107 protein-coding genes, 1 tRNA gene and 6 pseudogenes (1 of these 114 running past the window's edge) are annotated in these 108603 nt (G+C 57.9%); 54 read left to right on the top strand and 60 right to left on the bottom strand.

The features are described 5' to 3' along the window. On the bottom strand, positions 1–119 hold a 119-nt coding region (locus EDF75_RS22945; RefSeq protein WP_171996282.1), incomplete at its 3' end, for a hypothetical protein. A gap of 278 nt (positions 120–397) precedes the next feature. Between EDF75_RS22945 and loiP the strand changes: the two genes are divergently transcribed. Beyond that, complete coding sequence (gene loiP / locus EDF75_RS22940; RefSeq protein ID WP_045857115.1) at positions 398–1156, top strand: metalloprotease LoiP; 759 nt, start codon at positions 398–400, stop codon at positions 1154–1156. A gap of 42 nt (positions 1157–1198) precedes the next feature. Here loiP and EDF75_RS22935 read toward each other — a convergent pair whose 3' ends face one another. From EDF75_RS22935 to EDF75_RS22870, 14 genes are all read right to left on the bottom strand, one after another. Beyond that, positions 1199–2839: a thiamine pyrophosphate-binding protein gene (locus EDF75_RS22935; protein ID WP_133600978.1), complete on the bottom strand. Its 1641-nt coding sequence runs from the start codon at positions 2837–2839 to the stop codon at positions 1199–1201. Positions 2840–2853: 14 nt separating this feature from the next. Continuing rightward, the gene (locus tag EDF75_RS22930) at positions 2854–4323 is read right to left on the bottom strand and encodes an aldehyde dehydrogenase (protein WP_133600977.1); all 1470 of its coding nucleotides are present in this window, start codon (positions 4321–4323) and stop codon (positions 2854–2856) included. 15 nt (positions 4324–4338) lie between these two features. Beyond that, on the bottom strand, positions 4339–5103 hold the full coding sequence (locus EDF75_RS22925; protein WP_133600976.1) for an aspartate dehydrogenase: 765 nt from the start codon (positions 5101–5103) through the stop codon (positions 4339–4341). A 9-nt stretch (positions 5104–5112) separates the two neighbouring features. Continuing rightward, on the bottom strand, positions 5113–5907 hold the full coding sequence (locus EDF75_RS22920) for an SDR family oxidoreductase (RefSeq protein WP_133600975.1): 795 nt from the start codon (positions 5905–5907) through the stop codon (positions 5113–5115). Then, positions 5891–6661 (bottom strand): alpha/beta fold hydrolase, encoded by a 771-nt coding sequence (locus EDF75_RS22915; protein ID WP_133600974.1) that lies wholly within the window; start codon positions 6659–6661, stop codon positions 5891–5893. Before EDF75_RS22915 ends, EDF75_RS22920 begins: the two co-directional genes overlap by 17 nt. Before the next feature lie 9 nt (positions 6662–6670). After that, on the bottom strand, positions 6671–7201 hold the full coding sequence (locus tag EDF75_RS22910; protein WP_095099295.1) for a cupin domain-containing protein: 531 nt from the start codon (positions 7199–7201) through the stop codon (positions 6671–6673). Positions 7202–7211: 10 nt separating this feature from the next. Then, a complete protein-coding gene (locus EDF75_RS22905) occupies positions 7212–8468 on the bottom strand; it encodes an MFS transporter (protein WP_045857103.1) in 1257 nt (418 codons plus the stop codon). A gap of 26 nt (positions 8469–8494) precedes the next feature. Next, positions 8495–9691 (bottom strand): NAD(P)/FAD-dependent oxidoreductase, encoded by a 1197-nt coding sequence (locus EDF75_RS22900; protein ID WP_133600973.1) that lies wholly within the window; start codon positions 9689–9691, stop codon positions 8495–8497. Continuing rightward, a complete protein-coding gene (locus EDF75_RS22895) occupies positions 9688–10614 on the bottom strand; it encodes a VOC family protein (RefSeq protein WP_133600972.1) in 927 nt (308 codons plus the stop codon). The genes EDF75_RS22900 and EDF75_RS22895 overlap by 4 nt, the downstream gene beginning before the upstream one ends. 88 nt (positions 10615–10702) lie before the next feature. Continuing rightward, positions 10703–11491: an IclR family transcriptional regulator gene (locus EDF75_RS22890; protein ID WP_045857098.1), complete on the bottom strand. Its 789-nt coding sequence runs from the start codon at positions 11489–11491 to the stop codon at positions 10703–10705. Between the two features lie 14 nt (positions 11492–11505). After that, positions 11506–12255 (bottom strand): SDR family oxidoreductase, encoded by a 750-nt coding sequence (locus EDF75_RS22885; RefSeq protein WP_133600971.1) that lies wholly within the window; start codon positions 12253–12255, stop codon positions 11506–11508. Next, complete coding sequence (locus EDF75_RS22880) at positions 12255–13277, bottom strand: aromatic ring-hydroxylating oxygenase subunit alpha (protein ID WP_123708797.1); 1023 nt, start codon at positions 13275–13277, stop codon at positions 12255–12257. Before EDF75_RS22880 ends, EDF75_RS22885 begins: the two co-directional genes overlap by 1 nt. A 10-nt stretch (positions 13278–13287) precedes the next feature. Further along, a complete protein-coding gene (locus EDF75_RS22875) occupies positions 13288–13596 on the bottom strand; it encodes a recombinase-like helix-turn-helix domain-containing protein (protein WP_045857092.1) in 309 nt (102 codons plus the stop codon). After that, positions 13593–13916 carry a Rieske (2Fe-2S) protein gene (locus EDF75_RS22870; protein ID WP_041147189.1) on the bottom strand — a complete coding sequence of 108 codons (324 nt, stop codon included), beginning with the start codon at positions 13914–13916 and terminating at the stop codon, positions 13593–13595. Before EDF75_RS22870 ends, EDF75_RS22875 begins: the two co-directional genes overlap by 4 nt. A 428-nt stretch (positions 13917–14344) precedes the next feature. Here EDF75_RS22870 and EDF75_RS22865 point away from each other — a divergent pair, with 428 nt between their 5' ends. Continuing rightward, a complete protein-coding gene (locus EDF75_RS22865; RefSeq protein WP_133600970.1) occupies positions 14345–15556 on the top strand; it encodes an MFS transporter in 1212 nt (403 codons plus the stop codon). Between the two features lie 3 nt (positions 15557–15559). Here EDF75_RS22865 and speB read toward each other — a convergent pair whose 3' ends face one another. The 4 genes from speB to EDF75_RS27485 all read right to left on the bottom strand — a co-directional run bounded on the left by speB (position 15560) and on the right by EDF75_RS27485 (position 19038). Continuing rightward, entirely contained in the window at positions 15560–16480 is a 921-nt protein-coding gene (speB, locus tag EDF75_RS22860; protein ID WP_076946678.1) for an agmatinase, read from the bottom strand. A 203-nt stretch (positions 16481–16683) separates the two neighbouring features. Next, on the bottom strand, positions 16684–18660 hold the full coding sequence (gene speA / locus EDF75_RS22855) for a biosynthetic arginine decarboxylase (RefSeq protein WP_133600969.1): 1977 nt from the start codon (positions 18658–18660) through the stop codon (positions 16684–16686). 8 nt (positions 18661–18668) lie between these two features. Further along, entirely contained in the window at positions 18669–18800 is a 132-nt protein-coding gene (yqgB, locus tag EDF75_RS22850; protein WP_133600968.1) for an acid stress response protein YqgB, read from the bottom strand. 88 nt (positions 18801–18888) lie between these two features. Further along, the gene (locus EDF75_RS27485) at positions 18889–19038 is read right to left on the bottom strand and encodes a hypothetical protein (RefSeq protein ID WP_437440697.1); all 150 of its coding nucleotides are present in this window, start codon (positions 19036–19038) and stop codon (positions 18889–18891) included. A gap of 463 nt (positions 19039–19501) precedes the next feature. Between EDF75_RS27485 and metK the strand changes: the two genes are divergently transcribed. From metK to ruvX, 8 genes are all read left to right on the top strand, one after another. Continuing rightward, a complete protein-coding gene (gene metK, locus EDF75_RS22840; protein WP_045857082.1) occupies positions 19502–20656 on the top strand; it encodes a methionine adenosyltransferase in 1155 nt (384 codons plus the stop codon). A 392-nt stretch (positions 20657–21048) separates the two neighbouring features. Beyond that, positions 21049–22443, top strand: a complete 1395-nt coding sequence (locus tag EDF75_RS22835) for a sugar porter family MFS transporter (protein ID WP_123708801.1) — start codon at positions 21049–21051, stop codon at positions 22441–22443. A gap of 78 nt (positions 22444–22521) precedes the next feature. After that, entirely contained in the window at positions 22522–23022 is a 501-nt protein-coding gene (locus tag EDF75_RS22830; protein WP_133600966.1) for a SprT family zinc-dependent metalloprotease, read from the top strand. A 94-nt stretch (positions 23023–23116) separates the two neighbouring features. After that, on the top strand, positions 23117–23824 hold the full coding sequence (gene endA / locus EDF75_RS22825) for a deoxyribonuclease I (protein ID WP_133600965.1): 708 nt from the start codon (positions 23117–23119) through the stop codon (positions 23822–23824). 93 nt (positions 23825–23917) lie between these two features. Next, positions 23918–24649, top strand: coding sequence for a 16S rRNA (uracil(1498)-N(3))-methyltransferase (gene rsmE / locus EDF75_RS22820; RefSeq protein WP_133600964.1), 732 nt, complete (start codon positions 23918–23920; stop codon positions 24647–24649). 20 nt (positions 24650–24669) lie between these two features. Next, positions 24670–25617, top strand: a complete 948-nt coding sequence (gene gshB, locus EDF75_RS22815) for a glutathione synthase (protein ID WP_076946673.1) — start codon at positions 24670–24672, stop codon at positions 25615–25617. A 438-nt stretch (positions 25618–26055) separates the two neighbouring features. After that, positions 26056–26619, top strand: a complete 564-nt coding sequence (locus EDF75_RS22810) for a YqgE/AlgH family protein (protein WP_041147199.1) — start codon at positions 26056–26058, stop codon at positions 26617–26619. Beyond that, positions 26619–27035, top strand: coding sequence for a Holliday junction resolvase RuvX (ruvX, locus tag EDF75_RS22805; RefSeq protein WP_041147200.1), 417 nt, complete (start codon positions 26619–26621; stop codon positions 27033–27035). Before EDF75_RS22810 ends, ruvX begins: the two co-directional genes overlap by 1 nt. A 44-nt stretch (positions 27036–27079) precedes the next feature. On the opposite strand, the gene EDF75_RS22800 is transcribed toward ruvX, so the two are convergent. Together EDF75_RS22800 and EDF75_RS22795 are read right to left on the bottom strand one after the other, a co-directional pair. Beyond that, entirely contained in the window at positions 27080–27733 is a 654-nt protein-coding gene (locus EDF75_RS22800; protein WP_133600963.1) for a LuxR C-terminal-related transcriptional regulator, read from the bottom strand. 346 nt (positions 27734–28079) lie between these two features. Beyond that, a complete protein-coding gene (locus EDF75_RS22795) occupies positions 28080–29060 on the bottom strand; it encodes a type IV pilus twitching motility protein PilT (protein ID WP_133600962.1) in 981 nt (326 codons plus the stop codon). Positions 29061–29076: 16 nt separating this feature from the next. Here EDF75_RS22795 and EDF75_RS22790 point away from each other — a divergent pair, with 16 nt between their 5' ends. From EDF75_RS22790 to EDF75_RS22755, 8 genes are all read left to right on the top strand, one after another. Next, positions 29077–29781: a YggS family pyridoxal phosphate-dependent enzyme gene (locus tag EDF75_RS22790; RefSeq protein ID WP_133600961.1), complete on the top strand. Its 705-nt coding sequence runs from the start codon at positions 29077–29079 to the stop codon at positions 29779–29781. Positions 29782–29798: 17 nt separating this feature from the next. Then, positions 29799–30365, top strand: a complete 567-nt coding sequence (locus tag EDF75_RS22785) for a YggT family protein (RefSeq protein ID WP_041147204.1) — start codon at positions 29799–29801, stop codon at positions 30363–30365. Then, positions 30362–30652 (top strand): DUF167 family protein YggU, encoded by a 291-nt coding sequence (gene yggU / locus EDF75_RS22780; protein WP_041147205.1) that lies wholly within the window; start codon positions 30362–30364, stop codon positions 30650–30652. The genes EDF75_RS22785 and yggU overlap by 4 nt, the downstream gene beginning before the upstream one ends. A 26-nt stretch (positions 30653–30678) precedes the next feature. Further along, the gene (locus tag EDF75_RS22775) at positions 30679–31272 is read left to right on the top strand and encodes an XTP/dITP diphosphatase (RefSeq protein WP_045857059.1); all 594 of its coding nucleotides are present in this window, start codon (positions 30679–30681) and stop codon (positions 31270–31272) included. Further along, complete coding sequence (gene hemW / locus EDF75_RS22770) at positions 31265–32404, top strand: radical SAM family heme chaperone HemW (RefSeq protein ID WP_133600960.1); 1140 nt, start codon at positions 31265–31267, stop codon at positions 32402–32404. The genes EDF75_RS22775 and hemW overlap by 8 nt, the downstream gene beginning before the upstream one ends. Before the next feature lie 314 nt (positions 32405–32718). Continuing rightward, positions 32719–33765 carry an ABC transporter substrate-binding protein gene (locus tag EDF75_RS22765; RefSeq protein WP_133600959.1) on the top strand — a complete coding sequence of 349 codons (1047 nt, stop codon included), beginning with the start codon at positions 32719–32721 and terminating at the stop codon, positions 33763–33765. A 61-nt stretch (positions 33766–33826) separates the two neighbouring features. Beyond that, a complete protein-coding gene (locus EDF75_RS22760; protein WP_045857052.1) occupies positions 33827–34639 on the top strand; it encodes an ATP-binding cassette domain-containing protein in 813 nt (270 codons plus the stop codon). Positions 34640–34643: 4 nt separating this feature from the next. Further along, positions 34644–35891, top strand: coding sequence for a sugar ABC transporter permease (locus EDF75_RS22755; RefSeq protein ID WP_041147210.1), 1248 nt, complete (start codon positions 34644–34646; stop codon positions 35889–35891). A gap of 60 nt (positions 35892–35951) precedes the next feature. Here EDF75_RS22755 and EDF75_RS22750 read toward each other — a convergent pair whose 3' ends face one another. Genes EDF75_RS22750 through trmB form a run of 3 tightly spaced genes read right to left on the bottom strand, consistent with a single transcriptional unit; the run spans position 35952 to position 37767 of the window. After that, complete coding sequence (locus tag EDF75_RS22750) at positions 35952–36671, bottom strand: YggN family protein (protein ID WP_133600958.1); 720 nt, start codon at positions 36669–36671, stop codon at positions 35952–35954. Between the two features lie 50 nt (positions 36672–36721). Next, the gene (locus EDF75_RS22745) at positions 36722–37048 is read right to left on the bottom strand and encodes a YggL family protein (protein ID WP_041147212.1); all 327 of its coding nucleotides are present in this window, start codon (positions 37046–37048) and stop codon (positions 36722–36724) included. Beyond that, complete coding sequence (gene trmB, locus EDF75_RS22740; protein WP_133600957.1) at positions 37048–37767, bottom strand: tRNA (guanosine(46)-N7)-methyltransferase TrmB; 720 nt, start codon at positions 37765–37767, stop codon at positions 37048–37050. Before trmB ends, EDF75_RS22745 begins: the two co-directional genes overlap by 1 nt. A 136-nt stretch (positions 37768–37903) precedes the next feature. On the opposite strand from trmB, the gene mutY reads away from it, so the two are divergent. From mutY to EDF75_RS22720, 4 genes are all read left to right on the top strand, one after another. After that, positions 37904–38962 carry an A/G-specific adenine glycosylase gene (gene mutY, locus EDF75_RS22735; protein WP_133600956.1) on the top strand — a complete coding sequence of 353 codons (1059 nt, stop codon included), beginning with the start codon at positions 37904–37906 and terminating at the stop codon, positions 38960–38962. 28 nt (positions 38963–38990) lie between these two features. After that, the gene (locus EDF75_RS22730) at positions 38991–39266 is read left to right on the top strand and encodes an oxidative damage protection protein (protein WP_041147215.1); all 276 of its coding nucleotides are present in this window, start codon (positions 38991–38993) and stop codon (positions 39264–39266) included. Positions 39267–39315: 49 nt separating this feature from the next. Next, the gene (gene mltC / locus EDF75_RS22725; RefSeq protein ID WP_133600955.1) at positions 39316–40398 is read left to right on the top strand and encodes a membrane-bound lytic murein transglycosylase MltC; all 1083 of its coding nucleotides are present in this window, start codon (positions 39316–39318) and stop codon (positions 40396–40398) included. A 241-nt stretch (positions 40399–40639) separates the two neighbouring features. Next, complete coding sequence (locus EDF75_RS22720; RefSeq protein WP_133600954.1) at positions 40640–41893, top strand: nucleoside permease; 1254 nt, start codon at positions 40640–40642, stop codon at positions 41891–41893. 71 nt (positions 41894–41964) lie between these two features. Here the strand turns inward: EDF75_RS22720 and EDF75_RS22715 are convergent, their stop codons facing one another. Further along, on the bottom strand, positions 41965–44103 hold the full coding sequence (locus tag EDF75_RS22715) for an ornithine decarboxylase (RefSeq protein WP_133600953.1): 2139 nt from the start codon (positions 44101–44103) through the stop codon (positions 41965–41967). Between the two features lie 431 nt (positions 44104–44534). On the opposite strand from EDF75_RS22715, the gene EDF75_RS22710 reads away from it, so the two are divergent. The 11 genes and pseudogenes from EDF75_RS22710 to EDF75_RS27410 all read left to right on the top strand — a co-directional run bounded on the left by EDF75_RS22710 (position 44535) and on the right by EDF75_RS27410 (position 50039). After that, entirely contained in the window at positions 44535–45248 is a 714-nt protein-coding gene (locus EDF75_RS22710) for a DUF554 domain-containing protein (protein WP_133600952.1), read from the top strand. A 105-nt stretch (positions 45249–45353) separates the two neighbouring features. Further along, positions 45354–45429: transfer RNA gene (locus tag EDF75_RS22705), tRNA-Phe, on the top strand. A 302-nt stretch (positions 45430–45731) separates the two neighbouring features. Beyond that, positions 45732–46597: pseudogene (locus tag EDF75_RS22695) on the top strand (integrase arm-type DNA-binding domain-containing protein). 599 nt (positions 46598–47196) lie between these two features. After that, a pseudogene (locus EDF75_RS22690) lies at positions 47197–47340 on the top strand (tail fiber domain-containing protein); the annotation flags it as partial. Between the two features lie 81 nt (positions 47341–47421). Next, positions 47422–47685, top strand: coding sequence for an immunity protein (locus EDF75_RS22685; protein WP_075912842.1), 264 nt, complete (start codon positions 47422–47424; stop codon positions 47683–47685). A 627-nt stretch (positions 47686–48312) separates the two neighbouring features. Beyond that, a complete protein-coding gene (locus EDF75_RS27420) occupies positions 48313–48660 on the top strand; it encodes a hypothetical protein (protein ID WP_306463083.1) in 348 nt (115 codons plus the stop codon). Next, positions 48629–48697: pseudogene (locus tag EDF75_RS27675) on the top strand (pyocin); the annotation flags it as partial. The gene EDF75_RS27420 and the pseudogene EDF75_RS27675, both read left to right, overlap by 32 nt. After that, complete coding sequence (locus EDF75_RS22665; protein WP_133600951.1) at positions 48694–48960, top strand: colicin immunity domain-containing protein; 267 nt, start codon at positions 48694–48696, stop codon at positions 48958–48960. The pseudogene EDF75_RS27675 and the gene EDF75_RS22665, both read left to right, overlap by 4 nt. Positions 48961–49026: 66 nt before the next feature. Then, a pseudogene (locus EDF75_RS27670) lies at positions 49027–49149 on the top strand (hypothetical protein); the annotation flags it as partial. A 102-nt stretch (positions 49150–49251) separates the two neighbouring features. After that, positions 49252–49569, top strand: coding sequence for a hypothetical protein (locus EDF75_RS27415; RefSeq protein ID WP_243733549.1), 318 nt, complete (start codon positions 49252–49254; stop codon positions 49567–49569). Next, a complete protein-coding gene (locus tag EDF75_RS27410) occupies positions 49566–50039 on the top strand; it encodes a colicin immunity domain-containing protein (protein ID WP_241783906.1) in 474 nt (157 codons plus the stop codon). Before EDF75_RS27415 ends, EDF75_RS27410 begins: the two co-directional genes overlap by 4 nt. Positions 50040–50292: 253 nt before the next feature. Here the strand turns inward: EDF75_RS27410 and EDF75_RS22645 are convergent. From EDF75_RS22645 to EDF75_RS22635, 3 genes and pseudogenes are all read right to left on the bottom strand, one after another. Continuing rightward, a pseudogene (locus tag EDF75_RS22645) lies at positions 50293–50634 on the bottom strand (transposase); the annotation flags it as partial. A gap of 559 nt (positions 50635–51193) precedes the next feature. Next, positions 51194–51967, bottom strand: a complete 774-nt coding sequence (locus EDF75_RS22640; protein ID WP_133600950.1) for a DUF3750 domain-containing protein — start codon at positions 51965–51967, stop codon at positions 51194–51196. Positions 51968–52121: 154 nt separating this feature from the next. Then, positions 52122–52391, bottom strand: coding sequence for a hypothetical protein (locus EDF75_RS22635; protein ID WP_133600949.1), 270 nt, complete (start codon positions 52389–52391; stop codon positions 52122–52124). Between the two features lie 166 nt (positions 52392–52557). On the opposite strand from EDF75_RS22635, the gene EDF75_RS22630 reads away from it, so the two are divergent. After that, positions 52558–53283 (top strand): response regulator transcription factor, encoded by a 726-nt coding sequence (locus EDF75_RS22630; RefSeq protein ID WP_133600948.1) that lies wholly within the window; start codon positions 52558–52560, stop codon positions 53281–53283. Positions 53284–53394: 111 nt separating this feature from the next. Here the strand turns inward: EDF75_RS22630 and msrA are convergent, their stop codons facing one another. The 6 genes from msrA to EDF75_RS22600 all read right to left on the bottom strand — a co-directional run bounded on the left by msrA (position 53395) and on the right by EDF75_RS22600 (position 58589). Then, entirely contained in the window at positions 53395–54099 is a 705-nt protein-coding gene (gene msrA, locus EDF75_RS22625; RefSeq protein ID WP_133600986.1) for a peptide-methionine (S)-S-oxide reductase MsrA, read from the bottom strand. Positions 54100–54116: 17 nt separating this feature from the next. Beyond that, complete coding sequence (locus tag EDF75_RS22620) at positions 54117–55883, bottom strand: cytochrome c biogenesis protein DipZ (RefSeq protein WP_133600947.1); 1767 nt, start codon at positions 55881–55883, stop codon at positions 54117–54119. 30 nt (positions 55884–55913) lie between these two features. Continuing rightward, positions 55914–56432, bottom strand: coding sequence for a peptide-methionine (R)-S-oxide reductase MsrB (gene msrB, locus EDF75_RS22615; RefSeq protein WP_133600946.1), 519 nt, complete (start codon positions 56430–56432; stop codon positions 55914–55916). Between the two features lie 279 nt (positions 56433–56711). Further along, positions 56712–57092, bottom strand: coding sequence for a hypothetical protein (locus EDF75_RS22610; protein WP_241783899.1), 381 nt, complete (start codon positions 57090–57092; stop codon positions 56712–56714). Positions 57093–57292: 200 nt separating this feature from the next. Then, complete coding sequence (locus EDF75_RS22605; RefSeq protein WP_133600945.1) at positions 57293–57784, bottom strand: hypothetical protein; 492 nt, start codon at positions 57782–57784, stop codon at positions 57293–57295. A gap of 1 nt (position 57785) precedes the next feature. Beyond that, complete coding sequence (locus EDF75_RS22600) at positions 57786–58589, bottom strand: winged helix-turn-helix domain-containing protein (RefSeq protein ID WP_133600944.1); 804 nt, start codon at positions 58587–58589, stop codon at positions 57786–57788. Between the two features lie 865 nt (positions 58590–59454). Between EDF75_RS22600 and EDF75_RS22595 the strand changes: the two genes are divergently transcribed. The 6 genes from EDF75_RS22595 to EDF75_RS22570 are packed head-to-tail and all read left to right on the top strand — an operon-like array spanning position 59455 to position 65499. Beyond that, a complete protein-coding gene (locus tag EDF75_RS22595; RefSeq protein WP_133600943.1) occupies positions 59455–60057 on the top strand; it encodes a helix-turn-helix transcriptional regulator in 603 nt (200 codons plus the stop codon). Between the two features lie 53 nt (positions 60058–60110). Continuing rightward, a complete protein-coding gene (locus EDF75_RS22590) occupies positions 60111–60695 on the top strand; it encodes a fimbrial protein (RefSeq protein ID WP_133600942.1) in 585 nt (194 codons plus the stop codon). 55 nt (positions 60696–60750) lie between these two features. Next, positions 60751–61431, top strand: a complete 681-nt coding sequence (locus EDF75_RS22585) for a fimbrial biogenesis chaperone (RefSeq protein WP_133600941.1) — start codon at positions 60751–60753, stop codon at positions 61429–61431. Between the two features lie 20 nt (positions 61432–61451). Then, positions 61452–63980 (top strand): fimbria/pilus outer membrane usher protein, encoded by a 2529-nt coding sequence (locus EDF75_RS22580; RefSeq protein ID WP_133600940.1) that lies wholly within the window; start codon positions 61452–61454, stop codon positions 63978–63980. Continuing rightward, complete coding sequence (locus EDF75_RS22575; protein WP_133600939.1) at positions 63971–64489, top strand: fimbrial protein; 519 nt, start codon at positions 63971–63973, stop codon at positions 64487–64489. The genes EDF75_RS22580 and EDF75_RS22575 overlap by 10 nt, the downstream gene beginning before the upstream one ends. Then, the gene (locus EDF75_RS22570; protein WP_133600938.1) at positions 64489–65499 is read left to right on the top strand and encodes a fimbrial protein; all 1011 of its coding nucleotides are present in this window, start codon (positions 64489–64491) and stop codon (positions 65497–65499) included. Before EDF75_RS22575 ends, EDF75_RS22570 begins: the two co-directional genes overlap by 1 nt. A 15-nt stretch (positions 65500–65514) precedes the next feature. Here EDF75_RS22570 and EDF75_RS22565 read toward each other — a convergent pair whose 3' ends face one another. The 3 genes from EDF75_RS22565 to EDF75_RS22555 are packed head-to-tail and all read right to left on the bottom strand — an operon-like array spanning position 65515 to position 67726. After that, positions 65515–66288 (bottom strand): amino acid ABC transporter substrate-binding protein, encoded by a 774-nt coding sequence (locus EDF75_RS22565; RefSeq protein WP_133600984.1) that lies wholly within the window; start codon positions 66286–66288, stop codon positions 65515–65517. A 36-nt stretch (positions 66289–66324) separates the two neighbouring features. Next, complete coding sequence (locus tag EDF75_RS22560) at positions 66325–67092, bottom strand: amino acid ABC transporter ATP-binding protein (protein ID WP_133600937.1); 768 nt, start codon at positions 67090–67092, stop codon at positions 66325–66327. Further along, positions 67070–67726: an amino acid ABC transporter permease gene (locus EDF75_RS22555; protein WP_463671442.1), complete on the bottom strand. Its 657-nt coding sequence runs from the start codon at positions 67724–67726 to the stop codon at positions 67070–67072. Before EDF75_RS22555 ends, EDF75_RS22560 begins: the two co-directional genes overlap by 23 nt. Positions 67727–68215: 489 nt before the next feature. Here EDF75_RS22555 and EDF75_RS22550 point away from each other — a divergent pair, with 489 nt between their 5' ends. Together EDF75_RS22550 and EDF75_RS22545 are read left to right on the top strand one after the other, a co-directional pair. After that, entirely contained in the window at positions 68216–69592 is a 1377-nt protein-coding gene (locus tag EDF75_RS22550; RefSeq protein ID WP_166646231.1) for a pyridoxal-phosphate dependent enzyme, read from the top strand. 9 nt (positions 69593–69601) lie between these two features. Continuing rightward, positions 69602–70747 carry a trans-sulfuration enzyme family protein gene (locus EDF75_RS22545; RefSeq protein WP_133600934.1) on the top strand — a complete coding sequence of 382 codons (1146 nt, stop codon included), beginning with the start codon at positions 69602–69604 and terminating at the stop codon, positions 70745–70747. A 60-nt stretch (positions 70748–70807) separates the two neighbouring features. On the opposite strand, the gene EDF75_RS22540 is transcribed toward EDF75_RS22545, so the two are convergent. From EDF75_RS22540 to EDF75_RS22530, 3 genes are all read right to left on the bottom strand, one after another. Further along, positions 70808–71203, bottom strand: a complete 396-nt coding sequence (locus tag EDF75_RS22540; protein ID WP_133600933.1) for a YidB family protein — start codon at positions 71201–71203, stop codon at positions 70808–70810. A gap of 47 nt (positions 71204–71250) precedes the next feature. Beyond that, positions 71251–71700, bottom strand: a complete 450-nt coding sequence (lysM, locus tag EDF75_RS22535; protein ID WP_041147238.1) for a peptidoglycan-binding protein LysM — start codon at positions 71698–71700, stop codon at positions 71251–71253. A 67-nt stretch (positions 71701–71767) separates the two neighbouring features. Next, complete coding sequence (locus EDF75_RS22530; protein ID WP_133600932.1) at positions 71768–72658, bottom strand: LysR family transcriptional regulator; 891 nt, start codon at positions 72656–72658, stop codon at positions 71768–71770. Positions 72659–72757: 99 nt separating this feature from the next. Between EDF75_RS22530 and EDF75_RS22525 the strand changes: the two genes are divergently transcribed. Further along, a complete protein-coding gene (locus tag EDF75_RS22525) occupies positions 72758–73360 on the top strand; it encodes a short chain dehydrogenase (RefSeq protein WP_041147240.1) in 603 nt (200 codons plus the stop codon). 737 nt (positions 73361–74097) lie between these two features. Then, complete coding sequence (locus tag EDF75_RS22520; RefSeq protein ID WP_133600931.1) at positions 74098–75501, top strand: purine-cytosine permease family protein; 1404 nt, start codon at positions 74098–74100, stop codon at positions 75499–75501. A 250-nt stretch (positions 75502–75751) separates the two neighbouring features. Here EDF75_RS22520 and argE read toward each other — a convergent pair whose 3' ends face one another. From argE to EDF75_RS22495, 5 genes are all read right to left on the bottom strand, one after another. After that, positions 75752–76903 carry an acetylornithine deacetylase gene (gene argE, locus EDF75_RS22515; protein WP_133600930.1) on the bottom strand — a complete coding sequence of 384 codons (1152 nt, stop codon included), beginning with the start codon at positions 76901–76903 and terminating at the stop codon, positions 75752–75754. After that, positions 76896–77570 carry a DUF1028 domain-containing protein gene (locus EDF75_RS22510; protein WP_133600929.1) on the bottom strand — a complete coding sequence of 225 codons (675 nt, stop codon included), beginning with the start codon at positions 77568–77570 and terminating at the stop codon, positions 76896–76898. The genes argE and EDF75_RS22510 overlap by 8 nt, the downstream gene beginning before the upstream one ends. Positions 77571–77579: 9 nt before the next feature. Next, positions 77580–78002 (bottom strand): RidA family protein, encoded by a 423-nt coding sequence (locus EDF75_RS22505; RefSeq protein WP_041147244.1) that lies wholly within the window; start codon positions 78000–78002, stop codon positions 77580–77582. 28 nt (positions 78003–78030) lie between these two features. After that, positions 78031–79296: a flavin-containing monooxygenase gene (locus EDF75_RS22500; RefSeq protein WP_133600928.1), complete on the bottom strand. Its 1266-nt coding sequence runs from the start codon at positions 79294–79296 to the stop codon at positions 78031–78033. Between the two features lie 344 nt (positions 79297–79640). Next, entirely contained in the window at positions 79641–80570 is a 930-nt protein-coding gene (locus EDF75_RS22495; RefSeq protein WP_133600927.1) for a LysR family transcriptional regulator, read from the bottom strand. A gap of 529 nt (positions 80571–81099) precedes the next feature. Between EDF75_RS22495 and EDF75_RS22490 the strand changes: the two genes are divergently transcribed. The 3 genes from EDF75_RS22490 to EDF75_RS22480 all read left to right on the top strand — a co-directional run bounded on the left by EDF75_RS22490 (position 81100) and on the right by EDF75_RS22480 (position 84538). Beyond that, on the top strand, positions 81100–82590 hold the full coding sequence (locus tag EDF75_RS22490) for an aldehyde dehydrogenase (protein ID WP_133600926.1): 1491 nt from the start codon (positions 81100–81102) through the stop codon (positions 82588–82590). 48 nt (positions 82591–82638) lie between these two features. Beyond that, entirely contained in the window at positions 82639–84021 is a 1383-nt protein-coding gene (locus EDF75_RS22485) for an aspartate aminotransferase family protein (protein ID WP_041147248.1), read from the top strand. A gap of 328 nt (positions 84022–84349) precedes the next feature. After that, entirely contained in the window at positions 84350–84538 is a 189-nt protein-coding gene (locus EDF75_RS22480; protein WP_045856893.1) for a hypothetical protein, read from the top strand. 293 nt (positions 84539–84831) lie between these two features. Here EDF75_RS22480 and EDF75_RS22475 read toward each other — a convergent pair whose 3' ends face one another. Further along, the gene (locus tag EDF75_RS22475; RefSeq protein WP_133600925.1) at positions 84832–86013 is read right to left on the bottom strand and encodes an aminotransferase-like domain-containing protein; all 1182 of its coding nucleotides are present in this window, start codon (positions 86011–86013) and stop codon (positions 84832–84834) included. Between the two features lie 131 nt (positions 86014–86144). Continuing rightward, positions 86145–88016 carry a bifunctional glutathionylspermidine amidase/synthase gene (gss, locus tag EDF75_RS22470; protein ID WP_133600924.1) on the bottom strand — a complete coding sequence of 624 codons (1872 nt, stop codon included), beginning with the start codon at positions 88014–88016 and terminating at the stop codon, positions 86145–86147. A gap of 221 nt (positions 88017–88237) precedes the next feature. On the opposite strand from gss, the gene EDF75_RS22465 reads away from it, so the two are divergent. Both EDF75_RS22465 and yghU read left to right on the top strand, forming a co-directional pair. Then, complete coding sequence (locus EDF75_RS22465; protein WP_041147254.1) at positions 88238–88798, top strand: DsbA family protein; 561 nt, start codon at positions 88238–88240, stop codon at positions 88796–88798. A gap of 145 nt (positions 88799–88943) precedes the next feature. Beyond that, positions 88944–89810: a glutathione-dependent disulfide-bond oxidoreductase gene (gene yghU / locus EDF75_RS22460; protein ID WP_133600923.1), complete on the top strand. Its 867-nt coding sequence runs from the start codon at positions 88944–88946 to the stop codon at positions 89808–89810. Between the two features lie 34 nt (positions 89811–89844). On the opposite strand, the gene EDF75_RS22455 is transcribed toward yghU, so the two are convergent. Both EDF75_RS22455 and yghX read right to left on the bottom strand, forming a co-directional pair. Next, the gene (locus tag EDF75_RS22455; protein WP_133600922.1) at positions 89845–90132 is read right to left on the bottom strand and encodes a DUF2623 family protein; all 288 of its coding nucleotides are present in this window, start codon (positions 90130–90132) and stop codon (positions 89845–89847) included. A 79-nt stretch (positions 90133–90211) separates the two neighbouring features. Continuing rightward, a complete protein-coding gene (yghX, locus tag EDF75_RS22450) occupies positions 90212–91099 on the bottom strand; it encodes a YghX family hydrolase (protein ID WP_133600921.1) in 888 nt (295 codons plus the stop codon). 147 nt (positions 91100–91246) lie between these two features. Here yghX and mgrA point away from each other — a divergent pair, with 147 nt between their 5' ends. After that, on the top strand, positions 91247–92287 hold the full coding sequence (gene mgrA / locus EDF75_RS22445) for an L-glyceraldehyde 3-phosphate reductase (protein WP_133600920.1): 1041 nt from the start codon (positions 91247–91249) through the stop codon (positions 92285–92287). A 41-nt stretch (positions 92288–92328) separates the two neighbouring features. Here the strand turns inward: mgrA and EDF75_RS22440 are convergent, their stop codons facing one another. The 3 genes from EDF75_RS22440 to exbB all read right to left on the bottom strand — a co-directional run bounded on the left by EDF75_RS22440 (position 92329) and on the right by exbB (position 94128). Continuing rightward, a complete protein-coding gene (locus EDF75_RS22440) occupies positions 92329–92823 on the bottom strand; it encodes a TIGR00645 family protein (protein WP_041147753.1) in 495 nt (164 codons plus the stop codon). 141 nt (positions 92824–92964) lie between these two features. Continuing rightward, positions 92965–93390, bottom strand: a complete 426-nt coding sequence (gene exbD, locus EDF75_RS22435) for a TonB system transport protein ExbD (RefSeq protein ID WP_045856883.1) — start codon at positions 93388–93390, stop codon at positions 92965–92967. Positions 93391–93396: 6 nt separating this feature from the next. Next, positions 93397–94128 carry a tol-pal system-associated acyl-CoA thioesterase gene (gene exbB, locus EDF75_RS22430; protein WP_133600919.1) on the bottom strand — a complete coding sequence of 244 codons (732 nt, stop codon included), beginning with the start codon at positions 94126–94128 and terminating at the stop codon, positions 93397–93399. 248 nt (positions 94129–94376) lie between these two features. On the opposite strand from exbB, the gene metC reads away from it, so the two are divergent. Beyond that, the gene (gene metC, locus EDF75_RS22425) at positions 94377–95564 is read left to right on the top strand and encodes a cystathionine beta-lyase (RefSeq protein ID WP_095099509.1); all 1188 of its coding nucleotides are present in this window, start codon (positions 94377–94379) and stop codon (positions 95562–95564) included. Between the two features lie 130 nt (positions 95565–95694). Next, on the top strand, positions 95695–96354 hold the full coding sequence (gene yghB, locus EDF75_RS22420; protein WP_045856877.1) for a DedA family general envelope maintenance protein YghB: 660 nt from the start codon (positions 95695–95697) through the stop codon (positions 96352–96354). Positions 96355–96383: 29 nt separating this feature from the next. Here the strand turns inward: yghB and EDF75_RS22415 are convergent, their stop codons facing one another. From EDF75_RS22415 to EDF75_RS22400, 4 genes are all read right to left on the bottom strand, one after another. After that, the gene (locus EDF75_RS22415) at positions 96384–97007 is read right to left on the bottom strand and encodes an ABC transporter ATP-binding protein (RefSeq protein ID WP_133600918.1); all 624 of its coding nucleotides are present in this window, start codon (positions 97005–97007) and stop codon (positions 96384–96386) included. Beyond that, positions 96994–97806: an ABC transporter permease gene (locus EDF75_RS22410; protein ID WP_133600917.1), complete on the bottom strand. Its 813-nt coding sequence runs from the start codon at positions 97804–97806 to the stop codon at positions 96994–96996. Before EDF75_RS22410 ends, EDF75_RS22415 begins: the two co-directional genes overlap by 14 nt. A gap of 6 nt (positions 97807–97812) precedes the next feature. After that, a complete protein-coding gene (gene modA, locus EDF75_RS22405) occupies positions 97813–98559 on the bottom strand; it encodes a molybdate ABC transporter substrate-binding protein (RefSeq protein WP_133600916.1) in 747 nt (248 codons plus the stop codon). A gap of 324 nt (positions 98560–98883) precedes the next feature. Continuing rightward, positions 98884–99783, bottom strand: a complete 900-nt coding sequence (locus EDF75_RS22400) for an AraC family transcriptional regulator (RefSeq protein WP_123708851.1) — start codon at positions 99781–99783, stop codon at positions 98884–98886. Positions 99784–99979: 196 nt separating this feature from the next. Here EDF75_RS22400 and yqhD point away from each other — a divergent pair, with 196 nt between their 5' ends. Together yqhD and dkgA are read left to right on the top strand one after the other, a co-directional pair. Then, positions 99980–101143: an alcohol dehydrogenase gene (yqhD, locus tag EDF75_RS22395; protein ID WP_133600915.1), complete on the top strand. Its 1164-nt coding sequence runs from the start codon at positions 99980–99982 to the stop codon at positions 101141–101143. 145 nt (positions 101144–101288) lie between these two features. Continuing rightward, the gene (gene dkgA, locus EDF75_RS22390) at positions 101289–102116 is read left to right on the top strand and encodes a 2,5-didehydrogluconate reductase DkgA (RefSeq protein ID WP_133600914.1); all 828 of its coding nucleotides are present in this window, start codon (positions 101289–101291) and stop codon (positions 102114–102116) included. Positions 102117–102199: 83 nt separating this feature from the next. On the opposite strand, the pseudogene EDF75_RS22385 reads toward dkgA, so the two are convergent. The 4 genes and pseudogenes from EDF75_RS22385 to parC form a co-directional block, all read right to left on the bottom strand. Continuing rightward, positions 102200–104511 (bottom strand): annotated as a pseudogene (locus EDF75_RS22385) (YgiQ family radical SAM protein). 33 nt (positions 104512–104544) lie between these two features. After that, positions 104545–105957 carry a cell division protein FtsP gene (gene ftsP, locus EDF75_RS22380; RefSeq protein WP_133600912.1) on the bottom strand — a complete coding sequence of 471 codons (1413 nt, stop codon included), beginning with the start codon at positions 105955–105957 and terminating at the stop codon, positions 104545–104547. Between the two features lie 83 nt (positions 105958–106040). Further along, entirely contained in the window at positions 106041–106778 is a 738-nt protein-coding gene (gene plsC / locus EDF75_RS22375) for a 1-acylglycerol-3-phosphate O-acyltransferase (protein WP_041147265.1), read from the bottom strand. 270 nt (positions 106779–107048) lie between these two features. Beyond that, positions 107049–108603, bottom strand: the 3' portion of a protein-coding gene (gene parC, locus EDF75_RS22370) for a DNA topoisomerase IV subunit A (protein ID WP_133600911.1). 704 nt of this gene lie beyond the right edge of the window; only the last 1555 of its 2259 coding nucleotides appear in the window; its start codon lies beyond the right edge, outside the window; its stop codon occupies positions 107049–107051.

Genomic DNA, 108603 nt, shown 5'->3' with positions numbered 1-108603 from the left:
AGGACTTCGGCAATGTCAGCCATACCCATCGGGGCACCCGGGTGGCCGGATTTGGCTTTCTGTACCGCGTCCATGCTCAGCGCACGAATAGCGTTAGCAAGCTCTTTACGTGAGGACATTTTGACTCCAGTTCGGACTGTTGAAGGCCATACCCTTAACGACTTGACGAGAGCGCGTTTTGGGCTACGCCGGAAAAAAGTGACAACAATGTAACCCAAGCGACAAAACATGTACATGGAGCATCCTTTTGTGGTTTAAGAAATCTCCGGAACACGTTGTGCTGCCCCGGAATCCTCTCGCCCGTAACTCGCAATACTCTTTATAATTTGTGCAGGATGCGACATGCTTACCGTCGCCTTTTTCAGACAAAAAATCGTAAGATTGTGGAAGATAAAAAATGAAAATTCGCTCAACTATTCTTGCCCTTGGGATCGCAGCAACGCTTACCGGATGTCAGAACATGGACTCCAACGCCCTCCTCAGCTCCGGCGCCGAGGCTTTTCAGGCTTATTCTCTAAGCGACGCGCAGGTCAAAGCGCTCAGCGACCAGGCCTGTAAAGAGATGGATAGCAAGGCGACTATTTCGCCCGCCGGCAGCGACTACAGCAAGCGTCTGAATAAAATCGCCGCCGCGCTGGGAGACAATATCAACGGCCAGCCGGTTAACTACAAAGTGTATGAAACCAAAGACGTTAACGCGTTTGCGATGGCCAACGGCTGCATCCGCGTATACAGCGGCCTGATGGACATCATGAACGATAACGAAGTGGAAGCGGTTATCGGCCACGAAATGGGCCACGTTGCGCTGGGTCACGTGAAGAAAGGCATGCAGGTGGCGCTCGGCACCAACGCCGTTCGCGCCGCCGCCGCGTCGGCGGGCGGTATCGTCGGCAGCCTGTCCCAGTCTCAGCTGGGCGATCTTGGCGAAAAGCTGGTGAACTCGCAGTTCTCCCAGCGCCAGGAGTCCGAAGCGGACGACTACTCCTACGATCTGCTGCGTAAGCGCGGAATTAATCCGTCAGGACTGGCCACCAGCTTCGAGAAGCTGGCCAAGCTGGAAGCCGGGCGTCAGAGCTCAATGTTTGACGATCACCCGGCATCCCAGGAGCGCGCTCAGCACATTCGCGATCGCATGAAGGCCGACGGCATTAAATAATCCCGGTTCCCCTCTCTGCAGCGCCAGAGAGGGGAAAACGGCTTAATACAGCGTTTTCTGCGGCGGCCCGGCAAAACGCAGCGCGCCAATCTGCCCCATTTTGACCTCCACCACCGACGGCCCCGGCATCGCCAGCGCTTCGGTCATGACCGACTGGAAATCCTCCGCCCGCTCAACGCTCCACGCCTGCAGGCCGATGGCCTGCGCCAGCAGCGTGAAATCCGGAGTATGCAGCTCGTTGTAATACTGACGCCCGCCGAAATACTTATCCTGAATCCCGCGCATCACGCCGTAGCCGCCATCGTTCATGACAATCAGCGTGACGTTAGCCTTTTCCTGCGCCAGCGTCGCCAGCTCCCCCAGGTTCAGGCTCAGCCCGCCGTCGCCGACGAGGCCGACCACCTTCCGCTGCGGGTTAGCAATCGCCGTGCCGATCGCCATCGGCAGGCCCATGCCAATGGCCCCGGCCAGCGAGTGGATGTTCATTAACGGGCCGTGGGCGCGGAACAGACGGCTCCCCCACAGGCTGCCGGAAACGGTGATATCGCGCACCAGGATCCCGTCGTCAGGCAGCGCCTGGGCGATGGCGTCGTTCAGCTGCGCGTAGGCGCCGCACTGCTCGCGCAGCCCGCTATCCGCCAGCGCGACCGCCTCTTTGACCTGCGCATCCCACTGGACATTACCCCATTCACGCCCCTGCGCTTTTTCCGCCAGCGCCGCCAGCAGGCTGGTACAGTCGGCAATCAGCGTGTTATCCATCAGATAGTTACGGCTGGCCGCCGCCGGGTCGATATCAATCTGCACCCTTGGCGACGGTAGTTCGAGGGTCCAGGAGCGGGTTTCGTTGCTGCGCAGGCGCGAGCCCGCCACCAGGGTAAAATCGCACTGCGCCATCAGCGCTTCAACGGAGGGTGAATTGTGGAAGGCGCGCAGGCTGGCGCGGTGCGCGTCCGGCAGCACGCCGCGGCCGTGGGTGCTGGAGATCACCGTCATCCCGGCATCGGCCAGCTTTTTCACCGCCGCCGCGCTGCCGATAGCCCCGCCGCCCAGCCACAGCAGCGGCCGTTTAGCCTGGCGGAGCTGCGCCCACAGCGCATCGACGGTGGCGCTATCGGCCTTCGCCGCCGGAGCCGCTTTCAGCGCGGCGGTCACCAGCGAGGCCGGGATTTTCGCGCCCTGAATATCAATCGGGATTTCAACCGATACCGGACCGCACGGCGGCGTTTGCGCCTCCTGAATCGCCTTATGCAGGATAGCCAGCGCCTGATTAGCGTTGCTGATGCGGTACGCGCGCTTCGAGCTGGCCTTCAGGAAGGTCAGCTGGTCGCGGGTTTCGTGAATAAAGCCGGTGTCGGCATCGAGCCAGGTTTTCTCCACCTGACCGGTGAGGTGCAGCAGCGGCGTACAGGCGTTCATCGCCTCCACCAGCGCCCCTACCGCGTTGCCGGCCCCCGCGCCGGTGCTGGTCAACGCCACGCCCAGTCCGGAAAAGCGTCCGTGGGCGTCGGCCATGGTGACCGATCCGGCCTCACCGCGCGCCGGAACAAAGCGGATCTTTCCGCGCTGGCCTACCGCATCGGCGATCGGCAGGTTGTGAATAGAGATGACGCCGTAAATAGCCTCAACGTTGTACTGCTCCAGCGTTCTGGCGATGGCTTCGCCGACGGTTATCATTTCGCTCATTGCACACCCTTCTCTTAGTCGCACCAGTGGTTGACGCTATTACCCGTCGCCAGATAAATGCTCTTTTGTTGCATCCAGGCCTTTAGCCCCTGAATCCCTTTTTCGCGGCCCAGGCCGCTCTCTTTAAAGCCCCCAAAAGGGGTCGAAATGGAGAAAACCTTGTAGGTGTTGATCCACACCGTTCCGGCTTCCAGGCGATCGCTTAAGCGCAGGGCGCGTCCGCTGTCCCGCGTCCAGATCCCCGCCGCCAGGCCGTATACCGAATCATTGGCCTGCTGGATCAGCGCGTCTTCATCGCTGAAGCTCATCGCCACCAGCACCGGGCCGAAGATCTCCTCCCGGCAGGCGCGGGCCGCGTTGGTCAGCCCCTCAACGATCGTCGGTTGAAAATAGCTGCCTGCCGCCAGCGCCGGATCCGCCGGGATCTCGCCGCCGCACAGCACCCGGCCGCCTTCGCGTTTCGCCAGCTCGACGTACTCCAGCACGCTGTCGCGGTGCTTTTCATTAATCAGCGGTCCGACGTGGGTCTCCGCGCTAAACGGATGGCCGATTCTGAGCCCGCGGGTCAGCTCCAGCAGGCGCGCCATCAGCTGCGGATAGACTTTTTCATGCACAAACAGCCGCGAGCCGGCGATGCAGGCCTGGCCGCCGGAGCTAAAGATGCCGTAGCAGATGCCGCGCGCCGCCTGCTCGATATCGGCATCTTCCAGCACGATGGTCGGAGATTTGCCGCCGAGCTCCAGCGACGCCGGGATCAGCTTTTCCGCCGCCACGTGCGCCAGATGACGTCCGGTGCTGGTGCCGCCGGTAAACGAAATTTTGCGCACCAGAGGGTGGCGGGCCAGGGCGTCGCCAATCACCGATCCTTTCCCCGGCAGGACGCTGAGCAGGCCCGCCGGCAGGCCGGCCTGTTCGAAGATCCGCGCCAGCTCCAGCGCCATCAGCGGCGTGGCCTCCGCCGGCTTGAGGATCACCGCGTTACCGGCGGCGATCGCCGGGGCCACTTTTTGCATCTCGCTGGCGATCGGCGAGTTCCACGGCGTAATCGCCGCCACCACGCCCAGCGGCTCGTAGCGGCTGAGCGTCAGCAGATCCGCCTGCCGCGGGGTCGGCAGTTCGCCCTCCAGCAGCTCGCAGGCGGCGGCAAAGTAGCGGGCGCTGCCCGCCGCGCTCATCACCAGGCCTCGCGCCTCCGCCAGCGGCTTGCCGTTGTCGCGGCTCTGTATCCGCGTCAGCTCCTCAAGGCGGGATTCGATAATATCCGCCGCCCTATGCAGGATCTTTGCCCGCAGATGGGGCAGCATGCTGCGCCACGCCGACTGGCGCCAGGCGCTTTCGGCCAGCGCGATCGCCTCGTGCAGATCGTCAAGGCTTGCCGCATGCAGCGTGGCGTTGACCGAGCCGTCGGCCGGAAACAGGCTGTGCATCAGGTTGCCGCCGCCGTAGCGCCAGCGACCGCCGATAAAAATCTTTAACTCATCCATCGTCGCCTCTTTGCGCTATGCCAGTTCGCGGCAGGCGCGAACCGCGCTCAGTGCCGCCAGGGTGGAGGTTTTTGGGTTGCTGGCGAGCGGCAGTCCGCTGAGCTCCAGGTGGAACTCGCCAAACGCGCCCTGTACGTACAGCGTGTGGGTATTGCGCCGGGTCATCGGATCGACCATCAGCTGTACCCGGGTATCGTCCATCCCGATGCCGCCCAGCGCCACGGTTGCCGCAACGTTGGCGTTCGCCGGAAACAGGCGGGCCGCTTCGCGCGCGCTGCCTTCAAAAAAGATCTTTGCTTCACTGACCGCGTTGAGGTCGATGAGCATTTCCGCATAGCTGCCGCGCCAGCTGGCCGGGCTTTTGCGCGACCGATAGGTCACCTGCTCAAGACCGCCCTCTTTCGCTGCCGCCAGGCCGTCAATACCGGCCACCGCGCCGGAAAGCAGGGTTAGCCGGCCTCCGGCGCCGTTGAGGCGTTTTTCCAGCTCGCTATCCGCCAGCGCGCCGGTAGAGATGACCACCAGATGCCAGCCGCGCCTGAGAATGGCTTCGCCAAACTGCGCCACCGCCTGCTGGCTGGCGCACTCCAGCACCAGATCCGGGGTTTGCGTACAGGCCTGCGGGTCCTCCAGCACCGCTACCGCATCGCCGAAGCGCTGGCGGATCGCCGCGTGGTGCGCCTCGCGCGCCACCACCCAGCCCAGGGCAACCTGCGGCGGCAGCCGTTCAATCACCGCCTGCGCCATTGCGCCATAGCCGATGAGCATGATCTTTTTCATCTCAACTCCTTACAGATGACGGCAAAAGCCGCCGGAGACATCCAGCGCCGCACCGGTGGTAAACGACGCCAGCGGCGAGGCGAGGAACAGCAGCGCCTGCGCCGGCTCGTTCGGCCTGCCGAGGCGCGCCATCGGGATCCCGCGCTTGCGGGCGATATCCGCCGTCCACTCGGGCCAGCTCTGGCTCCTGTCCGTGCGGTTTTCAAAGCGCCGCTGCCACTGTCCTGACTCCACCATGCCGAGCAGAATGGAGTTCACCCGAATGCCTTTGGCAACCAGGTCCTTCGACAGCGTCAGGGTCATGTTGAGCAGCGCCGCGCGCGCCGCGGAGGTGGCAATCATGTGCTCCTCCGGCTGCAGCGCCAGCAGCGAGTTCACGCAGGTGATCGAGGCGATATCCGAACGCTCGAGCTGCGCCTGAAAGGCCTTCACCGGGTTAATCACCCCGAACAGCTTGAGCTCCGCCTCGTGCAGCCACGCCTCCCGCGGCGTATCGGCGAAGTGCGCCACGTACCCCTGGCCGGCGTTATTAATCAGCATGTCGGCACCGCCAAAGCGCGCCGCGACCGCGTCGGCAAAGTCCTGCACCTCGTCTTCTTTCAGCACGTCGCAGCGGTAAGAGAAGACGTCCGCGCCGGGATATTCGTTTTGCAGCGCCGCATGGGCGCTGGCGAGCCGGTCCGGATTGCGGCCGCAGAAGGCGACCTTCGCCCCTTCCCCCAGCAGCAGGCGCAGCGTTTCAAAGCCAATTCCTGACGACCCGCCGGTGACCACCGCTACGCGCCCCTCAATTTGTGCATTCATCGCGCACCTCTTCCCCTACCCGTAAAAGCTGTTGATTGAAAAATATGTCGTTATCGAGATAGCTGGCGTGCCCCGCTCGCGGGATGCCGACGTACGGCATGCGGTAGCGCAGCGCCAGGCCGTGCACCAGCTCCGGCTGGGTAATGGCGTCCTGCTCACCGCACCACGCCTCAAAGCGGCCGCGAAAATCGCCAAGCCAGCGGTGAATATCGTCATGGGCCAGCATCCACGCCGCGGCCAGGTAGCCCTCGGCGCGCAGCCTGCGCATCCCGGCGGCAACGACGGCAACGTTGGCCTCATCGCTACAGGGGTGCAGCAGCTTCGCCGCCCGGCCCTGCGCCATCGCTTCGCCGCCGGCGGCCATCTGCTGCCGGCGGCCCAGCCAGATTTTTTCACGCTGCGCGGCGTCCGCCCGGCCGTAGCCCTGCGCGGCATCGGCCAGAACCAGGCGCAGAACGCGCCCGGGGTACTTTGCCGCAAAGGCGCTGGCTACCAGCGCGCCCAGCGAGTGGCCTACCAGCACCGCCCGCTCAACGCCGGCGCGGTCGAGCAGCTGCGCCAGGGCTTCGGCATAGTCGCCGGCATCCGCACGCTCGGCCGAGAGCATCGGGCTTTCGCCATAACCGGGCATATCCCAGGCCAGCACGCGGTAGCCGGGCAGCGCCATCTGCTTATGCCAGGAGGCCGCGCCGGAGCTGATACCGTGCAGCAGCACCAGCGGCGTGCCGCTCCCCTGTTCACGAAAACCCGTCATACCGCCTCCTTAACCGCGCTTCACTTTTGACAGGGGATGATCTTCCGGATAGGTCGGGATATTCGGCTTGCGGGTGCCGAGCATCACGCACATCAGCGCTTCCTCCTCGCCGTGGTTAAACAGCCCGCGGTAGATCCCCGCCGGGACGGAGATCAGGTCGCGCTCGCGCAGCACGGTTTCGGTGTAGCTGTCGCCGTCCTGAACCATCAGGGTTATCTGCCCCTTGAGCATGAAAAACACCTCTTCGACGTCATCGTGCAGGTGCAGCGGCCCTTCGCACTTAGCCGGCAGCACCATGGTGGAGAAGGTGAAGTTCTCCGCCGCCACGGTATTGGTGTCGTTGGCGACGCCGGTGGCGCCGGTGCCGATGTAGCGCATCTGGGCGCGGCGGTATTTCGGGTCGAAATCGGCCTGGAACTTCAGCGCGTTCCAGTCATATTTGCGTCCTTCAAAGCGCGCGATACGCGACTCAATCCACTCTTCCATCGTCAGGTGCTCAGGCTTGAGGCCCTGTTTTGCAGTTACGCTTGAATCTGTCATCGTCTTCTCCTCAGTAACGTCTTAGCAGCGGCAGCAACAGGAGACAGCCTACGACCGCCATCACCGCCAGAAAGATCAGTCCGGAATCCATGCTGTGGGTGAAGGCGATAAGCGCGCCCATCACCGCAGGCGACAGGGCGCCGGCAAAGTTTCCCAACCCGTTGAAAATCCCACCCGCCGTGGCGCTGACCCGGGGATGGGTCGCCTTCGCCAGCAGTGCAAAAATATTGGGGGCGCCGGTTCCCCACATGAAGGTGCTAAAGCTCATCGCCGCGATAACCGTTAGCGGAGTGGTGAAGTGCATCACCGCCGCCAGGCCAACCGCCGCTCCGGCCAGCGAGATAAAGCAGGCGGCCGCGCGTTTATCCACCCGGTCTGAAAGCCACGCCCCGATGATTTCGCCGAGCAGCATGGCGATAAACGGCATCGACGATAGCCAGCCGGCGTGCTCCAGGTGGATACCCTTGCCCTTAATCAGGTAGCCGGGAAGCCAGCCGTTGATGCCCCACAGATAGGCGAGGAAGGCGATATTGAAGACGCAGATCATCCAGAAGTGCGGACTGACAAACAGCTCCCGGCGGGCGCTACGCCGCTCTTCCTGCGAGCTGGCGGCCGCGGAGGTTTTGCCCTCCAGCTGGATGCCGCGCAGGCCGATACGGACAAAAATCAGCACCGGCGCCGTCAGCATCGCCATCGCAAAGAAGGTGCTTTGCCAGCCGAAGGTGCTGAGCAGCCAGATGGAGAGCGGGAAGCCGATGGCCGCGCCGACCGGCGTCCCGAGCAGCCACAGCATGGTGGCGCGCGCCTGCAGACGCTGGGGGAAGGTGTGGCGCACGATGGCAAAGGCCAGCGGAAACAGCGGCCCCTCGGCGATGCCGAGCAGCACGCGCAGCACGATCATGGCGCTGTAGCTGTGGGTGAATCCCATCATCACCATTAATACGCACCACACCACCATCATGCCGGTGAGCAGGCGCAGCGGCGCGATGCGGTCGCCCAGCCCGCTGAGCAGAACCGAGGAGAAGCCGTAGCTCAGTAAAAAAGCGCTCATCAGGATGCCGAGGCGGGTGGTATCAAAATCGATGCCCATCGCCTGCTGAAAATGGCTATCGGAAAACAGCGCCGCAATGCTGATTTTGTCGAAGAACGCCAGCAGCACGCAGGCCAGTAACGACAGCGGAATGGCCCAGCGAACCGCTTTTTCAGGCGCGTGGACGCCCTCACCGCCCGCCACGGAGGGCGCGGTGTTGGTCTCTAATGTGGTCATCTCTCCCCCTTAAGGGTGCGCGGGTGTTATCGCAATGACATCAGCGAAAAGGTCAGATCGTCGAGCGGCACGGCGGAAAGATCCCTCCCCGCCGCCATCCAGCGCTTCGCCAGCTTGACGGTGCGCGCATCGTTAAACGCCACCAGCTGGCTGAGCCGGCCGTCGCTATCGAGTGAGAAAAACAGCGGCCCTTTGGGATCGCGGCGAACCACCGTCCGGGTTCCCGGCTGGGGGATCCCGAGGATCTGAATATTGTGCGCGTATTGATCCGACCACAGCCACGGCGCTTCATCGTAGCCCTCGGCCTGCGGATCGAGCATCGCTTTTGCCGTCGCCACCGCCTGATTCTGGGCAAAGGCCCACGACTGAATGCACAGGCCGTACTGGTGATGGCGGGCGACATCGCCGGCGGCGAAAATAGCCGGATCGGCGGTTCGTCCCTGGGCATCGACCACGATCCCGCGATCGACCGGCAGGCCCGCCTCCTGCGCCAGCTCCAGATTAAGATCGACGCCGATCCCCACCACCACCGCATCGAAGGTCTGACGTCGGCCGTCGCAGCGGATCACCGGCAGGCCGTCGCTATCTTCGAGGCCCAGCGCACCGCACCCCGTGCGGACGTTGACCCCCCGATCGCGGTGCAGCCATTCCAGCTCCTGCGACACCTCGCCGCTTACCGAGCGCATGCACAGCGCCGGCTGCTGTTCGTAGAGCGTGACCTCGACGCCGCTTTTGCGCGCCGAGGCGGCAATCTCGAGGCCAATCCAGCCGCCGCCGACGATCGCCAGCCGGGTGCTGGCCGCCAGGCGCTGCTTCAGGCGCCGGGCATCCTGCCAGTGGCGCAGGGTGTAGACCTGGGGATGCTGCGCCCACGCCTCGCCGGGCAGGCGGGCGCGGCCGCCGGTAGCGATCAGCAGGCGGTCGTAGGTCAGCCGCTCGCCGCCGCTCAGGCGCACGGTTCTCGCCTCACGATCGATGGCCTCCGCCCGCTGCGGGCGGTACCACTTCAGGTTCAGCGCCTGCTGAGCTTCTGCGCTAAACAGACGCGGCAGCGCCGGTTCGGCCTCCAGCAGCGCCGCCTTCGACAGCGGCGGGCGTTCGTAAAAATCCCACTCCTCCTCGGCGATGATGCAGATCTCGCCGTCGAAGCCTTCATCACGCAGCGTTTTTGCCGCCCAGCCGCCGGCCTGGCCGCCGCCGATAATCACTATCCGCACCGTCATACCGCCTCCGGCTTTTTCTGCTGGCGGCGGGTGTCGTGGTCGATACCGCCCTCCACCGCCCACTCGGTAAAGGAAACCAGGGAGTGTTCCAGCTCGCGCGGCTGCCAGTTTTCCGTCAGATAGTCGTCGTTGGTGTAGTACTCAAACGCCCCGCCGGTCGGGCTGTTGACGTACCAGAAATAGGCCGAAGAGACCGGGTGGCGGCCGGGGCCGATAAAGGTGCTCCACTGGCTTTTGTTCATTGCGATCCCGCCGCCGATCACTTCGTGGATATCGCGCACCGTAAAGGCGACGTGGTTAAGGCCGCGCCTGCGGGTCGGCAGCTGTAATAAGAAGAGATTGTGATGCCCGCCGCGCACGCCGCAGCGCAGGAACACCGCGCGGTTGATATAGCGATCGGACACCTGGAAACCGAGCACTTCGCGGTAAAAGCCCTCTACCGCCGCCAGCTCCTCCACGAAGAACACCACGTGGCCGATGTTGATCGGCTGGGCGCGGTCATAAACCGGACTCGGCGTATCGATCCGCCGCACGTCGCCCCACTGGTTTATCGGCTCAACGTCCAGCTCAACCGGCGTCTGCTGGCTCACCTGGACGCGCAGCGTCATGCCGTTCGGATCCTGGCACTCGAGGGCGCCGTCCACTTCGCGAAAGGCCGGCTGCTGCGCCAGCTTCGGCCGCAGCGCCTCCAGCGCCGCCCGGTCCGCCACGCCCCAGGTCATCCGGCGCAGGGTATTGCCCGCCTCAAAAGCGGGCGGCAGATCCGGGCTGTTGATCGGGTTGAGCATGACCTGGGCGCCGCTCAGGGTGGTAAAACCCCGGCCGCCGGCATCGCTCGTCAGGCCAAAATCACGCATAAATTTGGCGCTATGGGTCAGGTCGTCGACGCCAAATTCCAGCTTTTCAATTCCGGTTACACTCATCGTTCGTTGCCTCTTTACCGTTCGGTCGCCCGGATTTGGGCGTAAAACATGCCCGACGCAGCCAAGCGCCTGCAGTTAACGTATTGATTTAAATAGCCTGAGCTAAATGCCCGAGGAAGCCTGAAATTTTGTCCGCCGCCATGCTGACATCGTTTTGCAGCCGCTCGCGATCGGCCTGTGGGATCTCATCCGACGGCACCAGGATACTCACCACCGCCGCCACCCGTCCGCTGCGATCGTAGACCGGGTAAACGATGGAGGAGATCCCGTGACGGTAGAAGGACTCGCCGATCACAAAGCCCCGCGCCTTATCCTGCTGCACCATCTGCCACAGCGCTTCACGGTCGTGAATTTGCCCCGGCGTATTGCCCGGCAGCCGCTCGTCAGGGAACAGCAGCTCGAACTCGCGGCGGGAGACATCGGTCAGCAGCATGCGGCCAAGCGAAGTGCAGTGGACCGGCAGCCGGGTGCCGATGCTGACCTGATTAATGCGCGAGCCGGCGGCGCTGACGCGGGCGATGTAGATGATGTCCCGCCCGTCGCGGATCGCCAGGTGGCTGCTGCACTGGCTGGTATCGCGCAGCTGCTCAATCACCGGCTGACCGACCTGCGCCACATCCAGGGAGGCGATATATTCAAAGCCCAGACGCAGGACGTTCATCCCGAGCGAAAAGGTATTGGTGCGCGGATTGCGCTCCAGAAAGCCCATATATTCCAGCGTCTGCACCACGCGATAGGCGGTCGCCTTCGGCATATCCACCAGCCGATGCAGCTCGGCGAAGGTCAGATCGCGATGCTGCTCGCCAAACGCCAGCAGCAGCTCCAGCCCCCGCTCCAGGCCCGGCACCAGGTACTTCACTTCCCGCTCGTTTGCCATACCGCCTCGCCTCTTTAGTTAAAAACAAATCCGCCGTTGACCGGGATCAGCTGTCCGGTGATAAACCGCGACAGCTCGCTGAGCAGCCACACCACGCTGCCGGTAACATCCTCCGGCTGCTGGGCGCCGCTCAGGGCCCGGCCGTTCTCATACAGCTGATGACGTTCAGCCGGAACGTACTCGGTGGCCTCAACGCGGGTCAGCCCCGGGGCGATAGCGTTAATGCGAATGCGCTTCTCGCCAAGCTCCCGCGCCATTGAGCGGGTCATGGCGATCACCGCGCCTTTGCTGGCGACGTAGGCCATCAGACGCGGCGCGCCCCACAGCGCGGTATCCGACGCCACGTTAACGATCCCGCTGCCTTCACGCAGCAGCGGTACCGCCGCCCGGGTCACCAGCCAGGTGCCTTTGACGTTAACCGACATCACCCGATCCCACAGATCCGGATCGTAATCGATCATATTTTTGCCGCCGACGCCGGTGGCCATCGCGGCGTTATTCACCAGTCCGTCAATAGGACCTCGTTCGCCAATCGCGCTAAACGCCTGCGCGATTGAGCGCGGATCGGCCAGATCGATAGCGTAAGACTCGACGGCAAAACCTTGTTCACTGAGCCCATGCGCGCTCTCGGCCAGTTGGCCCTCGAGGATGTCGCACATCACCACCTTCGCCCCCTGCTCCGCGCAGGCTTTGGCGAAGTGATAGCCCAGCCCGCGCGCGGCCCCGGTCACCACGATACGTTTTCCGTTCAGCAGCCCGTTCATCAGGCGGCGCCCTGCTGTTCTTCGCGCGCCGCCAGCTGCTCTTTGGCCGCTTTTTGCATCATGCGGCGCAGGCGCGACAGCCCGACGTCGTGCTGATAGAGATATTCGTGGTCGCGGGCGTTCGGCGCCAGGCTCTCCAGCACCACGCGATCCTGCTCGAGCACTTCCCAGTGCAGTTTTTCCAGGCGGTTGCGGTACATGAAGCGCCACATATCGCGCTGCCAGCCCTGCACGCCGCGGATACGCCAGAAAAAGACCCGACAGTTGTCGTTATCTTCCGGCACCACCATGCCGACGATAAAGAAGTGGCCTCCTGGCCCAAAGCGTTTCTGATACGGGATCGACAGGCGCATCCAGCAGGCGCCGCTATTGCCGAGCTCTACCCAGTCAAAGTTGACGCCGCTCTGCCCCTTCTTCTCAAAGATAAAGCCGGTTTTGGTCGGCTGCAGCACCATGTCCGCTTTACGCTCCCCTTCCGCCATCGAGTGCGAAGAGGAGTGCAGATAGGTACCGTGCATCGGGTCCATGACGTTTTCCAGCGCGTACTGATAGTTGCATTTCCACGCGGCGGTGCAGAGGAAGTTGCTGTATTTGTCGCCGTTAGCCAGCTCTTCCGGGAAGCTCAGCTCATCCGGCTGCTGGTTCGCCGTGGCGCCAAACCATAAGAAGATCGCCCCGTGCGCTTCCTGAACGCTATAGCTGCGCACGCACTGCTGGCCCACCAGCGGACACTTGTCGACCGCCGGGACATCTTTTACTTCGCCGTTTCCCGCCACTTCCACGCCGTGATACCAGCAGGCGATGCGGTCGCCGAGGTTCCAGCCCATCGACAGGCGCGCGCCGCGGTGCGGGCAGCGGTCTTCCAGCGCCTGCAGCTGGCCGTCTTTATTACGCCAGATAACGATCTGCTCGCCGAGGCGGGTGATGCCCACCGGCGCGGACTGCACCTCCCAGCTTGCCAGCACCGGATACCACAGGCCGCGTAAACCTTTATCGAGATAGTTTTGTACCGTTGTCGTCATCGCTGTGTCCTCAGTATCCGTTTACCTGCAAAAAAGCCTCGAAGCTGGCCTCGCTCCACGGTTCGCCCTGCTGGTCGTGCATCCGCAGGTCGTTCAGCCCGTCCACCAGCTGCGTCAGGCTCTCTGCGCCCTGCTCAAACAGCCCTTCAAGGGTGGCGATAAGCTGCAGCTCCCAGCTCTCCGGAACGCGGCTGCGGGTCTGCCAGATAAGATTGGCGTAGTCGCCAGGCCGGTGGATATTGCCGTTTCCGCCCTCGGCGGGCGGCGTAAACTGGCGGCTTTCCGGCAGCGCCGGGTTGAAGTTCAGGGTTTCGCTCATGCCACGCTCTCCTCGATAAAAGTAATCTGGATCTGATTGTCGAATACCCGCACCGGGTAACGATTGAGGCTACGACCGCCCGGACCGTGCAGGCACTGACCGGTTTTCACATCGAATACCGCTTCGTGCAGCGGGCATTCAACCTTGCCGTCTTCCACAAAGCCCTGGCTTAACAGCGCGTAGGCATGGGGACACACGTCCTCCAGCGCGTAATACTCGCCATCAATCAGATAAATGCCGATCTCTTTACCGTCGATATTGCCGCTATAAGGGAAATCTTCCTGTACCTGCTCTGCGTCACATACGCCTATCCAGCTCATCACGATCCTCCAGGCTTTGTTTCATATATGAAACTCTGTTTCTTATTTAATACGGTCAATATAAAAGCGTTCAATCTTTCGTCAAGCGGCAATGTGAAGGATTTGTTAACCGATCGTGATTTAATTATCTAAGTGTGCAATCGATCACGAAAAATTGCGGCAATATGAAATTGTGATATTTAAAAGGGGGCGTGAAAATAAATTAAGCAGGCGCTTAACTTTTCGAAAAAGACTATTGACTTCTTTTCCATACAATCATTAAAAATGATAAAGCCGGCTAAACATCAAGTTTCACTGGTGAAACACTTTTCAATCAATATCTTTTAAAACAATGAGTTTCACCTGTGAATCATTTTACATACGTGACTATCACCGTTATTTAAAAATAGCGCCTTTGATTCATAAATGACCGGGAGAAAAGAATAATCATGACCGCAAGATGGCAGGGAACAATCGCGCTACTGTTGTTAATTATCATCTCTTATATTGACCGGGTAAATATCTCAGTGATGATACTTAACCCCGAATTTGCGGCCCACTTTCAGCTAAATGAAAACAGAATGTTACAGGGAATGCTGATGACCTGCTTTCTCGTGGGCTATGGGCTGTCGGCGCTACTCTTAACGCCGGTAATTGAAAACCGGCTGCACTATCGGCAGGGGCTATTAATCAGCATCGCTATCTGGGCCGCGGTGTGCGCCGTTTCTCCGCTGCTCGGCTCGCTGTTCGGAATGCTGATCGCCCGCGTTATTTTAGGTATTGCGGAGGGGCCGCTATTTTCACTTAAAACGCGCTTTATCAGCGACAGCTTCGCCGCCGGCGAGATCGGCAAACCGAACGCGGTTACCGCGCTCGGGGTCTCGCTGGGGCTGGCGGTGGGCTTCCCGCTGGTCACTTTTTTAATTGAGCATCAGGGGTGGCAAGGCTCTTTCTACAGCCTGGCCGCGCTGAACCTGCTGCTCGGCGGCGGGCTGATCTGGCGCTTCCTGCCGGCTCCTGCCGCGGCGGCGCAAAGGTCTCGCTCCGGCTTTAAGCAGACGTTTCAGCTGGCCTGGCGTACGCCGCTGCTCGGCTGGATCCTGCTGGTCGAGATCGCCACCCTCAGCTATCTGTGGGGCAGCAGCGCCTGGCTGCCGGCGTGGCTGCGCGACGAGCATCACTTCTCGCTACAGGCCACCGGCGTTCTGGCGGCGATCCCCTTTCTGCTCAGCCTGGGTTCAAAATTTCTTGGCGGTGTGCTGCTCGATAAAATGCGTCCCGAGCAGGCTCCGCTGCTGTTTATAAGCGGCGGTCTTCTGACGGCCTGCTCGATACTGGCGCTGATGCTCAGCCACCAGCCGGCGTGGCTGGCGCTGTTTATGCTGTCGGCCAATATCTTTTGGGGGCTTCAGGGGGCGGCGATACCGGCGGTGGTGCAGCATCACGCGGCGAGGGAGGCGGTTGGCAGCGCCTACGGCATCATTAACGGTATCGGCAATATCTGCGCGGCGTTTATCCCGCTGCTGATGGGGCTGGTGATGAAGTCGGTTGGGTCGGTCAGTTCAGGATTTTCGGTACTGGTGGCGTCACAGGTCGTTACCCTGCTTGCCGGAAGCGTGCTGCTGCTGCGCATGCGTCGCGCAGCAGCAGTGAGCGCTTAGGGCTTATTCGCCCTTTTTCGCCGCCTGGATATAGAGCATTTCCAGCGCCAGGGTCGCCGCCGCCAGGGCGGTGATCTCGGACTGATCGTAGGCCGGAGCCACTTCCACCACGTCCATGCCAACGATGTTCAGATCCTTCAGGCCGCGCACCAGCTTGATCGCGCGGTCCGAGGTCAGCCCACCGATCACCGGCGTACCGGTGCCCGGCGCAAACGCCGGATCCAGACAGTCAATGTCGAAGGTCAGGTAGACCGGCATATCGCCAACGATCTGTTTGATCTGAGCGATAACGTCGTCAGCGCTGCGATCGTTGACCTGGCCCGCGTCCAGCACGGTAAAGCCGTTGTCTTTGTCAAACTCGGTGCGGATACCGATCTGCACCGAGTGGTTCGGGTCAATCAGGCCTTCGTTCGGCGCGGTGTAGAACATGGTGCCGTGGTCAAACTCGCAGCCGTTGGCGTAGGTGTCGGTATGGGCATCGAAATGCACCAGCGCCATTTTACCGAAATGCTTAGCGTGCGCGCGCAGCAGCGGCAGGGTGACGAAGTGATCGCCGCCGAAGGAGAGCATACGTTTCCCGGCCGCCAGCAGCTTCTCAGCGTGGGCCTGCAAACGTTCGCTCATGTCGCGCGCGTCGCCGAAGGCGTAAACCAGGTCGCCGCAGTCGACAACGTTCAGACGTTCACGCATGTCGAAGTTCCACGGGAAGCGGTTGCCTTCCCAGGCAAGGTTGGTGGAAACCTGACGGATCGCCGCCGGGCCGTGACGCCCGCCCGCGCGGCCGGAGGTTGCCGCATCAAAAGGAACGCCGGTGATCACCCAGTCGGCGTCGCTGTCGTACGGCTGGAAGTTCAGCGGCAGACGCAAAAAACCAAACGCGTTAGAGACCAGGGAATTATCGTATTGATGACCTAAAGTGCTCATGGGTGTGACCTCTTTTTACAGGCGATAGTGTTAAAAATGCACATAAAAAAACCCCTCCGCGTCGTTAGGCCCGACGAGGAAGGGTTTGAATAGGGTGACTGCTTGTTGGGCGAATTATCGCCGTTAATGCCTGCGGGTTCAAGTCGGTATCGCGTTTGTGCGACCTGATGCCCCCTCCTTCACAAGAGAGGGCGCGCAGCATGTTACTCGTCTTCCAGGTAAGTGTAGCCGTACAGGCCCGCTTCGAACTCTTCGAGGAACTGCTGCTGCAGCGCCTCGTCGAGACCGGAGTTTTTCACCTGATCGCGGAACTGGGTCAACAGCGTGTTCGGATCCAGCTGCACGTACTGCAGCATATCCGCCACGGTATCCCCTTCGTCGGAGAGCTCAACTTCAACGCTGCCGTCAGGGAAGACGAACACGTCAACCGCTTCGGTATCACCGAACAGGTTGTGCATGTTGCCGAGGATCTCCTGGTAGGCGCCAACCATAAAGAAGCCCAGCATCGGCGGGTTATCAGGATCGTATTCCGGCATCGGCATGGTGGTGGCGATCCCGTCGCCGTCGACGTAGTGATCGATAGCGCCGTCGGAGTCGCAGGTGATATCCAGCAGCACCGCGCGGCGCTCAGGCACCATGTTCAGCCCTTCCAGCGGCATCACCGGGAACAGCTGATCGATACCCCACGCGTCCGGCATCGACTGGAACAGCGAGAAGTTGACGTAAATTTTATCCGCCATCCGCTCCTGCAGCTCGTCAATGATTGGCCGGTGCGCGCGGTTGCTCGGGTCGAGCTGTTTCTGCACTTCGTGACACATGTTCAGATACAGCTGCTCCGCCCACGCGCGCTCCTGCAGGTTGAAGGTGCCGGAAGAGTAGCCGATATGAATATCGTGCAGGTCCATCTGGCTATCGTGCAGCCATTCGCGCAGCGAGCGGCGGTTGCCGGTCTCGTGCATCTCGAGCCAGGTTTCCCACATGCTCTGCAGCGGGCGCGCCGCATCTTCCGCAGGCGGGGTCGCCTCGGTGTATTCGTTGCGCTCAACGCCGATGATGTTGGAGACCAGCACGGTATGGTGCGCGGTGACCGCACGCCCGGATTCGGTAATCACCGTCGGGTGCGGCAGGCCGTTCTCTTCGCAGGCGTCGCCGATCGCCCAGATGATGTTGTTCGCGTACTCGTTGAGGCCGTAGTTCACCGAGCAGTCGGACTGCGAACGGGTGCCCTCATAGTCCACGCCCAGGCCGCCGCCGACGTCAAAGCACTGGATATTGACGCCCAGCTTATGCAGCTCGACGTAAAAGCGCGAGGATTCGCGCACGCCGGTGGCGATATCGCGAATGTTGGCCATCTGCGAGCCAAGGTGGAAGTGCAGCAGCTGCAGGCTTTCCAGATGCCCCGCCGCGCGCAGAATTTCAACCAGCTGCAGAACCTGCGTCGCCGCGAGGCCGAACTTGGATTTCTCGCCGCCGGAGGACTGCCATTTACCGGAGCCCTGCGAGGCTAAACGCGCGCGGACGCCAAGACGCGGCACCACGTTAAGGCGTGCGGCCTCTTCCAGCACGATGGCGATTTCCGACATCTTTTCGATGACCAGATAGACCTTGTGGCCCATCTTTTCGCCCACCAGCGCCAGGCGGATATATTCACGGTCTTTATAGCCGTTACAGACGATCACGCTGCGGGTCATGCCCGCGTGCGCCAGCACCGCCATCAGTTCGGCCTTTGAACCGGCTTCCAGGCCCAGCGGCTCGCCGGAGTGGATCAGCGACTCAATCACGCGACGATGCTGGTTAACCTTAATCGGATAGACCAGGAAATAGTCGCCGTTATAGCCGTAGGACTCGCGCGCGCGCTTGAAGGCGGCGTTAATCGAGCGCAGGCGATGCTGCAGGATCTGCGGGAAGCAAAACAGTGCAGGCAGGCGCTGCCCCTGCGCTTCGCGCGCTTTAACTAATTCGGCAAGATCGACGCGCGCTTGCGGTACGTCAGGATCCGGGCAAACGCTGATATGGCCCAGCTCGTTGACGTCGTAGTAGTTATTACCCCACCAGGCAATATTATAAGTACGTAGCATTTTGCTAGCTTCCTGGGAGCTCATCGCCACCTCCTGCATAGAACGTAGTACACCCTGTTCGCCTGCTGACGAAGGCGAAACCATAGACATGTCGTCAGACATAGCGAACCTCAATTTTTAATCATAAGTGTAAGACAGTTAACTACTATCGCAGTCCAAAGACGCGATAACAACCCATGAACAGTCCTAAACCCCAGCAGATAGTGCTGGCGCTGCGGCTGCGCGACCGGTTTCTTCTTCATATGATAATAAAACACGTACCCGAACGTAGTGTGACAGTCCGGAGAAACCACGAGAAAACCCTTGCAATAGCGGCAAGAGAGCCCTTGTTCAGTTTTCTGACGACCTTCCGGCCCTGGAATCCTGAGAAGCGCCGAGATGGGTAGAACATCGGCAGGTGTGCATGCAAGAGATGCAGATTGCGGGATAGTGACGCGCGACGGAACGACGCGACGAATCAGGTGAAAAACGTGGGTTCATTATCTGGTATCACCTCCACACTGCCCCGAAACGGGCCAGCGACAAGCCAAAGCTATCTATCTGGCAGCAGGCGCAAAGGCCGCTGCGGGATTCTGTCAATACAGAGTGCTTAACCCGGCTGGAAGTGGCGTCACGAGGTACTCTTCGTGCGCTGTCATAATGAGCCGTGCGCGGCGTTTTATACCGAGAAGCAGGCTAAAATGCAAAATAAAAATATGCGCGTTGCCGCATCTGGCAGGAAAAATTTCCACCGACTATTGCGCATAAATGCGATGCGCATCAAAAAAGTCTGGAAATGGGATTAAGATTTGACCTAAAATAGCCGTCCAGAAGTTAATCCGTCTATACTGATTAACACTCAGACTGCTCGTGTCACTACCTGCAGGCTTTGGTAGAATCATCCACCAAAGCTAATCCACACAACAGTATGAGCTATACGAATACTCCACAGGTAAAATAAAACATGGCAAAACACCTCTTTACGTCCGAGTCCGTATCAGAAGGGCATCCAGACAAAATTGCTGACCAAATCTCCGATGCCGTGCTTGACGCGATCCTGGAACAGGATCCGAAGGCCCGCGTCGCGTGTGAGACCTACGTCAAAACCGGCATGGTTTTGGTTGGCGGTGAAATCACCACCAGCGCATGGGTTGATATCGAAGAGATCACCCGTAATACGGTTCGTGAAATTGGCTACGTGCATTCCGATATGGGCTTTGATGCCAACTCCTGCGCCGTGCTGAGCGCAATCGGCAAGCAGTCTCCGGACATCAACCAGGGCGTTGACCGTGCCGATCCGCTGGAGCAGGGCGCGGGCGACCAGGGCCTGATGTTTGGCTATGCCACTAACGAGACCGACGTGCTGATGCCGGCGCCGATCACCTATGCTCACCGTCTGGTGCAGCGTCAGGCTGAAGTGCGTAAAAACGGCACGCTGCCGTGGCTGCGTCCGGATGCGAAGAGCCAGGTGACCTTCCAGTATGACGACGGCAAAATCGTCGGCATCGACGCGGTGGTACTGTCGACCCAGCACGCGGAAGATATCGATCAGAAATCGCTGCAGGAAGCGGTGATGGAAGAGATCATCAAGCCGGTTCTGCCGACCGAATGGCTGAGCAGCGCCACCAAATTCTTTATCAACCCGACCGGTCGCTTTGTTATCGGCGGCCCGATGGGCGACTGCGGCCTGACCGGACGTAAAATCATCGTTGATACCTACGGCGGCATGGCTCGCCACGGCGGCGGCGCGTTCTCCGGTAAGGATCCGTCTAAAGTTGACCGCTCCGCGGCTTACGCAGCGCGCTATGTGGCGAAAAATATCGTTGCCGCAGGCCTGGCCGATCGCTGTGAGATTCAGGTTTCCTACGCAATCGGCGTGGCTGAACCGACCTCTATCATGGTGGAAACCTTCGGCACCGAAAAAATTGCGACCGAGCAGCTAACGCTGCTGGTGCGCGAATTCTTCGACCTGCGTCCGTACGGCCTGATCCAGATGCTGGATCTGCTGCACCCAATCTACAAAGAAACCGCGGCATACGGTCACTTTGGTCGCGAACATTTCCCATGGGAAAAAACCGACAAAGCCGCTCTGCTGCGCGAAGCTGCCGGCCTGAAATAACCGCGCGCTTTACCGTTTCAAAGGCCAGCCTCGTGCTGGCCTTTTTCTTTACCTCTTCCCCCCACTGCGCTCCGTGCTCCGCCGCCACCGGCTCCTGCAACACCAGATAATGAAAGCGATTACATAAGATTGGCAGCCATTCGTTAGCTCAGGTTCAGCGTTAATGAAGCAATCTGTCACAATGTTACATACTGTTTCAGGTAAGTCTGATTTGTGCTTTTTGTCGCGTCGACTAAACTCAAATATTACATTGATTTATATAAATATTTATTGATTACGTTTCTTTACCTTAGTGTAAGCGATTACACAGCCGTGATTGCAATCACATTTTTTTGCTACGCACTCCCCTACTCTAAGCAGCGACAGAATCAATAACTCAACTGGAGGGCGTTATGCCTGACAACAAAAAACAAGGGCGCTCGAACAAAACGATGACGTTCTTTGTCTGTTTCCTCGCCGCACTGGCTGGCCTGCTTTTTGGCCTTGATATCGGCGTCATTGCGGGTGCCCTACCCTTTATTGCCAACGAGTTTCAGATTACCGCTCACACTCAGGAATGGGTGGTGAGCTCCATGATGTTCGGCGCCGCGGTCGGTGCGGTCGGCAGCGGCTGGCTCTCCTTCAAGCTGGGCCGTAAGAAAAGCCTGATGATCGGCGCCATCCTGTTCGTTGCCGGCTCGCTGTGCTCCGCCGCCGCGCCGAACGTTGAAGTGCTGCTGATTTCCCGCGTACTGCTCGGCCTGGCGGTAGGCGTCGCTTCCTACACCGCCCCGCTGTACCTGTCCGAAATTGCGCCGGAGAAAATTCGCGGCAGCATGATCTCGATGTATCAGCTGATGATCACCATCGGTATTCTCGGCGCCTATCTGTCGGATACCGCGTTTAGCTACAGCGGCGCATGGCGCTGGATGCTCGGGGTCATAATCATCCCGGCCGTTCTGCTGCTGATTGGCGTTTTCTTCCTGCCGGACAGCCCGCGCTGGTTTGCCGCAAAACGCCGCTTTGTCGACGCTGAGCGCGTGCTGCTGCGCCTGCGTGATACCAGCGCGGAAGCCAAACGTGAGCTCGATGAAATCCGTGAAAGCCTGAAGGTCAAACAGTCCGGCTGGGAGCTGTTTAAAGAGAACAGCAACTTCCGCCGCGCGGTGTTCCTCGGGGTTCTGCTGCAGGTGATGCAGCAGTTCACCGGGATGAACGTCATCATGTACTACGCGCCGAAGATTTTTGAGCTGGCGGGCTACGCCAACACCACCGAGCAGATGTGGGGCACGGTCATCGTCGGCCTGACCAACGTGCTGGCGACCTTTATCGCGATCGGCCTGGTTGACCGCTGGGGCCGTAAGCCTACGCTGATCCTCGGCTTTATCGTCATGGCCGTCGGCATGGGCGTGCTGGGCAGCATGATGCATATCGGCATCCACTCCACGACCGCGCAGTACTTCTCCGTGCTGATGCTGCTGATGTTTATCGTCGGCTTCGCCATGAGCGCCGGCCCGCTGATCTGGGTCCTGTGTTCAGAAATCCAGCCGCTGAAGGGCCGCGATTTCGGCATCACCTGCTCCACGGCTACCAACTGGATTGCCAACATGATCGTCGGTGCGACCTTCCTGACCATGCTGAACTCGCTGGGCAGCGCGAACACCTTCTGGGTCTATGGCGGCCTGAACATCCTGTTCATCTTCCTGACCCTGTGGCTTATTCCGGAAACCAAAAACGTTTCGCTGGAACATATCGAACGTAACCTGATGAAGGGCCGTCCGCTGCGTGAAATCGGCGCTCGCGACTAGCCATCACCGCGCTTCCTCCCCCCGCGGGAGGAAGCTTCTTCTTGCTCTCCTCTCCTCACCGCACTATCCTCTGGCGCTATGAAGACGCCCCGAATTCCCATCGCTACGCAGCAGGCCGTAATGCGCAGCCTGCGGGAAAAACTCGCCCTCGCGAACCTCAAGCTTGAGCGCCGCTATCCGGAACCCGCGCTGGTCTATCAGCAGCGGGGAACCTCCGCTGGCACCGCCTGGCTGGAGAAGAATGAAATTCGCCTCAACCCGGTGCTGCTGCTGGAGAACCAGCAGGCGTTTATCGATGAGGTCGTGCCGCACGAGCTGGCGCACCTGCTGGTGTGGCAGCATTTTGGACGCGTGGCGCCGCACGGCAAAGAGTGGAAGTGGATGATGGAAAACGTGCTGGAAGTGCCGGCCCGCCGCACCCACCGCTTCGAACTGGACTCCGTGCGGCAGAATACCTTCCCCTACCGCTGCCGGTGCCAGCAGCACCAGCTTACCGTTCGCCGTCACAACCGCGTGACGCGCGGCGAAGCCACCTACCGCTGCGTTCGCTGCGGCGATCTGCTGGTCGCCGAAGCGTAAATATCGGCTATAACTGGAAATTTTCTGATCTGACTGATTGCATCTGACAATCGCATTCGCTACGTTGCGGGCTCGTTTTGACACGGAGTTCACGATGTCCCGTACTCATATTTTTGCCGCAGCGCTTTTGACTGCGGCCTGTGGCGGTCAGGCTATGGCCGAAGGAATCAATAGTTTTTCCCAGGCAAAAGCCGCCGGAGTGAAGGTTAACGCCGATGCCCCCGGTGACTTCTACTGCGGCTGCAAAATCGACTGGCAGGGTAAAAAAGGCGTAATCAATCTACAATCCTGCGGCTATAAAGTGCGTAAAAACGAAAACCGCGCCGGCCGCGTCGAGTGGGAGCACGTCGTCCCGGCGTGGCAGTTTGGCCACCAGCGCCAGTGCTGGCAGGACGGCGGGCGTAAAAACTGCGCCAAAGATCCGGTATACCGCAGGATGGAAAGCGATATGCACAACCTGCAGCCGGCGGTTGGCGAAGTCAACGGCGACCGCGCTAACTATATGTACAGCCAGTGGAACGGCGGCGAGGGCCAGTACGGCCAGTGCGCGATGAAGGTCGATTTTAAAGAGAAGGTCGCCGAGCCGCCGGCGCGCGCGCGCGGCGCGATTGCGCGGACCTACTTCTATATGCGCGATAGCTATCAGCTCACCCTTTCCCGCCAGCAAACCCAGCTTTTTACCGCCTGGGATAAGACCTACCCGGTCACCCGCTGGGAGTGCGAGCGCGATGAGCGTATCGCTAAAGTTCAGGGCAACCACAATCCTTACGTCCAGCAGGCTTGCCAGGCGCAAAAGAGCTAACCTACACTAGCGGCAATTGTTAATTTGCAGGTCCCGCTATTCTCCCGCCGCGGCGGGGAACCGGGGGCCTGCACGAAGAACGGAATATCAAGCATGCGCACTCCCCGCATCCACCACCCTGAGCCGATTATCGTCGGTAGCCAGATAGCCCTTTCCGACGACGCGGCGAACCACGTTGGCCGCGTACTGCGAATGGGTAAAGGCCAGGCCATTCAGCTTTTTGACGGTAGTAATCAGGTATTTGCAGCCACAATCGTCGACGCGGGCAAGAAAAACGTGACGGTTGAGATCGTCAGCAGCGAGCGTGACGACCGCGAATCGCCGCTGCATATTCACCTCGGTCAGGTCATGTCGCGCGGCGAAAAGATGGAATTCACCATCCAGAAATCGATCGAGCTTGGGGTAAGCCTCATTACGCCACTGTTTTCCGAGCGCTGCGGGGTTAAACTGGATGCCGAACGCTTGCAGAAAAAGATCCAGCAGTGGCAGAAAATCGCCATTGCCGCCTGCGAGCAGAGCGGCCGCAACGTGGTGCCAGAGATTCGCCCGGCCATGCAGCTGGAGGCCTGGTGTGCGGAGCAGGATGATAGCCTGAAGCTGAACCTGCACCCTCGCGCCAGCGCCAGCATCAACACGCTGCCGCTGCCGGTCGAGCGCATTCGTCTGCTGATTGGCCCTGAAGGAGGGCTGTCAGCGGAAGAGATCGCGATGACCGCTCGTTACCAGTTTACTGATATTCTGTTGGGACCGCGCGTTCTGCGTACAGAGACAACTGCGCTAACCGCCATTACCGCGCTACAGGTGCGTTTTGGCGACTTAGGTTGAAGCGTTAACGGAGAATAATAATGATCAAGCTCGGCATCGTGATGGACCCCATCGCAACCATCAACATCAAGAAAGACACCAGCTTCGCCATGCTGCTGGAAGCCCAGCGTCGTGGCTACGAACTCCATTACATGGAGATGAACGACCTGTACTTAATCAACGGCGAAGCCCGCGCCCGTACGCGCACGCTGAGCGTAGAGCAGAATTACGATAAGTGGTACGAGTTCAGCGGTGAGCAGGATCTGCCGCTGGCGGATCTCGACGTGATTCTGATGCGTAAGGATCCGCCGTTCGATACCGAGTTCATTTATGCCACCTATATTCTGGAACGCGCGGAAGATAAGGGCACGCTTATCGTCAACAAGCCGCAAAGCCTGCGCGACTGTAACGAGAAGCTGTTTACCGCCTGGTTTGCCGACCTGACGCCAGAAACTCTGGTCACCCGCAACAAGGCGCAGCTGAAAGCCTTCTGGGAAAAGCACGGCGATATTATTCTCAAGCCGCTGGACGGCATGGGCGGTTCCTCTATTTTCCGCGTGAAAGAGGGCGATCCTAACCTGCCGGTGATTGCGGAAACGCTGACCGATCTGGGCAGCCGCTACTGCATGGCGCAGAACTATCTGCCGGCCATCAAGGACGGTGATAAGCGCGTTCTGGTCGTCGACGGCGAGCCGGTTCCCTGGTGCCTGGCGCGTATTCCGCAGGGCGGAGAGACGCGCGGCAACCTGGCCGCCGGCGGTCGCGGCGAAGCCCGTCCGCTGACCGAGAGCGATTGGGAGATTGCGCGCCGCGTCGGCCCTACGCTGAAGGCCAAGGGCCTGATTTTCGTCGGCCTGGATATCATCGGCGATCGCCTGACGGAAATTAACGTCACCAGCCCAACCTGCGTACGCGAGATTGAGGCCGCCTTCCCGATCTCCATCACCGGGATGCTGATGGACGCCATCGAGAAGCGCCTCGCTAAGTAATCCGCGGCTTATGGATGAGCCGGTTGAAAACGCAGCGTCCTTGTTGCATCCGCAACCGGCCAGCTTGCTTCAACGAAAGCTTAAGAGTAAAGGGGCCAACGCCCCTTTACTCTTTTGCTCTTTTGTTCTTTTGTTCTTTTGTTCTTTTGTTCTCTTGCACTTTGCTCCTTGCTCTTCGCTTTTTACCCTTTATCTTTCGCTTTTTACTCTTCGCCCTTTTCGAACCGATAATCAGCCAAACTGATTCAACGAAAGATTTCAGGTTACAGGAAGGCGGCGACGCAGCGAGCGCCCGGGAGCATAGTTTACTATGTGACCGGGGCGAGTGAGGAAGCCAACGCACCTGTAGCGTGAAAGATAAAGTTGAATCGACAGGGCGGCACTTTGCCCGCATACTGAGTGCTGCTTTTTGAACCACCAGGAACAGAACCTCTGACAATGAATTTACAGCATCACTTTTTGATTGCCATGCCTGCTCTTCAGGACCCTATATTCCGCCGCTCCGTGGTTTATATCTGCGAGTACAACGATGACGGTGCCATGGGTATTATCGTCAACAAACCGCTGGAAAATCTGCAGATTGACGGGATCCTCGAGAAGCTAAAAATTGTCGCTGAGCCGCGCAATCCCGATATTCGCCTCGATAAGCCGGTCATGCTTGGCGGCCCGCTGGCGGAAGATCGCGGCTTTATTCTGCACTCGCCGCCCTCTGACTTCTCTTCCAGCATCCGTATTTCCGACAATACCGTGATCACCACGTCGCGGGACGTACTGGAAACTCTCGGTACCGATAAGCAGCCGAGCAACGTTCTGGTGGCGCTGGGCTACGCCTCCTGGGAAAAGGGACAGCTGGAGCAGGAGCTGCTCGATAACGCCTGGCTCACCGCCCCGGCGGATCAGAATATTTTGTTTAAAACGCCGATTGCCGATCGCTGGCGTGAAGCGGCAAAACTGATTGGGATCGATATTGTGACGATGCCCGGCGTTGCGGGGCACGCATAATGAGTGGAACCTTACTGGGCTTTGATTTTGGCACCAAAAGCATCGGCGTTGCGATTGGGCAACGCATTACCGGCACCGCCCGCCCGCTTCCTGCGCTCAAAGCACAGGACGGAAAGCCGGACTGGAACGTTATCGAAAAGCTGCTGAAAGAGTGGCAGCCTGAAGCCGTTATCGTCGGCCTGCCGCTGAATATGGACGGCACCGAGCAGCCGCTAACCGCGCGCGCGCGCAACTTCGCCAATAAAATTCACGGCCGCTTTGGGGTCAAGATAACCCTGCACGACGAGCGTCTGAGCACGGTGGAGGCCCGCGCGGGGCTCTTCGAGCACGGCGGGTTTCGCGCCTTGAATAAAGGCAGCGTCGACTCCGCCTCGGCGGTGGTTATTCTGGAAAGCTACTTCGAGCAGGGTTTTTAAGCCCCGACATGATGGCGCCGAGCCGGCGCCATCATCGTGACGACCTAGTGACGGAGATGCTCGTTAGCCCAGCTCACCGCCTGGGTACGATTCTTCACGCTCAGCTTGCGAAAGACGTTATAGAGATGAGTGCGCACCGTATTCTCGCTAATGAACAGCGCCCGGGCGATATCCATATTGGTCGCACCGCAGCGCAGTTCGTTTAAGATCTCACATTCCCGTTCCGTCAGCGGCGAGCTTTCCGCCGGCTCCGATGCATGATTCGCAGCGTACATCGCCGGGTGCATCACGCTCAATTCAGCCGTCTGTTCGCCGTTCAGCACGGCCTTAACGCCCTCAATTAAACGCGAGACGTCATCGTCATGGCGGAATACGCCGTATAGCGCGGGCCACTGCGCCATCTCATAGAGCTCATACTTTTGTGCGCTGTTGATAATCAACAGGCGCGGGCTCTCTGCGTGCGATCGAATAATATCTCGCCACACGCCGTTCAGCTTTTTATTCGACACGGCAATATCAAATAATATTACACAGTCTTTCGCTAAGCGCTGCGTCAGCGGCTTATTGATATTATGCAGAGTTACTGCGATCGATAGGGTTTCCGCCAGTCCGCTGACAAAAGACTGACTCTGAATCGAGGGATGAGTAATAAAGATAATCTGACGAGAATGAGCGCAATTACCTGATAAATTAATCACTTAAAACTCTCCTTAGCAAGCATCCACCATCATAGTGGTTAAATGAATTAAAAACAAAAAATCACATATTCATTAATAAACTGAAATAAATTTACATATTAAAAAAATATTTCATGGGAATCATCCTATCCCCACAAACAGCATAAGGTGAATTCATTAAAAGTGTCAAAAGATAATCTTATTTTTTTCCCATTTCTGCGAGGATAATGCCTAAGCCAATTCCAGACACTCATTATTTTGACGTAGTTATTTACGCTTGCCTATATTTAAAATCAATATCAAAGAACATTAATAAAACATTATGATAACAACAAACTGGCAGGATGACTGAATATAAAACCTCCGGCTACAGGCGACCTGCGGAGACACGCTGTTGAAAACTTTGCGTAAAAGTCTGCATTCCGCTCTGCTGTCCGGTCTGCATAACGCCGGGCAGCTGATGGGTTTTACCCTCACGGATCAAATTAGCCACCGCCGGGGTATTTACCAAAAGCTCGAATAGCGCAACTCTACCGCCAGATATATCCGGTAATAATTTTTGTGCCAGTACGGCGCATAAACTTCCCGCCAGCTGGCCGCGAACCTGCTCTTTTTCCTGGGCAGGAAAAACGTCAACCAGGCGCTCAACCGCCTGCGCCGCGCCGCGGGTATGCAGCGTGGCCATCACCAGGTGCCCGGTCTCCGCCGCCGTCAGCGCCAGGCGGATGGTCTCGCTGTCGCGCAGCTCGCCCAGCAGAATGACGTCCGGGTCCTGGCGCAGCGCCACCCGCAGCGCCGCCGCAAACGACGGCGCGTGGCGGCCAATTTCACGCTGCTGGACCAGGCAGCGCTCGCTGCCATGGACAAACTCCACCGGATCTTCAAGGGTCAGGATATGGCCGTCGAGGCGCTGATTGAGATAGCCGACCATCGCCGCGAGGGTGGTCGATTTACCGCTGCCGGTGGCGCCGGTCACGAGGATCAGCCCGCTCTCTTCATTGAGCAGCTCGGCTATCGCGGCGGGAACGCAGAGCGCATCAAGCCGCGGGCAGGCTTCCGGCAGCAGGCGCAGCGCCAGCGACAGCCCGCGCGTGTGGGCGAATGCGCTGGCGCGAAGGCGCGGCCCGCCGGGTAGCGCCAGCGCGAAATCAACCTGTCCGCTGGCATGCCACTGCGCCTGCTGATCGTCATTGAGCCACTGCGCGAGTATTTTGCCGATCTCCGGCGACGTGAAGGGCGCGGGCTCCAGCCTCCCCTGACGACGCCAGCGCGGCGCCGAGGCATTGCACAGGTGTAGATCGGAGACGTTATGCTTTACACTAAGGGCCACTATTTCTTCCAGCTCCATAACTCATCCTCGGAATATGAACGATATTGCGCATAACCTGGCACAGGTCCGGGACAAAATCTCAGGCGCTGCCGCTCGCTGCGGCCGCTCGCCAGAAGAAGTTACGTTGCTTGCAGTCAGTAAAACCAAACCTGCGAGCGCGATCGAAGAAGCGGTGGCTGCCGGTCAGGTGGCTTTCGGTGAAAACTACGTTCAGGAAGGCGTGGAAAAAATTCGCCATTTTCAGGATGCCGGGGCTCACCATCTGCAGTGGCACTTTATTGGCCCGCTGCAGTCCAACAAAAGCCGTCTGGTGGCGGAGCATTTCGACTGGTGCCACACCGTCGACCGGCTGAAGATCGCCGCCCGCCTTAGCGAGCAGCGTCCGGCGCATCTGCCGCCGCTTAACGTGTTGATTCAAATTAATATCAGCGACGAGCAAAGCAAATCAGGGATCCCGCCTGAGGAGCTGGATGCATTGGCGGCAGAGATCGACGCCCTGCCGCATCTGCAGCTGCGCGGATTAATGGCCATTCCGGCCCCTGAGTCAGAGTATGTAAGGCAGTTTGCCGTCGCCCAACAAATGGCGGTAGCATTTGCGCGACTGAAGGCGCACTACCCTGCGGTCGATACGCTGTCTCTGGGAATGTCGGATGATATGGAAGCCGCTATCGCGGCGGGAAGCACTATGGTGCGCATCGGTACCGCAATCTTCGGTGCGCGCGACTACAGCAAAAATTAAGGAATCTGAGGAACGCCATGAAGACGTTGACTTTCCTGCTTTCAACGGTCATTGAACTCTACACCATGATCATGTTGTTACGCGTCTGGATGCAGTGGGCACGCTGCGACTTTTACAACCCCTTCTCGCAGTTTGTGGTGAAGGCAACCCAGCCTGTCGTTGGGCCGCTGCGCCGTATTATCCCGGCCCTGGGGCCGCTCGACAGCGCCTCGATGCTGCTGGCCTTTATTCTCTGCGTCATCAAAGCCATCGTGCTGTTTATGGTGGTCACCTTCCAGCCGATCATCTGGATTTCCGCGCTGCTGATCCTGATTAAGACTATCGGCCTGCTGATTTTCTGGGTGCTGCTGCTGATGGCGATTATGAGCTGGGTAAGCCAGGGCCGCAGCCCGGTTGAATACGTGCTGATGCAGCTCGCCGACCCGCTGCTGCGCCCTATTCGCAAGCTGCTGCCGTCAATGGGCGGGATCGACTTCTCGCCGATGGTGCTGGTTCTGCTGCTGTACGTGATTAACATGGGCATTTCCGAACTGCTTCAGGCAACCGGTAACGTGCTGCTTCCGGGGCTGTGGATGGCGCTATGAGTGCCGTCGAAGCCTGCGCCGACGGGCTGGTTTTGCGGCTGTATATTCAGCCCAAGGCCAGCCGTGATAGCATCGTTGGTTTACATGGCGACGAGCTCAAAGTCGCCATTACCGCCCCGCCCGTTGATGGTCAGGCAAACGCCCATCTGATTAAGTTCCTCGCCAAACAGTTTCGCGTCGCGAAAAGCCAGGTGCTTCTTGAAAAAGGCGAACTGGGCCGGCACAAGCAGATAAAAATAATTAACCCGCAACAGATCCCGACTCAGGTCGCGGCGCTGACAGAATAAGAGCCTGGCTCTATACAGGATTAATCATGCAAAAAGTTGTTCTCGCCACCGGCAATGCCGGAAAGGTCCGCGAGCTGGCCTCGCTGCTGGAAGATTTTGGTCTGAATATCGTTGCTCAAACCGAGCTGGGAGTCGATAACGCCGAAGAAACCGGGCTGACCTTTATCGAAAACGCCATTCTGAAGGCGCGCCATGCCGCAGAGATTACCGGTCTGCCGGCGATTGCCGATGACTCCGGCCTGGCGGTCGATGCGCTCGGCGGCGCGCCGGGGATCTACTCCGCGCGCTACTCCGGCGAAGGCGCCAGCGACCAGCAGAACCTGGAAAAGCTGCTCGCCGCCCTGGGCGACGTTCCCGACGATAAGCGCCAGGCGCAGTTCCACTGCGTGCTGGTCTACCTGCGCCATGCCGCGGACCCAACGCCGATTGTTTGTCACGGTAGCTGGCCGGGCGTGATTGCCCGCAGCGCGGCAGGCAGCGGCGGCTTTGGCTACGATCCTATTTTCTTTGTTCCGTCTGAGGGTAAAACCGCGGCGGAGCTGAGTCGTGAAGAAAAAAGCGCGATATCCCACCGCGGGCGCGCGCTGAAACTGTTACTGGAAGCATTACGTAATGGCTAATTTGCCACCTCTGAGCCTGTATATTCACATCCCGTGGTGCGTGCAGAAGTGCCCGTACTGTGATTTTAACTCGCACGCATTGAAGGGCGAGGTGCCGCACGACGACTACGTGCAGCACCTGCTCAACGATCTGCGGGCCGACGCGCACTACGCCCAGGGCCGTGAAGTCAGGACTATTTTTATCGGCGGCGGTACGCCTAGCCTGCTCTCCGGGCCGGCGATGCAGACGCTGCTTGACGGCGTTCGCGCCTGCCTGCCACTGGCCGCCGACGCCGAGATCACCATGGAGGCCAATCCCGGCACCGTGGAAGCCGATCGCTTTGTTGAGTATCAGCGCGCGGGGGTCAACCGGATCTCCATCGGCGTGCAGAGCTTTAGCGAGGCAAAGCTGCAGCGCCTGGGACGTATTCACGGCCCTGACGAGGCGAAACGCGCGGCGCACCTGGCCACCGGCCTCGGCCTGCGCAGCTTCAACCTTGACCTGATGCACGGCCTGCCGGACCAGTCGCTGGATGAAGCGCTGGACGATCTGCGCCAGGCCATTGAGCTCAACCCGCCGCACCTGTCGTGGTATCAGCTGACGATTGAGCCGAATACCCTGTTCGGCTCCCGTCCGCCGGTGCTGCCGGATGACGATGCGCTGTGGGATATTTTTGAACAGGGGCATCAGCTGCTGACGGCGGCAGGCTATCAGCAGTATGAAACCTCCGCCTATGCCAAACCCGGCTACCAGTGTCAGCACAATCTTAACTACTGGCGCTTTGGCGACTACCTCGGCATCGGCTGCGGGGCGCACGGTAAGGTGACGTTCCCTGACGGACGCATTCTGCGAACGGCAAAAACGCGCCATCCGCGCGGCTACATGGAAGGCCGCTACCTTGAGCGCCAGCACGACGTCGAGGCGGCGGATAAGCCGTTCGAGTTCTTTATGAACCGTTTCCGCCTGCTGGAAGCCGCGCCGCGCGCCGAGTTCAGCCGCTATACCGGCCTTGATGAGAACGTGATTCGCCCGCAAATTGCCGCCGCCATCGCCCAGGGCTACCTGGCTGAGGACGCGCACTGCTGGCAGATAACCGAGCACGGCAAGCTGTTTTTAAACTCGCTGCTGGAGCTGTTCCTGAGCGAAGATTAAGCATCCGGGCGGCCCTTCGCCGCCCGTTTTTTTTCCCGCACGCCCCCTCTTCTCACCGTTGTTTTTCCCTCCGCGCTTCGGTCAAAGCGCCTGCTCCTTTTTTATTCAGATCTTTGCAGCCAATCACAAATACACATCGATATTTTTCCATTTCTTGACTCCTTTTTTGCACGGTGGTAATCCTGCTTCATCGGTTGAGCAAATGTAAAACCGAAGTATCCTACATGTGAATTATTGGTAACTCTTATTAAAAAAGTCTTTATGACGTCGGCCCATGCCGGCGGGCTCAAGCATATAAAAAAGAGGGTAAGGCAATGAATTACCGTAAAGTTTTTATCGCACTTGCAACAATATCCACCGGCATTACCGCTTCAGCACAGGCAGCGGAATCCGCCACGGTCGCGTTTTTAATGCCCGACCAGGCATCGACGCGCTACGAGCAGCATGATTTTCCCGGCTTCAAGGCGGAGATGAGCAAACTGTGCGCCGACTGCAAGGTCATTTATCAAAACGCCAACGCCAGCGCCACCCTGCAGCAGCAGCAGTTCAACTCGGTGATTGCCCAGGGCGCGAAAATCATCGTTCTCGATCCGGTGGACTCTTCCGCCGCCGCTGCGCTGGTCGCCAACGCCCAGGCGCAGGATGTCAAAGTGATCGCCTACGATCGCCCCATCCCGGCGAAACCGGCAGATTTCTACGTCTCGTTTGATAACGAAGGGATTGGCTATGCCATCTCTAAATCCTTAACCAGCCATCTGAAAGAGATCGGCGTGCCGCAGGATGCCGGCGTGCTGCAAATCAACGGCTCCCCTACCGACGCGGCGGCGGGGCTGATCCGCGACGGTATCCACCGCGGCCTGAAGGAGTCGGGCTACAAAACCCTGGCAGAATTTGATACGCCGGAATGGGCGCCGCCAAAAGCGCAGGAGTGGGCTGCCGGGCAGATAACCCGCTTTGGCGACAAAATTAAAGGCGTGGTTGCCGCCAACGACGGCACCGGCGGCGGGGCGATTGCCGCCTTCAAAGCCGCTGGCGTACAGCCGGTACCGCCGGTCACCGGCAATGATGCCACCATCGCCGCGCTGCAGCTCATTATTGCCGGCGACCAGTACAACACCATCTCCAAACCGTCTGAGATCGTCGCGGCGGCGGCGGCAAAAGTGGCCGTTGAGTTTATTCAGGGTAAGAAGCCGCAGGCCAGCACCACCCTGTACAACACCCCTTCGCAGCTCTTCACCCCGGCGGTGATCACCGCGAAAAATATTAAAGCGGAAATCTTCGATAAGAAGATCCAGACCTACGCTCAGGTTTGTACCGGCGAATACGCCGCAGCCTGCCAGAAGTTAGGCATCGAAAAGTAATTTTGCCACGCGCCCGTCATCCAACGGCGGGCGTAGTTTCGCAATAGTTGAGGTCTCTTCCATGTCGCAAGAACAAGAGAAAATATCCACGGCCGGGCAGCCGATCCTGAAGCTCAGCAACGTCTCTAAACACTTTGGCGCCGTCTGCGCCCTGGCGGATATCGAGCTGGAGGTCCACGCCGGTGAAGTGGTGGCGCTGGTGGGCGATAACGGCGCGGGAAAATCTACGCTGGTCAAAATCCTCGCCGGCGTTCATCAGCCCACCGACGGCACCATTGAGTTCGACGGCAGGGTCGTCACGCTTGATAGCCCGGGAAAAGCGCTGGAATACGGCATCGCCACGGTTTTTCAGGATTTAGCCCTGTGCGAAAACCTGGACGTGGTGGCCAACCTGTTTTTAGGCCAGGAGATCTCGCCTTTACAGCTGGATGAGGTCGCCATGGAGGTGCGGGCGTGGACGCTGCTGCAGGAGCTGGCGGCCCGAATTCCGTCGGTGCGCGAACCCATCGCCTCGCTCTCCGGCGGCCAGCGCCAAACCGTCGCCATTGCCCGCTCCCTGCTGATGAATCCAAAAATCATCATGCTGGATGAGCCGACCGCCGCCCTCGGCGTCGCCCAGACGGCGGAAGTGCTCAACCTGATCGAGCGCGTTCGCGAACGCGGCCTCGGCGTCATTATTATCAGCCATAACATGGAAGACGTGCGGGCCGTTGCCGATCGCATCGTGGTGCTGCGCCTCGGGCGCAATAAGGGGGTCTTCACCCCCGACGCCACCAACCAGGAGCTGGTCGCCGCCATTACCGGTGCAACGGAAAACGCCGTGTCGCGCCGCGTTGAACGTAAATCACAGTTAAGTTCTTCGGGAGTGATTTAATTTTATGAACAGCAAGACAGAATCCCGCCCGGCCCTGGATCGCAGCGATGAGCGCGTCCAGCACAACGATGGTCTGTTCGGCGTGGTGCGTGCGCAAATCAACCGTATCAAGACCGGCGATCTCGGCACCGCCCCGGTGATTGCCGGGCTGATCGTTATCTCCCTGGTGTTTACCTGGCTCAACCCGGTGTTTATTGCGCCGAATAACCTGGTTAACCTGCTTTTTGACTGCGCTACCGTAGGCTTTATCTCGCTGGGGATCGTCTGCGTGCTGATGCTGGGCGAAATCGACCTTTCCGTCGGCTCGATGAGCGGCCTGGCCTCGGCGATTGTCGGCGTCCTGTGGGTCAACGCGGGCTGGCCGGTCGCCGCGGCTATTGGCGTCGCGCTGCTGTGCGGTATCGCCGTCGGCCTGATATACGCCCTGCTCTATAACCGCGTCGGGATGCCGAGCTTCGTAGCGACGCTCGCCGGCCTGCTGGCGCTGCTCGGGATGCAGCTGTACATTCTCGGCCCCAGCGGCAGCATCAACCTGCCCTACGCTTCGCCGCTGGTTCGCTTCGGCCAGCTGATGGTCATGCCGGGCTGGTTCTCCCATACCATGGCGCTTCTGCCCGGCCTGGCTCTGCTGACGTTTGGCCTGAAAACCCGCGTACGCCGCCTGCAGGCTAACCTCTCCGCGGAGTCCGTCAGCTCGCTGCTGCTGCGCGCGGTGCTGCTGACGGTGATTTTTGAGGCCGCCGTTTTCTACCTCAACCTGGGCCGCGGCGTGCCGTGGATTTTCGGTCTGTTTGTCGCGGCGGCGATGGTGCTCAACTATGCGCTGAAGCGGACAAAATGGGGACGCTCGATGTTTGCGGTCGGCGGCAACCGCGAGGCCGCGCGTCGTTCGGGGATTAACGTCAGGGCCATTTACGTCAGCGCCTTTGTGCTCTGCGCGACGCTGGCGACGTTCGGGGGGATTCTGGCGGCTTCACGCCTGGCCTCAGCCAGCCAGCAGGCCGGTACCGGCGACGTTAACCTCAACGCCATCGCCGCGGCGGTGATCGGCGGCACCAGCCTGTTTGGCGGGCGCGGCAGCGCCTGGTCCGCGCTGCTGGGGATCATCGTTATTCAGTCGATTTCGAACGGTCTGACGCTGCTGAATCTGCCCTCATCGCTGCGCTATATCATTACCGGCTGCGTGCTGGCGATTGCGGTGATTATCGACTCGCTGGCCCGCCGCTCGCGCGTATCGCACGGACGTGCCTAATCGGGACGATTAAAGAGAGTATTGCGCGGTCCGGACGTTGCGGGCCGCGCAATGAATAGGTTATTTCAGTGAACTCACCAGCGTCTTGCGGCTATCTTCAAGGGAAACCACCCGGCTGCAGACGTCTTTGCCAAACTGCTGGAAATCCGCCTCCTGGTTCTTCCACTCTTCCTGAATCGCCGTTTGTAGGCCGCCAAGGCTGCCGAGGATCCCCTGCAGCGGGTTACCGCCGCCCTTGAGAACCGCCTTCGCGCCCATTTCGTTAATGCTGTCCTGCAGGATGCCGCCCATCGCCTGATTGACCAGCTGCTGGCCGTCGGCGCGGACCTGATCGATCGCTTTATAGTGGAAGGTCAGCCCATCGCTGCGACGTTCAATAATACGATTCATCTGCGTTTTTAGCTGCGCGTCCAGCTTGGTCAGACGACCGTGCATGCTGCTGCTGGTTCCCACCTGTTCGGTGATGATTTTATCCAGCGCCTTGCGGCCTTTTTCAACCCGCGCGCGGGCGCCGTCGTCAATCCACGGCAGGCTGCTGCGCAGGCCGGCCTGATAATCCTGAGCCTGCTCGCGCTGGGCCGCGTTCAGGGAATACTGTTTTCCGTTATAGGTCAGACTACCGTCCGGCATAATCACCAGATCGCCGTTCTCCCCTTTCACCTGCACCTTCTGCGGGCTGAGGATCACGTCGTCGCGCGGCGTGACGCTACACTGGTAGTCCGCATGCGCGGTCAAAGCGGTGACGGACAGCGCCACCGCCAGCAGCATTTTGCGCATCATAAAGCTCCCTTCAGACAAAACGGGTCGGCAATTGCCGACCCTCGTCAAACTTAGTCCCACCAGATGTCAAAAAGTTCGCTGGTGCGCACGTCGGCAAGCTGACGCTCTTCCAGCCACTTGCGGACAATGGCCTGGTGCTCTTCGGTGCATTTACCGATTTCCTGCAGGCAGATCAGACCTTCCCAGGAGAGGTAGCCGCTGCCGTCAAACGCCAGCTTGTTCGGCTCGATCACTTCATTGATCAGGTCGTTCACGGTCTGGTCGATATGCTCTTCGCTGCTCCCGTCCGGGAAACGCCAGGCGACGGAGAAGCCCACTTCCTGAAACTCGTCGATATGCATTTTCTTACGCAGACGACGGCTACGATTCTTTGCCATTATTTCACCCTCTCGAACATTAAGTCCCATACGCCGTGGCCAAGACGATGGCCACGCTGTTCAAATTTGGTTACCGGGCGCGATTCCGGGCGCGGTACATAGTCGTTGCTTTCCGACCGGTTGCGGTAGCCGTCGAGCGACGACATCACTTCCAGCATATGCTCGGCATACTGTTCCCAGTCGGTCGCCATATGGAAGACGCCGCCGAGCTTGAGCTTGCTTTTAACCAGTTCAGCGAACGGCGCCTGCACGATGCGGCGCTTATTATGCCGCGCTTTGTGCCACGGGTCCGGGAAAAAGAGCTGCACCATATTAAGGGAGTTATCCGCGATCATGGTGTGCAGCACTTCGACCGCATCGTGACACATCACGCGCAGGTTTTGTACACCCTCTTCCTCAGCGGAAGCAAGGCACGCCCCGACGCCCGGAGAGTGTACTTCAATCCCGAGGAAATTCTGCTCCGGTTTCGCCCTGGCCATCGCCACCAGCGAGGAGCCCATGCCAAAACCGATCTCTAAGGTGACCGGCGCCTCGCGGCCAAACAGCGAAGCTAAATCAAGCGGCGCATCGGTGAACTCAACGCCCATCACCGGCCAGATATTATCCAACGCGTGCTGTTGCCCTTTGGTCAGGCGGCCCTGGCGGCGGACGAAGCTACGAATGCGGCGCAGAGGGCGGCCGTTTTCATCGAACTCCGGAGATATGACGTCGTTTTTCATAAAGGTTAGGTCTGCTTGTGAATGTGTGCGGAAAACGGGCATTATCCAAAGTTACCCGACGGATGCAAGGGTTTACAGCCTCTCGCCCTTGTGCTGCAATCTGCCACCCTGTTATCGCAATTCCGGAGCTGCAGCTTTGACTTTTCTCGCCGCGCAATTTTCAGCCCAGGTGCTGGAGTGGTACGACAAATACGGGCGTAAAACCCTGCCATGGCAAATCGGCAAAACGCCCTACAAAGTATGGCTCTCCGAGGTGATGTTGCAACAAACGCAGGTGGCAACGGTAATCCCTTATTTTGAACGCTTTATGGCGCGTTTCCCAACGGTTATCGATCTGGCCAACGCCCCGCTGGACGAAGTCCTGCATCTGTGGACCGGCCTTGGCTACTACGCCCGAGCGCGTAATTTACATAAGGCGGCGCAGCAGGTGGCCAGCCAGCACGGCGGCGAGTTCCCGCAGACCTTTGACGAAGTGGCCGCCCTGCCCGGCGTCGGACGCTCGACGGCGGGCGCCATTTTATCGCTCTCTCTGGGTAAGCATTTTCCGATTCTCGACGGCAACGTGAAGCGCGTGCTGGCCCGCTGCTATGCGGTAAGCGGCTGGCCGGGAAAAAAAGAGGTAGAGAAGCAGCTTTGGGGGATTAGCGAAGAGGTGACGCCGGCCAAAGGGGTCGAGCGTTTTAACCAGGCGATGATGGATCTCGGGGCGATCGTCTGCACCCGCTCGAAGCCTAAATGCGCGCTGTGCCCGCTGAATAACGGCTGCGAGGCCTACGCCAATAATTCATGGACTCAATATCCCGGCAGGAAACCGAAGCAGACCATTCCGCAACGCAGCGGCTATTTTCTGCTGATGCAGCACGGCGAAGAGGTGTTTCTCGCCCAGCGCCCGCCGGTAGGTCTGTGGGGCGGATTATTCTGTTTTCCGCAGTTTGAAGACGAAGAGGCGCTGCGCGAGTGGCTGGCACAGCGGCAGATTCAGGCCGATAATCTGACGCAGCTGACCGCGTTTCGCCACACTTTCAGCCATTTCCACCTGGATATTGTGCCGATGTGGCTTACAGTGCACTCATCAGGCGCATGCATGGATGAAGCTGGCGCACTCTGGTATAACTTAGCGCAGCCGCCGTCGGTCGGCCTGGCGGCTCCCGTGGAACGCCTGTTGCAACAGCTTAAGGCCAGGGCGCTGGTATAGCGTTCAGGCGAATTAAAGAGGATTAATCATGAGCAGAACTATTTTTTGTACTTTCCTGCAGCGCGAAGCGGATGGCCAGGATTTCCAGCTCTACCCGGGCGATCTCGGCAAACGCATCTATAACGAGATCTCCAAAGAAGCCTGGGCCCAGTGGCAGCACAAGCAGACCATGCTGATCAACGAGCAGAAGCTCAACATGATGAACGTAGAGCACCGCAAGCTGCTGGAGCAGGAGATGATTCAGTTCCTGTTTGAAGGGAAGGATGTGCATATCGAAGGCTATACGCCGCCGGAAAAACGGTAAGGGCCTGACGGCTTTTACCACCACCAACACAACGCACGCTCCCGGAATGATGAAAAAATATTTAGCGCTAGCGCTCATTGCGCCTCTGCTCGTTTCGTGTTCCAGCTCGAATAAAAAGGGCGCCGGGTATGACGAAGCGTGGGTAAAGGACACCAACGGTTTCGATATCCTGATGGGCCAGTTCGCCCACAACGTCGAAAATATTTGGGGTTATAACGAAGTCCTGCTCGCCGGGCCGAAAGACTACGTTAAATATACCGACGGTTATCAGACCCGTAGCCATATCAACTTTGATGAGGGTACCATTACCGTCGAGACTATCGCCGGTACCGATCCCACCGGCCGTCTTCGTCAGACCATCATCAAAACGCTGCTGATGGGCGACGATCCGGGCTCCATTGACCTCTACTCCGACGCCGACGATATCCAGATTTCGAAAGAGCCGTTCCTCTACGGCCAGGTGGTGGATAATCACGGCGATCCGATTCGCTGGGAGTGGCGCGCGTCGCGTTACGCCGACTATCTGCTGCAGACCCGGCTGAAAAGCCGCAGCAACGGCCTGCGGATGATTTACAGCATCACCATCAGCCTGGTGCCGAACCACCTCGATAAGCGCGCGCATAAGTATATCGGTATGGTGCGCCAGTCGGCGCGGAAGTACGGCATTGACGAGTCGCTGATCCTGGCAATTATGCAGACCGAATCCTCCTTCAACCCTTACGCCGTCAGCCATGCCGACGCGCTGGGCCTGATGCAGGTCGTCCAGCACAGCGCCGGGAAAGACGTGTTCCGCTCCCAGGGGAGATCGGGCCTGCCGAGCCGCAGCTTCCTGTTCGATCCGGCCAATAATATCGACACCGGCACCGCGTATCTGGCGATGTTGAACAACGTCTATCTCGCCGGCATCGACAACCCCACCTCGCGGCGCTACGCGGTGATCACCGCCTATAACGGCGGCGCGGGGAGCGTACTGCGGGTCTTCTCCAGCGATAAGGTCCAGGCTGCCAATATCATTAACAGCATGACGCCGGGGGACGTCTACACGACGCTCACCACCCGCCACCCCTCAGGGGAATCCCGCCGCTACCTGTATAAAGTCAACACGGCGCAGAAGTCCTACCGCCGCAAATAGGGACTTTGCCCTCTACCCGGCTCTCGGCACGCGCGAGAGCCGGGATCGTCTCGTGCCATTTCACCGCCCGCCATACGAAAACGTTATTTGCATCACAATCTAATCTGCAAATTAATATGGATTGCATTTATTTGCGGAAGGTAACAAAACATGATGGCGCTTGCTGATAGAATTTCATCAAATCGTAGTCCTGAATGTAACCATAACAACATCTCCCCCGCTTACTCGTGAGGAAAATAACATGAACCTTAAGCTGCAGCTTAAAATATTGTCGTTTCTGCAGTTCTGCCTGTGGGGTAGTTGGCTGACTACGCTAGGCTCCTATATGTTTGTGACGCTTAAGTTTGACGGAGCGTCGATCGGTGCCGTATACAGCTCTCTGGGTATTGCCGCCGTGTTTATGCCCACGCTGCTGGGCATCGTGGCGGATAAGTGGATCAGCGCCAAGTGGGTGTATGCGCTTTGTCATCTGGTCGGGGCGGGGACGCTGTTTATGGCGGCTCAGGTCACCACGCCGGGGGAGATGTTCCTGGTTATTCTCCTCAACTCGCTGGCCTATATGCCAACGCTGGGGCTGATTAACACCATTTCCTACTATCGTCTGAAATCCGCCGGTATGGATATCGTCGCCGATTTCCCGCCTATCCGTATCTGGGGAACCATCGGTTTTATCATCGCGATGTGGGCCGTCAGCTTCGCCGGCTTCGAGCTGAGCCATATGCAGCTTTATATCGGCGCAACGCTCTCCGTCGTGCTGGCGCTGTTCACCCTGACGCTGCCGCATATCCCGGTCTCTAACCAGCAGAAAAACCAGAGCTGGAGCACCATGCTGGGCCTGGACGCATTTGCCCTGTTCAAAAACAAACGGATGGCGATCTTCTTTATCTTCTCCATGCTGTTGGGCGCAGAGCTGCAGATCACCAACATGTTCGGTAATACCTTCCTGCACAGCTTCGACAATAACCCGCTGTTCTCGGGCAGCTTTATCGTCGAGCATGCGTCGGTCATGATGTCGATTTCGCAGATCTCCGAAACCCTGTTTATCCTGACCATTCCGTTCTTCCTGAGCCGCTACGGCATCAAGAACGTCATGCTGATCAGTATCGTGGCGTGGATGCTGCGCTTTGGCCTGTTCGCCTACGGCGACCCGACGCCGTTCGGCACCGTGCTGCTGGTTCTGTCGATGATTGTCTACGGCTGCGCCTTCGACTTCTTCAACATCTCGGGTTCGGTGTTTGTCGAGAAAGAGGTGAGGCCGGAAATTCGCGCCAGCGCCCAGGGGATGTTCCTGATGATGACCAACGGCTTCGGCTGTATTCTTGGCGGCGTGGTGAGCGGGAAAGTGGTGGAGATGTATACCACCGACGGCATCACCAACTGGCAGCCGGTATGGCTGATCTTCGCCGGATACTCGCTGGTTCTGGCCTTCGCCTTCGTCGCGCTGTTTAAATACAAGCACGTCAGAGAGCCTGCCGCCGTCCAGCAGAGCGCCTGATAGCAGCCCGGCGGCGCGACGCCTGCCGGGCTACAAAACGCCACGCCCCGCGCTCGCGCCGGGGCGTTTTTTTATGCCTTCAGCACGTTGCCGTACAGCCGCTTAATGCCGTCAGGATCCGTTTCGCTGTAGACGCCCTGCAGCTCCGGCGAGAAGCCGGGCAGCATATTGACGCCCTCCTCCAGCGCGAGGAAGTAGCGCAGCACCGCTCCGCCCCATACCTCGCCCGGCACCACGCACAGCACCCCCGGCGGATACGGCAGCGCCCCCTCCGCCGCCACGCGGCCTTCGGCCTCGCTCAGGCGCACCAGGTCAACGTTACCGCGGATAAACTCGCGGTTCGCGTCCTGCGGATTCATCACGACTCTCGGGAAGCTCCGCTTGCGGAACATCTCTTTTTGCAGGTCCTTTACGTCGAAGCTGACGTACAGATCGTGCATCTCCTGGCATAGCTCGCGGATAGTGTAATCACGATAGCGTACCGGATACTTGTTAAAGATGGTCGGCAGCACGTCGGCCAGCGGGGTATCGGCTTCGATATGCTGTTCAAACTGCGCCAGCATCGCCACCAGCTGCGCCATTTTTTCAGCGCTCTCGGCCGGGGTCAGCAGGAACAGAATCGAGTTCAGATCGCACTTCTCGGGCACAATGCCGTTCTCGCGCAGGTAGTGCGCCAGAATCGTCGCCGGGATCCCGAAGTCGGTATATTCGCCGCTTTGCGCGTCGATGCCCGGCGTGGTCAGCAGCAGCTTGCAGGGATCAACGAAGTACTGATCGCCCGCATAGCCCTCAAAGCCGTGCCAGCTGGCGCCCGGCTCAAAGCTGAAGAAGCGCCGCTCGCGGGCGATGGCTTCGGTCGGATGATCCTGCCACGGACGCCCGGCCACCGTCGGTGGAACAAAGGGCTGAAACATCTTACAGCTGGCGAGGATCGCCTTACGCGCTTCGATACCCAGCGCCACGCACTCTGCCCACAGCCGGCGGCCGCTTTCGCCTTCATGAATTTTGGCATTCACGTCGAGCGCCGCAAACAGCGGGTAAAACGGGCTGGTTGACGCGTGCAGCATAAAGGCGTTGTTCAACCGCTTGTGCGGGCAGAATCGTGCCTGGCCGCGCAGGTGGTTATCCTTTTTGTGGATCTGCGACGTTTGCGAGAAACCGGCCTGCTGTTTGTGCACCGACTGGGTGACAAAGATGCCCGGGTCTTCCGGCGTCAGATCGAGCAGCAGCGGCGAACAGTCGGCCATCATCGGAATAAACTGCTCGTAGCCGACCCACGCGGAATCAAACAGGATGTAGTCGCACAGGCTGCCAATTTTATCCACCACCTGACGGGCGTTGTAGACGGTCCCGTCGTAGGTGCCAAGCTGAATCACCGCCAGGCGGAACGGCCGCGGCGCATCGGCCTTTTCCGGCGCCACTTCACGGATCAGGTTGCGCAGATAGCCTTCATCAAAGCAGTGGTCATCGATGCCGCCGATAAAGCCGAACGGGTTGCGCGAGGCCTCCAGATAGACCGGCGTGGCCCCGGCCTGAATCAGCGCGCCGTGGTGGTTGGATTTGTGGTTATTACGATCGAACAGCACCAGGTCGCCGCGGGTGAGCAGCGCGTTGCTGACCACCTTGTTCGCCGCCGAGGTGCCGTTAAGGACGAAATAGGTTTTGTCGGCGTTAAACACCTTCGCCGCGAACTTCTGCGCGTGCTTGGCGGAGCCTTCGTGGATCAGCAGGTCACCCAGCTTGACGTCGGCATTGCACATATCGGCGCGGAAGACGTTCTCACCAAAGAAGTCAAAGAACTGACGGCCCGCGGGGTGTTTTTTAAAAAACGCTCCGTGCTGATGTCCCGGACAGGCAAAGGTGCTGTTGTCCATCTCGACGTACTGGGTCAGGGTATTAAAGAACGGCGGCAGCAGGTTGTCTTCATAGCGGCAGGCGGCCGCTTCCAGCTCCAGCCACTCCTGCTCTTTGCCGGTCATCACCGCCGCGACGCCGTCAGGTTTTGCCATTTCGCTGTCGCTTAGCAGATAGACCGGCAGGTTAAACCCGCTACGCTTAAGCAGAGAGAGGATGCCGCTGCGGCTGTCCGCTGCGGTAATGACGACTGCCGCCACATCGGTAAAATCGGTACTGTCCAGCGCGACCACGCGACGGTGGGTGGACAGATGGGGGACCAGCTCGCAGCTGGCGGCAATGTGCATTGATTTCATTAGCGCGAATACCCGTTTCCGGAGAGTAAAAGGCCTCAGACAAGGCGTTCACGCCTTGTCCAACGAAATGTCAGGGTCCGACTGGATTCCAGCTCCGACCGCCCGACATCAGTAAAAGCAGACCGGGTCCGCTTTTACTGTTGTCCTGCAGTGAGCATACGCTGCCTTCACCGCATGAGGGGAAGAGGATCGAGACTAAGAGTAGCAAGATGAGGCGGCTTGCGCATCCGCGCGCGGCGGCAATGCGTTGGTGATGCGATCATCCCGGCGGCCTCATAGTTGAAGAGAAGAAAATTCGCGCAATAATGTCACCTTTGCCATACCCAGGCAAGATCAATTGCATATGCAGTCACACCACGGTTCCACAAGCGTTTACGCCGTGACAGGTTCATAATAATGCACTTATTAGGGATAATTAGCGGGAGCACACTGTGGTTACAGGACCTTTTATTAACGCCGGTGCGGTGCTGTTAGGCGGCATTATTGGCGCACTTTTAAGCCAGAGATTGCCGGAGCGCATCCGCACAGCGATGACCTCTATTTTTGGCCTCGCCTCTTTGGGCATCGGTATTTTATTAGTGATTAAATGCGCCAACCTGCCGGTGATGGTGCTCGCCACCCTTCTGGGCGCCCTGCTTGGCGAAGTGTGCAATATGGAGAAAGGGACCAACGCTTTGGTCGGCAAGCTCCAGCAGATATTTTCGCCCAAGGGCAAGCGGCGGGTTGCCGCCCATGACTCTTTTGTTCAGAGCTACGTCGCGATTATCGTGCTGTTCTGCGCCAGCGGCACCGGGATCTTCGGCGCGATGCGCGAAGGCATGACCGGCGACGCCAGCATTCTTATTGCCAAAGCGTTCCTCGACTTTTTCACCGCCACCATCTTTGCCTGTTCTCTCGGCATTGCCGTCGCGGCGATAAGCGTCCCGATGCTGGCTATTCAGCTCACCCTGGCGGCCTGCGCGGCGTTAATTATGCCTTTGACGACCCCGATGATGATGGCTGATTTCAGCGCCGTTGGCGGAATGCTGCTGCTGGCGACCGGGCTGCGCATCTGCGGCATCAAGATGTTTGCGGTGGTCAATATGCTGCCGGCGCTGGTGCTGGCCATGCCGCTGTCGGCTGCCTGGAGCCTCTTTTTCGCCTGAAGGTGCGTGCTTTTAATGCAATGTGGTGATAGATTGTCCATCCTGCGTTGATTTGATGAAATTTCGTTGACGCAGCGAGGCGAATCGGTTTTAATGCGCCCCGTTGCCCGGATAGCTCAGTCGGTAGAGCAGGGGATTGAAAATCCCCGTGTCCTTGGTTCGATTCCGAGTCCGGGCACCACTATTTAAAGAACCCGCCCAAAAGGCGGGTTTTTGCTTTTCTGCGGCCGGACTCTCCATCAAACTGCGTTCGATTATTCGCCGCCAGCGGCTCACCCCTGCGGGGCCGGCGCGACAGGCTCGCCGTTCAACGCCTTCGGCATTAGTCCGAGTCCAGGCACCATTATTCTTCTTTTATGCTTCCCTGTGAATTTTTATGTATATGTAATTCAATACGTTAGATTAAAAGTCTTCCCCGATGCGTTTTGATTTATCCCTTCGTATCCGGAAAATTTTGGGTCAGATTACGGGTCGTTCAGTTCGATGAACGATGGAGACCCTCACATAGCCCTGAATGACAGTAAAATCCGCGCAGCCAAATATCTCGCAAAATCCTACAAACCTTCCGATTCACAAGGCCTGTACCTGACGATATCCGCCAACGGCGCTAAGTTATGGTATTTCCGCTATCGCTTAGGCGGTAAGGAAAACCGTCTGGCCTTTGGTCCCTATCCGCAGGTGACGCTGGCTAACGCCCTCGAAAAACGCGATGCAGCGCGTAAGCTGCTGGCGTCCAGCCTCTGCTCTTCCCTGCTCAGCAACCCGCCTGGCGCCAGGACCCAATCTCCATGCCTTTCTGCGTTCCAGTGAACTACGCCTCGCCCGCTGGGATGAGTTCAACCTGAAGGCCCATATCTGGACGGTGCCTGCAAAGCGTGAGGCCGTAAAAGGCGTGAGATTTTCAGAGCGCGGTGCAAAAATGAAAGATGAACATCTGGTGCCTCTGTCGCATCAGGCGGTTGCCCTGCTGAAACAGATTCAGGTGATTTCCGGTGAGTCGGTGTTCGTTTTTCCAGGCGCACATACACTGGACAAGCCGCTGAGTGAAAATACCATCAACAAGGCGCTGCGCGTGATGGGCTATGACACCAAAACCGAAGTATGCTGCCACGGCTTCAGGATCATGGCCTGTAGCGCCCTGAACGAGTCCGGGCGCTGGTCAAAAGACTCCATTGAGCGGGCAGATGAGTCACAAAGAGCGCAACGGCGTACGGGCTGCTTACGTGCATAAGGCAGAACATCTGGAAGCCAGAATCGAAATGATGCAGTGGTGGTCTGATTATCTGGAAGTCAGCCGGGAGGGATATGTTGCGCCCTATATTTATGCACGACAATATCAGGTGCCATGAGAACAGATTTTTTATAAGCAAGGACCGGCTGTTATATCAAATAACCCCCGGCTATTGTGGATCAGTAATTCAGGACACACCTAAACCCTATTAATACTAAACAGTGAACATGGGGTGATGAATGATCAAAACTCGTCGGACTATCCTGGTCTTGTGATCCACTAGACGTTCATCATCTGCGGGCAGCCGGACGCTGTGATCAGACGCCTGGAGCTGGCAGTGCTGCGGTGAGCTCTGGGTACACGCTCGTAAGCGGCCCTACGGCCCGCTTACGCGGAGATATGCCCCGACTGCGACTGACACTCCGACCGCGCACAGCAGCTCCCGAAGCGTTATCCGCGGGTGTGGCTTATCAAGGCGGGGATGGGGATTGACAGAACCTATCAAACAGCTGCCAGCTACGCCGGGCTTCTGCGGACTGACTTCTGCGCCCTCTTTAACTTTTTCTCCCCACCTTCTGTGCCGCAGAGCGGCATACCCCGGCTGACAAATACGAATGCGTCTCATCTGTTGACAGGGCTGCTGGAGAGAAGTAAGGTAAACAAATACTGTATGCATATACAGTATTTGTTACACTCAACCAGAAAAAGGACCTCACAATGGCTGAACAGAAGACAAACGCCCTGGTACTGAACGGCGTAAACGACGACATCACCGAACTCAAATCCCTCACAACACTGCGCAAGCGCCTCGTCAGCGACGGCGAAATCGTGTCAAAATCAGTCAACGGATTCCGGCTGGCCGGCGCCGGTAAATGAAAAAGAGCAGCCGTTGTATACACCAGAGGCAAATGAAGCTTATCGCAAAGCAGAGGAGGGTAAATGATGTTGGACCTTGAAGGTATTTATAAAAACGAGAGCGTAGAAGACGTTCTTTTGCACTTCGCCTTGCGAACACCCTACCCGACTATCGATCGGATGTATGTAAATTATAAATTTGATGTAATTTCTAATGGTGAGTTATTGAGAACCCACCAACGACTGTTTAAAGAAGGTAAGTTGAAAAAAACTGGTAATCCTCTACCAGAAAAAGGTCCAAACTGGAAAGAGCCAAAATTCGTGACTGAAAAAAAATACGGCATTAAATAATTTTTCCGTTTGACATTGAGCCAGCAGATTTATTGCTGGCTCTCTTTTTGGCTCCGTGGGGTCTGAAGGGCTCTGTCGCATTAAGAAGTCACATTCTACGCCCCGAAACTGTGTCAAGAAGGTCCCCTCATCTTTTGGTGAGGGGGTAGAGCAGATTTTTCCTTTATACGCATCGGGTTCGTACATTTCGGTAACAATGGCATTCCGTATTTGTGCTGCATATACGACTATTTTTGAATGCTCCGGGGGAACTGTTGGAGACCGTAGGTCACCTAAAAGATCATCAACTTCCGCTGATTTATCGTTTCCGGGCATAACCCTGACTTTTGTTTTTTGAGTATGGTTTGAACAGGCTGTTATAAGTAGCACCAGGGTGAGTATTGACGCTGAGAACGCTCTTAAATACATGTGAAAACTCCAGTTTTCATCTCCAGGTAACCATCGGGCGAGATCGCCCCCTCTTTTCCTACTTCTGTGCCGCAAAGCGCCATACTCCGGATGACAAATACGAATGACTCTCATCTGTTGACAGAATGTCTGTACGGGAGTAAAGTGCAATAAACACTGTATATATATACAGTATTTATAAAAAATTAACCCACTGACCAGCGAAAAAAGGACCTCATAATGGCTGAACAGAAGACAAACGCCCTGGTACTGAACGGTGTAAACGACGACATCACCGAACTCAAATCCCTCACAACACTGCGCAAGCGCCTCGTCAGCGACGGCGAGATCGTGTCAAAAGCCGCGAACGGATTCCGGCTGGCCAGCGCCGGTATTCAGGCAGCCAGCAACCTGTATTCAGAGCTCTACCATTATGAACGCCTTGGTAAACACAGCCTGATGGGAATGCATGTTTATAATTCTGGTCAGCACGCCTGGTACGAATTTCTGCATACGGGAAATGCCTATACAAACGGGACCTGGAACAGCGGTTCCGATATCAGGATGGAAAATAAACCCAGATGCTGACAATGGCAGAATATATCTAGAAACAGGTGATTTATGAACAAAATGGCAATGATTGAGTTAGCAAAAAGTTTTTTGACTTCAGAAGTTACTGCTTTGCAATTTTCTGAAAATATATGTATTGAAAGGCGAAAATTGTATGGTGTGAAGGAACAGGAAAAAAACATTCTGAATTGCGGCGAAGAACTATTTATGGTTGCCGAATTATTTAATCCTGATGCTGATAAAGCAGATTATGAACTCGACGAGCAGGGTTTACGAAAAGAAGTAAAAGCCACACTGGAAAAGTTTAAGCTTCTCTAATTAAATAAATTTGAATCAACGTCGAGAGGGTTCATAATTCTGAACCCTCTCTTTTTTAGTACATAAATCATCCCGCTTTCGAGTAAAGGGGGATGTATCGTCACCACCACGTTCCCGGCGGCGGACCTTCCGCCGCTGCAGGACTTCATCTACTGGCAGCCCGATGCGACCGGAAGTGGTGTTGAAGCGATTTATGTAATGCTGGCGAAACCCCCGGTGGAGTTCCTGGAGGTTGACCTGTACAGTAATTTCAGGGGCCGTTCGCGTCAGCGCAGATATGAGGCTGACCATATGCCATCGTCTGCGGCCGTTCGCGCTGCGTTATTGCGTGATAACCCGCGACTCAGCAAACAGTTAGTGGATGAAATGGCTGAAGATGTTGCTGCTATAGTTCTCCCTAAAGAAGTACATCAGAAGCTCAGCGAAACTTACGGCGGGCGTAATACACCGGCACAAATTGACCTTGATTCACGCAACCTGCGGGCGGCAACTGATCGTAATCTGGATGCGATAAAACCGGCATTAAAAGAGCATGGAGCAACAGAGGCCCAATTAGACAAAGACACTCCGCAGTATAGAAATTATATTGAAAAAGGAATATTAAGATGAGTAAAAGACTAATTGATTTCGCTAAATATTTCGTAGAATCAAAAATTGACGCAACAAACTTTGCAGAACCATATATGCTTATGTGGAAAGAAGATAGAGATACAAAAGCGCTTTCTATTGATGGTAAAGAAATTGATGAAGCATCATCAACAATATTCTGCCTTGCTGATTGTTTTAATCCTGATTCAGATCGTGAAAATTACGAACTGGATACCCTCCGTATCTTTATACATGCTGTTTTTAAAGCCTTCATGAGCCTTAAGGTTGTTTGCACACATAGTCATATAACGGCCGTTATAATCTTTCGTTGTGGCAATATCGATCGTTGTTTTGTCTGTAATCCCATCATGGCGATTACCCCCATTTCCGCCAGAGCCTCCACCATAGCTGGACGAGCCCGAATTACCATCATAACTGTGAATCGGACCGTAAGGTGTATTATGGTCATTCCAGCCTGGTCCCTGATTTGAATCTTCGATACCCATTTAAAAATCCTCTTTGACGTTAATAAAAACAGAACTAAATTAACTGTATGTTTATACAGCATTGAGATGCTACTCCTCGAATTGTTCCCATGTCAACAATAGGGCAATGCTTTTTTTCGTCCTCTGTTAACTGCGCGTTTGATCACCAATTTTAGGCATTGAAACATCTGGCGGATTCTGTTGCTCAGTAGCATACTGGCTGTACATATATAGGTCTTTCCCGATCATGGTGGGAGACTCAGAACCCCATATTTAATCTGCCGTAATGGGGCATCACTGCGATTCTGAAGCGCTCTTTGTTCCTGTATCCTCTGGACTTGATCATAAGCAGCCGTATTACACTACTCAGTGATTCTGCGTTGCCGTTTGAGACCCGATGCTTCGATCCCATAAAGCCTTTCCGTAACATCCTGGCTGCGCTTCTCAGCAGTGGCACTCCCACGTCTTTTGCCATGCCCATCTATTCCAGCCACAACCGTTTGTTGTGTTCATCGTATTGTCGGTTCCAGAGTTCCCAGGCCAACTCTTTCATTGTCCAGCATCGACTGGTACCGGGTAGGACCATCTGCGCTGCCTCGAGCTATTCTGCTATGTCGGAAGTTGGACTGACCCCACCCCGGTAGACGATCCTGCCCTATAGTTTGAGCATAGGGGGAGCATATGAGCACACCACGATTTACAGGTATCCGACAGAATCGAGCCTAAGGAACTCACTGGACTAATTTACCGCACTGCTATCCCAGCATTTTGATATTCAAACAAAAATACGGATCAAACAACGGGTCTTGACAAGCGGTTGTGAAAAAAATTCCATTAAAAACAGTTCAATAGATAACTGAATGTTCCCGAGTCCGGGCACCACTATTCAGAGAACCCGCCCAAAAGGCGGTTTTTTGCATTTCTGCAGCCGGACTCTCCATCGAACTGCGTTCGATTATGTTTAAGTCATGACATAACAATAAAAATGCCAATACTGCTCTTTCTTGCCGGCAAGAGGTGAAATAAACAATATTTGTTTAACTTCAGGAGCAGCCCGCAAGGCGGCGTGCATCTGTTTGCATCACCGCGTAGCGCAAACGGTCAAGGAGGCCCACGGTCATCCGGCCGTCGAATCCATGCCTGCGGGGCGGACACTAGCGTTATTTAGCAGGGTCATTTCGAAAATTGTCATCGCCAAGGCCGCCAATAAACGGCAGACGTACACGTAACGGCGTGAAATCCAGCCCCACGTTCAGCCCCAGCAGGTTGAGTTCAAATCCCTCTTCAGCTCCCAGCGTAACGCCGGCAATCCCCAGCACCGACACCTGTACCCCGCGTCCGGATGGCGGGAGGCCGATGGGATCCAGCAGCGAGCGAAAATCTTTCCCCACCGCGTTGGCGGGCATATCCAGCTTGAGTGCAGGCACCTCGCGCCCAATATGGGCAATAAAGGTGTTACTGTTGGGCCCCGGCCAGGCGTGGTAGGTATCCGGCCAGGGATAAGAGGCAATGGCCGCGACAATCTGCGGAATCATGGCTTCGGCCTCTTGCCCCCGGTGTTCCACCAGCAAACGGGGCTTCGCACCGAACCAGTAGCCATCCGGTGGGTTGCGGTTGCGACGCACCTTTTCCCCTCCTCCCCAGCTAATCACTTCGTAACGGCTATATTCCGTCTCGCCGGCGCGTTTATAGATGATCCATGGGTGTACCGCCACCACGCCTCTCCATCCCCAGGTCGGCGCAGCGTAGACCTGCACAATGGCCAGCCTGGCGTTTTGCTGAGGATCGGGCGCCAGCCCCGCTGAGTCACGACGGGCGGACCACCAGCCTTCCTGCGGTCGCTGCTCCCGCTGGTGCATCGCCTGGGCCAGGCTGGCACCAAGCGAGAGCAGGATGATGCAAAGAAGACTCAGACAAACGATTTTTACGATCATGGCAGCCTGTATTCAGGGAGGAAACATCCGTATGCGCGATTATTGTACTGATTGCGCTGCGCATCAAGGCAATTGGGCTGCGCGGAAGGGCGACGTTTCCGCAAAAAACGCTGCCGGGGTGCTTTTCACCGAAACGCCGCCCCAGCGCTGCTGGCTACATAGATTTTTTTACTTCATCCTTTTTTTTCATTGCCATCGCATCTCCGTGCTTTTTCTCCTTCTTCATCATGGTGTCTGGATGTTTATCCGCCTTCATCATCATGGTTGCGGAATGATTATCGGCCTTCATCATCGAGCCGGAATGAGGATCGGCTTTCATCATGGTGGTCGATGACGTTTCGCTCGTCGAATCTGCCGCATAGCTCACCGCCGCGAAGCCCATAGCACAGACGGCTGACAGTGCGAGAATAGTTAATTTTTTCATCCTGTTTTCCTCAGTGATTGTCGATATACCCGCGATACCGTCACCGACTATGCGCCACACCAGTTCCCCAAAGCCTCACGTAAATTTAAATAAAATGTGATATTTCGATCGCCGCAGAGGGAGTTGTGTAAGCTGAAGGAATAGACGGCAAAACGGGGGGTTTAATATGACAGGCGTAACCGCAAAAAAAATCCTGGTCGTCGAAGATGACGCCGATATTGCCGACCTTCTCGCCCTTCATCTGCGCGATGAGGGCTATGACATTACCCACGCCGGTGATGGTAATAAGGGCGTCACCCTGCTGGAAAACGGCGGCTGGGATGCCCTGATCCTCGACCTGATGCTCCCCGGTATCGATGGGCTGGAGATCTGCCGTCGGGCGCGTAATATGGCCCGCTATACGCCCATCATTATTATTAGCGCCCGCTCCAGCGAAATACACCGCGTGCTTGGCCTGGAGCTGGGGGCCGATGACTATCTGGCAAAACCCTTTTCGATGCTGGAGCTGGTCGCCCGCATCAAGGCCCTGTTTCGCCGTCAGGAAGCGATGATCTCCGCCATGAGAATGGATGCCGGAGTGCTGCGCTTTGCCGGCCTGGTCATCGATCCGATCGCGCGTGAAGTGCATCTGGACCGCAAACCGGTGGAACTTACGCCGCGCGAATTCGATCTGCTCTATTTTTTCGCTAAAAACCCCGGCAAGGTCTTCTCGCGCATGAGCCTGCTCAACCAGGTCTGGGGCTATCAGCATGAAGGCTACGAGCATACGGTCAATACGCACATTAACCGCCTGCGGATCAAGATTGAACGTAATCCGGCGGAGCCGGAGCGCCTGCTAACCGTCTGGGGAAAGGGGTATAAATTTTCCCCTGCGGTCGAAAGCGCAACATAAGCAGCCGGTCGTAAAATATCTCTTCTCCCGATGTCGGCCGGCTGCTGGCCGGAAAAAATGCCGCCCCGTAGGGCGAACCGCGCCCCCTGACGGCGACGCGCCAGGAAGTCATTAACCCTTCACCAGCACCGGTTCGCTATTCCACAGCGCCGGGAAGTTTTTTTTCAGCTGCTCAACTTTGGGCTTGTCGTTGATAACAATGTACGGATAGTCCGGATTGTCGTTGAGGAAGTTCTGATGATATTTCTCCGCCGGATAGAAGCTGGCGCGCTCTTCAACCTGAGTCACCAGCGGCGCGTTGAAACGATGGCTGCCGTTAAGCTGGGCAATATAGGCCTTCGCCACCCTCTCCTGCGAATCGCTCATCGGGAATATCGCTGAGCGATACTGCGTACCGTAGTCCGGCCCCTGGCGGTTCAGCTCCGTCGGGTTATGCGCGACCGAGAAGAAAACCTGCAGCAGCTGGCCGTAGGTCACCTGCTGCGGATCAAACGTAATCTGCACCGACTCGGCATGGCCGGTCATACCGGTACTCACGCTATCGTAATAGGCGGTGCGGGCTTTGCCGCCGGCATAACCGGAAGTGACGTTAGTGACGCCCTTAACGTGCTGAAAAACGCCCTGCACGCCCCAGAAACAGCCGCCGGCAAGGACGGCGGTTTCCAGGCGCGTCGACGCAGGCGCCTCATCCTGCAGCGGCGCTGGAATAACTACCGCGGATTCAGCTTCGGACCAGGCGACGTTCTGGAACGCCAGCGCACCAACCACCAGAGCCGAAGCGCCTAAGGCACGGATACAACGGGTCATTTTTTTCATCTTCATAGCCACCTGTATTAACCAAATGTGAAAGCGTAGGCGTTGACGTCCGGATCGTTAAACTCAATGCTGAAGGTGTGTTCACCCACCCCATCGGACCCACGAACTAGCTGATACAAACGCTGCTCCGTCACCGTACCGCTACCGTCGGCGGCCACGTCGACACCGTGCATTTTTCCGGGAGCCTGACCGTCAACCAACACCTTAAAGCGAACGGGTTTGCCGTCTTTGCCCGGCCCCAGAACCAGATGCAGGTCGCGAGCGTGGAACTGATAGGCAATCCTGCCGGTGCCGCCGTTCAGCGTGATATGCTCGTCGCCAATCGTCCAGCGCCCCTCCAGCCCCCATGAATCCAGGGGCAGAGCCGCAATATGGTAATCAGCAGGCCGATCTTCGCTGACCTTATCGGAGGCAAAGTTTGCTCCGCGCGAATAGCCAAGGTAGGTTTCCGGAGAAATATTGCTCTGACCGCTGGCGGCCTGTTCGACGCCCGTCGCGGAAACCGTACTGACGCTGGTATCGACATTTTTCGCCCCCGCCTGACGCAGCAGCTCCTGAATCACGCGTTCGGAGCGGTCATAATCGCCTTCGCCGAAGTGTTCATAGCGGATATGCCCGCTGGCATCGATAAAGTAGTGCGCTGGCCAGTACTGGTTATTAAAGGCGCGCCAGATGCGGTAGTCGTTATCGATCGCAATCGGATACGTGACGCCCAGCTTTTTCGCTTCTTTCTCGACGTTGCTGGTATCTCTTTCAAAGGCGAATTCCGGCGCGTGCACGCCAATCACCACCAGCCCCCGATCGCGATACTTCTCCGCCCAGGCTTTAACGTAGGGCAGCGAACGCAGGCAGTTGATACAAGAGTAGGTCCAGAAGTCCACCAGCACGACTTTGCCGCGCAGCGCTTCCGGGGTCAGCGGCGGCGAGTTCAGCCACTGCACGGCGCCGGTCAGCGGCGGCGCCAGCCCCTCATCGCTCAGCAAAGACGCAATACCGTTATCAGCCGTACTGGCTACCGCGCTGGCGGGAGTCGCCGCAGGCGTCGCGGCATTTTTGCCGCTGTCCGGAGAGAGCTTTTGTATCAATGCCCGCTCAATACCGCCGGTTGATGCCGTCGAAATCCGCGCCAGCACGCCGGTATCCAGCCCGAAGCCAATCGCCACTACGCCCATCAGCATCCCGACGCCGAGCGCGCGGCGGATCCACTCCCCAACCCCCAGCGAGCGCTTCATGGTGGCAAAGACTTTACCGCCAATCAGCAGCGCCAGCGCCAGCGAAGTCGCCGCGCCGGCGGCATAAGCCAGCAGCAGCAGGGTGGAGTTGATGTTCGCCCCCTGCAGAGCTGCGCCGGTCAGCACCAGACCGAGGATCGGCCCGGCACACGGCGCCCACAGCAAACCGGTGGCAATACCCAGCAAAAACGAGCTGCCGGCGCCGGAGGATTTACCGGCGGTAATCCGATTTGACAGGGTGTTCCCGGCAGAAACCAGCGGATGCATGATCCGATCCGCCAGCCGGGGAAACAGCAGCGTTATGCCAAATAGCGCCATCAGCACCAGCGCGGCGTCACGACCGTACTGGTTGGCCGCCACCACCCAGCCGCCGCCCACGGCAGCCAGCGTGGCGAACAGGGTAAAAGTTATCGCCATTCCCGCCAGCAGCGGCAGACCGGTGCGCATAAAGGACCGATCCGAACGGGCGAAAACAAACGGCAGCACGGGTAAAATACAGGGGCTGGCGATAGTCAACAGCCCCCCAAGATAAGCAAGAAAAATAACCAGCATAATCAGCGTCCTTATTGTGGACCGTGGGGGCTATATTTTTTCCGGTCTAAACAGCAGCGCATCGCCATTCATGCAATAGCGCAGTCCGGTCGGCGCGGGGCCGTCGTTAAACAGGTGGCCCAGATGCCCCCCGCAGCGGCGGCAGTGAATTTCGTCGCGCACCATGCCAAATGAGCTATCGCGGCTCTCTGCCACCGCGTCATCCAGCGGCCGCCAGAAGCTGGGCCAGCCGGTATGGCTGTCAAATTTAGCGGCGGAGGAGAAAAGCGGCAGCCGGCAGCCGGCGCAGACGAAAGTGCCGCGCCGGTGTTCATCGTTCAGCGGGCTGGAATAAGGTCTCTCGGTTCCCGCCTCCCGCAGGATGTAATACTGCCGGGGCGTCAGGAGCTTCTGCCACTCCTGCGGGCTATGGGTTATGGCAAACTTTGCCCCCGCCGGGGCGGCGGTCGCTGTGCCATCCGCGGCAAACAAAGAGGGGAAGCGCCCTGCCGCCAGGATGCCAGCCACGACCGCGCCGCCTCCCAGCAGGAAATTTCGTCGGTTTAACATCATCGCCCCGCGTTCTGTGAAAAAGGAGTGATGCCAACTTACAGGGGGAGTTCTTATCAAATCCTCCCGAAACGTTCACAAATTTGTGATAACTTTCGCCGGGCAGGGAGAGGTGGGATCGCTACTGTTTGTATTTCTTGAAAAACAGACGATGAGAGAATATTAAAAAATTATATTTGCGCCTAAATTTGGCTGGCGCCCGCCGGCCACAGAGGCCGAAGCCGGCAGAGCGTCGCCCCAAACGCCGCAGGAGAGGCGGCCCTTCAGGGGAGCGTCAATTCATGGCATATCAGCAAGAGCGGCCGTTTGTTTTTGCCGGTTATACAGACAGAGAGATTTCACCGTTTGCACCTTGCCTTTATCGACTCTTTTACCGGAAATAATAAGCGCCGAGTAGCCGACGTCATCACTAAAATCGATGCGCGGCCCGGCCACCTTTTTATGCGGCAGGTCGCTCTGCGCCAGGCAGGCGCGCTGGATGGCCCTATCAAATTCTTTCCACGCCGCCTCTGAGGAGGCAAATGCGCCTGCCGGAAGCAGTAACAGGGGAGCCAGGGCGATAAGAGGTAATAATTTCATACGGATATCTCCAATATAAGGGGAGCGAGTACCGGTAGCGTAAAGAGCGTGCCAACAATATAGCTCATCTTTTATTTTCAACGGCCGCCGAGGACGGATTATTTCGCCTTGCCGGCAGTTCGCCCCTTATTAAGCATCTCTTTTTCAGACGTTAATTCCAAACGGCGCCGGTATCGGACCGGCGATAATGCGGCAATTTGGATAACAGCGCGTGTCCCACGATGAGTTCGTGAACGGACGCGCTGGCGGGGTAAGCTCAGGCCCGACCCGCGGCTGGCTGCTTACCGCTCCGCGGCCGGGCTCACGGCGCTACTGCACACATAGGTCGGCAGCGAGCCCAAAATAAAGAGATAGCTACCGTTCTGCAGTTCATGAATGCGCATATAGATGTTTTTTGCCGGATAGACGAAAAACAGGGGCTCATATTTTTCCAGCCAGCTATCCGGCACGCTATCGTCCGGAAATTTAATATTGTGCTCTGATATCAGGTAGTAGGCGCTGCCCCTGCGCGTCACCAAAAACGATATTTTACGGTTAATGATTCTGCCCGGCTCCCCCTGCACGTGGCCGTTGATGCTGAGCGTACCGCTCTTCCCGTCCACGATGTAATTCATCCACAGAACGAGGGTCGTATCCTGATGATGCTGGACAAAGCTCACCCGACAGGAAAACGGCGCAACATAATAGCGGCGCCACAAAAAATACCCCGCCAGCACGCTGCCGAGCAGCAGGCAAAAGCAGGACAGGTAAAGCACCTGACGATGATGGGCCATGCTAGCGATCCTCAATAAAATAGTCAGAAATGCAGCGGTTTGGATCCTTCATCGACCGATCGCACCGAATGACGGAGGCGCGAGGCAGCCGGGCGTATCTGCCGATATACACCCACGGATAGTTGACGCAGCCATCTTTAAATTGCCCAACGTAGGCCAGCGCCATCGCCCGTTCATCCTGCGCCTGGATGCTATTTGCCAAATAAACCCGGCACGCTCCCACCGTGCTCAAAAAGTAATAATCATCGATAAAAAAATTGCTCCGGGAAAAGCTGTGATTAATCACGCCTGCACCGCTGAATAATAAAACCACCAATAATGCTTTCGCCCACCAGCGCATACGCCGCGGTGAATAAACCGCTATTGTAGGCTGCGCTGTAGGTTCAGCCAGCGAAACGCTCGCCTCATCCGAACGCGCAGTATCATATTCATATTCATGTTCCTCTGACGCTGGCCGCGGAACCTCTTTAATCGTTATCGTCGTTTCGCTGGCCAGCGTTAATCCAATACGTGGAATTGTAACAATCGGATCGTTCTGGAAGCCTATTTTTTTCAACCCTTTGCGTAGAACCGAAATATTCTGATAATAGGTATTAGGTGAAACCAGCATCCCTCGCCTTTGCCAGACGATATCCATGCACTCCTGCTGAGTCACAATAGTGCCGGCCCGCTCTATTAATAATAATAAGCAGCGCCCCGCCGGTGAATTGAGTACCACCACGCGATCCGGATTGCTGAGATCGCGCAGCGTGCCGTCCACGGGATGAAACTCAACCATTTCATTGATAATATAATGCTTGTGCATACAATCGGCGAAAAATCTCCGGTGAAAGCATGTCGGAAGTGCCCGGGTCTTATCACCATATGGATGAGAAGAGAGGGATCCATCTCCTTTCTGAGGGGGTAATATGGCCGATAAATTTGGTGCTGTATATCACAACCGCTGGCGAAATATCTTATTTTCCTGTCATTGCTCTGCAGGTTAACTGAAGTACAATAAACGCTAACCCCGCTATTCATCCTTTTCTCAGCCGCCGCCCGACGGGTGCGAACGTCCTTATCTTATCTTTTCTTAAGAGCCTATCCCACCAGGCGTAATTGGCGAAGCCAGTTTGAACACGGACAGCGCGGAGAAACCGGAGCGTACACGTAGTACGTGAGGATTTCGAGCACTGCCCAGGTTCCAAATGGCAAGTAAAATAGCCCTAATGGGATAGGCTCTAAGTCCTTCTTATCTTCACTCAACCTGCGACCGCAGGCCTCTCCTCACGCCCTGCCCGTTCGCTACGGTGCCTTACCTGGAGTAGAAAAAACGCCAACAACAGGCTGATGTGAAAAGAAAAGAAGAAGGCATCACATGGCTCAACACGCGCCTGATGCATTGAGGAAAAGCAATAATAAGCAGTGCAAAAAAACCGTCCGCCTCCGGGAATTGAGGACAGTTCGTCCGCAGTTAAGCCAATATCGATTGGCGAACGACCTCACCGGACGGCTGCGCGCTCTGCAATTAATATAACTTAAGATTAATTGAGATTACCTTCTCATCTCCCGAGGTATAGTAGTTCTACAAAGTGAAAGGCTTAATTGCTTCGAAAATACAGGAATACAGGTTGATACCTGTCAAACGCACACAGGCTGACCTCCTTACTATTATAAATCGAGGGAATAACATGGCGAATAAGCTTGAACTACAGCAGCATTTAAATGTTGCGTTAATCGGCGGAGATCGCTTCGCACGCGGTGGCATCACCGCCTTATTGCAAGGAATGTATGCTGACATTCAAATAACAACATCGATAAATGATTACCAGCACCTTGACGATCTTTTAGCAATGACCCCAATTGACGTTATTTTTATCTCCGGGATAGAGAAACACCATACCGGAATGGATTGCCTGGCGTATATAAAAACGATTAAAGCCAGCTATCCTCGGGTGCTTATATACATGTATTCCGCAGCGGTAAATTCATCACTGTGGGTCCACGGCGATATTGATGCCTATATTTCGCTACAGGATCCACTTTATCGCTGGCGAACCTGTTTATTAAAAATAGCGGAAAACCACGCTCAGCCCAAAAAGAAATCAATGGCACTTTCGCTAACACCAGGGGAATGGAGGGTATTGAAGAAACTGAGAAATGGACTGGATATACGTTATATCGCAGAAATAGAGAAGCTTTCATACCGCCGCGTCAGCGCGTTAAAAAGCTCAGCAATAAGAAAACTCGGACTCAGGAATAAAACAGATTTACTGGTATTTTTAACCAGCTAGAGCTGCTGCCTTCAGGGTCAATCTCGTCATAATAAAACTATGGAATCAGAAAAATGAAAGCTTACTTAAATAACAAAACTCTGCTGGCGCTGGGCATTGCGGCGCTGCTGCCTGCGGGCTCCTCTCTGGCCGCCACCGCCAGCGGCGGCACCGTAAACTTCAGCGGTAGCGTCGTGACCTCGGCCTGCGCCATCAGCGCCAACAGCGCCAATATTGACGTCGACCTGGGTGAAGTTCGTACCGCCACGCTGGCCGCGGCGGGCAGTGAAGCCAACACGGCAAAAGCCTTCACCATCACCCTTGAAGATTGCGAAATCGCCGATACCTCCGCCGGCACCGAGGAAGATCCGATCCCGGCGACTACGGTTGCCGTCACCTTCACCGGCACCCCGGATAGCACCGATGCCGATGGCCTGGCCGTCGGCTCAAACGGCAGCAGCGCCTCGGCGCAAAACGTCGCCATTCGCCTGTATGACGAACAGGGCAACGTCGTGAGGCTGGGCGAGTCCGCCGCGCCCGTCGAGCTGCGCAGCGGCTCGAACACCCTGAACTTCAGCGCCAAATACTACTCCCCGCAGGGCAACGCCACGGCTGGCGATGCCAGCGCTGTCGCCACCTACACCGTCACCTATTCGTAATCCTCTGGCCCGGCCGCGCTGCCGGGCCAGGCTCAACCTTCAGGAGAGAGACGCTATGCGCTCATTTACATGGATTTTTCTGCTCGGCTCGCTGTGGTCATCCGTAGCCTGCGCCGGCGGCGTGGGGCTGGGCGCAACGCGAATGGTCTACCTCGGCAGCGCCAACCAGTCGATGCTGCAGGTCAGAAATACGCATCCCGACGCCTCATTCCTCATTCAGTCATGGGTCGAGGATGAGAACAATCGGCGCTCCAACGATTTCGTCATTACGCCGCCGCTGTATGTTTTAAAACCGGCCACCGAAAGCGTAGTGAAAATAATGTTTAGCGGTAAATCCCTGCCGCAGGACCGGGAAACGCTGTACTGGATTACGGTCAAAGCCATTCCGCAGCAGTCCAAAAGCGCTGCCAGCAATTCGCTGCAGTTTGCCTCGGCCAACCGCATTAAAGTTTTTTACCGCCCGGAGGGGCTGCAAAGCGGCGCCAGCGAGGGCTGGAAAAAAATAACCGCCGACTACCGTGCGGGCAAAATTACGCTCAATAACCCAACGCCCTATTACCTCACCACCGTCAATCTAAAAGTCGATGGCAAGCCGGTGCAGCCGACGATGGTCCCGCCAAAAGCAAGCGTCACCCTGGGCGGATCGTTCAGTCAGGCAGGCACTTTTAGCTATCAGACCATCAATGATTACGGCGCATGGACCCCTGCCGTCAGCCTGTCGTTGAAGCGGAAATAAAATAAGAAAGGTGCGATCGCGTGAAAGCAAAAATCGTCTGTGCCCTGATGATCTGCCATGCCGTTCGGTATGTCTCTGCCGCAGAGAACGATTTGCAATTTAACTCTGCGTTCCTCAACGGCGAAAGTGGAAATATTGCCGACCTCTCATGGGTCAATGCCGGGAGCGCCTTACCGCCGGGCGAATACAACATTAACGTTTATATCAATAAAAATTACGCCTTCACCGGAAACGTCAAATTCAGCGTTGATAAAAATGCGGCCCAGGAGGACGCCCAGCCCTGCGTCACGCCGCAGCAAATTGCCGCCCTGGGCATTGATAGCCGCCTGGCCGCGGAAGAGCTGCTGCCGCTGACCCGGCAATGCTATTTTTTGCATCACGCGTTCCCCGGCGCCAGCTTTGACTTCGACCAGAAGACGCTGACGCTCAATCTCAGCCTGCCGCAGAGCTATATGCGGAATCTACCGCGTGGCTACGTCAGCCCTGAGAGCTGGGAAGCCGGGATCCCTGCCGCGTGGCTGAACTATGTCGTTAACGGCACCAACAATGAGTACCGGGGCGATCGGCGTACCCGCGCCCGGCAGCTATTCGTTAGCCTGAACAGCGGCGTGAACCTGGGCGCCTGGCGGCTGCGTGATTACACGACCTGGACCAAAGATGCGAATACGCTTAGCCACGTCCAGACCTGGCTGCAGCGGGATATCCCCGCCCTGGGAGCGCAGGCGTACGCAGGGGAAACCTACACCTCCGCTCAGGTTTTTGACCCCGTTGGCCTGCGCGGCCTCGCGCTGAAAACCGATGATAATATGCTGCCTGCCAGCCTGAACGGCTATGCGCCGGAGGTTCGCGGCATCGCCCGCAGCAGCGCGACCGTTACCGTCCAGCAGAACGGCAACACCATTTATCAAACCAGCGTCCCCGCCGGGGAGTTCATGCTGAAAGACCTCTACCCCACCTCCTCCGGCGGCGATTTGCAGGTGACGATTGAGGAGAGCGACGGCAGCAAAACGCAATATACCGTGCCGTTTGCCAGCGTGCCGAACCTGGTGCGCAGCGGGCAGATAAAATACGCCCTCGGCGCCGGGAAGCTTCGCGCCGTCGGCAGCCAGAACACCCCGACGTTTGCCCAGGGAGAGCTGTTTTTCGGCTGGGAGTACGGCCTCACCTTTTACGGCGGCGCCCAGCTTGCAGAGCGCTACAGCGGGCTCGCGCTGGGCATTGGACAAAATCTCGGGCGCTTTGGCGCGTATTCCGTCGATGTGACCCACGCGCGCAGCATACTGGCCGACGATCGACCCTACGCCGGGGACTCCGTGCGTCTGCGCTACAGCAAGCTGCTGAACGATATCGGCACGCGCTTTAACTTCTACTCCCTGCGCTACTCGACGCAGGGGTTCTATACCCTCAGCGATACCGCCTACAAGGGAATGACGGGCGGCACGGCAAAGCAGGTCACCGGGGCAGACGGCGCCGTCACCACCAGCTATGAAAACCTGTATAACCTGCATATGTCGCGCAAGGCCAAAAATCAGCTGCTGCTGTCGCAGCCAATGGGCAGTTTTGGCTCGCTTTCGCTGTCGTGGGATCGGCAAACCTACTGGCGCACCGCCAACAAAACGCAAAGCATCCAGTTTGCGTGGAACGCGATGGTTCACAACGTCTCCGTCGGCGTGAGCGTTCAGCGCAGCACCAGCCTGTACGATAGCCATAAAGATAACATCGTGGCGATGTCGCTTTCCGTGCCGTTCGGCAACCCGCAGCAGGCTACCCGGGCGCGTTTTACCACCACCCGCGCGGACTCAACGGGGGCCACCGGTAGCGCGGGCGTCAGCGGCTACGTCCCCGGACAGGAGAGCCTGTTCTATAACGTCAATCAGCGCTACGGCGCGCAGCAGCGGTACGGCGGCGATGCCGCACTGCAGTATGAGGGCCAGCGGGGCGATTACAGCCTCGGCTACAGCTACTCCAGCGACTCCCGCAACCTCAGCTACGGCATGAGCGGCGGCGCGGTGCTGCATGAAGATGGCCTGACCCTCAGCCAGCCGCTGGGGAATACCAACATCCTGGTCAAGGCGCCGGGGGCCGGTAGCGTGGCGGTGCTTAATCACAAAGGCATCAAAACCGATAGCCGCGGCTATGCCGTCATTCCTTACGCCACGCCATATCGCGTCAACCAGGTCGCGCTGGACGTCACTACCGCCGGAAACGACGTTGAGCTGGAGAACGCTATCGTCAGCAAAACGCCGACCGATGGCGCGCTGGTGCGCGCAACCATCGTCACCCGCCGCGGCGCGAAGGCCCTGTTCACCATCGGCTACCGCAACGAGATGCTGCCGTTTGGCACCGTCGTCACGCTCGCCGATGAGCAGGCCAGCGGCATCGTGGGGGACGGTGGCAGCCTTTATCTCGCCGGCCTGCCGGCGGAAGGCACGCTCAGCGCCGTCTGGGGACAGGGCAGCGACAAAAGGTGCGTCGTTAAATATCGCCTGAACCCGCAGGATTACAGTGCCCGCACGGGCCTTTATTCACAGGAGGCACGATGTCAGTAGCCGCCCGCCTATCAGGCATCGCCCTGCTTATGGCCCTCGTCACCCCGGCTCTCGGCTATGACGTGCTGGTCTCCGTTACCGGAAACCTGATCGGCAATACCTGCGTGGTTTCCGCCGATTCAGTAGAACAAACCGTCCCGCTGGGCGCCATCGGCATAAAGCAGTTTCGCGCGCCGGGGGCGGTCAGCAATATCAAACGGGCCTTCACCCTAACGCTGGAAGAGTGCGGCCCGACCTTTGTCGGAGTGAAAATCCGCTTTAGCGGCACGCCGGATGAACGCAACCCGCAGCTGATTAAGACGGACGACGGCGGAGCGAGCGGCGTGGCGGTGCAAATCCTCGATAAAGACGGGGAGCTGATTCCGCTGGAGGCCCAAACGACGGCCTACGGCACCTCGGGAGATGAACGCGTGCAGATGACATTTTATGCCCGGCTGACGGCCAACGGCGCCGCCGTCAGCGCCGGAGACGTTTCCGCCATCGCCACCTGGACTACGGAGTATCAATAATGCGTTTCTTACTGCTTGCCTGCTGGCTGTGCGTCAGCGCGAAGGTTTTGGCCCTCAACTGGGTATCCGACATTACGCTCTCGCCCCAGTCGATGACCTACACCGGCCCCGCGGACTCCGTTATGCCGGGAAATATTATCGGCTCAGCGTGGAGCGCCACGGCCAGCGTGCAGCAGGTGTTCTGGTGTGGATACCTGTTCGTCTGCACCAAAGGGACCCTCGAACCCGGCAGCAGCGCCGTGTCGGCAGGAGTATCCGTCAACGTTGATGGCGTAATCTATAGCGTTTTTGAAACCGGCATCCCCGGCATCGGCTACATCCTCGGCCTGAAGGATTTTAGCGGCACAACCTACGTGCCGCTGCAAACCGGCGTGACCCAAAGCTATCCCGCCGATGGCACCAACGGCCTGGCTTTTGATTTAGGCTGGTCGGCAAAATTGACGTACGTTAAAACCAACACCGCGCTGAAGTCGGGCGTGTACCAGCTCCCTGCCATCAGCGCCGCGATCCTGACGGCCTATAATAACGAGGTCAAAACGGCGCAGGTGATCATCAACCCGACGACCGTAACGGTGACGGCCAGCGGCTGTACGGTGAGCACCAAAAGCGCCAGTATCGATCTCGGCGCGCCGGATATGCGTACGCTGCCCAGCATCGGCAGCACCTCCCCGTCGGGCTCGTTTAGCGTCAGCCTGACCTGCGACGAGCAGGTAGCGCTGTATGCGGTAATGACGGATCAGACCACGCCAACCAACGACTCCTCCGTGGTAACCCTGACCAACGACTCCACCGCCTCCGGCATCGGCGTACAGTTCTTTTATAACGGCAGCGGCCCGCTGATGATGGGGCCGGACAGCTCCGCAGCGGGCACCGCAAACCAGTTCTTTATCCAGACCACCACGGCGAGCCAAATCCTGTCGCTGCCGTTCCAGGCGCAGTACGTCCGCACCGGTGAGCTGGTGCCGGGCAGCGCCAACGCCCTCGCGAGCATTACCTTTTCCTATCAGTAACGCCGCCGCGCCCTCTTATTTCGACACGTCGGCGGCGAAATACTCGTTGGAGATCCGCTGCCAGGTGCCGTCGGATTTAATACCCGCCAGCGCCGTATTGATAGCCTGACGCAGATCCGGATTCCCCTTACGGATTAATACCGCTTCCTGCTCGGTATCGGCCCGTTCGGCCACAATTTTTACCGGGGCGTCGGGTTTATGCTTTTTGAAATCGAGGAATGAGAGGTTGCTGTTGATGGTCGCATCCGCCCGTCCCTGCGACACCAGCGCAATGGACTGGTCAAAGCCGTCGGTGCCCACCACCTCCGCGCCATTTTCTCGGGCAATCTGCGCGTAGTTACTGGTCAAGGTATGCGCCGATTTCTTGCCTTTTAAATCGGCAAAGGTATGAATATCGGCGTTTTTCTCATTGACGATCAGCACGGCCTTCGGGGAAATGTAGGGATCGGAGAAGTCATACTTCGCCTCTCTCTCGGGCGTAATGGATACCTGGTTTATCACCGCGTCGTAGCGCTTAGCGTCCAGGCCGGCCACCAGGCCATCCCACTTACCTTCAACGAACTCGGCCTTTACGCCAATCCGTTTGGCAATTTCACGCGCGATATCAACGTCAAAACCCACCAGCTTCCCCGCGGTATTGTGGTAGGTAAACGGGGGGAAGGTCCCTTCGGTGCCGACCTTAAACACGCCCGCCGTTTTAATCTTTGCGAGGTCGTCCTGCGCCACCGCCGCATGCGCCACGCCCAGCTGAATAGCGGTAGCCAGTAGTGCCGTCATCAGTACTTTCATCATTAACTCCTTAATCTGCTATGCCTTGTTGTTGTTTTAAATCTCCCAGGAATCGGGAAACGTTTCGGTTAATGTGGAAATAAAAAGCTGGGTCCGGGTTTTCTTCGCGCGGGTAAAAATATCCCGCGAGCTGCCGCTCTCAACGATCTGCCCGGACTCAAGAAACACCACCTGGCTGGCGATACTGGCGGCCAGGCGCAGATCGTGCGTGGCCATCAGCATGGTGGTCCCCTCCTGTGCCAGCTGACGCAAAACCGCAATCACCTCCAGCGAAAGCTCGGGATCCAGCGCTGAAGTTGGCTCATCGCAGAGCAGAACCTTGGGTGAAGGCGCCAGCGCCCGGGCAATCGCCACCCGCTGCTGCTGGCCGCCGGACAGCATCGCCGGCCAGGCATGACGCTTATGCAGCAGCCCCACCTTCGCCAGCAGCGCCTCGGCGCGGGCCCTCGCCCGTTCGACGGGCCATTTCTGCACCACAATCAGCCCCGTCATAATGTTTTCAAGTACCGTCAAATGAGGGAACAGCTGAAAACTCTGGAAAACCATCCCGGTTTGCTGGCATATACGGCGGATATCCTTTCTCTTCGGCGCCGCATCGGCGGAGAACGTAATATTCTCCTGGCCAATAGTTAATTTCCCGGCCTGCGGCAGCTCGAGCAGGTTAATGCAGCGTAATAGCGTACTTTTGCCGCTTCCCGATGGCCCAATAAGCGCGGTAACGCTCCCTTCGGTAATATTTAACGAAATATCCTGCAGGACCTTTTGCCCGGCAAAACTTTTCTCAAGCCCGGACAGGGTTATCATTATTATGCTCCTTGCCCGAGATGTTTTTTTCTAACCGGGCCTCGAGCCTCGATTGCAGATACGACAGTACCGAGCTGATTAATAAATAGATAAGGGCGGCTTCGGTATACAGAATTAACGGTTGATAGGTCGCGGCGGCAATTCTCTGGGCCGCTAAAAATAGCTCCGGTACGGTAATAACCGACGCCAGCGAGGTATCTTTCACCAGCGAAATAAAAGTATTCGATAACGGCGGCACGGCCACCCGCGCGGCCTGCGGCAAAATAATATGGCGTAGCGACTGCCACCAGTTCATGCCGATCGAGTGCGCGGCCTCCCACTGCCCCTTAGCCACGGAAAGCAGCGTCGCCCGGATAACCTCGGAAGTGAAGGCCCCGACGTTCAGCGTAAAGCCGATCACCGCGGCGGGAAAAGCGTCGAGGGTGATCCCGATACCCGGCAGCGCGTAAAAAATCAGAAACAGCTGCACCAGCAGCGGCGTGCCGCGGATAACCCAGACGTAGAAACGCACCAGCAGCCGCAGCGGTCGCGGCCCGTACAGCCTGATAAGCGCCACGATAAACCCCAGCCCGAGGCCGAGGGCAAACGAAATTAACGTAATGGGGATAGTAAAAACCAGCCCGGCATACAGCATCGGCCAGAATGAACTTATCGCTAGTGATATAAACTCAGGCACATCTCACCTTTTCTTCCGACGCCTCATTAATAAGCCCGGACGTAATCGCAAATCGCTCTAGTTGAATAAAAGGTTATCATGCGCCTGGGCCCTGACGTATCTATCAAAAACGGTATTGAATAGCCGGCTTTGTTATTTGTTTTCAGCCAACAGCTATGCATCGGAAAAGTAAATCACGCACGCCATCCTGATATTTTCGGCTATGTTTTTTTTAACCATCCTTTGCTGAAAAATGCATTTGCGTCGGCGCCAAAAGGCATTAATTGCTGGAAATTACGCCAAAAACGCTATTTTTCAGATATCAATACACCCAGGCGGCTAACAACCTTTCCCTCCGGATGGCCAAACAGCATCTTATATTCCATTTTGCTCTTATGGACGGTTAAATATTCTTTAATTTGCCAAATTCACAGACCTACCATTCGTCATCTCGATACGAATGGGTAAATAGTCATGTCACTCTTTCATTCTGTTAGCGATCTTATCGGCCACACGCCCCTGCTCCAGCTGCACAAGCTCGAAACCGGCCCCTGTAGCCTGTTCCTCAAGCTGGAAAACCAAAACCCCGGCGGTTCTATTAAGGATCGCGTCGCGCTGTCGATGATTAACGAGGCCGAGCGTCTCGGTAAGCTGCAGCCCGGCGGTACGATTATTGAAGCCACCGCCGGCAATACCGGGCTCGGCCTGGCGCTCATTGCGGCGCAAAAGAACTACCGCCTGATCCTCGTCGTCCCCGACAAAATGAGCCGCGAGAAGATATTCCATCTGCGGGCGCTGGGGGCAACGGTGCTGCTCACCCGCTCCGACGTCAATAAAGGCCATCCGGCCTACTATCAGGATTACGCCCGTCGCCTGGCGGAGGAGACGCCGGGGGCGTTCTATATCGATCAGTTTAATAACGAGGCCAATCCGCTGGCGCATATCAGCACCACCGCGCCAGAAATCTTCGCCCAGTTGGACGGCGATATCGACGCCATCGTCGTTGGCGTCGGCTCCGGCGGAACCCTCGGCGGGCTGCAGGCGTGGTTTGCCGAACACTCGCCGAAAACGGAATTTATTCTTGCCGATCCGGCGGGATCGATCCTCGCCGATCGGGTAGAAACTGGCCGCTCCGGCGAGGCGGGATCGTGGCTGGTTGAAGGGATTGGCGAAGACTTTGTTCCACCGCTGGCCCATCTCGATGGCGTGCATACCGCCTATCGCGTCACCGACCGGGAGGCGTTTGCGACGGCGCGGGCGCTGCTGCAGACCGAGGGCATTCTTGCCGGCTCTTCAACGGGCACGCTGCTGCACGCCGCCCTGCGCTACTGTCAGGCGCAGACCACCGCCAAACGCGTGGTGACCTTCGCCTGCGACAGCGGCAACAAGTACCTGTCGAAAATGTTCAACGATGACTGGATGCGCCAGCAGGGGCTGCTGACCCGCCCCTCGCGCGGCGATTTAACCGATTTTATCGCCCTGCGCCATGACGAAGACGCCACCGTCACCGCCGCGCCGGACGACACGCTGGCCGCCATCCTGGCGCGCATGCGCCTGTACGACATCTCCCAACTGCCGGTGCTGGAAGACGGCCGCGTCGTTGGCATCGTCGATGAGTGGGATTTGATTAGCCACGTCGAGGGCAACAGCCAGCGCTTTGCGCTGCCGGTCAGAGAGGCCATGACCCGCAACGTCGAAACCCTCGATAAACGCGCGCCGGAAAGCGCGCTAAAAGCCATTTTCGATCGCGGCCTGGTAGCCGTCATCGCCGATAACGATCGTTTTCTCGGCCTGATCACCCGCAGCGACGTGCTGACTACCTGGCGTAACCGACTTGAACACTAAGGATCGTCCATGAAAAACTTAAATACATTGAGCGTCCACGGCGGCACCTTTAATGATGCGCACGGCGCCGTCATGCCGCCCATTTATGCCACCTCCACCTTCGCACAGCCGGCCCCCGGGCAGCATACCGGCTATGAGTACTCGCGCAGCGGCAACCCTACTCGCCACGCGCTGGAAACGGCCATTGCCGAACTGGAGAGCGGCTCCCGCGGCTACGCCTTTGCTTCCGGGCTGGCGGCGATTTCCACGGTGCTTGAGCTGCTGGATAAAGACAGCCACCTGGTGGCCGTCGACGACGTGTACGGCGGCACCTGGCGGCTGATCGAAAACGTCCGCCGCCGCAGCGCCGGCCTGCGGGTCAGCTGGGTCAAACCCGACGACCTGGCGGCGATTGAGGCGGCCATCCGGCCGGATACGCGAATGATTTGGGTTGAAACGCCGACCAACCCGCTGCTCAAGCTGGCGGACCTCGGCGCCATCGCGGCGATCGCCCGGCGGCACAATCTGATCAGCGTCACCGATAACACCTTCGCCTCGCCGGCCATTCATCGTCCTCTCGAACTGGGGTTTGATATCGTCGTGCACTCGGCGACAAAATATCTCAACGGCCATTCCGACGTGGTAGCTGGCCTCGCGGTGGTCGGCGACAACCCCGAGCTGGCGGACCGGCTCGGGTATCTGCAAAACGCGGTGGGCGGCGTGCTCGACCCCTTCAGCAGCTTTTTGACGCTGCGCGGCATCCGCACCCTCGCGCTGCGCATGGAGCGTCACAGCAGCAACGCGCTGGCGCTCGCCGAATGGCTGGAACAGCAGCCGCAGGTGGAAAAGGTGTGGTTCCCGTGGCTGGCGTCGCACCCGCATCATCAGCTGGCGCGCAGGCAGATGGCGCTGCCTGGCGGGATGATTTCGCTGGTGGTGAAAGGCGACGACGGCTACGCAGAGCAGGTTATCGGCAGGCTGCGCCTGTTTACGCTGGCGGAGAGCCTCGGCGGCGTGGAGAGCCTGGTCAGCCAGCCGTTTAGCATGACCCATGCTTCCATTCCTCTGGAGCAGCGGCTGGCAAACGGCATTACACCCCAGCTCATTCGCCTCTCCGTTGGCATTGAGGACGCGCAGGATCTGATTGCCGACTGGCAGCAGGCGCTGCGGGCATAAACAAAAAACCCGCCTGTCGGCGGGTTTGACTTTTGGCATTCCGGCCGCGCGCCATCGCACTTAGCTAAACAGCTTGCCTTTAAGCAGGTTCATGCCTTCAGACAGCAGATCCTGCTGCGCAGGCGCTTCGCCCTGCGGAGATAAGCCATCGACAATTTTCGGCAGATACTCGGAGATAAGCGACGAGGCGGTCTGCGGGTCGATCCCGAGCCTCGCCCCGAGTTCCTGCAGCGCGGACGATCCGAACACCGAGGTGACCTGGTCACTGGAAACCGGAATATTGCCCTGCTGGCCGATCCAGGATTCAACGATCTCACCCAGGCCGCCGCTGCGGAATTTTTCGAGGATCCCCTGAACGCCTCCCTGCTGCTGGATCCAGGCCATGATTGCCTGCAGCTGCTCCGCTTTACCGGCCTGGCCGCCGAGCATACCGCCAATTTGATCAAGTAGTCCCATTACCGACTCCGTAACAATAGAGCGTGCATAACGCCGATTTTCCCGCCTTACTTATTCGGGATAATCAGCACCTGTCCCGGATAGATCTTGTCGGGATGCTTTAACATCGGCTTGTTGGCTTCAAAGATCCGCTGATAGTCATTCGCCGATCCGTACACGGTTTTAGAAATAGCGCTCAGCGTGTCGCCGGATTTCACGGTGTAGTAGCGGCTCTCGGCGCCGCTCTGCGTGACGCTCACGTTGTCGCTGACCTGGGCAATGCCGGTGACGTTACCCACCGCCACCATAATTTTCTCTTTATCTTCCTGCGATCCGACGTCGCCGGTGACCGTCGCGGTGCCGTCTTCAGCCACGGTGATGCTGACCTTATCCGCGCCGGGGAGATTAAGCCCATCGATATGCTTTTTCAGCTTATCGGCCTGGCTCTCTTTGTCCCCGCCCGAAACGGCATCCCAGATTTTCTCGCCCGCTTCTTTCACAAAACTCAATAAACTCATACCAATCTCCTTTTAGCAGAAGTGATCTATGAAGAACGTTCATCAGACCAGACCAGATAATAATAGTTCATAAATGGCGCCCGACCTCGGTCAGCGCGTGCTCGACAAACCGGGTCAGCTTCGGCAACGGACGAAGATCCTGACGCCAGAGCAGATGCACCGGGCGCGGTTCGGGGGTATAGGTCTCAAGCACGCGGACCAGTTTTCCGCTGGCAAGATCCTCCCCCAGCAGCACTTCCGGCTGCAGCAGCAGGCCGGATCCGGCGATGGCCGCCATCCGCAGGCCGTAGCCGTCGTTGCAGCGGAGGATCGCATCGCGCCGCCAGCGCACCTCTTGCGTGACGCCCGGTAGCTTCCACTCGTTGCGCGCGGTCCACACCGTATGGGAGAGGCAGAGATGGCCGGCAAGGTCGGCCGGCGTGAGCGGCGTGCCGTGGCGGCTGAGATAGGCAGGGGCGGCGCAAATCACCATCCGGTAGGCGCAGAGATATTTCGCCACCAGGTCGGTTTGGTGAATGTCGCCAATGCGGACAGCCAGATCGAACCCTTCATCCACCAGATCGACCAGCCGGTTGGTCAGATCGAGCTCCACGCGCACGTCCGGCCACTGCTGTAAGAAGGTGGCCGTCAGCGGCGCCATGACGCAGGCGCCAAATGAGGTCGGCGCGCTGATGCGCAGCGTCCCTGCGGGCGCCAGCCGCAGTCGCTCCACCGAGCTTTCGGCAATTGAGACCTGCTCCAGAACGCGTTTCGCCTCTTCATAGTAGACCCGCCCGGCGTCGGTGAGGCTCTGGCGGCGGGTGTTGCGCTCAAGCAGGCGCGTCGCCAGCCGGCGTTCGATGAGGGCAATATATTTGCCCACCATCACCGCCGACATCTCCAGGTGCGATGCCGCCTCGGTAAAACTGCCGTACTCCACCACGGCGATAAACGTTTCCATTCCGCGCAGCTTATCCATATTGCGAACCTCAGGTTAGTAATCATCTAACTTTTTGCCAGTTTATCCGATATCCATTTCATTAAAGAATAGAGGCTCACAACTTATCAGGAGTCAGCCATGAAAATCGTCGTTATAGGTGCCAGCGGTACCGTAGGCCGCGCGGTCACCGCAGAGCTCAGTCGTCAGCATGAAGTCATTCGCGTCGGTCGGTCTCAGGGCGACCATCAGGTTGATATCACCTCTCAGCAAAGCGTCCAGGCGCTGTTTGAGAAAATTGGCCGGGTTGATGCGATTGTCTCGGCGAGCGGAAGCCTGTTCTTTGGCCCGCTGGCCACCATGACCGACGACAATTTCAACCAGGGTCTTCAGGACAAGCTGCTGGGGCAAATCCGCCTGGCGCTCACCGGCCAGCACTATTTGAACGACGGCGGTTCCATCACCCTTATCAGCGGCATCGTGGCGCATGAGCCGATCGCCCAGGGCGTTAATGCCACGACGGTTAACGCCGGCCTGGAGGGCTTCGTCCGCGCCGCGGCCTGCGAGCTGCCGCGCGGGATCCGCATCAACCTGATCAGCCCCACGGTGCTGACCGAATCAGCCGCCGCCTATGACGGGTTCTTCCCGGGCTTTATCAGCGTCCCGGCCGCGACGGTGGCCCAGGCGTACCGCCGCAGCGTGGAGGGAGTCCAGAGCGGTCGGATATACACCGTCGGCTACTGATAATTCGCCCGTCGCTAATAACCCGCCACGCTGGCGGGTTATTATTTATCTCTGCAGAGGCTATTTCTTCGCCGTTAATCCGCTCAGCGCCGGCGCCGCGTGTTTTAAATATTGATCCATCGCACACTATGAATAAATGAATTTTAATGTGAACAACTTCGCATATTTAATTTCCGCGCCGCAGGCAACCGCTGCCGGCAGTAACAGGCAATCCTATGATTTACCTCAGATTATATTAAATATCTTTCGGAATTATCGTCATTATCTGGCGAATTAAAGCGGCTGCCATATTCCCTACAATAAATATGCCTTTGCTTTTATTGCCGACCCTCAATCATTCCACGCCGCATCCGCCGGCTCGCAGAATTATCTGACTTAAATTAGCCGCCCAGATTGTTAAATATAAAACAAGCTGGGGAGCAGCATAAACGTCTAAAAATAAGCGGGAGATGGCCGACCGTTAACCACAATCAGGCCCCGGGTCCCGGGTAAAGCACTTTTTTTATATCGACGTTCGACATTTTTAATAATTTCAAAAATGATACGAGATTGTGAGAATAGTAAACGAAATGTTATGATGAGTAGATTAGCTGTACTCCTCATTGGAATATCAATCTAACGCTGATTTATACCCATGATGCTTCAGGCGACTTCGTTGTTGGCTGCGTTCGCTCAGCTAGCGGCCTGCTGTTGCCCGAATCATTCACGGTATAGACCCACAGTGATGAGAGAGCACCATGACTAAACATCAACCTGTCAACGTTGAAAATCTCGAAAGCAATACCATCAGACCTATCCCTCTTAATATGCGACACGGCAAACCGGGCGATCTGTTTACCATCTGGTTTGGCTCTAACATCATGCTATTAACCGTTATCACCGGAGCGATGTCGGTCACTATTTTCCATCTCTCTTTTTTCTGGTCTGTCGTTGCGCTGTTTATCGGTAGTCTGGTCGGCGGTCTGTTTATGGCCCTGCATTCCGCACAGGGTCCAAAGCTCGGCGTACCACAAATGGTGCAAACCAAGGGCCAGTTTGGCTCCTATGGTTCGGTGCTGGTGGTGTCCATTGTCGTATTAATGTATATCGGCTTTACCGCCTCCAGCCTGGTATTAGGCGGGCAGTCCATGCACGCCATCTATAAGCCGATGAACTCCGACGTGGGGATTATTATCGTCGGCGCCCTGAGTCTGTTTGCCACTATTTTTGGCTATAAGATCATCCACTCCTACGCCAGAATTATGTCGTGGATATCCGGGATTGTGCTGGCCGCAACCTTTCTGTGGATCGTCTTTGTCCACGGGCTGCCGGTCGATTTTCTCGATCGCGGCGGTTTCAACAAGGTCGGGTTCCTCGGCGCGGTCTCGATTGCCGCGCTGTGGCAGCTGGCCTACGCGCCCTATGTCTCTGACTACTCGCGCTATATGCCTTACAGCACCAACGACAAAAGCGTCTTTTACGCCAGCTACTTTGGCTGCATCTTAGGCTCTTATCTGCCGATGGTTCTCGGCGTGCTGGTGGCAACCAGTATTGGCAATGATGATATTATTCAAGGCATTATTGACCTCACCGGCGGCTTCGGCGCGGTGGTTATCGTGGTGCTGGCGCTGGGGATTGCCGCCACAAACTCGATGATGCTGTACTGCGGGGTGCTCTGTACGCTGACCCTGGGCCAGACCTTTATTGACGGCTGGTCGCCGATGGCCCGCGCAAGGATAATTACCGCTATCCTCACCATGCTCCTTGAAATAGCGCTGGCGATCTACGGCCAGGAAAACTTCCTGTTAATCTATACCAACTTTATTACCGTCCTGCTGTATGTCCTGGTGCCGTGGACGGCAATTAACCTGGTGGATTATTACCTGGTTGCGCACGGCGAATACGATGTCGAATCCTTCTTTAAGCGCGACGGTGGAATATATGGCTACTTTAATGCTACCGCCATCTTCTGCTATTTATTGGGGATATTAGTTGAGGTGCCGTTTATGTCGACGGCGATTTATACCGGCCCGATTGCAACCGCATTTGGCGGGGCTGATTTATCATGGATTATTGGTCTGCTGGTGGTCTCGCCGGTCTATTACTCCCTCTCTAAAGCCAAGGCGGTGAAGAGTATCGCCCTGGTGAAAGAGAAAGTTTAGCGCTTCGCTTTATTTCCCCTAAATAAGTCGAGCTTCAGGCAGGCGGCAGGCGAAGGCTCCGGCCATGCGGCTTGAGGGATGGCGGGAATATCAGTACGCATTGCTGACTCCGGATTAACCATCCGGAGTTTTTTTATCTCTGGACGGCGACGAAGCAGGGTACGGGGCAGAGCAGGAACAGGAGGAAGGTGGGAAAGGAGCAGGTCGGGGGAGAGACAAAAAAACGCGCCTTAATACCGGCGCGTAAACGTTAAGCCAGCGCCATCCAGCGGCGCAGATTACCCAGCATCGTCAGGCACTTCTCCAGCTGAGTGAGGGCAATAAACTCATCCGCCTTATGCCCTTGATCCATACTTCCGGGCCCGCAGATAAGCGTGGCTACGCCCGCTTCATCGAACAGACCGCCCTCGGTACCGAAGGCAACGGTGGAAAACGCCTCGCTTTGCGCCCACTGCGCCAGCCAGCCGGCAAATTCCGACTGCGGGTCGCTGAGCAACCCCGGATAGCGGCTGAGCGGGCTAAAGGTAATATCCGCCTGCGGCGCCACCGCCCGCATCGACGTCAGCAGCTCGCCTGCGGCGTAGCCGTGCAGCTCGGCGAGGGTCGGCTCGAGCGAGACGTCCGGCAGATGGCGAATTTCAAAATCAAACTGGCAGCTTTCCGGCACGATATTGAGCGCCGCCCCGCCGTGAATCACCCCAACCTGCAGCGTGCTGTAAGGCGGGTCAAAGCGGCTATCCCGGGTTTGCGCCAGCGTTTCGCCGAGCGTTCCTAAACGGCTAATCAGCTTTGCCGCATACTCGATGGCGTTGACGCCGCGGGGCGCGTAGGCCGAATGGCAGGCCTTGCCCTGCACCGTACAGCGCATAGCCAGCTTGCCCTTATGGCCGTAGACCGGACGCATCTCCGTGGGCTCGCCGATAATGCACAGCGCCGGCTTGTCCTTTGAGGCTTTAAGATGGTCCACCAGGCTGCGTACGCCAAGGCAGCCGACCTCCTCATCGTAGGAAAAGGCCAGATGCAGCGGCATGCGTAAAGGTTGGGAGAGGAAGTCGGGAACGGCGGCCAGCACGCAGGCGATAAAGCCTTTCATATCGGTGCTGCCGCGGCCGTAGCAGAGGTCGTCGCGCAGGGTGAGTTCAAACGGAGGCACCGTCCAGCGCTGCCCGTCAACCGGGACCACGTCGGTATGGCCCGAGAGCATCACGCCCCCCGGCCCCTGCGGGCCAAAGCGGGCGTAGAGGTTGGCTTTTTTGCCTCCCTCATCAAAGAAAAGCCGCGTGGTAATGCCATAGCCGCGGAGATACTCATCGATATAGTTAATCAGCTGCAGATTCGATTCGCGGCTGGTGGTGTCGAATGCCAGCAGCGTCGCGAGGATCCGTTTCAGGTCGCTATTCATCACCCGGTACTCCGTAACTGGGGGCCTCCCGCGGGTCGAGCGCGCGCGTAATATAGGCCTGCATCTGCGGCTCATACGCCAGCCACAGCGCGGTAAGCTCGCCAATCGGATCCTGTTCGTGCCAGTCAACCCGCAGGTCAACCAGCGGCCAGGAGTAATCATCCACGACTTTTACCGCCGCAGAGTGCACCGGCCCGGCCTCGCCGCCGAGGGCCAGCCCCGCCTGGAGAGCGGCCAGCAGGCGCGTCGCCATCTCCCCTTCGGCCTGCTGGAATTCGGCAACCATCGCCTCAACCACCGCGCTGCTGGCGAGCATATTGCCGCCGGCGATACAGTTTACCCCTTCGGCAACGTGATAGATGCCGAGAGTTTTATCGCCGCTAAACGAGGCCGTTTCCCCGCTGGCGTTGATGGCGATAATCTGCCGATAGCGGCTGAAATCATCCTCCGCCAGCGCCTTACGCAACGCCTTTTCCGGCACCAGCCCCTGCTCCAGCTGGGAGAGCGTTAGCTGACCGAGGGCAGGCAGGGTAATGTTCTGGCTGGATACCGCGCCGACTCCCGCCAGCAGCCACGGGCAGCGGGCGCCGACGGCAATACTGGAGGAGCTTATGGCGATGCCAAACTGCCCGGTTTCCGGGCAGAATGCCGCGATAGAAAACGTCATGGCGGCTCCTTATTTCACATAGCCATCGGGGATTACGGCGATCACGTCAATTTCCATCAGCCACTGCGGCTGCGCCAGGCCTGAGATAACCAGCCCGGTAGAGATGGGAAACACGCCCTTCAGCCACTTGCCGACTTCCTGATAGACCGGCTCGCGATAGCGCGGGTCGATAATATAGGTGGTGGTTTTCACAATATGCGAAAGGTCGCTTCCGGCCTCTTCCAGCAGCTGCTTGACGTTTTTCATCGCCTGCTCGGCCTGAGCCTGCGGATCGCCCAGCCCCACCAGATTGCCTTCAAAATCCGTGCCCACCTGGCCGCGGACGTAGACGGTGTTACCGGCGCGTACGGCCTGGCACAAATCGTTGTCCAGGGTCTGATTGGGATAGGTCTCTTTGGTGTTAAACATGCGAATACGGGTATGTGTCGGCATCATTTTTATCCTGATTAAGAGCTACAGTTCAGCGCTGACCGGCATCCCGGTACTGGCTGTATTTCCGCTGGGTCGCGATATGGTCGGCGATGTGCTTCGCGTCGTGCCAAACGCCCCAGATAAAGGTCGACCCCCGGCGCGACAGCCACGGCAGGCCGAGGAAATAGACCCCCGGTTCGCTGGAGACGCCGCGCTGGTGCTGAGGGCGATTCTGCGCGTTAAAGGCGTTAACGTTGAGCCAGCCGTAGTCCACGGCGTAGCCGGTCGCCCAGATGATGCTCGTCACGCCGGCCTGCGCCAGGTCCAGAGAGAGGATCGGCGACGTCATGCACGCCGGGTCGGCTAAGAATTCGCGCGCCGCGGGCTCCGGCGGCAAATCGAGGCCGTTGGCCGCAACGTAGGCGTCAGCGGCGTCCAGCAGCGAGAGGTAGTTTTCATCGCCGCGGCGGATGTTGTCGCCCAGGTCCGGCTGGAAGGTGGCGACGCCGGATTCAAACGCCTTCGTCAGCCCGACCAGGGTGATGCCGCGCTGCGCCAGCTCGCGAAAATCCACCGTCCGCCCGCCGTGGGCGCCGCTCACCGCGATGGTGACGTGCTCTTTCCCCGGCTCGCTGGCGGGGGCATCCCACAGGCCCAGCACCCCCAGCCACCAGCAGAAATCCCGGTTGCGGTAGGCGCGCGGCGGCCGGTCGTGGGCGCCGACGGAGAGATAGACCTCGCGGCCCGCGCGCTGGAGCTCATCGGCAATCTGCACGCCGGAAGAGCCGGCGCCAACCACCAGCACCGCGCCGGCGGGCAGCTGCTCAGGGTTGTAGTATTTGGCGGAATGGATCTGATGAATGTCGCCCTCTTTCGGCGCGATCGGCGGAATGACCGGCTTCTGGAACGGCCCGGTCGCGGCAACGATGCGCTGCGCTTCGATCACCCCATCCGTGGTTTCAACGGTAAATCCGGGACGTCCGCTGTTGCGAACCGCGCTTTTTACCTCCACGCCGGTACGCACCGGCAGGGAGAATTTCCTGACGTAATCTTCAAAGTACTGCGCCACATCGTCCTTGGGAATAAAGCTATCCGGCTGGCCGCCTTTAAACTCCATTCCCGGGAAGCGGTCGTGCCACGCCGGGCCGTTCGCCACCAGCGAATCCCAACGCCCGGTACGCCAGGCCTCAGCGATGCGGTTTTTCTCGATAACCAGATGCGAGATCCCCTGCAGGGTCAGATGCTCACTCATGGCAATACCGGCCTGACCCCCGCCAACAATCAGCGTATCAATTTGTGTTTTTTCTACGGTCATAAATGTGTCCTTCGAATGGAGTTCAATCGCCAGGAATAAACCACTGCGCAGGACCGAGGTTAATAAACAGTAACAAACAGGTAAATTATTATAAATTTAGAACCTGAGAATAAAATAGTGATGCAGAATGCAGCGCCTTGAATCTACAAGATAAACCAGATTTTAGCGTAAATTATTCGCCGGATAATTTTGTGCTTAGCGCTTATTTATCGATGCGGCGGGAGGCAGCCTGCGAGGATATAAAAAATATATGCAGAGTATCGTTTTTTTATATTCAGAAAATATGCCGCCAAATATAAAAAGACCCGCACGGGCGCGGGTCTCTGAGCTGAATAAAACTCCGGTCAGGCCACCCGCGCCACCTGCTCCGGCGGGCTGAGCACCGCGTTGCGGCAATATTCCATAAACAGCTTGGCGGGGTTAGTGGGCTCGCTGCTGCGCAGATGGGCCATCACCAGCGTCGAATTGGCCATCTCATCCTGAATCTCGACGCAGCGCACCTGCTGCCCATCGTAGGTGATATCAGAAACCGGGCGGGTCACCAGAACCGAAAAGCCCAGCCCCTGGCCGACCATGCAGCGCACCATCTCAATCGACGGCGAACTGTAGGCCACCTGAGGATTGTAGCCTTTGTCTTTGAAAATACTGATGAAATAGTTACGGCTGGGGACAACGTCCAGCAGCACCATCGGCAGGTGGCTCAGTTCCGACAGCTTGACCGACGCCCGCTGCGCCAGCGGGTGATTTGCCGGCAGCAGCGCGTAGGGCTTTTGCGGCGCGTTCAGGCTCTCGGTCTGAATCGAGACATCCAGCTCGAGATCGTACATAAACGCCAGGTCAAAGCGACCGCGGTGCAGGCCGTGGGCAATTTCATGCTGCTCGCCATCGTAAATTTTAATGGTGATATCCGGATAAATGGTCTTAAACCCGGCGATCAGCGACGGCAGGTAGAGCGGCGCCGCGGTCTCGAAACAGCCGATAGAAACAATCCCCGACACCAGCTCATTATCCGCCCTCGAGTTTTGCTCGAACTGGTACGAGAGCCGGAGCAGTTCCTTCGCTTTCTCATAGAAGCGCTGCCCGCTGGAGGTCATGGAGACCCCCTGCGCATGGTGGCGAATAAAAAACTGCTGCTCAAACATATCTTCCAGGGTTTTCACCGCGATGGAGATAGAGGGCTGCGCGATATGGAGCTGCCGGGAGGCTTCGGCAATGCTCTCCGCTTCGACAACGGCAACAAAGTATTTGAGCTGTTTCAGGGTGAAATGGGGCATGCGATACCTTATTTTTTGTTGGCAAAGAGATGATCTGAATAGGATTAAACGATGCTCCCCCTCGGGCGCAACCCCGCCGACAAATAAAGATCAACAATCCGACATCGGTCAGGTTTTTACAGAAAATTAACATGGAGGCGTAAAGAAAACGACGGCGCCGTCACAGGCGGCGGCTTTAGGGCGGCGGCTAAAAAAGGCCGGATATATTTTTTTAGTTCCTTACAGACCAATCTAAGAACATTAAATATGGTTACGAATAGCATAACCATCGACCGTCAAAAACCGGAACTAAAAATAAAAACGATTTAATTACATGACATTAAAATCACTAATGGTGAATTCTTTTGAGCCACATCACACAAAGCGTCATCGCCAGGATCCGCGCATCGGCGGCTCCCTGCCAGGCTAACAAAGTTTTTTATGGAGGTTACCTAGATTTTTAGTCCTTTCTCACTTCTCCCCCCTCCGGCATCATGAATTAACGGCAACAAATAAATAACAATTACGCAACACGATAACGGAGAGGCTTATGACCGACAGAAACTTTTGGCACAGCAGGCTGCGGGAGCAACGCTTTATCAGCCATGCCATCGTCGATGGCCAGCCCTACGTCGCCCAAAGCCGCCGCGTTTTCCCGGTTATCAACCCCGCCTCCAACGCGCTGCTCGCCGAGGTCACGGCGCTTCAGGCAGAGGATATTGCTGTCGCCGTCCGGTCCTCCCGTAAGGCCTTTGACTCAGGCATCTGGTCAGGGCTCTCCGCGCAGGAGCGCAAGGCCGTTCTGCTGCGGCTGTCGGGGCTGATCCTCGAACATCGCGAAGAGCTGGCGCTGCTGGAGAGCGTCAGCATGGGCAAACCGGTCAACGATGCGCTAAACGTCGACGTCCCCGGCGCGGCGCACGTTTTCTCGTGGTATGCCGAAAGCGTGGATAAAATTTACGACGAGGTGGCCCCCGCCAGGAAAGGCTCTCTCGCCACCATCACCCGCGAAGCCATTGGCGTCGTGGCGGCCATCGTGCCGTGGAACTTCCCGCTCGACCTTGCCTCGTGGAAGCTCGGCCCGGCGCTGGCGGCCGGCAATAGCGTGATCCTCAAGCCGTCGGAGAACTCGCCGTTTTCAGCGCTGCGTCTGGCGGAGCTGGCGCTTGAGGCGGGCCTCCCGGCGGGCGTGCTGAACGTCGTCACCGGCCTGGGGACCGAAGCCGGCAGCGCCTTAGGCCTGCATAACGACGTCGATACCATCACCTTCACCGGCTCAACCGCCGTCGGCAAAGCCTTTATGGCCTACTCCGCGCAGTCCAACCTCAAGCAGGTCTGGCTGGAGTGCGGCGGCAAAAGCGCCAATATCGTCTTCGCCGACTGCCAGGATCTCGATCTGGCCGCTGAAAAAGCGGCTTTCGGCATCTGCTTCAACCAGGGCGAGGTCTGCTCGGCTAACTCTCGCCTGCTGGTCGAGCGGACGATTTACGCCGAATTTATCGCTAAGCTGCAGGAAAAAATGCAGGCGTGGGCGCCGTCTCATCCCTTCGAGCCTGCAGCCAAAATGGGCGCCATGGTCAGCGCGGCGCATGCGCAAAAGGTGATGAGCGCCATTCGCGCCGCCGAGCGTGCCGGCGCCCGCGTCCTCATTGGCGGTCGCGAGATTGAGATCGACGGCGTCGCCAACTACGTGGAACCGACGCTGATTGAAGCCGCGGATACCGCCTCCTCCCTGTGGCAGGAGGAGATTTTCGGCCCGGTGCTTGCCGTTATGCCTTTTGACGACGAGCAGCAGGCCGTCACCCTCGCCAATCAGCACATCTACGCCCTCGCCGCCTCGGTGTGGACCGACGATCTCCATCGCGCCCATCGCGTTGCCGGAATGCTTAACGCCGGGACCGTCTCGGTGAATACCGTCGACGCGCTGGACGTCAGCGTGCCGTTTGGCGGCAATAAGCAGTCTGGCTTTGGCCGCGACCTGTCGCTGCACGCCTTTGACAAATTCACCAGCCTCAAGACGACCTGGTTCCAGTTTCGCTAGCACCCGGCAGCTTTCGCATTTTTAGATTCCGTTTACAGGAGAGAGAAGATGACTACCCCGAATAACCCGCAACGCAGCACCCCGGACTACCAGAGCGCCGATGCCGCACACCATATCCACGCCTTTCTCGACCAGAAGGCGCTGAACGCCGAGGGGCCTCGCGTGATGGTTCGCGGGGAGGGTCTGTACCTTTGGGATAACGACGGCAACAAGTACCTCGACGGCATGTCCGGCCTGTGGTGCACCCAGCTCGGCTACAGCCGCCAGGATCTGGCGGATGCGGCGGCGGCGCAGTTCGCTAAGCTGCCCTATTACAATATGTTCTTCCACACCACCCACCCAACGGTGATCGAGCTCTCCGAGCTGCTGTTCAGCCTGCTGCCGCCGCACTACAGCCACGCGATTTACACCAACTCGGGGTCTGAATCGAACGAAGTGCTGATCCGCACCGTTCGCCGCTACTGGCAGATCCTCGACAAGCCGCAGAAGAAGGTGATGATTGGCCGCTGGAACGGCTATCACGGCTCAACCCTCGCCGCCACCGCGCTGGGCGGGATGAAGGCGATGCACACCATGGGCGGCATGATCCCCGACGTGGCCCATATCGACGAGCCCTACTGGTACATGCACGGCGGCAGCCTGACGCCGCACGAGTTTGGCCTGCGCTGCGCCGGTCAGCTCGAGGAGAAAATACTCGAGCTGGGCGCGGAAAACGTGGCCGGTTTTATCGCCGAGCCGTTCCAGGGCGCGGGCGGGATGATTTTCCCGCCGGAAAGCTACTGGCCTGAGATCCAGCGCATTTGCCGGAAGTACGACGTCCTGCTGTGCGCCGATGAGGTCATTGGCGGCTTTGGCCGCACCGGCGAGTGGTTCGCGCATCAGTACTTCGGCTTCGAGCCGGATACGCTGTCCATCGCCAAAGGTCTGACCTCCGGGTACGTGCCGATGGGCGGCCTGGTGCTGAGCAAGCGCATGGCGGAAGTGCTGGTTGAGAAAGGCGGCGTCTTCGCCCACGGTCTGACCTACTCCGGCCATCCCGTTGCCGCCGCCGTGGCGATTGCCAACCTGAAGGCGCTGCGCGACGAAAACCACGTCACCAACGTACGCGATAACACCGGCCCGTATCTGCAGAAAACGCTGCGGGAGGTGTTCGACAATCACCCGCTGATCGGCGAAGTTCAGGGTACGGGCCTCGTCGCGGCCCTGCAGTTCGCGGAAGATAAAAGCACCCGCCGCCGCTTCGCCAATGAGAACGAGCTGGCCTGGCGCTGCCGCACCATCGGTTTTGAAGAGGGGGTCATTATTCGCTCGACGCTGGGGCGGATGATCATGGCGCCGGCGCTGATCGCCGGACGTAGCGAGCTGGACGAGCTGGTCGAGAAGACCAAACGCGCTATCGACCGTACGGCGAAGGAAGCTGGCCTGCTGTAAACCCTGCCCGTTGCCGAAGCGATGATTCCCCTCGTCGAAGGCCTGCCGGCCTGATAAACCCAACGCCCGCACTCCCGCGGGCGTTCTCGCGCCGCCGACGATGTAACAAATTCGTCATAATTCTCTCCACGCCGATGATCTGCGCAGCACGATGCGGGATCGGCAAAATTTTACGCTACACTAAAAGAAAAAAAGAAATTATATTTCAAAAAATCAGTAAACTCGACCGCATAACCGTTGGCGATGGCTGCTATTACCATAAAAAGTAGTTGATCTGATACGCACAAGCTCTTATTTTGCTTGTCAGTTTTTCAAACGAGATAAAACGATGCCTACTATTACAGCCGGTAGTATGAAAGAAGCAAAAGAATTAATTAACTGCGGGAAATATAAGGAAATAGTTCTTAACTTTGATATTGATGCCGATGATTTTTTCACCCTCGCGACATCCCAGCACGCCACCAAAATCACCATCTCCGACAAAAACACCCACTCACCGGTAAAATTAGAAAAATAATTAAAAACCTCTGAGGTATTTCTTATGTTGCTATTTATTGGCACAGCGGCAGTTGCTTTTCTCTCTTCATTAATGCTGATCTGGCTTGACGATCGCATCAGCGAGCAGGATTAACCTCCGGTGCGCAGCTCCCCCCTCTCTTATTTTACATGCCCGTGTGCGCTCATCGTGAAGCGCTACGGGCTGTTCCTGCAGCACCCGATACCCTCAGCTTCAACGATCCGTCACTCGCCGTTGTGTGGAAAGCGTGAAGGCTCCGCGCCGTCTCGCGACGCGGAGTGAAAGCGCGGTAATTACAGCGATTTCGCCAGGCGTTCGACGGCGGTCAGCAGACCCGCTTCCGACACCGTTGAGTAGGAGAGGCGCAGCGTGCGGGTATCCGGATTGTCGTTATAGAACGCTTCGCCCGGCACGTAGACTACGCCGTTTTCGAGGGTCTTTTTCATCCATTGCATGGTATCGAACGGATAGCGGAAGCGGGCCCACAGGAACATACCGCCTTTGGGTCGGCTGAACTCCAGATGCTCGCCAAGCTGGCTCTCCAGGGCATCGGCCAGGGCGACGCACTTCTTGCGATAGTCTTCGCGGATCAGGGCTATCTGGTTCTCCAGGCGGTTCATCGCCAGGTATTCCGCGGTGATCACCTGCGACAGCATGTTGGTGTGGAGATCCGCCGCCTGCTTGACGATCACCGTCTGCTGCGCCAGCCAGTCCGGCATCACAATCCAGCCGATGCGCATGCCCGGGGCGAGGATCTTGGAGAACGTCGAGGTGTAGACCACCTGGTCTTCACAGCCGAGCTCCTGCGCGTACTGATACAGCGGGCGGCGGACTTCGTCGGTAAAGCTGATTTCGCCGTAGGGATCGTCTTCGATAATCACGAAATCATGCTGCTTCGCCAGCTCAACCACCCGACGGCGGCGATCGGCGCTGAGGGTTTTTCCGCCCGGGTTGCCGAAGGTGGGCACCAGGTACACGGCCTTGACCTTCGTCGTCTCCAGCAGGTCCGCCAGCTGTTCCACCAGCATGCCGTCGTCATCGGTATCGACGCTGAGGATATTCGCCTGAGCCAGCTGGAACACCTGCAGCGCGGCCAGATAGGTTGGGCGCTCGACGACGATCGCATCGCCCGGATCGAGCAGCGTACGCGCGACGATATCCAAAGACTGCTGCGAACCGGAGGTGATATAGACATGGCTTGCCGGACAGGCAACGCCGCGCGCCCGACACAGTTCGCTGACGGCCTGACGCAGCGGCGGATAGCCTTCGGTCAATCCGTACTGGAACGCATCGTTGAAACGCCCGCCCATCGCCTGCTGCACCGCCAGATTCAGACCTTCGGTATCAAACAGCTCCGGAGCCGGGATCCCACCACCCAGAGAGATAACGCCGGGGAGTTTACTGTGCTTGAGAAGTTCGCGGACGGCGGAGGGCTTGAGTTCACCCGCGCGGGCGGCGAGTCGCCGATCGTGCATATTATTTTCCTTTTTTGTCTGTCTTGTTGTTGTGGTTTGTTAACTATTTAGTACCAATTTTTACCCAAAATCCCCGGCAGCGCTACGCTTACCGGGGATTTTGCGGCCCCTGCGATTCGGCGCCGGCGGAACTATCGTCTATCGTTGTCTTTCAGCACAATTAGCGGTTCAATATCGCTCTCTTTTTTGACCACCAGCGAATCATCGCCGCGCAGACAGGTGCCGCCATAGTTACCGCCAACGGTAAAGGTGCATACCTGGATGTATTTACCATCCACTTTCGGCAGGCACCACAGCTGCTGGTAAATATTTTTGCGATCGACAAACTGCCCGCTGGTCTTATCCAGCACCTCGTCGTCGGGACTTATCAGATCGATATTGTTGCCGCAGCGCCCGGAGATGGGCTTAATCGCGTAGCCGGTTTTCGCCAGATCGTCGTTGACGACAAAATCGGTGTCCAGCAGATAGCGATGGTTCGGGAACAGCGACCACAGCACCGGCAGAATCGCCTTGTTGCCGGGGATCACCGTCCACAGCGGTTCGAATACCAGCACCTCGGGGCGCAGCAGGACATCAATCAGCCGCACCTCGTTTTGCGGATGGCCGGTGCGGATCGGCACCGCGGCGTACTCGTCGGCGCTGACCTCGCGCACCTGCTCGATGGCGGTTTCCCATGCCCAGGTTTTCCAGACGCAGTTAACCAGCCGCCCGTCACCGTCGATCAGCTGCCCGGCGGCATCCCAGCGCAGCTCATCGAGGCCAAAGAGGATTTTGCTCTCGAATCCGGCCTGGGTGAGCGAACGTTGGATAAACAGCGCGTGGTAGTTCTCCTCCAGATCCTTATCCTGCATGATGTGCACAAAAGGCCGCGCCCGGCTGTGCTTCCACGCGCCCGCCAGCTCATCCAGCAGATCTTCCGCCGGGTTATGCCCGCTGCCGTAGTAGCCCTGCTTCAGCCACTGTTCGAGGATCAGCCCACCTTCGGTATGGCAGGAGGCGGAGTCGGCGTTGTACTCATAGACCTTCAGCCCGCGCTCGTCCATGCAGAAATCCATGCGGCCGGTAATCATATGGTGGCGACGTCGCTGCCATGAGAGGCGCAGACGCGGCCAGAGAATTTTGGGGATATCGAACAGCGCCAGCAGGCTGTCGTCTTTCATCACCTTATCGGTGGCGTGCAGGTACATCAAATGCAGCTCGTTGGTTGCTTTGATCAGCTCCTGCTCGGCGCTTTCGGTAATGGTGAAATACTGGTAAGGGTCGGCGTTAATAAAGTGGCCGTTGGCGTCAACGTAGGCTTTCTGCAGCGTATCTTTCTCGTTTAGCCACTTGCCGCGAAACTGCCCGTTGTTCGGCAGCCGGGCGCCGCGAATGGCCATCGCTTCGCCCGGCAGCACCGGCTGCGCCAGGCTGTGCTCGGTATCGGCGGTCTGGATCATCCAGCCGAGGATCTGAGTGTCCGTAAAGGTATCTTTGAGGGTGTAGATGCCGTTCTGCACCTCGAGGGTTAATTCACGGGTCCACTGCTGGCCCTGCGGCAGCGGCGTGTGGATAACGTTTTGCTCGGCGATCCTGACCTTATTGCCCACCAGTTGCGTAATCACCGCCACGTGGCCGGTATGCTTGAACTCGCCGCCCTTCTGCCAGATCAGCAGGGAGCCGGCCATCGGCGGACGGCGCGAGCCGTTGGCAAAAGCCTGCAGCGGCAGAATATTGTCGTTAACCACTTCGCGCAGAAAGCGCAGGGAGAAGATTTCATACGCCATGCCGACGTCGGTGAAGACAAAACCGTAGGTGAGAAACAGGAAGCGGCGCGCGAACTCAACGCACTGCCATTTGTGCCCCATATACTCATTATTGATATAGCTGCGGAACGTGGCGTCATCCGGATAGTCTTGCGGATTTAAGCTGCTGTAGTTCGATGAATAAATTGCCACGCCGCCCGGCGCGTAGCCTAACAATGTACCAAAAGGGGCATCACTGCTTGTCGATCCTTTGCTCATTAGCCTGACCTCAAATTAATGCAGCCCGGGCAGTTGGCGGAACAAAACTCCCTCTTCTTATCCTGCCGCAGGCACTTACCAGACAGAGGTGGAATAATGATACCACTCATTCGGTTTGCGAATTGTGCCCTTACGGAAAATAACCCTGCGCCGCAGGGCAAAAGTGATATCGTTTATCTGAGATATAACAACAAATCGCGAATTAACGTCAGGAGTTGATTATGAGCACACAACCGCATCTGCAAGCGCAACCGCTGGTCTGGGGACATGGCCCGCGTACCTTCGAGGTTTTCCTGGAGCCAACCTGCCCCTATTCGGTACGCGCATTCAATAAGCTCGACGACCTGCTGGACGAGGTTGGCGCGGATAACGTGACCATTAAAATTCGCCTGCAGTCCCAGCCCTGGCACATGTTCTCGGGGGTCATCGTGCGCTGTATTCTGGCGGCCTCCACCCTGCCGCACGGCAGAGAGCAGGCGCATAAGGTGCTAAAAGCCGTGGCCGACCATCGCGAAGAGTTCGAATTTACCGATCACTGCAGCGGGCCGAATATGAACGCCACTCCGCAGCAAATCGTTGAGCGTATCGAGCGCTACAGCCACGTTCTGCTTTCCGCGGCGTTCGCCCGCCCTGAGCTGCAGGCGGAGATCAAATGGCACAGCAAATATGCGCGCCAGAACGGTATCCACGTGTCGCCGACCTTTATGGTCAACGGGCTGGTGCAGGCGGATCTCGGCAGCGGCGACGATATCAGCGTCTGGGCCGCGCGGATAATGGCCTGATTTAGGGCGCTGCTCCGGCGAGCGTAACGCGGCCGGGGAAGCCGTCCGGGAATATCGCCAGCGGGTGAATAAGCCTCACACTGTTAAATCCTTAATACGCCACCTGCTACACTCCCTGAACACCTCACTACAAAGGCAGACCAGCATGTCAGAGAATAACTACCAACCCCCGAAAGTGTGGGAATGGAAGCAGAACAACGGCGGCGCGTTCGCCAACATCAACCGTCCTGTCTCCGGCGCAACGCATGAGCAAGAGCTGCCGGTCGGCTCGCATCCGCTTCAGCTTTACTCCCTGGGAACGCCTAACGGCCAGAAGGTGACGATCCTGCTGGAAGAGCTGCTGGCGCTGGGCGTGAGCGATGCGGAGTATGATGCCTGGCTGATTCGGATCGGCGAAGGCGATCAGTTCTCAAGCGGCTTCGTTGCGGTGAACCCGAACTCAAAAATCCCGGCGCTGAGCGATCGCTCAACCACCCCGCCAACGCGCGTGTTTGAGTCCGGCAGCATCCTGCTTTATCTCGCGGAGAAGTTCGGTTTCTTCCTGCCCAAAGATCCGGCCGGGCGCACCGAAACGCTGAACTGGCTGTTCTGGCTGCAGGGCGCGGCGCCGTTCCTCGGCGGCGGCTTTGGCCACTTCTTCAACTACGCGCCGGTGAAAATCGAGTACGCCATCGACCGCTTCACCATGGAAGCCAAGCGTCAGCTCGACGTGCTGGATAAGCGGCTCGCCGACAACCGCTACGTCGCCGGAGAAGAGTACACCATCGCCGATATGGCTATCTGGCCGTGGTACGGCAACGTGGTGCTCGGTGGCGTCTATAACGCCGCCGAATTCCTCGACGCCGGCAGCTATAAAAACGTTCTGCGCTGGGCACAGGAGGTAGGCAGCCGTCCGGCGGTTCAGCGCGGGCGGATCGTTAACCGCACCAACGGTCCGCTAAACGAGCAGCTCCACGAGCGCCATAGCGCCAGCGACTTCGATAGCCAAACCGAAGACAAGCGCCAGGCATAAGGCCATCCCAGCCGAAGGCTTCGGCCTTCGGCTATTAGCGCTCCAGGCGGTATCCCGCCATAAAGTAGCGCATCGCGGTGCAGGAGCTCCCCTCCTTAAAGAAATCCATAATCATGTTCCTGTCCAGACCGTAGCGGCGGGTCAGGATCCCGGCCTCCCACGCGCTAAGCTGGCGGTCGCCGGTTTTTTCAAACATCCGCTGAGAATAGCCGAGCACAAACCCGCGCTTATAGTCGGTACAAAAATTTGCGGCACCGCTGGCGCTGTCGGCCTGAGCCGCCTGCAGACCGGCCATTAAACCTTTACCAAAATGGTTATCCATCGCGTTCCCCTCAATCGTTATATACAAAATTATATAGCGATTTTTTAAGCAAGGGGTAGCGCTATTTCAGCCGATCGCGCTAGCGCAAATACTTCTCAAACCAGGCCAGGGTTCTCTGCCACGCCAGCTCCGCCGCTTCCCGGTCATAGCGCGGCGTGGAGTCATTATGAAACCCGTGATTAACCCCCTGATAAATATAGGCCTCATAGACCTTATGCTGCGCTTTCAGCGCCTCTTCATAGGCCGGCCAGCCCTGGTTGATGCCGCTATCGAGGCCGGCGTAGTGCAGCAGCAGCGGCGCCTGAATCCTGGCGACTTCGTTGAGCGGCGGCTGCCGGCCGTAGAACGGCACCGCGCAGGCCAGCTCCGGGATCGCCACCGCGGCGGCGTTGCTGACGCCCCCGCCGTAGCAAAAGCCGGTGATGCCGACTTTCCCCGTCGCCTGCGGATGCTTCGCCATAAACGCCACCGCGGCAAAAAAGTCGTTCATCAGCTTCACGGGATCGACTTTCTGCTGCAGCTCTCGCCCCTCATCATCATTGCCGGGATAGCCGCCGACGGAGCTCAGGCCGTCCGGCGCCAGGGCGATATAGCCCGCCTTCGCCACCCGTCGGGCAACGTCTTCAATATAGGGATTGAGGCCGCGGTTCTCATGCACCACCACCACCGCCGCGGCTTTGTCGGCTATCTTCGTCGGCGTCACCAGGTATGCGCGCACTTCGCCATGCCCGTCGGGAGAGGGATAGTGAATATACTCCGGGCGGATATCCGGGTCGGTAAACGCCACCTGCTCCGCCAGGGCATAGTTGGGTTTCAGCAGGTTAAACAGCGCCAGCGCGGTCATTCCGCCGACGGCATATTTCCCCGCCAGCTGGAGAAACTCACGTTTGCTGATTTTGCCGTGGGCATAGTAGTCGTAGTACTCGAGCAGCTGCTGCGGGAAATCTTTGGCGGTCAGTCGCGTCATCGCGTGTTCTCCGTAGGTGAAGGCCCTTTAAGCAAAGCATAAGCTCGCCGGGACGCCAGAAATCTCGCGCAGTGTGATCCAGCAAACGCCTCATCGGCGACTTAGCGTCTAAAGTAGAACGTCGTTTTAAATAAAAAAGGAGAGATCATGTCCTGGTTCGCTAACCCTGGTCGCTACGATCGGATGCAGTATCGCTACTGCGGCAAAAGCGGCCTGCAGCTGCCCGCGCTGTCGCTGGGCCTGTGGCACAACTTTAGCCACGGTAACGCGCTGGATGACCAGCGCGCCCTGCTTCGCAAGGCCTTCGATTTGGGCATTACCCATTTTGACCTGGCCAATAACTACGGGCCGCCGCCCGGCAGCGCCGAGGAAAACTTTGGCCGCCTGCTGCGCGAGGAGTTTGCCGCCCACCGCGACGAACTCATTGTTTCGACCAAAGCCGGATATTCCATGTGGCCGGGGCCCTATGGTTCCGGCAGTTCGCGTAAATATCTGCTGGCCAGCCTCGACCAAAGCCTGCAGCGCATGGGGCTGGATTACGTCGATATTTTCTATTCTCATCGCGTTGATGAGAACACGCCGATGGAGGAGACCGCCGCAGCGCTGGCGCAGGCGGTGCAGAGCGGCAAGGCGCTGTACGTTGGCATCTCCTCCTATTCGCCGGAACGCACCCAGCAGATGGCGGCGCTCCTGCGCGAGTGGAAAATTCCGCTGCTGATCCATCAGCCCTCCTATAACCTGCTTAACCGCTGGGTCGATAGCAGCGGGCTGCTGGATACGCTGGAGGAGAACGGCGTCGGCTGCATCGCCTTTACGCCGCTGGCGCAGGGCCTGCTGACCGGCAAGTATCTCCAGCAGATCCCGGAAGGTTCGCGAATGTTCTATGAAGGGAAGCGGGATCGCGGCCTGACGGAAACGATGCTCAGCGAGCCAAACGTCCGAAGCCTGCGCCTGCTGCAGGAGATGGCGCACGGCCGCGGTCAGAGCATGGCGCAAATGGCGCTGAGCTGGCTGCTGAAGGATAGCCGGGTGACCTCGGTACTGATTGGCGCCAGCCGTCCGCAGCAGCTGGAGGAGAACGTAAAGGCGCTGGAAAACCTGACCTTCAGCGCCGAAGAGCTGGCGCAGATCGACCAGCACGTGGCGGATGGTCAGCTAAATTTGTGGCAGGCTTCGTCGGACAAGTAAATCGCTGGCCCGGCGGCTAAACGCGGCCGGGCAGACAGGAGCTAGTGCTTCACTTTGGTCAGGCGATCGAGATAGCCCATCACAAACGCCGACAGCACGAAGGTCAGGTGGATAATGACGTACCACATCAGCTTATTGTCCGGTACGTTTTTGGCATCCATAAACACCCGCAGCAGGTGGATCGAGGAGATCGCAACGATGGAGGCCGCAACCTTGTTTTTCAGCGAAGTGGCATCCATTTTTCCCAGCCAGCTGAGCTTCTCTTTGCCCTCGTTGATATCCAGCTGAGAGACAAAGTTTTCATAACCCGAGAACATCACCATCACCAGCAGGCCGCCGACCAGCGTCATATCCACCAGCGACAGCAGGGTCAGGATCAGGTCCGACTCCCCTACGCTGAAGATATGCGGCAGGATGTGGAGGATCTCCTGAAAAAATTTTATCGACAGCGCCACCAGTCCCAGAGAGAGACCAAAATAAACCGGTGCCAGCAGCCAGCGTGAGGCGTACATGGCATTTTCCAGAAAGCGTTCCATAAGACCCTGTAAGTTAAAAAAAACGATCGGCATTATATCGCAAGCCGCCAGCGTGATTGCAACATCCGGTCAGCGCCGCGGATCGGCAGAAATAAAAAAGGCCGGCACAAGGCCAGCCTCCTGGGGAGATGTCGGTGAGGGCTACTGCGCTTTAACGGTCTCTTCGCCCACCAGACCAATCTTCAGATAGCCCGCCTGGTGCAGGGTATCCATGACCTTCATCATCGTCTCATAGTCCACGGTTTTATCCGCGCGGAAGAAGACGGTGGTGTCTTTCTTACCTTCAGTCAGCGTATCCAGCGCGCCGATCATGTTCTCTTCGGTGACCGGATCGTTGCCGAGGAACATGGCTTTATCCGCCTTCACCGACAGATAGATCGGCTTTTCCGGACGCGGCTGCGGCTGGCTGGAGGAGGCGGGCAGGTTGACCTTCACATCAACCGTCGCCAGCGGGGCGGCCACCATAAAGATAATCAGCAGCACGAGCATGACGTCGATAAACGGCGTCACGTTAATATCGTGCATTTCGCCGTTATCATCGAGGTTTTCGTTAAAATGCATCGCCATAAAGCATCAACCTACTCGTAATTTCTGCGCGGTACGCACCGGCGCAGTGCCGCTGGCGCTGAGGTCCAGATCGCGGCTCTGCAGCAGCAATACCTGGGCGGCGACGTCGCCGAGGGTGGCTTTGTAGCTGCCGATCATACGGGCGAAGATGTTATAGATAACCACCGCCGGGATAGCGGCAAACAGGCCGATTGCCGTTGCCAGCAGCGCTTCCGCGATGCCCGGTGCGACAACCGCGAGGTTGGTGGTCTGAGTCTGGGCGATGCCGATAAAGCTGTTCATGATGCCCCAGACGGTACCAAACAGGCCGACGAACGGGGAGATGGCGCCGATAGTCGCCAGATAGCCGTTTCCACGGCCCATATAACGGCCGACAAACGCCACGCGGCGCTCAAGGCGGAAACCGGTACGCTCTTTAATGCCTTCGTTATCTTCGACGCCTGCCGACAGCTCAAGCTCGTTCTGCGCTTCGTTGATAAGCTGCGTGCTGAGGCTTTTAGGATGGAAAGCGTTGGCGATATCGCTGGCCTGATCGAGGGAGCGCGCTTCGCCGAGAAGCTGCTGTTCGCGCTTGAGGCGGCGCTTGCTGGAGAGGATTTCCGCACCCTTGCCGAAGAAGATAGCCCATGTGACTATCGACGCCAGAATCAGGCCGATCATCACGACCTTAACGACAATATCGGCATGATGATACATACCCCAAACGGAAAGATCCGCCTGCATCAAATTATTACCCACTCTGAGTCTCCAGGACGTAAATCACAAAATCTGAGCATAATAATATCAAAACGGCATCGAATTGATAGTGGTTCTCATTAGTATTTACACTGTGCAGCAAATCACGTTTATTTTCCTTGCGCTTACGCAGTAAAAAAGCGGCCGCTGGGGGATTTGGTAAAATTTTTGCCTGTATCCGTCGTTAGCCGGTACAGGTCCGGGTATTCATGCTAGTTTAGACGTCCAGACGTATAAAAACAGGCAAAAACATGGCTGACAAACATCTTGATACCGCTCTGGTCCACGCCGGGCGCAGTAAAAAATATACTTTAGGATCGGTAAACAGCGTGATTCAGCGCGCTTCATCGCTGGTGTTCGACACCGTCGAAGATAAAAAGCACGCCACCCGCAACCGGGCGAAGGGCGAGCTGTTTTACGGCCGCCGCGGCACGCTGACCCACTTCTCGCTGCAGGAAGCCATGTGCGAGCTGGAAGGCGGCGCCGGCTGCGCCCTGTTCCCCTGCGGCGCGGCGGCGGTGGCCAATACGATTCTGGCGTTTGTTGAGCAGGGCGACCACGTTCTGATGACCAATACCGCCTATGAGCCGAGCCAGGATTTTAGTACCAAAGTGCTTGCCAGACTCGGCGTGAGCACCGGCTGGTTCGATCCGCTGATTGGCGCCGATATCGCCCGTCTGGTCCAGCCGAATACCCGCGTGGTGTTTCTCGAATCTCCGGGTTCAATCACCATGGAGGTCCACGACGTTCCGGCGATCGTCGCGGCCGTGCGCAGCGTTGCCCCGGAGGCAATCATCATGATCGACAACACCTGGGCGGCAGGCGTGCTGTTCAGGGCGCTGGATTTCGGCGTCGATATCTCGATTCAGGCCGGCACCAAATACCTGATTGGCCACTCCGATGCGATGGTCGGCACCGCGGTTGCCAACGCGCGCTGCTGGGACCAGCTGCGTGAGAACGCCTATCTGATGGGGCAGATGCTCGACGCGGATACCGCCTATATGACCAGCCGCGGCCTGCGCACCCTCGGCGTGCGCCTGCGTCAGCACCACGAGAGCAGCCTGCGCATCGCCGAATGGCTGGCGCAGCACCCGCAGGTGGCGCGGGTCAACCATCCCGCGCTGCCGGGCAGCAAAGGACATGAGTTCTGGAAGCGCGACTTTACCGGCAGCAGCGGCCTGTTCTCGTTTATTCTCAACAAGCGGCTGAACGACGCCGAGCTGTCCGCTTATCTGGACAACTTCAGCCTGTTCAGCATGGCCTACTCCTGGGGCGGTTTCGAATCGCTGATCCTGGCTAACCAGCCGGAGCACATCGCCGCCATCCGCCCCGAGGCGGAAGTCGATTTCAGCGGCACGCTGATTCGCGTCCATATCGGTTTAGAAAATGTTGACGATCTGCTGGCGGATTTAGCGGCGGGCTTCGCGCGTATCGTGTAAAGTGACGGCCAGTGGCAATAATTGCGGACGTTCTGCTAGAGGCGGCCGCTTTTGTTGCGCCCGGGATCAAGGTGTTCGGGGCTCTTCAGGAGTACACTAGTCAAAAATACGGTACCACTTAGGAAAGTCCATGGTTGTTATTCAAGAGATTGTCGCCGCGCTCTGGCAACATGATTTTGCCGCATTGGCGAACCCTCACGTTGTGGGCGTTGTATATCTGGTCATGTTCGCGACCCTGTTTCTCGAGAACGGTCTGCTGCCGGCCTCGTTTTTACCCGGGGACAGCCTGCTGCTGCTCGCCGGCGCGCTGATTGCAAAAGGCGTCATGGACTTTGTGCCCACCCTCGCCATTCTGACGGCGGCGGCCAGCCTCGGCTGCTGGCTGAGCTATATTCAGGGGCGCTGGCTCGGCAATACCGAGACCGTTAAGGGCTGGCTTTCCCATCTACCGCAAAAATATCATCAGCGTGCGACCTGCATGTTCGATAAGCACGGGCTGCTGGCCCTGCTGGCCGGACGCTTCCTGGCCTTCGTCCGCACCCTGCTGCCAACCATGGCCGGTATTTCCGGGCTCTCCAACCGCCGCTTCCAGTTCTTCAACTGGCTCAGCGCGCTGCTGTGGGTCGGCGTGGTCACCGGGCTCGGATATGCGCTCAGCATGATCCCTTTCGTCAAGCGCCACGAAGATCAGGTGATGACCTGCCTGATGATCCTGCCTATCGCTCTGCTGGTTGCCGGCCTGCTGGGTACGCTGGTGGTGGTCATTAAGAAAAAGTTCTGCAGCGCGTAATAAAGCATCAATAAGGGAGGAGCCCTCCCTTATTCTCCCCCCTCGGAAACCAGCCTGCCGTTGAGTAACGTCAGCTGTCTGTCCGCCAGCGCCGCCGCTTCTTCCGGCTCGTGCGTCACCAGCACCACCGTCACCGCATGGCGCCGCAGGGAACGCACCACTTCCCATAGCCGGACACGGGTCCCGCGATCGAGACTTGAGAAAGGCTCGTCCAGCAGCAGCAGCCTGGGGCGGGAGATCAGCGCCCTCGAGAGCGCCGCCCGCTGCTGCTCCCCACCGGAAATCTGCCGCGGATAGCGCTCCGCCAGGTGAGCGATGCCCATCTCTTCCAGCAGATCCGTCTGCTCCTTTTTGAGCCGTGGAAGGCCCGCCGCGTACTGCGCCAGCGCGAGGTTACCGCGAACTGTCAGGTAAGGAAAAAGGTAAAGACGCTGGTTGAGATAGCGGCACGGCCTTTGCCAGGGCGGCAGGTCGTCAAGGCGCTGGCCGGCAAGATAAATTGTTCCCTGATAAGGGATCGCTCCGGCAATCGCGTTCAGCATGGTGGTCTTGCCGCTCCCGGACGGCCCGGCGATCGCCACGCAGCTTCCCTCTGGCACGCGGAAGCTTATCCCCTGCAAAATCCGTGTGGTGACATCTTCAACGCGCAGCATACTCTCTCTCTTTATAGAGTCGTTGGATCCGGTGCAGAATCACCAGCAGCAGCCCTGCCAGCGCAATCAGCAGCAGCGAGCAGCCGATCGCCAGTGAAAAATCACCGCTGGCAATATTCAGGTACACCGCCATGGGCAGGGTTTCCGTTTTAAAGCGGATCGCCCCTGCCAGCATGAGGGTCGCACCAAACTCCCCCAGCGCCCTGGCCAGCGCCAGCACGCCGCCGCTCAGCAGGGAGGGCCAGCACAGCGGGATTTCAACCAGCAGCAGCGTGCGGACTGGCGTCAGCCCAAGGTTATGCGCCGTGGCGATGAATGCCGGATCGAGCGATGAGAACGCGGCGCTCGCCGCCCGAACCACTATCGCGCTGGCAACGTAGGTCTGGGCGATAATCACGCCCAGCGGAGAGAAGAGCAGCGCGGAGAGCTGCGGAAATATACCGCTCAGCGGCCCGCGCTGACCCAGCAGCAGCAGCAGCCCAATGCCGACGATCAGCGGCGGCGTCACCAGCGGAATATCCAGCAGCGCGTCGATAATACCTTTCCCACGGAAGGCGGTTCTCGCCATCACCCACGCGGCAGGTATCCCGATCAGCAGCGCCAACAGAAGCGAGAGTAAGGCGGTGCCCACCGACATGGCGATGGCAAAGTGCAGCTCCGGCTCCTGCAAGACCTGCATGAGGGTGGCAAAGTCCAGTTCGAATACCAGCGACAGCAGCGAGCCGACAACCAGCGTCAGCAGCAGACAGAGCGGCGCAAACATCAGCCCGGCCAGAGAACTCACCTGACGATTAGCCATCCTGGTTTACTTTGCCAGCGGCAGATAGCCGAGGTCGGTAAACGTTTTTATCCCCTGCGCGGAGGTAAAAGCGTTCGCCAGCTGACGGGCCTCCTCGGGGTGCTGACTGGTCCGCAGCACCGCCAGCGTTGCCACCTCATCTGGCGTATTCGCCGGCACCGGCAGCAGAACCAGCTGCTGCTGGTTTTTGACCGCATCCGTTCTGCCGATAACCGCGGCGTCAACGTCGCCGTTCAGCAAATAGAGCACCAGCTGTTTGATCGTCGCGGTGCGAACCACCACCTTCTGACGCAGCGCTTCGCCATATCCCGTGGCCTCCAGCAGCTTCTCGCCGCTTTTGCCTAACGCGATGCTTTGGGGATCGCCCATGCCAATTTTCAGCGAGCTATCGGCCAGCGCGGCATAGGAGTCGATGCCCGCCGCCTTATCTTTGCGCACGGCCATTACCGGGGTGTGGTGCACGAGGGGGAAGGCGGCCTCCACTTTCCCCTGCAGCCGGAGTTTTTCGACGTAGTCGGCCGAACCGGGGAGGAAAAGATCGCCCTGCTGCGTAAGCTGATAACGCGTCAGGATCTGGCCGGAGCCGCCATACTCGACGAGCACCGTATTGCCACTCTCTTTTTCATATCTGGCGACAATTTGATCGACCGGGGCGCGCAGTCCGGCCCCCGCGTACAGATGCAGCTCAGCGGCAAAAGCGAGCTGGCTACCGAGCGCCGCCAGAGCGATAACGATCCACTTTGTTATTTTCATATCCCATTTTCCCTGCGTATTGATAGCGTCAATTGATTAACGGTTGCATGGCGTTATCCGCCAAACGCTGGCGCACTACGGCGCCTAAGCGCCTGCCGATGACATTCCCCGGCTCGGACGAGCGGCTGGGCAAAAATCATTCGCTATATAAGCAGATATATACCGACCAGGGAGTTGGCCAAAATCAAAAGAGAGGTTAAAAACAGAGCGCAGGGGTTAAAAAAGGGAAGAAATTTGCGTCGCCGGCGGCAGGAAACAAATAAAACCAGCCGTGGCCGGAACCGGCTTCACGCCGGCGCGCCTTCCCGAAGCGTGCGTTTCCTGTTACATCCCCTGAATCGTTCTGATCCGCGCCGCATCTTCGCCCGGCGTCATGCCAAAATAGCGCTTAAACTCCCGGCTGAACTGCGACGCGCTTTCGTAGCCCACGCGCATCGCCGCCGCGCTGGCCTTCATCCCGTCGTGGATCATCAGCATCCGCGCCTTATGCAGGCGATAGCTTTTCAGATACTGCAGCGGCGAGGTGCTGGTGACCGATTTAAAATTGTGATGAAACGCCGAGACGCTCATGTTGGCCTCCGCCGCCAGCTGATCGACGCTCAGGTTCTCGGTGTACTGGCTTTCAATACGCTTGAGGACGCGGCTAATCAGGCTGAAGTGCGTTTGCCGACTCACCAGAGCCAGCAGCGCCCCGCCGCACGGCCCGGTCAGCACGTAGTAGAGCATCTCGCGAATAATCTGCTTGCCCAGGATGCGCGCATCCAGCGGCCGCTCCATCACGTCCAGCAGCCGTTCAGCGGCGCACAAAATCTCCTCAGAGAGCGCCGCCGAGTTAATCCCGCTCGACGCCACCGCCGGCTGGAAGCGCTCATCCTCGCCAATATCCATCAGCAGCTCCTGCAGCTGCAGAATATCCACGTTCAGTCGCAGCCCCGCCAGCGGAACCTCCGGCGTCGCGAAGGTTTCACACTCAAACGGCAGCGGCACCGTCAGCAGCAGATATTCGTTGGTGTCGTAACGAAAAGTCCGTTCATTTATGTAACCAATTTTATGACCGGAAAAGAGAAAAACGATGCCCGGCTGGTACATCACCGGCGTGCGCGTCCCCGGCTGCGTGCCGTACAATAACCGAATATCAGGCAGCAGCTCGCTGAGGTTTTCTTCGTTATCTTTCAGCTTGTTAACCTTTTCCGTTAGCAGCTGACATATCTGGGCACGCTTCATTTACGGTGACTCTCCAGTCGTTTTTCCACCTCTCTATTGTGCGCACTCCGCTGCCTTTTCTCCAGCCCCACGGAGAAATGGGCAAGACATCGGCAGGAATGTGCATTGAGGGGAACGGATGACGGGACCACAATGTTCGTCATCTGGCCGGGATATCTTCTCCGCCGGCAGTTTTCTCTTATTGAGGTGATGAGCAATGAATAATTTCGATCTGTATACCCCAACCCGTATCCTGTTTGGTAAAGGTGCCATCGAAAACCTGCGCGATCAGATCCCGGCAGGGGCCCGCATTCTGGTCACCTACGGCGGCGGCAGCGTGAAAAAAACCGGCGTCCTGGATCAGGCCCTGAGCGCGCTCAGCGATTTTGAGGTGCTGGAATTCGGCGGTATTGAACCGAATCCGTCCTACGAAACGCTGATGAACGCGGTCAAAATTGCCCGTGAACAGCAGATCACCTTCCTGCTGGCCGTCGGCGGCGGCTCCGTGCTCGACGGGACGAAGTTTATCGCCGCCGCCGCGCACTATGATGAAAGCGTCGATCCGTGGGAAATCCTCGAAACCTACGGTAAAAACGTCAAAAGCGCCATCCCGATGGGCTCCGTGCTGACGCTGCCGGCGACCGGCTCCGAGTCCAATAAAGGCGCCGTCGTGTCGCGTAAAACCACCGGCGACAAGCGCGCCTTTATGTCTTCCCACGTGCAGCCGGTGTTTGCGATCCTCGATCCGGTTTACACCTACACCCTGCCGCCGCGTCAGGTTGCTAACGGCGTGGTTGACGCATTTGTCCATACCGTTGAGCAGTACGTGACCTACCCGGTTGATGGCAAAATCCAGGACCGCTTTGCCGAAGGCATTCTGCTGACCCTGATCGAAGATGGCCCGAAAGCGCTGCAAGAGCCGGAAAACTACGACGTTCGCGCCAACATTATGTGGGCCGCGACCCAGGCGTTAAACGGCCTGATCGGCGCCGGCGTGCCGCAGGACTGGGCAACGCATATGCTGGGACATGAGCTGACCGCCATGCACGGCCTTGACCATGCCCAGACCCTGGCCATCGTTCTGCCGGTGCTGTGGAATGAAAAACGTGATACCAAACGCGCTAAGCTGCTGCAGTACGCCGCCCGCGTGTGGAATATCACCGAAGGTTATGAAGATGAGCGTATCGACGCGGCCATCGCCGCAACGCGCAATTTCTTCGAGCAGCTCGGCGTACCGACTCGCCTGAGCGGCTACGGTCTTGACGGTAGCTCTATCCCGGCGCTGTTGGCTAAACTGGAAGAGCACGGTATGACTCAGCTCGGTGAAAACCAGGATATCACTCTCGACGTCAGCCGCCGTATTTACGAGGCTGCACGCTAATTCTCCCCTGCTGATACGCCCTCTCCTTCGGGTCATCGGATGCGAAGGAGAGGAGTTTAACTACCGTTTTTAGCTATTTCGTCCAGACTTAATGCTACCCCTTAGCGAAATGTACCCCGCTAAGTTTCATTAACAGGAGGAAGGCATGACACATCCAACCGTGATAAAACTGCACGACGGCAACCTGATGCCACAGCTGGGCCTCGGCGTGTGGAAAGCAGGCAACGAGGAGGTCGTCTCCGCCATTCACAAGGCGCTGGAAGTCGGTTATCGCTCTTTTGACACCGCCGCCGCATACCAAAACGAAGCCGGCGTCGGCAGCGCGCTGAGCCAGGCTGACGTCCCTCGCGATGAGCTGTTTATCACCACCAAGCTATGGAACGACGATCAAAAACGTCCGCATGAAGCCCTGCAGGAGAGCCTGAGCAAGCTGCAGCTCGACTACGTCGATCTGTATTTAATGCACTGGCCGGTTCCGGCGATCGACCATTTTGTTGAAGCCTGGAAGGGCATGATTGAGCTCCAAAAACAGGGGCTGGCCAAAAGCATCGGCGTCTGTAATTTCCAGGTCCACCACCTGCAGCGGCTGCTTGATGAAACCGGCGTCGTGCCGGTGATTAATCAGGTAGAGCTCCATCCCCTGCTCCAGCAGCGCCAGCTGCACGCCTGGAACGCGACACACAAAATCCAGACCGAATCCTGGAGCCCGCTGGCTCAGGGCGGCGAAGGCGTATTCGATCAGAAAATCGTCCGCGAGCTGGCCGATAAGTACGGCAAAACGCCGGCGCAGATTGTCATCCGCTGGCATCTCGATAACGGCCTGGTGGTGATCCCTAAATCGGTGACCCCTTCGCGTATCGTGGAGAACTTTAACGTCTGGGACTTCCGTCTTGATAAAGACGAACTGGGAGCAATGGCGAAGCTGGATATCAACAAGCGCCTCGGGCCAGACCCTGACCAGTTTGGCGGCTAACCTTTCTTCCTGACCGCAGAGCGGTTTTTCGGTTATCCCGGAAGGTGGCGCAGCGGCCGCCCGCTCCGGGCGACCTCATCCCTTTATTCCATCTCCCCGGCCAGCCTTGCGCTGCCGGGGCACTTCATTTTAGCGGGACGCAGAGCGAACGCGTTTTTTCGCTCCGCTGGCCGGCGTCTGCCGCTGATGCTCAACCGGCGTATGCTTGGTCAAGGCCGGGCGGGTATGGCGATTCTGGCGACGCGCTTCACGCATCTCGTCCAGCGTTGGCGCAGGCACCAGGCAGTCGCGGCGTGAGCCGATCAGGTGCTTTTTACCCATCGCCTCCAATGCCTGGCGGATCAGGGCCCAGTTTGCCGGATCGTGGTAGCGCAGCAGCGCTTTATGCAGGCGGCGCTGCTTATCCCCTTTCGGTACCACCACGTCTTCGCTTTTATAGCCAATCTTGCCCAGCGGGTTCTTGCCGGTGTAATACATGGTGGTTGAGTTAGCCAGCGGCGACGGATAGAAGTTCTGCACCTGATCCAGACGGAAACGGTTTTTCTTCAGCCACAGCGCCAGGTTCACCATATCTTCATCGCGGGTGCCCGGATGCGCGGAGATAAAGTACGGGATCAGATATTGCTCTTTACCCGCCTGTTTTGAGTAGCTATCGAACAGCTCTTTGAAGCGATCGTAGCTGCCCATTCCCGGCTTCATCATCTTCGACAGCGGGCCTTCCTCAGTATGCTCAGGGGCAATCTTCAGGTAGCCGCCCACGTGGTGGGTCGCCAGCTCTTTGATATAGCGCGGATCCTCAACGGCAATGTCGTAACGCACGCCGGAGGCAATGAGGATTTTCTTGATACCTTTCAGATCGCGGGCGCGGCGGTAGAGATTAATCGTCGGCTCGTGGTTGGTATCCATATGCGGGCAGATGTCCGGATAAACGCACGACAGGCGACGACAGGTCTGCTCCGCGCGCGGCGACTTGCAGCGCAGCATATACATATTGGCCGTTGGGCCGCCGAGGTCGGAAATGACCCCGGTGAAGCCCGGGACCGTGTCGCGAATCGCTTCGATTTCGTTAATGATCGAGTCTTCGGAACGGCTCTGGATAATGCGCCCTTCGTGCTCGGTTATCGAACAGAAGGAACAGCCGCCAAAGCAGCCGCGCATAATGTTGATAGAGAAGCGGATCATCTCATATGCCGGGATGCGGCTATCGCCGTACGCCGGGTGCGGAACGCGCTTGTACGGCAGTGCAAACACGCTGTCCATCTCCTCCGTCGACAGCGGAATGGCCGGCGGGTTAACCCAAATATAGCGCTCGCCGTGCTTTTGCATCAGCGCGCGCGCGCAGCCCGGGTTGGTTTCATGGTGGAGAATGCGCGACGCGTGGGCGTACAGCACCTTATCCCCTTTGACCTTCTCAAAGGACGGCAGCAGAACGTAGGTTTTTTCCCACGGCTTCGGGCGCGGCGGCTGAACGGTGACCTGTTTCACCTCCTGCTTTGCCGGCTCAACGGTTTTGTTATCCGCGCACGGCAGATCTTCGCCGTACGGATGCGGGATCGGATCGATTTTACCCGGCGTATCGAGACGGGTAGAGTCGACGCCGCTCCAGCCCGGCAGGGCTTCTTTCACCATGATAGCGGTGTTGCGCACGTCGCGGATCCTGGCGATCGGCTCGCCTGCTGCCAGACGGTGCGCCACTTCTACCAGCGGGCGCTCACCGTTGCCGAACATCAGCATATCGGCCTTGGAATCAACCAGTACCGAGCGGCGCACGGTATCGGACCAGTAGTCATAGTGCGCGGTACGACGCAGGCTGGCCTCAATGCCGCCGAGAATAACCGGGACGTCTTTCCACGCCTCTTTGCAGCGCTGGGTATAGACCAGGGTGGCGCGATCCGGACGCTTGCCGGCGACGTTGCCTGCGGTATAGGCGTCGTCATGGCGCAGCTTGCGGTCGGCGGTGTAGCGGTTGATCATCGAGTCCATGTTGCCGGCGGTGACGCCGAAGAACAGGTTCGGTTTACCGAGGCGCATAAAGTCATCTTTATTGTTCCAGTCCGGTTGGGAAATAATCCCAACGCGGAACCCCTGCGCCTCCAGCATGCGGCCGCAGATAGCCATGCCGAAGCTTGGGTGATCGACGTACGCATCGCCGGTTACCAGAATGATGTCGCAGCTATCCCAGCCAAGTTGATCCATCTCTTCGCGTGACATGGGTAAAAACGGCGCGGGGCCAAAACAGGCGGCCCAGTACTGCGGCCAGGAAAATAGGTCACGATCCGGTTGGATCAGGGATATTGCGCTCATATTGCTTCCGGGAAAAAAATGATAAAAAAATAACCAAAGGGCGGCGATTATAAGCCGGATTGACGCAGGAAATGAAGGGGGATTTTCTCATACCCTAACCGTTGTCCGGTTAGGGTTGCGGGCGTTACGGCGCCGGGTTAACCAGGATCTGGCCAATCGAGCCGCGGTCGGCGAGCTCCAGGGTCTGGCTAAGGAACTGGAACGGGAAATGCGACCACGACGGCTGCGTGTAGTACACCAGCAGCTCCACCTGCCCGTCGATCCAGACGGTATCTTTCCAGCCGCGGTCTTCCGGGAACGGCGTGGAACCGTTGACGTTGCGCACCTGGAACATCACCCCTTCGATATGGAACGACTGCGGCCGGTCGGCGCGTACCGTCCAGCGCTCCCAGGTGCCCTGCTGGGCGGTAATATCAATGCGCTGCGGATCCCATAGCTGGCCGTTAATTCCCGGATCGTCGCCGAGCGAGATGTCGCGGCTGCGGATCGGCGTCCCGGTCAAAATCTCCGTCGGCAGCAGGCGCACCGGCAGGCTGTCGGTAACCAGCGGCAGCAGGCCCGTTGGGCGCAGGGTTAACAGCAGCGTCGAAATCAGGATGCTCGAGGGCTCGAAGAAACCGCGAATGCGATCGACGATGCTCGCCGCCTCGCCGCAGGTAATCGACACCTCATCGCCGTTGGTCATATCCACCAGGATCTCACGCCGCTCGCCGGGAGCCAGAGAGAGCTGCTTCAGCGAGACCGGCGCCGGCAGAAATCCCTGATCGCCGGAGATAACGTGCAGCAGTCGACCGTCGCTCATTTGCAGCTGGTAGCGGCGGGAGTTAGAGGCGTTCAGCAGGCGCAGACGCACCCAGCCGCGTGAAACCTCCACGTACGGGCCCTGTACGCCATTCACCAGCAGCGTATCGCCGACGAAGCCGCCGCTGCCCGGCTCGCTGTATTCAGGCGTACCGAAGTTATCCAGCCGCTTATCCTGAATAATGATCGGAAAATCATCCACGCCGTAGTGGTTAGGAATGGGAAGGTTTTTGCTGATCTCGTCCTCCACCAGCCACATCCCCGCCAGGCCGTTGTAGACCTGCTGGGCCATATGGTTTGGCGTATTCGCCTGGTACCACAGGGTGGAGGCGCTCTGGCGGATAGGCAGCACCGGCGCCCAGTCGGCGTTCGGCGACATCATGCGCGCCGCGCCGCCGATCAGCGGGCCGGGAACCTGCAGGCCGCGGATGGTCATGGCGACGTTTTCAGTCAGCCGGTTGCTGTAAATCAGCTTAACGTCATCGCCGTTCCAGACGCGAATGGTCGGCCCAAGATAGCGGCCGTTCACGCCCCACACCGACGCGCGGGTGCCCGGCGTAAATGACCAGTGCGCGCGCTGCAGGGTTAAAAACAGCGGCTGGCCGCGGCGGGACTCGAGCAGCGGAGGAACCGGCAGTGCTGGCTGTTGGCCGGCGGCATGTGCGTTCAGCGGCGCGGCGCCCGCGCACAGCGCTACGCCTGAAACCTTAATAAACTGACGCCGACTGAGTGACATATTAACTCCATGAAATACTGACAAATCAGAAAGGGAATTCGTTTCCCGCTAGCACCGGCTCGCGTTACCGCGGCGTTTCCTGTTTATTGCTTACCCGCGGCTTCACGTTCAGCCACTTCGCGATCCAGCTCTTCAATCTTCGCTGCCATCAGCTCGCGGCAGTGTTTCGCCAGCGCGCGCACGCCGTCTTTACCAAACCCGCTGGTATCAACCGGCGGCAGCATTTCAACAATCACCAGGCCGTTATTCAGGCGATTGAGCTTAATTTTATTCGATGTATTAGAAACGCATACCGGAATAATCGGCACGCCAGCGGCGATAGCCGCGTGAAAAGCGCCGGTTTTAAACGGCAGCAGGCCGCGGCCGCGGCTGCGCGTTCCTTCCGGGAACATCCAAAAAGATATTTTGCGTTTTTTAAACGTATCCACCACCTGGGCGATGGTTCCGTGCGCCTTGGTCCGGTTATTACGGTCGATCAGCAGGTTTCCCGTCAGCCAGTACAGCAGGCCAAAGAACGGCACCCACAGCAGGCTCTTTTTACCCACGGTGACGGTAGGCGGCTGCACGATGTTTGCCGCCGTCACCATATCATAGTTGTTCTGGTGATTAGCGATGTATATCGCGTTGCCGTAGCTTTCCGCACCGGCGGGCTTGCGCGTTTCCACCTTCAGGCCGAATACCGGAGAGAGTCGACCAAAAAGATGACCAAAGGTCGCCACGTGTTTCGGGTTACGCGGGCTGAACAAGCAGTAAATACAGCCAAATATGCAGACAAAGATACAGTAAATAACAACGATAATTAGTCGAAAAATAAATAGCATAGCTACCTCTAAAACCCAAACCGCCGAGAATAATACCCGTTATACCGCAGGCTGCTTGCGCGCAGGCTGCCCTGTCCGGCCCTTGCGGACCGCCGCTGGTATTAATCAGGATACAGATTCGTTATTCGCCCGTTGAAGACGCCGGGAGCGACTGACTACCCCGGCATATCTTGAATGATTTTGCGTCTATTGTTAATCGCAACGGCCGAATAAACAACGATTTGGCGGCAAATGTTAACACCCTCCTCCCTGTGGAGGCGGGTGCCCGTATTACTCTTCGCTATCGCCCGCCGAGGCGCGATGAGGCGAATCAACGTCCACGCGATCGATTTTCTGCAGCCCGCGCATCAGCGAACCGCGGCGACCGCGCTCGCCGGTGACTTTTTGCAGCTCTTCCGGACGCAGCTTGATCTTCCGTTTGCCGACGTGGATCGTCAGCGTACTCTGCGGCGGCAGCACGAACAGGTGCGCCAGGCCATCCTGCCCGGAAGCGGCATCCGCAGACGGAATATTGATGATTTTATTGCCTTTGCCTTTCGACAGCTGCGGCAGATCGCTGACCGGGAACATCAGCATGCGCCCGGCAGAGGTGATGGCCAGCAGCATGTCGGACTCGTCCTCAATGACCAGCGGCGGCATCACCCGCGCATTTTCCGGCAGCGAGATCAGCGCCTTACCGGCGCGGTTGCGCGCGACGAGGTCGTTGAAGGTGCAGACAAAGCCGTAGCCGGCGTCGGAGGCCATCAGCAGCTTCTGGTCGTCGCCTTCCATCAGCATATGTTCGACGCTGGCACCCGGCGGCAGCGTGAGCTTGCCGGTAATCGGCTCGCCCTGGCCGCGGGCCGACGGCAGGGTAATCGGATCGATGGCGTAGCTGCGCCCGGTGGTATCAATAAACACCACCGGCTGATTGCTCTTGCCCTTCGACGAGGCTTTCCAGCTGTCGCCGGCTTTATAGCTTAGCCCCTGAGCGTCAATGTCATGACCTTTGGCGCTGCGCACCCAGCCCATTTGCGACAGCACGATGGTCACCGGTTCGGACGGCAGCATATCGTGCTCGCTCATCGCCTTAGCTTCTTCACGCTCGCGCAGCGGCGAACGGCGGTCATCGCCAAACGCGTCGGCGTCGGCCTGCAGCTCTTTCTTCAGCAGGTTATTCATCTTGCGCTCGGACGCCAGAATAGCCTGCAGACTATCGCGCTCTTTTTCCAGCTCGCCCTGCTCGCCGCGAATTTTCATCTCTTCCAGCTTGGCGAGATGGCGCAGCTTCAGTTCGAGGATTGCTTCCGCCTGCGTTTCGCTGATGCCAAAGCGCGACATCAGCGCTGGCTTGGGCTCATCTTCGTGGCGGATGATTTCGATAACTTCATCGATGTTGAGGAACGCAACCAGCAAACCTTCGAGGATGTGCAGGCGCTTGAGCACCTTCTCCAGACGATAGTTCAGGCGGCGACGGACGGTATCGCGACGGAAGGTGAGCCACTCCGTCAGGATCTCCAGCAGGTTTTTGACCGCCGGACGGTTGTCCAGGCCAATCATATTCAGGTTGATGCGGTAGCTTTTTTCGAGATCGGTGGTCGCGAACAGATGGTTCATGACCTGATCCATATCCACGCGATTGGAGCGCGGGACGATAACCAGGCGGGTCGGGTTTTCGTGATCCGACTCGTCGCGCAGATCGTCAACCATCGGCAGCTTTTTATTGCGCATCTGGGCGGCGATTTGTTCCAGCACGCGGGCGCCGGAAACCTGATGCGGCAGGGCGCTAATCACCACCGCGCCGTCCTCTTTTTTCCACACCGCACGCATGCGAACCGAACCGCGA

This window comes from Klebsiella sp. BIGb0149, from assembly GCF_004362605.1.
GTDB classification, from domain to species: domain Bacteria; phylum Pseudomonadota; class Gammaproteobacteria; order Enterobacterales; family Enterobacteriaceae; genus Klebsiella; species Klebsiella terrigena.
Note: the sequence above shows the minus strand (reverse complement) of the source record. Positions and strands in the feature narration are given on the sequence as shown.

Excerpts from the sequence above, each read along its gene's own strand:
- loiP (WP_045857115.1), top strand. The coding sequence starts at position 398 with ATGAAAATTCGCTCAACTATTCTTGCCCTTGGGATCGCAGCAACGCTT.
- EDF75_RS22935 (WP_133600978.1), bottom strand. The coding sequence starts at position 2,839 with ATGAGCGAAATGATAACCGTCGGCGAAGCCATCGCCAGAACGCTGGAG.
- EDF75_RS22930 (WP_133600977.1), bottom strand. The coding sequence starts at position 4,323 with ATGGATGAGTTAAAGATTTTTATCGGCGGTCGCTGGCGCTACGGCGGC.
- EDF75_RS22925 (WP_133600976.1), bottom strand. The coding sequence starts at position 5,103 with ATGAAAAAGATCATGCTCATCGGCTATGGCGCAATGGCGCAGGCGGTG.
- EDF75_RS22920 (WP_133600975.1), bottom strand. The coding sequence starts at position 5,907 with ATGAATGCACAAATTGAGGGGCGCGTAGCGGTGGTCACCGGCGGGTCG.
- EDF75_RS22915 (WP_133600974.1), bottom strand. The coding sequence starts at position 6,661 with ATGACGGGTTTTCGTGAACAGGGGAGCGGCACGCCGCTGGTGCTGCTG.
- EDF75_RS22910 (WP_095099295.1), bottom strand. The coding sequence starts at position 7,201 with ATGACAGATTCAAGCGTAACTGCAAAACAGGGCCTCAAGCCTGAGCAC.
- EDF75_RS22905 (WP_045857103.1), bottom strand. The coding sequence starts at position 8,468 with ATGACCACATTAGAGACCAACACCGCGCCCTCCGTGGCGGGCGGTGAG.
- EDF75_RS22900 (WP_133600973.1), bottom strand. The coding sequence starts at position 9,691 with ATGACGGTGCGGATAGTGATTATCGGCGGCGGCCAGGCCGGCGGCTGG.
- EDF75_RS22895 (WP_133600972.1), bottom strand. The coding sequence starts at position 10,614 with ATGAGTGTAACCGGAATTGAAAAGCTGGAATTTGGCGTCGACGACCTG.
- EDF75_RS22890 (WP_045857098.1), bottom strand. The coding sequence starts at position 11,491 with ATGGCAAACGAGCGGGAAGTGAAGTACCTGGTGCCGGGCCTGGAGCGG.
- EDF75_RS22885 (WP_133600971.1), bottom strand. The coding sequence starts at position 12,255 with ATGAACGGGCTGCTGAACGGAAAACGTATCGTGGTGACCGGGGCCGCG.
- EDF75_RS22880 (WP_123708797.1), bottom strand. The coding sequence starts at position 13,277 with ATGACGACAACGGTACAAAACTATCTCGATAAAGGTTTACGCGGCCTG.
- EDF75_RS22875 (WP_045857092.1), bottom strand. The coding sequence starts at position 13,596 with ATGAGCGAAACCCTGAACTTCAACCCGGCGCTGCCGGAAAGCCGCCAG.
- EDF75_RS22870 (WP_041147189.1), bottom strand. The coding sequence starts at position 13,916 with ATGAGCTGGATAGGCGTATGTGACGCAGAGCAGGTACAGGAAGATTTC.
- EDF75_RS22865 (WP_133600970.1), top strand. The coding sequence starts at position 14,345 with ATGACCGCAAGATGGCAGGGAACAATCGCGCTACTGTTGTTAATTATC.
- speB (WP_076946678.1), bottom strand. The coding sequence starts at position 16,480 with ATGAGCACTTTAGGTCATCAATACGATAATTCCCTGGTCTCTAACGCG.
- speA (WP_133600969.1), bottom strand. The coding sequence starts at position 18,660 with ATGTCTGACGACATGTCTATGGTTTCGCCTTCGTCAGCAGGCGAACAG.
- yqgB (WP_133600968.1), bottom strand. The coding sequence starts at position 18,800 with ATGAAGAAGAAACCGGTCGCGCAGCCGCAGCGCCAGCACTATCTGCTG.
- EDF75_RS27485 (WP_437440697.1), bottom strand. The coding sequence starts at position 19,038 with ATGAACCCACGTTTTTCACCTGATTCGTCGCGTCGTTCCGTCGCGCGT.
- metK (WP_045857082.1), top strand. The coding sequence starts at position 19,502 with ATGGCAAAACACCTCTTTACGTCCGAGTCCGTATCAGAAGGGCATCCA.
- EDF75_RS22835 (WP_123708801.1), top strand. The coding sequence starts at position 21,049 with ATGCCTGACAACAAAAAACAAGGGCGCTCGAACAAAACGATGACGTTC.
- EDF75_RS22830 (WP_133600966.1), top strand. The coding sequence starts at position 22,522 with ATGAAGACGCCCCGAATTCCCATCGCTACGCAGCAGGCCGTAATGCGC.
- endA (WP_133600965.1), top strand. The coding sequence starts at position 23,117 with ATGTCCCGTACTCATATTTTTGCCGCAGCGCTTTTGACTGCGGCCTGT.
- rsmE (WP_133600964.1), top strand. The coding sequence starts at position 23,918 with ATGCGCACTCCCCGCATCCACCACCCTGAGCCGATTATCGTCGGTAGC.
- gshB (WP_076946673.1), top strand. The coding sequence starts at position 24,670 with ATGATCAAGCTCGGCATCGTGATGGACCCCATCGCAACCATCAACATC.
- EDF75_RS22810 (WP_041147199.1), top strand. The coding sequence starts at position 26,056 with ATGAATTTACAGCATCACTTTTTGATTGCCATGCCTGCTCTTCAGGAC.
- ruvX (WP_041147200.1), top strand. The coding sequence starts at position 26,619 with ATGAGTGGAACCTTACTGGGCTTTGATTTTGGCACCAAAAGCATCGGC.
- EDF75_RS22795 (WP_133600962.1), bottom strand. The coding sequence starts at position 29,060 with ATGGAGCTGGAAGAAATAGTGGCCCTTAGTGTAAAGCATAACGTCTCC.
- EDF75_RS22790 (WP_133600961.1), top strand. The coding sequence starts at position 29,077 with ATGAACGATATTGCGCATAACCTGGCACAGGTCCGGGACAAAATCTCA.
- EDF75_RS22785 (WP_041147204.1), top strand. The coding sequence starts at position 29,799 with ATGAAGACGTTGACTTTCCTGCTTTCAACGGTCATTGAACTCTACACC.
- yggU (WP_041147205.1), top strand. The coding sequence starts at position 30,362 with ATGAGTGCCGTCGAAGCCTGCGCCGACGGGCTGGTTTTGCGGCTGTAT.
- EDF75_RS22775 (WP_045857059.1), top strand. The coding sequence starts at position 30,679 with ATGCAAAAAGTTGTTCTCGCCACCGGCAATGCCGGAAAGGTCCGCGAG.
- hemW (WP_133600960.1), top strand. The coding sequence starts at position 31,265 with ATGGCTAATTTGCCACCTCTGAGCCTGTATATTCACATCCCGTGGTGC.
- EDF75_RS22765 (WP_133600959.1), top strand. The coding sequence starts at position 32,719 with ATGAATTACCGTAAAGTTTTTATCGCACTTGCAACAATATCCACCGGC.
- EDF75_RS22760 (WP_045857052.1), top strand. The coding sequence starts at position 33,827 with ATGTCGCAAGAACAAGAGAAAATATCCACGGCCGGGCAGCCGATCCTG.
- EDF75_RS22755 (WP_041147210.1), top strand. The coding sequence starts at position 34,644 with ATGAACAGCAAGACAGAATCCCGCCCGGCCCTGGATCGCAGCGATGAG.
- EDF75_RS22750 (WP_133600958.1), bottom strand. The coding sequence starts at position 36,671 with ATGATGCGCAAAATGCTGCTGGCGGTGGCGCTGTCCGTCACCGCTTTG.
- EDF75_RS22745 (WP_041147212.1), bottom strand. The coding sequence starts at position 37,048 with ATGGCAAAGAATCGTAGCCGTCGTCTGCGTAAGAAAATGCATATCGAC.
- trmB (WP_133600957.1), bottom strand. The coding sequence starts at position 37,767 with ATGAAAAACGACGTCATATCTCCGGAGTTCGATGAAAACGGCCGCCCT.
- EDF75_RS22730 (WP_041147215.1), top strand. The coding sequence starts at position 38,991 with ATGAGCAGAACTATTTTTTGTACTTTCCTGCAGCGCGAAGCGGATGGC.
- mltC (WP_133600955.1), top strand. The coding sequence starts at position 39,316 with ATGAAAAAATATTTAGCGCTAGCGCTCATTGCGCCTCTGCTCGTTTCG.
- EDF75_RS22720 (WP_133600954.1), top strand. The coding sequence starts at position 40,640 with ATGAACCTTAAGCTGCAGCTTAAAATATTGTCGTTTCTGCAGTTCTGC.
- EDF75_RS22715 (WP_133600953.1), bottom strand. The coding sequence starts at position 44,103 with ATGAAATCAATGCACATTGCCGCCAGCTGCGAGCTGGTCCCCCATCTG.
- EDF75_RS22685 (WP_075912842.1), top strand. The coding sequence starts at position 47,422 with ATGTTGGACCTTGAAGGTATTTATAAAAACGAGAGCGTAGAAGACGTT.
- EDF75_RS27420 (WP_306463083.1), top strand. The coding sequence starts at position 48,313 with ATGGCTGAACAGAAGACAAACGCCCTGGTACTGAACGGTGTAAACGAC.
- EDF75_RS22665 (WP_133600951.1), top strand. The coding sequence starts at position 48,694 with ATGAACAAAATGGCAATGATTGAGTTAGCAAAAAGTTTTTTGACTTCA.
- EDF75_RS27415 (WP_243733549.1), top strand. The coding sequence starts at position 49,252 with ATGCCATCGTCTGCGGCCGTTCGCGCTGCGTTATTGCGTGATAACCCG.
- EDF75_RS27410 (WP_241783906.1), top strand. The coding sequence starts at position 49,566 with ATGAGTAAAAGACTAATTGATTTCGCTAAATATTTCGTAGAATCAAAA.
- EDF75_RS22640 (WP_133600950.1), bottom strand. The coding sequence starts at position 51,967 with ATGATCGTAAAAATCGTTTGTCTGAGTCTTCTTTGCATCATCCTGCTC.
- EDF75_RS22635 (WP_133600949.1), bottom strand. The coding sequence starts at position 52,391 with ATGAAAAAATTAACTATTCTCGCACTGTCAGCCGTCTGTGCTATGGGC.
- EDF75_RS22630 (WP_133600948.1), top strand. The coding sequence starts at position 52,558 with ATGACAGGCGTAACCGCAAAAAAAATCCTGGTCGTCGAAGATGACGCC.
- msrA (WP_133600986.1), bottom strand. The coding sequence starts at position 54,099 with ATGAAAAAAATGACCCGTTGTATCCGTGCCTTAGGCGCTTCGGCTCTG.
- EDF75_RS22620 (WP_133600947.1), bottom strand. The coding sequence starts at position 55,883 with ATGCTGGTTATTTTTCTTGCTTATCTTGGGGGGCTGTTGACTATCGCC.
- msrB (WP_133600946.1), bottom strand. The coding sequence starts at position 56,432 with ATGTTAAACCGACGAAATTTCCTGCTGGGAGGCGGCGCGGTCGTGGCT.
- EDF75_RS22605 (WP_133600945.1), bottom strand. The coding sequence starts at position 57,784 with ATGGCCCATCATCGTCAGGTGCTTTACCTGTCCTGCTTTTGCCTGCTG.
- EDF75_RS22600 (WP_133600944.1), bottom strand. The coding sequence starts at position 58,589 with ATGCACAAGCATTATATTATCAATGAAATGGTTGAGTTTCATCCCGTG.
- EDF75_RS22595 (WP_133600943.1), top strand. The coding sequence starts at position 59,455 with ATGGCGAATAAGCTTGAACTACAGCAGCATTTAAATGTTGCGTTAATC.
- EDF75_RS22590 (WP_133600942.1), top strand. The coding sequence starts at position 60,111 with ATGAAAGCTTACTTAAATAACAAAACTCTGCTGGCGCTGGGCATTGCG.
- EDF75_RS22585 (WP_133600941.1), top strand. The coding sequence starts at position 60,751 with ATGCGCTCATTTACATGGATTTTTCTGCTCGGCTCGCTGTGGTCATCC.
- EDF75_RS22575 (WP_133600939.1), top strand. The coding sequence starts at position 63,971 with ATGTCAGTAGCCGCCCGCCTATCAGGCATCGCCCTGCTTATGGCCCTC.
- EDF75_RS22570 (WP_133600938.1), top strand. The coding sequence starts at position 64,489 with ATGCGTTTCTTACTGCTTGCCTGCTGGCTGTGCGTCAGCGCGAAGGTT.
- EDF75_RS22565 (WP_133600984.1), bottom strand. The coding sequence starts at position 66,288 with ATGAAAGTACTGATGACGGCACTACTGGCTACCGCTATTCAGCTGGGC.
- EDF75_RS22560 (WP_133600937.1), bottom strand. The coding sequence starts at position 67,092 with ATGATAACCCTGTCCGGGCTTGAGAAAAGTTTTGCCGGGCAAAAGGTC.
- EDF75_RS22555 (WP_463671442.1), bottom strand. The coding sequence starts at position 67,726 with ATGCTGTATGCCGGGCTGGTTTTTACTATCCCCATTACGTTAATTTCG.
- EDF75_RS22545 (WP_133600934.1), top strand. The coding sequence starts at position 69,602 with ATGAAAAACTTAAATACATTGAGCGTCCACGGCGGCACCTTTAATGAT.
- EDF75_RS22540 (WP_133600933.1), bottom strand. The coding sequence starts at position 71,203 with ATGGGACTACTTGATCAAATTGGCGGTATGCTCGGCGGCCAGGCCGGT.
- lysM (WP_041147238.1), bottom strand. The coding sequence starts at position 71,700 with ATGAGTTTATTGAGTTTTGTGAAAGAAGCGGGCGAGAAAATCTGGGAT.
- EDF75_RS22530 (WP_133600932.1), bottom strand. The coding sequence starts at position 72,658 with ATGGATAAGCTGCGCGGAATGGAAACGTTTATCGCCGTGGTGGAGTAC.
- EDF75_RS22525 (WP_041147240.1), top strand. The coding sequence starts at position 72,758 with ATGAAAATCGTCGTTATAGGTGCCAGCGGTACCGTAGGCCGCGCGGTC.
- EDF75_RS22520 (WP_133600931.1), top strand. The coding sequence starts at position 74,098 with ATGACTAAACATCAACCTGTCAACGTTGAAAATCTCGAAAGCAATACC.
- argE (WP_133600930.1), bottom strand. The coding sequence starts at position 76,903 with ATGAATAGCGACCTGAAACGGATCCTCGCGACGCTGCTGGCATTCGAC.
- EDF75_RS22510 (WP_133600929.1), bottom strand. The coding sequence starts at position 77,570 with ATGACGTTTTCTATCGCGGCATTCTGCCCGGAAACCGGGCAGTTTGGC.
- EDF75_RS22505 (WP_041147244.1), bottom strand. The coding sequence starts at position 78,002 with ATGCCGACACATACCCGTATTCGCATGTTTAACACCAAAGAGACCTAT.
- EDF75_RS22500 (WP_133600928.1), bottom strand. The coding sequence starts at position 79,296 with ATGACCGTAGAAAAAACACAAATTGATACGCTGATTGTTGGCGGGGGT.
- EDF75_RS22495 (WP_133600927.1), bottom strand. The coding sequence starts at position 80,570 with ATGCCCCATTTCACCCTGAAACAGCTCAAATACTTTGTTGCCGTTGTC.
- EDF75_RS22490 (WP_133600926.1), top strand. The coding sequence starts at position 81,100 with ATGACCGACAGAAACTTTTGGCACAGCAGGCTGCGGGAGCAACGCTTT.
- EDF75_RS22485 (WP_041147248.1), top strand. The coding sequence starts at position 82,639 with ATGACTACCCCGAATAACCCGCAACGCAGCACCCCGGACTACCAGAGC.
- EDF75_RS22480 (WP_045856893.1), top strand. The coding sequence starts at position 84,350 with ATGCCTACTATTACAGCCGGTAGTATGAAAGAAGCAAAAGAATTAATT.
- EDF75_RS22475 (WP_133600925.1), bottom strand. The coding sequence starts at position 86,013 with ATGCACGATCGGCGACTCGCCGCCCGCGCGGGTGAACTCAAGCCCTCC.
- gss (WP_133600924.1), bottom strand. The coding sequence starts at position 88,016 with ATGAGCAAAGGATCGACAAGCAGTGATGCCCCTTTTGGTACATTGTTA.
- EDF75_RS22465 (WP_041147254.1), top strand. The coding sequence starts at position 88,238 with ATGAGCACACAACCGCATCTGCAAGCGCAACCGCTGGTCTGGGGACAT.
- yghU (WP_133600923.1), top strand. The coding sequence starts at position 88,944 with ATGTCAGAGAATAACTACCAACCCCCGAAAGTGTGGGAATGGAAGCAG.
- EDF75_RS22455 (WP_133600922.1), bottom strand. The coding sequence starts at position 90,132 with ATGGATAACCATTTTGGTAAAGGTTTAATGGCCGGTCTGCAGGCGGCT.
- yghX (WP_133600921.1), bottom strand. The coding sequence starts at position 91,099 with ATGACGCGACTGACCGCCAAAGATTTCCCGCAGCAGCTGCTCGAGTAC.
- mgrA (WP_133600920.1), top strand. The coding sequence starts at position 91,247 with ATGTCCTGGTTCGCTAACCCTGGTCGCTACGATCGGATGCAGTATCGC.
- EDF75_RS22440 (WP_041147753.1), bottom strand. The coding sequence starts at position 92,823 with ATGGAACGCTTTCTGGAAAATGCCATGTACGCCTCACGCTGGCTGCTG.
- exbD (WP_045856883.1), bottom strand. The coding sequence starts at position 93,390 with ATGGCGATGCATTTTAACGAAAACCTCGATGATAACGGCGAAATGCAC.
- metC (WP_095099509.1), top strand. The coding sequence starts at position 94,377 with ATGGCTGACAAACATCTTGATACCGCTCTGGTCCACGCCGGGCGCAGT.
- yghB (WP_045856877.1), top strand. The coding sequence starts at position 95,695 with ATGGTTGTTATTCAAGAGATTGTCGCCGCGCTCTGGCAACATGATTTT.
- EDF75_RS22415 (WP_133600918.1), bottom strand. The coding sequence starts at position 97,007 with ATGCTGCGCGTTGAAGATGTCACCACACGGATTTTGCAGGGGATAAGC.
- EDF75_RS22410 (WP_133600917.1), bottom strand. The coding sequence starts at position 97,806 with ATGGCTAATCGTCAGGTGAGTTCTCTGGCCGGGCTGATGTTTGCGCCG.
- modA (WP_133600916.1), bottom strand. The coding sequence starts at position 98,559 with ATGAAAATAACAAAGTGGATCGTTATCGCTCTGGCGGCGCTCGGTAGC.
- EDF75_RS22400 (WP_123708851.1), bottom strand. The coding sequence starts at position 99,783 with ATGAAGCGTGCCCAGATATGTCAGCTGCTAACGGAAAAGGTTAACAAG.
- yqhD (WP_133600915.1), top strand. The coding sequence starts at position 99,980 with ATGAATAATTTCGATCTGTATACCCCAACCCGTATCCTGTTTGGTAAA.
- dkgA (WP_133600914.1), top strand. The coding sequence starts at position 101,289 with ATGACACATCCAACCGTGATAAAACTGCACGACGGCAACCTGATGCCA.
- ftsP (WP_133600912.1), bottom strand. The coding sequence starts at position 105,957 with ATGTCACTCAGTCGGCGTCAGTTTATTAAGGTTTCAGGCGTAGCGCTG.
- plsC (WP_041147265.1), bottom strand. The coding sequence starts at position 106,778 with ATGCTATTTATTTTTCGACTAATTATCGTTGTTATTTACTGTATCTTT.